Source organism: Clostridium sp. OS1-26, from assembly GCF_030915445.1.
Lineage (GTDB): Bacteria > Bacillota > Clostridia > Clostridiales > Clostridiaceae > Clostridium_AM.
In genome coordinates, this window is sequence record NZ_CP133264.1 from 460,676 (window position 1) to 576,018 (window position 115,343).

Annotated in this window: 109 protein-coding genes, 1 tRNA gene and 8 pseudogenes (2 of these 118 running past the window's edge); 16 read left to right on the top strand and 102 right to left on the bottom strand. The window is 31.0% G+C overall.

Annotated elements, in window-relative coordinates:
* Nucleotides 1–897 carry the 5' portion of a deoxyguanosinetriphosphate triphosphohydrolase gene (locus RCG18_RS02280; protein WP_308039826.1) on the bottom strand. It extends 132 nt beyond the left edge of the window, so only the first 897 of its 1,029 coding nucleotides appear in the window; it begins with the start codon at nt 895–897; the stop codon falls past the left edge of the window.
* A 123-nt stretch (nt 898–1,020) separates the two neighbouring features.
* Between RCG18_RS02280 and RCG18_RS02285 the strand changes: the two genes are divergently transcribed.
* The gene (locus RCG18_RS02285; protein WP_308039827.1) at nt 1,021–2,088 is read left to right on the top strand and encodes a CotS family spore coat protein; all 1,068 of its coding nucleotides are present in this window, start codon (nt 1,021–1,023) and stop codon (nt 2,086–2,088) included.
* Nucleotides 2,089–2,300: 212 nt separating this feature from the next.
* Here the strand turns inward: RCG18_RS02285 and polC are convergent, their stop codons facing one another.
* From polC to gpr, 26 genes and pseudogenes are all read right to left on the bottom strand, one after another.
* Nucleotides 2,301–6,683, bottom strand: coding sequence for a DNA polymerase III subunit alpha (gene polC, locus RCG18_RS02290; RefSeq protein ID WP_308039828.1), 4,383 nt, complete (start codon nt 6,681–6,683; stop codon nt 2,301–2,303).
* A 165-nt stretch (nt 6,684–6,848) separates the two neighbouring features.
* On the bottom strand, nt 6,849–9,491 hold the full coding sequence (ppdK, locus tag RCG18_RS02295) for a pyruvate, phosphate dikinase (protein WP_308039829.1): 2,643 nt from the start codon (nt 9,489–9,491) through the stop codon (nt 6,849–6,851).
* Nucleotides 9,492–9,564: 73 nt separating this feature from the next.
* Nucleotides 9,565–10,206 (bottom strand): helix-turn-helix transcriptional regulator, encoded by a 642-nt coding sequence (locus tag RCG18_RS02300; RefSeq protein ID WP_308039830.1) that lies wholly within the window; start codon nt 10,204–10,206, stop codon nt 9,565–9,567.
* A gap of 463 nt (nt 10,207–10,669) precedes the next feature.
* Entirely contained in the window at nt 10,670–11,329 is a 660-nt protein-coding gene (locus RCG18_RS02305) for a DUF4342 domain-containing protein (RefSeq protein ID WP_308039831.1), read from the bottom strand.
* Between the two features lie 146 nt (nt 11,330–11,475).
* Nucleotides 11,476–12,249, bottom strand: a complete 774-nt coding sequence (recO, locus tag RCG18_RS02310) for a DNA repair protein RecO (protein ID WP_308039832.1) — start codon at nt 12,247–12,249, stop codon at nt 11,476–11,478.
* Between the two features lie 67 nt (nt 12,250–12,316).
* Entirely contained in the window at nt 12,317–13,198 is an 882-nt protein-coding gene (gene era / locus RCG18_RS02315; RefSeq protein WP_308039833.1) for a GTPase Era, read from the bottom strand.
* Between the two features lie 660 nt (nt 13,199–13,858).
* Nucleotides 13,859–14,557, bottom strand: a complete 699-nt coding sequence (locus tag RCG18_RS02320; protein ID WP_308039834.1) for a diacylglycerol kinase — start codon at nt 14,555–14,557, stop codon at nt 13,859–13,861.
* 204 nt (nt 14,558–14,761) lie between these two features.
* Nucleotides 14,762–15,262, bottom strand: a complete 501-nt coding sequence (gene ybeY / locus RCG18_RS02325; RefSeq protein WP_308039835.1) for an rRNA maturation RNase YbeY — start codon at nt 15,260–15,262, stop codon at nt 14,762–14,764.
* 14 nt (nt 15,263–15,276) lie between these two features.
* A pseudogene (locus tag RCG18_RS02330) lies at nt 15,277–17,359 on the bottom strand (HD family phosphohydrolase).
* Nucleotides 17,360–17,384: 25 nt separating this feature from the next.
* On the bottom strand, nt 17,385–18,575 hold the full coding sequence (gene yqfD / locus RCG18_RS02335; protein ID WP_374119022.1) for a sporulation protein YqfD: 1,191 nt from the start codon (nt 18,573–18,575) through the stop codon (nt 17,385–17,387).
* Nucleotides 18,568–18,852: a sporulation protein YqfC gene (yqfC, locus tag RCG18_RS02340; RefSeq protein ID WP_308039837.1), complete on the bottom strand. Its 285-nt coding sequence runs from the start codon at nt 18,850–18,852 to the stop codon at nt 18,568–18,570. Before yqfC ends, yqfD begins: the two co-directional genes overlap by 8 nt.
* Nucleotides 18,853–18,943: 91 nt before the next feature.
* Nucleotides 18,944–19,389, bottom strand: a pseudogene (locus tag RCG18_RS02345) (GatB/YqeY domain-containing protein).
* 27 nt (nt 19,390–19,416) lie between these two features.
* On the bottom strand, nt 19,417–19,593 hold the full coding sequence (rpsU, locus tag RCG18_RS02350; protein ID WP_066618478.1) for a 30S ribosomal protein S21: 177 nt from the start codon (nt 19,591–19,593) through the stop codon (nt 19,417–19,419).
* Between the two features lie 271 nt (nt 19,594–19,864).
* A complete protein-coding gene (locus RCG18_RS02355) occupies nt 19,865–20,209 on the bottom strand; it encodes a histidine triad nucleotide-binding protein (protein WP_308039838.1) in 345 nt (114 codons plus the stop codon).
* A gap of 276 nt (nt 20,210–20,485) precedes the next feature.
* Complete coding sequence (gene mtaB / locus RCG18_RS02360; protein WP_308039839.1) at nt 20,486–21,787, bottom strand: tRNA (N(6)-L-threonylcarbamoyladenosine(37)-C(2))-methylthiotransferase MtaB; 1,302 nt, start codon at nt 21,785–21,787, stop codon at nt 20,486–20,488.
* A 162-nt stretch (nt 21,788–21,949) separates the two neighbouring features.
* Entirely contained in the window at nt 21,950–22,708 is a 759-nt protein-coding gene (locus tag RCG18_RS02365) for a 16S rRNA (uracil(1498)-N(3))-methyltransferase (protein ID WP_308039840.1), read from the bottom strand.
* A gap of 21 nt (nt 22,709–22,729) precedes the next feature.
* Nucleotides 22,730–23,665, bottom strand: a complete 936-nt coding sequence (prmA, locus tag RCG18_RS02370) for a 50S ribosomal protein L11 methyltransferase (RefSeq protein ID WP_308039841.1) — start codon at nt 23,663–23,665, stop codon at nt 22,730–22,732.
* A 225-nt stretch (nt 23,666–23,890) separates the two neighbouring features.
* Nucleotides 23,891–25,021, bottom strand: a complete 1,131-nt coding sequence (gene dnaJ, locus RCG18_RS02375) for a molecular chaperone DnaJ (RefSeq protein WP_308039843.1) — start codon at nt 25,019–25,021, stop codon at nt 23,891–23,893.
* Nucleotides 25,022–25,318: 297 nt separating this feature from the next.
* On the bottom strand, nt 25,319–27,175 hold the full coding sequence (gene dnaK / locus RCG18_RS02380) for a molecular chaperone DnaK (RefSeq protein WP_211141155.1): 1,857 nt from the start codon (nt 27,173–27,175) through the stop codon (nt 25,319–25,321).
* 123 nt (nt 27,176–27,298) lie between these two features.
* Nucleotides 27,299–27,910 (bottom strand): nucleotide exchange factor GrpE, encoded by a 612-nt coding sequence (grpE, locus tag RCG18_RS02385; RefSeq protein WP_308041949.1) that lies wholly within the window; start codon nt 27,908–27,910, stop codon nt 27,299–27,301.
* A gap of 48 nt (nt 27,911–27,958) precedes the next feature.
* Complete coding sequence (hrcA, locus tag RCG18_RS02390; RefSeq protein ID WP_308039844.1) at nt 27,959–28,996, bottom strand: heat-inducible transcriptional repressor HrcA; 1,038 nt, start codon at nt 28,994–28,996, stop codon at nt 27,959–27,961.
* Between the two features lie 255 nt (nt 28,997–29,251).
* Nucleotides 29,252–30,381: pseudogene (gene hemW / locus RCG18_RS02395) on the bottom strand (radical SAM family heme chaperone HemW).
* A 44-nt stretch (nt 30,382–30,425) separates the two neighbouring features.
* Nucleotides 30,426–32,234: a translation elongation factor 4 gene (lepA, locus tag RCG18_RS02400; protein WP_308039845.1), complete on the bottom strand. Its 1,809-nt coding sequence runs from the start codon at nt 32,232–32,234 to the stop codon at nt 30,426–30,428.
* A gap of 130 nt (nt 32,235–32,364) precedes the next feature.
* Entirely contained in the window at nt 32,365–32,715 is a 351-nt protein-coding gene (locus RCG18_RS02405) for a hypothetical protein (RefSeq protein WP_308039846.1), read from the bottom strand.
* A 281-nt stretch (nt 32,716–32,996) separates the two neighbouring features.
* Nucleotides 32,997–34,079, bottom strand: coding sequence for a stage II sporulation protein P (locus RCG18_RS02410; protein WP_374119023.1), 1,083 nt, complete (start codon nt 34,077–34,079; stop codon nt 32,997–32,999).
* A 109-nt stretch (nt 34,080–34,188) separates the two neighbouring features.
* Nucleotides 34,189–35,163 (bottom strand): GPR endopeptidase, encoded by a 975-nt coding sequence (gpr, locus tag RCG18_RS02415; protein ID WP_308039847.1) that lies wholly within the window; start codon nt 35,161–35,163, stop codon nt 34,189–34,191.
* Nucleotides 35,164–35,462: 299 nt separating this feature from the next.
* Here gpr and rpsT point away from each other — a divergent pair, with 299 nt between their 5' ends.
* Nucleotides 35,463–35,729 (top strand): 30S ribosomal protein S20, encoded by a 267-nt coding sequence (rpsT, locus tag RCG18_RS02420; protein WP_308039848.1) that lies wholly within the window; start codon nt 35,463–35,465, stop codon nt 35,727–35,729.
* Between the two features lie 63 nt (nt 35,730–35,792).
* On the opposite strand, the pseudogene holA reads toward rpsT, so the two are convergent.
* The 3 genes and pseudogenes from holA to RCG18_RS02440 all read right to left on the bottom strand — a co-directional run bounded on the left by holA (nt 35,793) and on the right by RCG18_RS02440 (nt 41,275).
* A pseudogene (gene holA, locus RCG18_RS28945) lies at nt 35,793–36,790 on the bottom strand (DNA polymerase III subunit delta).
* A gap of 62 nt (nt 36,791–36,852) precedes the next feature.
* Complete coding sequence (locus RCG18_RS02435; RefSeq protein WP_308039851.1) at nt 36,853–38,634, bottom strand: ComEC/Rec2 family competence protein; 1,782 nt, start codon at nt 38,632–38,634, stop codon at nt 36,853–36,855.
* A gap of 43 nt (nt 38,635–38,677) precedes the next feature.
* A complete protein-coding gene (locus RCG18_RS02440) occupies nt 38,678–41,275 on the bottom strand; it encodes an HAD-IC family P-type ATPase (protein ID WP_308039852.1) in 2,598 nt (865 codons plus the stop codon).
* Nucleotides 41,276–42,037: 762 nt separating this feature from the next.
* On the opposite strand from RCG18_RS02440, the gene RCG18_RS02445 reads away from it, so the two are divergent.
* The 6 genes from RCG18_RS02445 to RCG18_RS02470 all read left to right on the top strand — a co-directional run bounded on the left by RCG18_RS02445 (nt 42,038) and on the right by RCG18_RS02470 (nt 48,089).
* The gene (locus RCG18_RS02445; RefSeq protein WP_308039853.1) at nt 42,038–42,961 is read left to right on the top strand and encodes an ABC transporter permease; all 924 of its coding nucleotides are present in this window, start codon (nt 42,038–42,040) and stop codon (nt 42,959–42,961) included.
* A gap of 12 nt (nt 42,962–42,973) precedes the next feature.
* Nucleotides 42,974–43,936, top strand: a complete 963-nt coding sequence (locus RCG18_RS02450) for an ABC transporter permease (RefSeq protein WP_308039854.1) — start codon at nt 42,974–42,976, stop codon at nt 43,934–43,936.
* A 15-nt stretch (nt 43,937–43,951) separates the two neighbouring features.
* Nucleotides 43,952–44,962 carry an ABC transporter ATP-binding protein gene (locus RCG18_RS02455; protein ID WP_308039855.1) on the top strand — a complete coding sequence of 337 codons (1,011 nt, stop codon included), beginning with the start codon at nt 43,952–43,954 and terminating at the stop codon, nt 44,960–44,962.
* Entirely contained in the window at nt 44,962–45,939 is a 978-nt protein-coding gene (locus RCG18_RS02460; protein WP_308039857.1) for a dipeptide ABC transporter ATP-binding protein, read from the top strand. The genes RCG18_RS02455 and RCG18_RS02460 overlap by 1 nt, the downstream gene beginning before the upstream one ends.
* A gap of 95 nt (nt 45,940–46,034) precedes the next feature.
* On the top strand, nt 46,035–47,687 hold the full coding sequence (locus RCG18_RS02465; RefSeq protein WP_308039858.1) for a peptide ABC transporter substrate-binding protein: 1,653 nt from the start codon (nt 46,035–46,037) through the stop codon (nt 47,685–47,687).
* Nucleotides 47,688–47,894: 207 nt separating this feature from the next.
* Nucleotides 47,895–48,089: a hypothetical protein gene (locus tag RCG18_RS02470; protein ID WP_308039859.1), complete on the top strand. Its 195-nt coding sequence runs from the start codon at nt 47,895–47,897 to the stop codon at nt 48,087–48,089.
* A 103-nt stretch (nt 48,090–48,192) separates the two neighbouring features.
* Here RCG18_RS02470 and RCG18_RS02475 read toward each other — a convergent pair whose 3' ends face one another.
* The 6 genes and pseudogenes from RCG18_RS02475 to RCG18_RS02495 form a co-directional block, all read right to left on the bottom strand.
* Nucleotides 48,193–49,551: a peptide MFS transporter gene (locus RCG18_RS02475; protein ID WP_308041951.1), complete on the bottom strand. Its 1,359-nt coding sequence runs from the start codon at nt 49,549–49,551 to the stop codon at nt 48,193–48,195.
* A 48-nt stretch (nt 49,552–49,599) separates the two neighbouring features.
* Nucleotides 49,600–49,746 (bottom strand): annotated as a pseudogene (locus tag RCG18_RS28950) (M24 family metallopeptidase C-terminal domain-containing protein); the annotation flags it as partial.
* Nucleotides 49,747–50,049: 303 nt separating this feature from the next.
* The gene (locus RCG18_RS02480) at nt 50,050–51,396 is read right to left on the bottom strand and encodes a peptide MFS transporter (protein ID WP_308039860.1); all 1,347 of its coding nucleotides are present in this window, start codon (nt 51,394–51,396) and stop codon (nt 50,050–50,052) included.
* A gap of 418 nt (nt 51,397–51,814) precedes the next feature.
* Entirely contained in the window at nt 51,815–52,546 is a 732-nt protein-coding gene (locus RCG18_RS02485) for a M24 family metallopeptidase (RefSeq protein WP_374119114.1), read from the bottom strand.
* A gap of 3 nt (nt 52,547–52,549) precedes the next feature.
* Nucleotides 52,550–52,881 (bottom strand): annotated as a pseudogene (locus RCG18_RS28955) (aminopeptidase P family N-terminal domain-containing protein); the annotation flags it as partial.
* 870 nt (nt 52,882–53,751) lie between these two features.
* A complete protein-coding gene (locus RCG18_RS02495) occupies nt 53,752–54,261 on the bottom strand; it encodes a GNAT family N-acetyltransferase (RefSeq protein ID WP_017210113.1) in 510 nt (169 codons plus the stop codon).
* A gap of 939 nt (nt 54,262–55,200) precedes the next feature.
* Between RCG18_RS02495 and RCG18_RS02500 the strand changes: the two genes are divergently transcribed.
* Both RCG18_RS02500 and RCG18_RS02505 read left to right on the top strand, forming a co-directional pair.
* Nucleotides 55,201–56,121 (top strand): tyrosine-type recombinase/integrase, encoded by a 921-nt coding sequence (locus tag RCG18_RS02500; protein ID WP_308039862.1) that lies wholly within the window; start codon nt 55,201–55,203, stop codon nt 56,119–56,121.
* 215 nt (nt 56,122–56,336) lie between these two features.
* On the top strand, nt 56,337–56,612 hold the full coding sequence (locus tag RCG18_RS02505) for a hypothetical protein (RefSeq protein ID WP_308039864.1): 276 nt from the start codon (nt 56,337–56,339) through the stop codon (nt 56,610–56,612).
* Between the two features lie 253 nt (nt 56,613–56,865).
* Here RCG18_RS02505 and RCG18_RS02510 read toward each other — a convergent pair whose 3' ends face one another.
* The 5 genes from RCG18_RS02510 to RCG18_RS02530 form a co-directional block, all read right to left on the bottom strand.
* Nucleotides 56,866–57,258 (bottom strand): metal-dependent hydrolase, encoded by a 393-nt coding sequence (locus RCG18_RS02510; protein WP_308039865.1) that lies wholly within the window; start codon nt 57,256–57,258, stop codon nt 56,866–56,868.
* Between the two features lie 135 nt (nt 57,259–57,393).
* Nucleotides 57,394–57,909: a hypothetical protein gene (locus RCG18_RS02515; protein ID WP_308039866.1), complete on the bottom strand. Its 516-nt coding sequence runs from the start codon at nt 57,907–57,909 to the stop codon at nt 57,394–57,396.
* Nucleotides 57,893–59,020, bottom strand: a complete 1,128-nt coding sequence (locus RCG18_RS02520) for an FtsK/SpoIIIE domain-containing protein (RefSeq protein WP_308039868.1) — start codon at nt 59,018–59,020, stop codon at nt 57,893–57,895. Before RCG18_RS02520 ends, RCG18_RS02515 begins: the two co-directional genes overlap by 17 nt.
* 187 nt (nt 59,021–59,207) lie before the next feature.
* On the bottom strand, nt 59,208–59,357 hold the full coding sequence (locus tag RCG18_RS02525) for a hypothetical protein (protein ID WP_308039869.1): 150 nt from the start codon (nt 59,355–59,357) through the stop codon (nt 59,208–59,210).
* A gap of 116 nt (nt 59,358–59,473) precedes the next feature.
* Nucleotides 59,474–59,659, bottom strand: coding sequence for a helix-turn-helix transcriptional regulator (locus RCG18_RS02530; RefSeq protein WP_308039870.1), 186 nt, complete (start codon nt 59,657–59,659; stop codon nt 59,474–59,476).
* 115 nt (nt 59,660–59,774) lie between these two features.
* Here RCG18_RS02530 and RCG18_RS02535 point away from each other — a divergent pair, with 115 nt between their 5' ends.
* Nucleotides 59,775–59,906, top strand: a complete 132-nt coding sequence (locus RCG18_RS02535) for a hypothetical protein (RefSeq protein ID WP_308039871.1) — start codon at nt 59,775–59,777, stop codon at nt 59,904–59,906.
* A 145-nt stretch (nt 59,907–60,051) separates the two neighbouring features.
* Here RCG18_RS02535 and RCG18_RS02540 read toward each other — a convergent pair whose 3' ends face one another.
* The 11 genes and pseudogenes from RCG18_RS02540 to RCG18_RS02590 form a co-directional block, all read right to left on the bottom strand.
* Nucleotides 60,052–60,189: a hypothetical protein gene (locus RCG18_RS02540; protein WP_308039872.1), complete on the bottom strand. Its 138-nt coding sequence runs from the start codon at nt 60,187–60,189 to the stop codon at nt 60,052–60,054.
* An 8-nt stretch (nt 60,190–60,197) separates the two neighbouring features.
* On the bottom strand, nt 60,198–60,626 hold the full coding sequence (locus RCG18_RS02545; RefSeq protein WP_308039873.1) for a hypothetical protein: 429 nt from the start codon (nt 60,624–60,626) through the stop codon (nt 60,198–60,200).
* A gap of 17 nt (nt 60,627–60,643) precedes the next feature.
* Nucleotides 60,644–61,219: a hypothetical protein gene (locus RCG18_RS02550; protein ID WP_308039874.1), complete on the bottom strand. Its 576-nt coding sequence runs from the start codon at nt 61,217–61,219 to the stop codon at nt 60,644–60,646.
* Nucleotides 61,200–61,619: a hypothetical protein gene (locus tag RCG18_RS02555; RefSeq protein ID WP_308039875.1), complete on the bottom strand. Its 420-nt coding sequence runs from the start codon at nt 61,617–61,619 to the stop codon at nt 61,200–61,202. The genes RCG18_RS02550 and RCG18_RS02555 overlap by 20 nt, the downstream gene beginning before the upstream one ends.
* Before the next feature lie 63 nt (nt 61,620–61,682).
* Nucleotides 61,683–62,318, bottom strand: coding sequence for a hypothetical protein (locus RCG18_RS02560; protein ID WP_308039876.1), 636 nt, complete (start codon nt 62,316–62,318; stop codon nt 61,683–61,685).
* 155 nt (nt 62,319–62,473) lie between these two features.
* A complete protein-coding gene (locus RCG18_RS02565; protein ID WP_308039877.1) occupies nt 62,474–62,830 on the bottom strand; it encodes a phage holin, LLH family in 357 nt (118 codons plus the stop codon).
* A 233-nt stretch (nt 62,831–63,063) separates the two neighbouring features.
* Nucleotides 63,064–63,846 (bottom strand): N-acetylmuramoyl-L-alanine amidase, encoded by a 783-nt coding sequence (locus RCG18_RS02570; RefSeq protein WP_308039878.1) that lies wholly within the window; start codon nt 63,844–63,846, stop codon nt 63,064–63,066.
* Between the two features lie 153 nt (nt 63,847–63,999).
* Nucleotides 64,000–64,217: pseudogene (locus tag RCG18_RS02575) on the bottom strand (BhlA/UviB family holin-like peptide).
* Between the two features lie 232 nt (nt 64,218–64,449).
* On the bottom strand, nt 64,450–64,857 hold the full coding sequence (locus RCG18_RS02580; protein ID WP_308039879.1) for a hypothetical protein: 408 nt from the start codon (nt 64,855–64,857) through the stop codon (nt 64,450–64,452).
* A 248-nt stretch (nt 64,858–65,105) separates the two neighbouring features.
* Complete coding sequence (locus tag RCG18_RS02585; RefSeq protein WP_308039881.1) at nt 65,106–65,336, bottom strand: hypothetical protein; 231 nt, start codon at nt 65,334–65,336, stop codon at nt 65,106–65,108.
* 158 nt (nt 65,337–65,494) lie between these two features.
* Nucleotides 65,495–66,082 (bottom strand): recombinase family protein, encoded by a 588-nt coding sequence (locus tag RCG18_RS02590; RefSeq protein ID WP_308039882.1) that lies wholly within the window; start codon nt 66,080–66,082, stop codon nt 65,495–65,497.
* Between the two features lie 258 nt (nt 66,083–66,340).
* On the opposite strand from RCG18_RS02590, the gene RCG18_RS02595 reads away from it, so the two are divergent.
* Complete coding sequence (locus RCG18_RS02595; protein WP_308039883.1) at nt 66,341–67,645, top strand: transposase; 1,305 nt, start codon at nt 66,341–66,343, stop codon at nt 67,643–67,645.
* Between the two features lie 379 nt (nt 67,646–68,024).
* Here the strand turns inward: RCG18_RS02595 and RCG18_RS02600 are convergent, their stop codons facing one another.
* The 10 genes from RCG18_RS02600 to RCG18_RS02645 form a co-directional block, all read right to left on the bottom strand.
* Nucleotides 68,025–68,942 carry a hypothetical protein gene (locus RCG18_RS02600; RefSeq protein WP_308039884.1) on the bottom strand — a complete coding sequence of 306 codons (918 nt, stop codon included), beginning with the start codon at nt 68,940–68,942 and terminating at the stop codon, nt 68,025–68,027.
* Nucleotides 68,943–69,075: 133 nt separating this feature from the next.
* On the bottom strand, nt 69,076–70,065 hold the full coding sequence (locus tag RCG18_RS02605; RefSeq protein ID WP_308039885.1) for a tyrosine-type recombinase/integrase: 990 nt from the start codon (nt 70,063–70,065) through the stop codon (nt 69,076–69,078).
* A gap of 75 nt (nt 70,066–70,140) precedes the next feature.
* On the bottom strand, nt 70,141–70,482 hold the full coding sequence (locus RCG18_RS02610; RefSeq protein WP_308039886.1) for a site-specific integrase: 342 nt from the start codon (nt 70,480–70,482) through the stop codon (nt 70,141–70,143).
* An 863-nt stretch (nt 70,483–71,345) separates the two neighbouring features.
* On the bottom strand, nt 71,346–71,978 hold the full coding sequence (locus RCG18_RS02615) for a hypothetical protein (RefSeq protein ID WP_308039887.1): 633 nt from the start codon (nt 71,976–71,978) through the stop codon (nt 71,346–71,348).
* Nucleotides 71,979–72,148: 170 nt separating this feature from the next.
* On the bottom strand, nt 72,149–72,310 hold the full coding sequence (locus RCG18_RS02620; RefSeq protein ID WP_308039888.1) for a hypothetical protein: 162 nt from the start codon (nt 72,308–72,310) through the stop codon (nt 72,149–72,151).
* A gap of 27 nt (nt 72,311–72,337) precedes the next feature.
* Nucleotides 72,338–72,658 carry a hypothetical protein gene (locus tag RCG18_RS02625; RefSeq protein WP_308039889.1) on the bottom strand — a complete coding sequence of 107 codons (321 nt, stop codon included), beginning with the start codon at nt 72,656–72,658 and terminating at the stop codon, nt 72,338–72,340.
* A 93-nt stretch (nt 72,659–72,751) separates the two neighbouring features.
* Nucleotides 72,752–73,507, bottom strand: a complete 756-nt coding sequence (locus RCG18_RS02630) for an ATP-binding protein (RefSeq protein ID WP_308039890.1) — start codon at nt 73,505–73,507, stop codon at nt 72,752–72,754.
* An 18-nt stretch (nt 73,508–73,525) separates the two neighbouring features.
* Entirely contained in the window at nt 73,526–74,341 is an 816-nt protein-coding gene (locus tag RCG18_RS02635) for a hypothetical protein (RefSeq protein ID WP_308039891.1), read from the bottom strand.
* Between the two features lie 67 nt (nt 74,342–74,408).
* Nucleotides 74,409–74,630: a DNA-binding protein gene (locus RCG18_RS02640; RefSeq protein WP_308039892.1), complete on the bottom strand. Its 222-nt coding sequence runs from the start codon at nt 74,628–74,630 to the stop codon at nt 74,409–74,411.
* 204 nt (nt 74,631–74,834) lie between these two features.
* Complete coding sequence (locus tag RCG18_RS02645) at nt 74,835–75,035, bottom strand: helix-turn-helix transcriptional regulator (RefSeq protein ID WP_308039893.1); 201 nt, start codon at nt 75,033–75,035, stop codon at nt 74,835–74,837.
* Nucleotides 75,036–75,183: 148 nt separating this feature from the next.
* Here RCG18_RS02645 and RCG18_RS02650 point away from each other — a divergent pair, with 148 nt between their 5' ends.
* Both RCG18_RS02650 and RCG18_RS02655 read left to right on the top strand, forming a co-directional pair.
* Nucleotides 75,184–75,819 (top strand): helix-turn-helix transcriptional regulator, encoded by a 636-nt coding sequence (locus RCG18_RS02650; protein WP_308039894.1) that lies wholly within the window; start codon nt 75,184–75,186, stop codon nt 75,817–75,819.
* An 85-nt stretch (nt 75,820–75,904) separates the two neighbouring features.
* Nucleotides 75,905–77,083, top strand: a complete 1,179-nt coding sequence (locus tag RCG18_RS02655; RefSeq protein WP_308039895.1) for a site-specific integrase — start codon at nt 75,905–75,907, stop codon at nt 77,081–77,083.
* A gap of 110 nt (nt 77,084–77,193) precedes the next feature.
* Here RCG18_RS02655 and RCG18_RS02660 read toward each other — a convergent pair.
* From RCG18_RS02660 to RCG18_RS02680, 5 genes are all read right to left on the bottom strand, one after another.
* Nucleotides 77,194–77,290: transfer RNA gene (locus RCG18_RS02660), tRNA-Sec, on the bottom strand.
* Nucleotides 77,291–77,476: 186 nt separating this feature from the next.
* Nucleotides 77,477–79,384, bottom strand: a complete 1,908-nt coding sequence (gene selB, locus RCG18_RS02665; RefSeq protein ID WP_308039896.1) for a selenocysteine-specific translation elongation factor — start codon at nt 79,382–79,384, stop codon at nt 77,477–77,479.
* A gap of 27 nt (nt 79,385–79,411) precedes the next feature.
* Complete coding sequence (gene selA, locus RCG18_RS02670; RefSeq protein ID WP_308039897.1) at nt 79,412–80,797, bottom strand: L-seryl-tRNA(Sec) selenium transferase; 1,386 nt, start codon at nt 80,795–80,797, stop codon at nt 79,412–79,414.
* Between the two features lie 19 nt (nt 80,798–80,816).
* Nucleotides 80,817–81,851: a selenide, water dikinase SelD gene (selD, locus tag RCG18_RS02675; protein WP_308039898.1), complete on the bottom strand. Its 1,035-nt coding sequence runs from the start codon at nt 81,849–81,851 to the stop codon at nt 80,817–80,819.
* Between the two features lie 157 nt (nt 81,852–82,008).
* A complete protein-coding gene (locus RCG18_RS02680; RefSeq protein ID WP_308039899.1) occupies nt 82,009–82,608 on the bottom strand; it encodes a helix-hairpin-helix domain-containing protein in 600 nt (199 codons plus the stop codon).
* Between the two features lie 124 nt (nt 82,609–82,732).
* Between RCG18_RS02680 and RCG18_RS02685 the strand changes: the two genes are divergently transcribed.
* A complete protein-coding gene (locus RCG18_RS02685; RefSeq protein WP_308039900.1) occupies nt 82,733–83,959 on the top strand; it encodes a D-alanyl-D-alanine carboxypeptidase family protein in 1,227 nt (408 codons plus the stop codon).
* A gap of 36 nt (nt 83,960–83,995) precedes the next feature.
* Here RCG18_RS02685 and RCG18_RS02690 read toward each other — a convergent pair whose 3' ends face one another.
* From RCG18_RS02690 to RCG18_RS02835, 30 genes and pseudogenes are all read right to left on the bottom strand, one after another.
* Complete coding sequence (locus RCG18_RS02690) at nt 83,996–84,898, bottom strand: RluA family pseudouridine synthase (RefSeq protein ID WP_308039901.1); 903 nt, start codon at nt 84,896–84,898, stop codon at nt 83,996–83,998.
* 191 nt (nt 84,899–85,089) lie between these two features.
* Complete coding sequence (locus RCG18_RS02695; RefSeq protein WP_308039902.1) at nt 85,090–85,470, bottom strand: RidA family protein; 381 nt, start codon at nt 85,468–85,470, stop codon at nt 85,090–85,092.
* A 124-nt stretch (nt 85,471–85,594) separates the two neighbouring features.
* The gene (yqeK, locus tag RCG18_RS02700; RefSeq protein WP_308039903.1) at nt 85,595–86,161 is read right to left on the bottom strand and encodes a bis(5'-nucleosyl)-tetraphosphatase (symmetrical) YqeK; all 567 of its coding nucleotides are present in this window, start codon (nt 86,159–86,161) and stop codon (nt 85,595–85,597) included.
* 46 nt (nt 86,162–86,207) lie between these two features.
* Nucleotides 86,208–86,816, bottom strand: coding sequence for a nicotinate-nucleotide adenylyltransferase (gene nadD / locus RCG18_RS02705; protein WP_308039904.1), 609 nt, complete (start codon nt 86,814–86,816; stop codon nt 86,208–86,210).
* A 15-nt stretch (nt 86,817–86,831) separates the two neighbouring features.
* On the bottom strand, nt 86,832–87,122 hold the full coding sequence (yhbY, locus tag RCG18_RS02710; RefSeq protein WP_308039905.1) for a ribosome assembly RNA-binding protein YhbY: 291 nt from the start codon (nt 87,120–87,122) through the stop codon (nt 86,832–86,834).
* A 108-nt stretch (nt 87,123–87,230) separates the two neighbouring features.
* Nucleotides 87,231–88,508 (bottom strand): GTPase ObgE, encoded by a 1,278-nt coding sequence (gene obgE, locus RCG18_RS02715; protein ID WP_308039906.1) that lies wholly within the window; start codon nt 88,506–88,508, stop codon nt 87,231–87,233.
* Nucleotides 88,509–88,885: 377 nt separating this feature from the next.
* Nucleotides 88,886–89,188, bottom strand: coding sequence for a 50S ribosomal protein L27 (rpmA, locus tag RCG18_RS02720; protein WP_178906014.1), 303 nt, complete (start codon nt 89,186–89,188; stop codon nt 88,886–88,888).
* Between the two features lie 3 nt (nt 89,189–89,191).
* Nucleotides 89,192–89,518: a ribosomal-processing cysteine protease Prp gene (locus RCG18_RS02725; RefSeq protein WP_308039907.1), complete on the bottom strand. Its 327-nt coding sequence runs from the start codon at nt 89,516–89,518 to the stop codon at nt 89,192–89,194.
* Nucleotides 89,519–89,520: 2 nt separating this feature from the next.
* On the bottom strand, nt 89,521–89,835 hold the full coding sequence (gene rplU, locus RCG18_RS02730; RefSeq protein WP_308039908.1) for a 50S ribosomal protein L21: 315 nt from the start codon (nt 89,833–89,835) through the stop codon (nt 89,521–89,523).
* A 131-nt stretch (nt 89,836–89,966) separates the two neighbouring features.
* Entirely contained in the window at nt 89,967–91,406 is a 1,440-nt protein-coding gene (locus RCG18_RS02735) for a ribonuclease E/G (RefSeq protein WP_308041953.1), read from the bottom strand.
* A 125-nt stretch (nt 91,407–91,531) separates the two neighbouring features.
* Nucleotides 91,532–92,245 (bottom strand): TIGR03936 family radical SAM-associated protein, encoded by a 714-nt coding sequence (locus RCG18_RS02740; RefSeq protein ID WP_308039909.1) that lies wholly within the window; start codon nt 92,243–92,245, stop codon nt 91,532–91,534.
* Complete coding sequence (locus RCG18_RS02745; protein WP_308039910.1) at nt 92,214–94,070, bottom strand: TIGR03960 family B12-binding radical SAM protein; 1,857 nt, start codon at nt 94,068–94,070, stop codon at nt 92,214–92,216. The genes RCG18_RS02740 and RCG18_RS02745 overlap by 32 nt, the downstream gene beginning before the upstream one ends.
* A 201-nt stretch (nt 94,071–94,271) precedes the next feature.
* Nucleotides 94,272–95,126, bottom strand: coding sequence for a M50 family metallopeptidase (locus RCG18_RS02750; RefSeq protein ID WP_308039911.1), 855 nt, complete (start codon nt 95,124–95,126; stop codon nt 94,272–94,274).
* Nucleotides 95,127–95,143: 17 nt separating this feature from the next.
* Nucleotides 95,144–95,932: a M23 family metallopeptidase gene (locus RCG18_RS02755; RefSeq protein ID WP_308039912.1), complete on the bottom strand. Its 789-nt coding sequence runs from the start codon at nt 95,930–95,932 to the stop codon at nt 95,144–95,146.
* A gap of 312 nt (nt 95,933–96,244) precedes the next feature.
* The gene (gene mgsA / locus RCG18_RS02760; protein ID WP_308039913.1) at nt 96,245–96,625 is read right to left on the bottom strand and encodes a methylglyoxal synthase; all 381 of its coding nucleotides are present in this window, start codon (nt 96,623–96,625) and stop codon (nt 96,245–96,247) included.
* A 13-nt stretch (nt 96,626–96,638) separates the two neighbouring features.
* Nucleotides 96,639–97,757 (bottom strand): rod shape-determining protein RodA, encoded by a 1,119-nt coding sequence (gene rodA, locus RCG18_RS02765; protein ID WP_308039914.1) that lies wholly within the window; start codon nt 97,755–97,757, stop codon nt 96,639–96,641.
* A 167-nt stretch (nt 97,758–97,924) separates the two neighbouring features.
* Nucleotides 97,925–98,194: a cell division topological specificity factor MinE gene (gene minE, locus RCG18_RS02770; RefSeq protein WP_308039915.1), complete on the bottom strand. Its 270-nt coding sequence runs from the start codon at nt 98,192–98,194 to the stop codon at nt 97,925–97,927.
* A 12-nt stretch (nt 98,195–98,206) separates the two neighbouring features.
* Nucleotides 98,207–99,004, bottom strand: coding sequence for a septum site-determining protein MinD (gene minD, locus RCG18_RS02775; RefSeq protein ID WP_308039916.1), 798 nt, complete (start codon nt 99,002–99,004; stop codon nt 98,207–98,209).
* 14 nt (nt 99,005–99,018) lie between these two features.
* A complete protein-coding gene (gene minC / locus RCG18_RS02780) occupies nt 99,019–99,651 on the bottom strand; it encodes a septum site-determining protein MinC (protein ID WP_308039917.1) in 633 nt (210 codons plus the stop codon).
* Nucleotides 99,652–99,827: 176 nt separating this feature from the next.
* Nucleotides 99,828–102,530: a penicillin-binding transpeptidase domain-containing protein gene (locus RCG18_RS02785; RefSeq protein ID WP_308039918.1), complete on the bottom strand. Its 2,703-nt coding sequence runs from the start codon at nt 102,528–102,530 to the stop codon at nt 99,828–99,830.
* 15 nt (nt 102,531–102,545) lie between these two features.
* Nucleotides 102,546–103,036: pseudogene (gene mreD / locus RCG18_RS02790) on the bottom strand (rod shape-determining protein MreD).
* 11 nt (nt 103,037–103,047) lie between these two features.
* Nucleotides 103,048–103,917 (bottom strand): rod shape-determining protein MreC, encoded by an 870-nt coding sequence (gene mreC / locus RCG18_RS02795; protein ID WP_308039920.1) that lies wholly within the window; start codon nt 103,915–103,917, stop codon nt 103,048–103,050.
* Nucleotides 103,918–103,926: 9 nt separating this feature from the next.
* Nucleotides 103,927–104,937 (bottom strand): rod shape-determining protein, encoded by a 1,011-nt coding sequence (locus RCG18_RS02800; RefSeq protein WP_308039922.1) that lies wholly within the window; start codon nt 104,935–104,937, stop codon nt 103,927–103,929.
* 20 nt (nt 104,938–104,957) lie between these two features.
* Entirely contained in the window at nt 104,958–105,644 is a 687-nt protein-coding gene (radC, locus tag RCG18_RS02805; protein ID WP_308039923.1) for a DNA repair protein RadC, read from the bottom strand.
* A gap of 14 nt (nt 105,645–105,658) precedes the next feature.
* Nucleotides 105,659–106,234 carry a Maf-like protein gene (locus RCG18_RS02810; RefSeq protein ID WP_308039924.1) on the bottom strand — a complete coding sequence of 192 codons (576 nt, stop codon included), beginning with the start codon at nt 106,232–106,234 and terminating at the stop codon, nt 105,659–105,661.
* A 31-nt stretch (nt 106,235–106,265) separates the two neighbouring features.
* Nucleotides 106,266–106,526 carry a DUF4321 domain-containing protein gene (locus tag RCG18_RS02815; protein ID WP_308039925.1) on the bottom strand — a complete coding sequence of 87 codons (261 nt, stop codon included), beginning with the start codon at nt 106,524–106,526 and terminating at the stop codon, nt 106,266–106,268.
* A 215-nt stretch (nt 106,527–106,741) separates the two neighbouring features.
* Nucleotides 106,742–107,461 carry an SPOR domain-containing protein gene (locus RCG18_RS02820; RefSeq protein WP_308039926.1) on the bottom strand — a complete coding sequence of 240 codons (720 nt, stop codon included), beginning with the start codon at nt 107,459–107,461 and terminating at the stop codon, nt 106,742–106,744.
* A gap of 98 nt (nt 107,462–107,559) precedes the next feature.
* Complete coding sequence (locus RCG18_RS02825; RefSeq protein WP_308039927.1) at nt 107,560–108,066, bottom strand: GNAT family N-acetyltransferase; 507 nt, start codon at nt 108,064–108,066, stop codon at nt 107,560–107,562.
* A 157-nt stretch (nt 108,067–108,223) separates the two neighbouring features.
* Nucleotides 108,224–108,661, bottom strand: a complete 438-nt coding sequence (locus RCG18_RS02830; protein ID WP_308039928.1) for an ACT domain-containing protein — start codon at nt 108,659–108,661, stop codon at nt 108,224–108,226.
* 463 nt (nt 108,662–109,124) lie between these two features.
* A complete protein-coding gene (locus tag RCG18_RS02835; protein WP_308039929.1) occupies nt 109,125–109,592 on the bottom strand; it encodes a chemotaxis protein CheX in 468 nt (155 codons plus the stop codon).
* A 451-nt stretch (nt 109,593–110,043) separates the two neighbouring features.
* Between RCG18_RS02835 and RCG18_RS02840 the strand changes: the two genes are divergently transcribed.
* Nucleotides 110,044–111,408 (top strand): sigma-54 interaction domain-containing protein, encoded by a 1,365-nt coding sequence (locus RCG18_RS02840; RefSeq protein ID WP_374119115.1) that lies wholly within the window; start codon nt 110,044–110,046, stop codon nt 111,406–111,408.
* Between the two features lie 56 nt (nt 111,409–111,464).
* On the opposite strand, the gene RCG18_RS02845 is transcribed toward RCG18_RS02840, so the two are convergent.
* The 5 genes in view from RCG18_RS02845 to RCG18_RS02865 are tightly spaced (at most 53 nt apart) and all read right to left on the bottom strand, a layout consistent with a single transcriptional unit that may run on beyond the window.
* Nucleotides 111,465–111,989, bottom strand: a complete 525-nt coding sequence (locus RCG18_RS02845) for a 4Fe-4S dicluster domain-containing protein (protein WP_308039931.1) — start codon at nt 111,987–111,989, stop codon at nt 111,465–111,467.
* Nucleotides 111,990–111,992: 3 nt separating this feature from the next.
* On the bottom strand, nt 111,993–113,378 hold the full coding sequence (locus RCG18_RS02850; RefSeq protein WP_308039932.1) for a [FeFe] hydrogenase, group A: 1,386 nt from the start codon (nt 113,376–113,378) through the stop codon (nt 111,993–111,995).
* 35 nt (nt 113,379–113,413) lie between these two features.
* The gene (locus tag RCG18_RS02855; protein WP_308039933.1) at nt 113,414–113,968 is read right to left on the bottom strand and encodes a 4Fe-4S dicluster domain-containing protein; all 555 of its coding nucleotides are present in this window, start codon (nt 113,966–113,968) and stop codon (nt 113,414–113,416) included.
* A gap of 53 nt (nt 113,969–114,021) precedes the next feature.
* A complete protein-coding gene (locus RCG18_RS02860; RefSeq protein WP_308039934.1) occupies nt 114,022–114,780 on the bottom strand; it encodes a 2Fe-2S iron-sulfur cluster-binding protein in 759 nt (252 codons plus the stop codon).
* 11 nt (nt 114,781–114,791) lie between these two features.
* Nucleotides 114,792–115,343, bottom strand: the 3' end of a protein-coding gene (locus tag RCG18_RS02865) for an NADH-quinone oxidoreductase subunit NuoF (RefSeq protein WP_308039935.1). Its footprint extends 1,254 nt past the window's final position; 552 of the gene's 1,806 nt are visible here — the last part of the coding sequence; the start codon falls outside the window, past its right edge; the stop codon is at nt 114,792–114,794.

A 115,343-nucleotide genomic window follows, 5' to 3' on the forward strand; every position in this document is an offset into this window, starting at 1 on the left:
AGGCATCTTATCTGGATTCTTAAGAAAATAATTAAACACTTGCTCTAACACAAACTTTGCCTTATCTCTCTCTGTTTTAAGAACAGTTCCCATATAAACTTTTTGAAACATAAAAGTTCTAAGCTCTGCTAGAATTTTACCCATTTCATCGCTTAGAGAAACCTTGATTGCACCTTTGCTTATATTGTCTATAGTTGTATATATACAATCTTTAACCAGTGTATCTATCCTTTGTCCATGCGTATTTCCTAATACTTTTATTAAATTTAATGGAAGTTCTTCCTCACTTAAGAGCTCAGCTCTTATAGAATCATCTATATCATGATTCACATAGGCTATTTTATCACTATACCTGACCACTTGCCCTTCTAATGTATGTGCCTTTGAATCAGAATTAGAAAAACCGCTGTGATGCAATATTCCATCCAATACTTCTTCAGTGAGATTTAACCCTTTTCCCTGTCTCTCTATTTTTGTTAAAACTCTTATACTATTTTCATTATGTCTAAACCCCTCTGGTAAAAGTTTGTCCAGAACTTCTTCCCCATTATGAGCAAAAGCTACATGCCCAATATCATGACCTAAAGCAATAGCTTCAATTAAATCCTCATTTAGTCCAATCCCTTTCCCTATAGTTTTAGCTATTTGAGATACTTCGAGAGTATGGGTAAGTCTTGTTCTATAGTGATCTCCCCAGGTTTTTATATATACTTGCGTTTTATGTTTAAGTCTTCTAAAAGATTTACTATGTATAATTCTATCTCTGTCAACCATAAATGAGGTTCTAAGTTCATCATTGTTTTCTTCAAAATTTCTTCTCTTTGAATTAGAAGAGAACGTTGCCTCTGGAATTAATATAAGTTTTTCGTTTTTTTCTATTCTCTCTCTTAAAATCATATAAATCACCTAAATAAATTATTCTATATATATATTTAAAACTCCTTTTTTTTAATGAAAATGTATATTGTAAGGATTTTCTTAATATTATTATAAAGAAATAGCTTTTAAGGAGTGTTAATAATGCCTTATGCGGCTAAAAAATATAATTTAGATTTATTATCTGAAAAAAACGTAAAAAAATACGTACTTCCACACTATAACCTTAATGAAGCAGAAATATCCAGAATTAAGTTCAAGGATACGGACAAGCAAAGGGCAGTATATAAAATAGGCTATAATGATAAAAGTTATTGCTTGAAAAAGGTTTACTTTTCAAAGGAGGACCTACTTTTTGTTTATTCTGCAATAGAGTGGTTATTTAGAAATAATATTAAAGTACCTAAGATACTTTCTACAAATACAAATGACAGATTTGTTAACTATAATAATATGTTGTTTATACTCACTCCATGGATAGAAGGTGAAAAATGCAATTATGACCTTAAAGAACATATTTTATTGTCAATAAATAATCTTGCCCGAATGCATAAGTCATGTAGAAAATTTACGCCTATAGAAGGAAGTACTATGAGAGGAAGCTTTGATAGTATAAATATTTCAATAAGCAAACATTTTCACCAACTGTTATCTTGTTCTAATTTAGCATTTAGGTATGGAGACAAGTTTTCAAAACTATTTTTACAAAACTTTGAAAACAATCTATTTTTAGCAGAAATAGCTGCGCAGGTATCATCAACTATAAATAATAATAATCTAAGTAAATCACTGTGCCACTTAGATTATGTAAATAAAAATATAATATTTGATGATAAAAAAAACACCTGGGTAATTGATTTCGATAAATGCAGCACTGATTATTGCACTCACGATATATCTTATTTTTTAAGAAGACTTTTAAAAAGAGATAGTACTAACTGGGATTTGGACCTTACTTTAAACTGCATAAATATTTACGAAAAAATTTGTCCTCTCACTCTAGATGAATACAAATATATTCTAGCATACTTGTCCTTCCCTCAAAAGTTTTGGAAAATATCAAAAGACTACTACAATAATATAAAGAAATGCAACCATAACTCTTTCTTTTACTTATTAAAGAAGACAGTACAAAGAGATACCGAACACTTAAATTTTGTAATAGATTTTGGTAAACATATAGAAAATAAATTTAATACTCGAATAACATAAACTAAAACCCTTGAAAGTTTCAGGGGTTTTTAATTTTTCTTTATTAATATAAATAATTACTATAATTAAATAAAGAATAAGAAAGTACAATATAAGTTACTCTTTCTTAATATTGTACTTTCTTTTTATTATCTAACTTTTAGAATAAAGGCCGAAAACTGATAGTCAACCATGTACTTGACGTCATTAACCTATACCAGTACTTTTACTCATTAGATTACATCAAAAAAGCTCATTTGATCACTTTCAGGAAGACCTTTTAAGCAGCCAAACTTTTTAAGCGAGTCTATAGCAGAATTCCCGATCTTAGCACGTTTTTTTAGATCTTCTATAGAGCTGATAGGCTTTCCTTCTTGTTCTGCTTCTTGGACCGCATTATATATACCTTCTGCTGCCACGTTTCCCATACCGGCTATACTGCTTATAGGTGGCCTTATGCCATCCTCCTCCATTAAGAAGTTTATGGCATGAGATTTATATAAATCAATTGGTAAGAAATTAATGCCCCTCTCATACATTTCTAAAACCAATTCCAAGTCATCATACATATCCTTATCCTTAGGACCCGCTTGATTACCCATCATTTCAATTTCCTTCATTTTTTCCTTAACTTTCTCTTTGCCGAATATCATAAATTCTGAATCAAAGGCTTTTGCTCTGATGGAGAAGTATGCTGAATAATATGCCTTAGGTATGTGAACCTTAAACCAAGCTATTCTGAATGCCATCATTACGTAGGCAGCAGCATGGGCCTTAGGGAACATGTATTTTATCTTTTTACAGGATCCTATGTACCACTCTGGCACCTCGTGCTCCCTCATTAAAGCCTCATATTCCGGAAATTTTGGGTCTTTTAATGCCTTTCCCTTACGCACCAACTCCATTATCTTAAAGGCTGAATTTGGTGGCAGATTTTGTTTGATAAGATAAACCATGATATCATCTCTGGTACATACTGCTTCACTTATGCTGGTAACTATTTTTTGATCGATCAAGTCCTTAGCATTTCCAAGCCACACGTCAGTACCGTGGGAAAGTCCTGATATACATATTAAATCCATGAAGGTTTTTGGCATTGTATCTAAAAGCATTCCTCTTACGAACTTAGTACCAAATTCAGGAATACCAAAGGTTCCTACCTTGGAATTTATCTGCTCTGGCGTTACTCCTAAAGCTTCCGTTGATGAAAATATAGACATAGTAGCCTTATCATCCATCGGTATGGTTTGAGGATCCACTCCCGTTAAATCCTGCAGCATTCTTATTACTGTAGGATCGTCGTGGCCCAGTATATCTAGCTTCAATAAGTTCTGATCAATAGAGTGATAGTCAAAATGTGTTGTTATAATCTCTGAATTTGGGTCATCAGCTGGATGCTGTACAGGGCAAAATTCAAAAATTTCTCTTCCCTTAGGTACAACTATGATTCCACCAGGGTGTTGCCCTGAAGTTCTTTTTATACCTGTACAGCCCTTTGAAATTCTGAGGACTTCCGCCTTGTTTACTGAAATATTTTTTTCATCATAATACTTTTTCACATATCCAAAGGCTGTTTTTTCTGCTATGGTACCTATGGTTCCAGCCTTAAAGGTTGTGCCCTTTCCAAAGATAACCTCTGTGTATTTATGGGCTTTTGCCTGATACTCTCCTGAAAAGTTTAAGTCTATATCCGGCTCCTTATCTCCATTGAAGCCTAAGAAGGTTTCGAAAGGGATATCTATACCGTCCTTAGCTAAGTTTTCTCCACAAACAGGGCAAGCCTTATCTGGCAAGTCAAAGCCAAGTTTAATGCCGTAATCCTCAAAGTCTGAATACTTGCATTTTGGACACCTGTAATGTGGCGGCAGAGCGTTTACTTCCGTTATACCGGTCATATATGCAACGACAGATGAACCAACAGATCCTCTGGAACCTACCAGATAACCATCCTCATTTGATTTCCAAACCAGCTTTTGAGCTATAATGTACATCACGGAGAAACCATTTTTTATAATGGAATCCAGCTCTTTCTCTAGTCTTTTCTGAACAAGTTCAGGAAGTGTATCTCCATAAAGCTCATGAGCCTTTTCAAAAGTAATATCCTTAATGGTCTGCTCACAGCCATCTATGTGTGGTGTAGCTTTATCTGGCGAAATAGGACTAATCTGCTCACACATATCTGCTATCAAATTGGTATTTGTTACAACAACCTCATAGGCCTTTTCTGCTCCTAAATATGAAAATTCTCTAAGCATCTCCTCAGTAGTTCTTAAATATAATGGAGCCTGATTATCTGCATCCTTAAAACCCTGTCCTGCCTCCAGTATACGTCTGTATATCTCATCCTCAGGATCCATGAAATGAACGTCTCCTGTGGCAACTATAGGTTTATTTAATTTTTCTCCAAGAGCTACAATTTTTTTATTGATTTCCTTTAGATATTCTTTATTAGGAACCTGCTCTTGCCTTACTAAATAATCATTGTTTCCAAGAGGCTGGATTTCTAAGTAATCATATTCCTCAGCAATAGCTTCAATTTCCTCATCGGATTTTCCAAGAAGTATTGACTGATACAATTCCCCTTCACTGCAGGCACTTCCAAGAATTAAGCCCTCAGAATATTTTTTTAACATGCTCTTTAATATACGCGGTTTTTTATAAAAATAATCTAAATTAGAATAGGATACTAGTCTATATAAATTCTTTAAGCCCTCATAATTCTTTGCGAATATTATTGCATGATAAGTTTTAAGCTTTTTATAGGCTTCCTTCTTTGCAACTTCATCAGATCCGTATACATCTATATCCTCAAGAGTTTTTGCGCCTCTTTCCTTTAACTTTTCAAGCATTATCTTAAAGACCTTAACTGTGGTATCCACGTCATCTAAGGCTCTATGTGCAACCTCTACCTTTATACCAAGGTTTTTAGCGATTCTTCCTAATTTATAGGTTTTAAATTCAGGGAAGAGTTCCTGAGCTAAGGTCAAGGTATCCAAATATGTGAAGTCGAAGTCATATCCTAAAACTTTTGCATTATGCTTTAAAAAGTTTATATCAAATCCAGCATTATGGGCAACCAAGACACTTCCCTCAATAAACTCCAGCATTTTAGGAAATACCTTATCTATGGTTTCTGCATCCTTTACCATATCATTAGTTATATTTGTAATCTCTACAACTCTTGGTGGAATAGGCTTTTCAGGATTTACAAAACAGCTAAAGCTGTCTACTACCTTTCCATCCTTAAATTTCATAATTCCTATTTCAGTAATTTTTTCTGTTACTGGTGAAAAACCTGTGGTTTCTAAGTCTAACACACAATAGGTGGTATCTATACTCTGTCCCTTAGGGTTTGTTACAGAAGGTTTTTTATCTGGCGCTAAATAGGCCTCCACTCCATATATAACCTTCATGTCTGGATTATCTCTTCCAAGAAGCTTATGTGCATCAGGAAACGACTGCACCACTCCATGATCCGTTATGGCAATGGCTTTCATGCCCCAGCTCATGGCTCTCTTAATCAAATCAGAGGCACCGGTCATAGCATCCATCTGACTCATTTGTGTATGCATATGCAGTTCTACTCTCTTAACTTCAGCATTATCCTGCCTCTTAGTCTTCTTTATGCCTTCTGTTTCTATTATAATATTAGCGATCATCTCAACTTCACCAGAAAACTGGCTATAGCCTGCATTTCCAGCAATCCTAACACCTTTAGCTTTTTTAAGTCTAGATGTTACCTCACCCTCATCACCAGGCTTTAAAAAGGACTTACAGGTCATGGAGCTTGATCCGTCATATAAGTCAAAGGAAACTAATGTTTTTCCGCTTCTTAATTCCTTTGCCTCCATATTGGATATTTCACCCTCTAAAACTACCCTACCCTCATCTGGTGTAATATCTGTAATTTTTATTACAGGTTCCTTAATTTTAGAGCTTCTGCCTAATATCAAGAATGGATCGTCTTTTTTATCGGTGTTTTCTGCTTTTCCTTCTTGTTTCTTTTCCGGTTTCCATTCTTGTTTCTTTTCTGCGGCTTCCTTAGGCAACTTAGGAATATTATTGCTTGGTGCTGCCTTAATTTCCTTTTGAACAATCAGCAGTTCCTTTGCAAATGTTTCATCTTGCATTCTTATAAATTCTTCACAGCTTACATTATCAACAAAATTTATTTTATATGCTGTGCCGTACAAGTTTTTTATGGCATCATGAATTTTTTTATCATAGCCCATGGATTTTAAAAATCCTGATGCTGCCATATTAAAATTAAAATTTATGATATTTTCAACCACTTCATATTCACTATTATTTAGCACAGCTTTTAAGGCAGGATATTTATCCGCTACTGCAAATACAATATTTTGCAATTCCTCTTCTATGGGCTTTTTATTCGTTCCCTCAGCATATTTTACAGCTATTTTAGAATCTTTTAATACAAACCTTTCTTTTATAAACTTATTAAGACCTTCAAATTCTCTTATTTCAATATATTTATCTGAGCTGATTTTCATTTCCAGAGTTTTAGTTTTTTTGCTTAAGACTACCGATTCCACAATGGCAGTATTTATATTGCCCTCAGCTTCATAATCACTAAAAATTTCATTTATTTTTTTCATACTACCCTTTAACCTTCTCTCAAAAATTTTTAGTACGTTACTATTATATAAGATAGGCTTATGCTTTGTCATGTAGGAAAAAAATGTAAATACATAAAAAATCAGGAAAGTTTTCTGCAAATGGAGAAAACTACTTCCTGACTTTTTATCAACTTATTATTGATTTTACTTTACAGATTGTCTTGGATTTTTAACCTGTGACTGTGCTGCTGCAAGTCTTGCTACTGGAACTCTAAATGGCGAACATGATACATAGTCTAATCCTACATTGTGGCAGAATTCAACTGAAGATGGATCTCCACCATGCTCTCCACATATTCCAAGATGGATATCTGGTCTTGCTTTTCTTCCAAGCTCTGCAGCCATTTTAACAAGTTTACCTACTCCAACTTGATCTAATTTGGCAAATGGATCAGATTCATATATTTTCTTATCATAATAATCCTTTAGGAATTTGCCAGCATCATCTCTTGAGAATCCAAATGTCATTTGAGTTAAATCATTTGTTCCAAAAGAGAAGAATTCCGCTTCCTTTGCAATTTCATCTGCAGTAAGAGCTGCTCTTGGTATTTCTATCATAGTACCTACTAGATACTTCATATTAACGCCTGATCTAGATATAATCTCATCAGCTATTCTTACAACTATATCTTTTACAAATTTTAATTCCTTTAATTCACCAACAAGTGGTATCATTATTTCTGGAACAATATCATAACCTTTTCTCTTCTTAACATCTATAGCAGCTTCTATTATAGCTGTAGACTGCATTTCTGCCATTTCAGGATAAGATACTGGTAAACGACATCCTCTATGCCCCATCATTGGATTAAATTCATGTAATGACTCTACAGTTGATTTCAAATCCTCAAAGCTTATACCCATCTCTTTAGCTAAATCCCTTATATCTTCATCTTCCTGAGGTAGGAATTCATGAAGTGGTGGATCTAAAAGTCTAATAGTCACTGGTCTATCTTCCATAGCCTCATATATGCCAATAAAGTCCTCTTTTTGCATTGGTAACAGTTTATCTAAAGCCTTTCTTCTTTGCTCTTCTGTTTTAGATAATATCATTTCTCTAACTGCTGGTATTCTATCTTCATCAAAGAACATATGCTCAGTTCTACAAAGACCTATTCCCTGTGCACCAAATTTAATTGCCTGACTAGCGTCTCTTGGCGTATCAGCGTTAGTTCTAACTTTTAATGCTCTAATTTCATCAGCCCATGCCATATATATTCCAAAGTATCCGCTTATTTCAGGCTCAACAGTTTTAATTGCTTGACCATATACATTTCCTGTACTGCCATCAAGTGATATATAGTCTCCTTCGTGATATACTTTTCCAGCAACTTCAAACATTTTTGCATCTTCATTAATTTTTACATCTCCGCAGCCGGCTACACAGCATGTTCCCATTCCTCTAGCAACAACCGCTGCATGTGATGTCATTCCACCTCTTGCAGTAAGTATACCTTCAGCAGCTACCATGCCTTCTATATCTTCTGGTGAAGTCTCTAATCTTACCAATACTACTTTTTCTCCCTGTTCATGATGCATCTTTGCATCTTCAGCAGTGAAATAAACCTTACCACAAGCAGCTCCTGGTGAAGCTGGTAAACCTTTCGCTATCACTTGAGCATTCTTAATCTCATCTTGGTCAAAATTTGGGTGCAAAAGTGAATCCAATTGTTTAGGATCTACCTTTAGCATAGCCTCTTCTTTTGTTATAAGTCCTTCTTCAACCATTTCAACAGCTATTTTTAATGCAGCTTGAGCTGTTCTCTTACCATTTCTAGTTTGTAAGAAGTATAATTTACCTTGTTCTATTGTAAACTCCATATCTTGCATGTCTTTATAATGATTTTCTAATCTATTTGCTATATCCATAAATTGTTTATAGCAATCTGGTAAATCCTCATGTAATTTTGTTATCGGTTGAGGAGTTCTGATTCCAGCAACTACATCTTCCCCCTGCGCATTTATTAGATACTCTCCAAATATTAGTTTTTCTCCTGTGGCAGGATTTCTTGTAAATGCAACTCCAGTTCCTGATGTTTCTCCCATATTACCAAATACCATCGATTGGACGTTTACAGCTGTACCCCAATCACCTGGTATGTCATTTAACCTTCTGTAAACTATAGCTCTTGGATTATCCCAAGATCTAAAAACAGCTGTTACAGCTTCTAGTAATTGTTCTTTTGGTTCCTGTGGAAATTCTTTTCCCATTTCTTTTCTATATAAAGCTTTATATTTTTTAACTACATCTTTTAAATCTGATGCATTTAAATCTGTATCAAATTTTGCTCCTTTTGATTCCTTTGCTTCATCTAGTATGTCTTCAAATCTTCTTTTTTCGATTCCCATAACAACATCTGAGAACATTTGTATAAATCTTCTGTAAGAGTCATATGCGAATCTTTCATTGTTAGTAAGCCTTAGTAATCCTTCTACAGTTTCGTCATTTAATCCTAAATTTAATATTGTATCCATCATACCAGGCATAGAAGCTCTTGCTCCTGATCTTACAGAAACAAGTAAAGGATTTTCTATATTGCCAAATTTCTTTCCAGTTAACTTTTCTATATTAGACAGTGAAGTATAAATTTGCTCTACAATATCATTAGATAATTTTTTACCATCTTCATAATATTTGGTACATGCTTCTGTGGATACTGTAAATCCTTGCGGAACAGTTATCCCTAAATTTGTCATTTCTGCAAGGTTAGCCCCTTTTCCTCCAAGCAAGTTCTTCATGCTTGCATTCCCTTCGTTAAAAAGGTATACGTATTTTTTACTAGCCATAAAGTAACATCCCCTCTTTAAAATATTTTTCAGTGTTTTGTATATATTAACGGATGTTTATCCGTTATTTAAATTAACTATTTTCTCCCATTTTTACAAATAACCTTGTAATATTAGTTTTAGAAACTTTTCCTACAATTTTTACAGCTTCCTTTGTACCTATATATGTTTTTTCTACAACTGGAAGACTGTCTACTTCATGCTCCATAATTTTTAGAGCAGCTAAGTATGCAATATCTTCTTTTTCAACAAAAACTATGTTAGGCATTCTTGTCATTATTATACCTACTGGTACTTTATGAATATCCGTACCACCCATAGCTATTTTTAAAAAGTCCTTTCTAGATACGGCTCCAGTAAGTAATCCATTATTTTCAATGAATAATGTACCAACATCATTTAAAAATAAATGTACTATAGCGTCATATACAGTTGTATTTTCATCAACTACTACTGGCTTTGACATTATATCCTTTACTTTAATATTGCGAATATAATCGTAGATTAAACTATGAGAGGGCTTTTGGGAATATACATAACCTACCTTTGGCTTTGCTTCTAAAATGCCTGTCATAGTAAGAATTGCCAAATCTGGTCTTAACGCAGCCCTTGTTACACTAAGTTTAGATGCAAGCTGTTCGCTTGTAATAGGCTCTGTTTCTTTAACTAACTTTATTATTTGTTCTTGCCTCGGTGATAATTTAATAGTAATCACCCTCCCTCTTAATAAATAGCCTAAGGGATTTTTCCAAAGTAAAATAGTCTCCCTTAATTAGCTACACATCTTGTTGATATACTATATATTCGCTTGAAGCTAATTATAACACACATTTAAGCAAATAGTATAGCACTTTTAAAAATTTAGTTCTTTTTTTGAATTTTTTTTAAATGAATTATGTAATTTTCTGAAAAATATTTTATGGTGGCTAACCCCTGTAATTAATAATTATATATTAATTATATATTATAACATTATCACTAAATAGTATGTTGTATTATAAAATTTTAATTTTTTAACGCTATAAAAAGTCAGCAATAGAAATATTGTTAGCTGACTTTTTAATATGTTTTCTTCATTAGTATATTATTTATTTTTATTTAAATTTTCTTAGATTTATTCATGATTAATTTACATTTTTTTGTTAAGATTATTATTAAACTTAAAATTAACAGCTATTCTATATTTCATCATTAGTATTTTTTGCATTTTCAGTATTTGTATCTTCATTACTTATAGTTCCATAGGTTACAGTTCCGTAGGTTTTGCTTCCATCTTCTATATCTTCAAATTTTACTGTGTATTGATAAGTGTTTTCTTCTTTATTTTCTTCTTTATTTTCATTTTTATGTGTGAATTTCTCTTTCACCGAAGATGCTGCATCAACTACTTTTTCTTTTACATCTTTCATTGTATCTTTTACACTAGTTTTTATAATTTTATTTACAACCTCTACAGTTCCATCATCTTTAGTTATTTCTATTGTTACCTTTGTAACTACAGCTGTTAAAATTCCAATAGCAATGAGTGGAGGCCAAACTAAAACTGTTAGAGTTGCAGCGATTCCCGCATTTACTGGTATATCAACAATAACTTTATCATCTTTTTTAATTTTTATTCTATTAATATTACCCTTCTTAACTAGGTCTTTTAGCCAATCTAAGAACTCATCTTTCGTAGTATAAATATTATCCATAGTTGTTTTTTTGCTTTGCTCAATATATATTAATGCATCAACTACGTTGCCTTGAGAAGCTTCCAAAGCCTCTTTAGCTTCTGTATAGCTAACTCCAGTTCTTTCTCTTATAATGTCAATTTTGTCCAAAGTAATTTCACTCATTTTCTTCACTCCTTTTTATTAATTATATGAAACTCCTTCTCCTGTCGTCGAATGAGTAAGCGATCATATCAAAATCACAGATTTTGTATGTCTGCTTATATGAAGTTATAGAATTATTAGTTTAGCTTTATTTAGTTTACTTAAAACTACTCTTGGTTATTCTGAAAGTTTAATAGATAATTAAGAGTCTCTAAACTTTTTGGTTTTCTAAAATAGTTTTGAGATATAACTAAAGATAATATATTATACATTTCTTGTTTTATCTCTTTGGATAATGAAACTCTATAAACATTTTCTAATGATATTCTAGACAAATATTTTAGTGCATTATAAGTTCCTTGCTTCACATATATACCATTAGACCTTTCGCACTCTGAACAAACTCCTCCAGAATACTGTAAACTTATATAATCGCAGTGATTTAATTTTTTTCTACAGATACAACAATTTTCTAAATTAAATCCATATCCAGTAGCCTCTAAAACTTTTATTTCATAGGCTCTTGCCAAGGTTTCTATATCTACTGCTTTATTTTTTATAAGGTAAAAGGCTGTCACTAAATGTCTGAATAACTCTCTATTACTTTCTTCATCTTGCATACATATATCTATAAGCTCACAAAAATATGAAGCATATGTTAATGTATCTAAGTCGTTAAGTAAATCTTGAAAAGAGTCTATTATTACACTTTCATTTATTGTGTAGAGGCTTTTTCCTTTATAAACTACGTAATCACCGTAACAGAATTGCAAAGTAGTTGTAAATAAATTATTTCTACTTTTTTTGGATCCTTTTGCAATGGTGGATATTTTTCCTAACTTTTCACTGAAAAGCCAAACTAGTTTATCTGACTCTTTTATATCTTGTGTTTTAATGACTACAGCTCTAGTTTTAAATATAGACAGAAAATCATCCCCCAAATGCTTTATAGTTACTTTATGTTAAATTATTATTACAAAAAGATAAATAAACTTTCATGTTTTTTCACTACTTATATCCTAGTTCTTTCAGTATGTTCATACTGTCTCTCCATTCCTTCTTTACCTTTACCCATAGCTCTAAATAAACCTTACTTACAAGAAACTTTTCAATATCTTGTCTAGCGTAGGTAGATATTTTCTTTAGCATTGCCCCATTTTTGCCTATAATTATTCCTTTGTGGGAGTCTTTTTCACATAATATAGTTGCCTCAATATGATAGATTCCCTTTTCATCTTTTTTCATTGTCATAACATCTACAGCTATACCATGAGGGACCTCCTGTGAAAGAAGTCTTAATGCCTTTTCTCTAATAGTTTCTGCTACAATAAATCTTTCCTGCTGATCTGTAATCATATCTTCAGGATAATATTTTGGACCTTCTGGAATATACTCTACCATCAGTTTTTTTAACTTATCAACATTTTTTCCGTTTAATGCGGATATAGGTATAATCTCTTTGAAGTCAAAGACATCAGAATAATTTTTTAACGTCTCTGCAACTTTTTCTGCAGGGTTTTCATCAATTTTATTTAGAACTAAAAATACAGGTACATTACAGTCTTTTAACTGCTCAAGTATATATAGATCTCCTTTACCAACTTCTTTTTCAGGGTTGGTCAAGAAAAGTATTAAATCAACTTCTTTAATAGAATCCTGAGCAATTTTAACCATATATTCTCCAAGTTTATGTTTAGGCTTATGGATTCCTGGTGTATCTACAAACACTACTTGAAAATTCTCTTCTGTCAATATTGTTTGTATGTTATTTCTAGTAGTCTGTGGTTTACAGGATACTATTGATAATTTTTCTCCCATTATTGTATTCAATAATGTCGATTTTCCTACATTAGGTCTTCCTATAATTGTTACAAATCCAGATTTAAACATATATTCTCTCCTTACTTACCTAAGTCACCTTTAGTAAAAGCTCTTGGCAATGCTTCTTCTAATTCTTTTACTATATATTTACCTTTGCTTTAGCAATTATTATTTTTATATCTTCTGATGCAAATTCAGCTATTACCTGTCTATAAACAGAATTCTTGGCTTCAGGTGGAGTTTTGACTCCATCTGAAGCTTAGAAGTCGTTATCCAGGGACATAGCCGCTCTTTACTCCCACTTTGAGAAAAGCAGAGAACCAAAATCTATGATTTTGTGTGAATCGCTTTCACAGAGTGCGAGGGAGTATTAGAGCGGGTAAGTCATCGGATAAATTTCATATGTATATGAAACTCCTTCTTCTATCGTCGAATGAGTGCTCGCTGAGTAAGCGATTCACTTCAAATCAGAGATTTGAGTTCTCTGCTTAAGCGATCATATCAAAATCAACACGCTGTGTAAGTGACTATCACCAAATCAGCACTCTGTGTACGTGATCATCTCAAAATCATAGATTTTGGATGCCTACTTAAGCATATTTTTACCTGATATAAATAATTATATCCTAGGTGGTGTAAATAAATTATAACATTATTTTCATCTATTGCAATATTTTTATTTAATACAATTATTCCTGCTTTAAAGCCACAGCTATCCTTAATAATATACTATCCAAACACCCTAAATAGCAGCACTGTAATTAGAATTCCAAAGATTCCACCAGCAATAACTTCTATAATAGAATGAATTTCAGAATCCACTCTACTTTGCGCTACTATTAATGCAAGTAAATAACTCAAAATTACTACTGTTAACTGTCCGGTTGTAAGTGCTATAGTAGTAGCAATAGAGAAAGCTATAGTACTATGCCCACTAGGCATTCCCCCTTTTAGAGGCGTTCCTTCACCAAAGATTGCTTTTATTACTATAGTAGCAATGCATACAATCGCAAGTATAATAAATATTATATATGGATTCGAGCTTTTTATTTTTCTAATTAATATAAAATTTATATATTTTAACTTATCCCAAAATACAATATATCCAACAACTATTGCATTTACAGCAGTTACTAATACACCTCCTGCTGCCACATTTTTAGCAAGTTTGGCAAGAGGATGATAATAGTTAGTGGTGGCATCTACAGCAAATTCTATTGCAGTATTTAAAAGCTCTGCCATAATAACCATTGTTATCGTTATGGTTATAGCTAAAATTTCCATCTTAGTTAAATCATAAAAAAAGCAAGCAGTTAGAACAACCAGCGCTGCGATCATATGTATTCTCATATTTCTCTGGGTCCTAACTGCATATATTATTCCTTCTATGGCATAATTAAAACTATCTAATAGTTTTCTAACTTTCATTATCATCACCAACTTAAATTAAATTTATTAAATAATTACTTGTTAAGCATATGAAAATAAATAACAGGTCAAAGATGATAGTATATTTTGTGTCAGACAAGGAAACAGGTTCCGCTGATAGGTGGCTCCTATCAGTGGGTTCTGTTGACGAAGTATGACGCAAAATAGATTTTCATACTGGCTTGTTATTTATTTGAATGTGCCTTATCTAGTTAAATGAAATTTATTCAATATTTCCTCTTCTCTTTTTCTCATAACATCTTTCTCTTCTTCTTCCATATGATCATATCCAAGTAAGTGTAAAACAGAATGCACTGTAAGATATGCTGCTTCTCTTAAAAATGAATGCCCAAATTCCTTTCTCTGCTCTTCCGCTTTTTCCAACGACAAAACTATATCTCCTAATATCAAATTTCCGTTATCTAAATCACTTATGTGAAATTTATGATTTAAATACACATCTTTAAACACAGAGCCTTCAGGATACTCTAGCATTGGGAAAGAAAGAACATCTGTAGCTTTGTCAATATTTCTATTTTCTTTATTTATCTCTCTGATCTCTTCATTATCAACAAATATAACACTTACCTCACAAGGTATGTTAACTTCTTCCTCTTTTAATGCATACTCGATTACTGACTCTATAGTTCCTTCTAATTCTTCAGAAACACAAATTTTATCTTGCCTATTATCTATAAAAATCATTTTTCGCACCTCTGTTATATATTACTGCTTTTAGCTTTATCCTCTGGGTATTCTATTCTCTGATGGTATATTCCTGTTAGAACTTTTAAAAAGGCATATTTAATTATGTTAATATCTTTTAAGGTTAAATCACAGTTATCAAGCTGCCCCTCATTTAACCTGTCTTTTATAATGTTATTTACCATTTCTTCAATTTTAGACTTAGTAGGTTCATTTATAGACCTTACAGCAGCTTCTACACTATCTGCAAGCATTATAATTCCTGCTTCTTTTGTTTCAGGTGTAGGTCCTGGATATCTAAATTCCTCTTCATTTACATCCTCTGGCTTTTCACTAGAGTTTTTTGCTGTAACATAGAAATACTTAACCAGTGTTGTACCGTGATGCTGTTCTATTATATCTCTTATAACTCTAGGAATTTTATATTCTTGAGATAGTTCTACTCCATCTTTAACATGGGATGTTATTATAAGAGTACTTAAATTAGGAGTAATTTTATCATGTGGATTATCATTTCCCAGTTGATTTTCTTTAAAAAAATATGGTCTCTTTATTTTACCAACATCATGATAATAGGCTGAAACTCTTGCAAGCACTGGATTTCCACCAACTTCTTCTGCAGCAACCTCCGCAAGATTACCAACTAAAATACTGTGATGATAACTTCCTGGGGCCTCAATTAGTAACCTCTTTAGCAGTGGGTTATTAGGATTAGATAACTCTAATAACTTCATAGTAGTTACTATATCAAAAGTACTTTCTAAAAATGGTAGAAAACCTATAGTTAATACGCCAGGATAATATACTGGCTATGCATGAATACATGGCTCTTTTGGTGACATCTACAACGTTATTGCTAAGTAAAAATCCTAATGAAAAAGTGAAGATAACATTAATCACTGCTATATATAGACAAGAGTATAATATATCATTTCTCTGCTGCATTTTCTTTAAAATTATCGCACCTATCACTGCATTTACTACGGCTAAAGCAGTCATTTCTATATTAAAGTCTACTGCTCCACTTATCAAAATACAGTTCAGCACATTTATTGTTAAAGAAATTTTATGATTTACTAAAAGAGTAAAAAGCATTGGTATACAAGCAAGTGGAATCAAAAATGGCGATACCACTGAAAAAGTTCTTGCTAAAAGTATAGATATACAACTTAATATGTTTATCATTATAAGCTTATTTGTATCACTATATATATCACTGTGATATCGTGATAAATAAAACCATTCTAACCCCATTACTAAAAGTATTACTATACTCAAACTAATATATACATACCATTGAAAATGAGAATTATCATTTAAAAGTCCTAAGTCTTTAAGCAATTCTATCTGATACTTTGTTATTGGCTCTCCTTCTTTTACTATTGTTTGATCTTTCTTTATCATAATTGGTGGAACTTTTCTTTTGGCTTCTTCTTTCAGTTCCTCTGTTTTATCTTTGTCATAGAAAAAATTAGGAGATATCTGAGAATAAGCTATGGTTATTACCATATCTCTAAGTGATTTTGAAATCTTTGAAGAATTTACTGTAAATAATATATTTTCCTGAGCTTTTTTTATATCCTCAAGGTTGTCCTTCTGACTATTATCACTTATATTATTATTTTCATAAAGTTCGGCCATAGTTGTATTCAGGAAATTTTGCATTGTTTTTAAGTCTTCCTTACTTAATTTTATTAAAGTTAAATAGTCTTCATCAGATAAACTGATTTCAGAACTGCTTTTTAATTTTTGTACTTTGTCTCGTTCTTCTCCTGCAGAATCTTTTATTTGAAGTAATTTAGTAAAGAAAGTGTTTATCCTATTTATTACTTCTGTTTTCACTTCTGTTTTTTTACTATACTGAATTGGTACGGAATCAACAGCTTGCTTAATCCTGGCTTCGGTAGATACCTGATCCTTCACCTCTCTTGGAGCCTTAATATCCACTCTAGCAATGTCGCCTTCTTTTAAGTTGTATCGTTTAGTAACTAAAGTAGTAAACAATACTGAATATATAAAAATAAATGTTAACATAAAGGTCAAAATTCTATTAGTTTTTTCCCTACCAAAAATTCTCTTTAGTGATAGTTTTTTCATCTTAACCACCTTTTATCCTAATAAATTAGTTCTGTTGCTGCTTTTGTTCCTGCTGTACATCTTGGTTCTGCTGTTCAGTAATTTTTTCTTCCAAAGCCACATTTTCTTCTGCTACAACTAAGACTCTCACAACATAGGTATCTCCAGCTTCGTAGTTTACTATTTTATCTATAATTTTAACAGACTTATCTACATTTGCACATATCTTTGAGTAAAGTTCATTTGCAGTATTATCCACAATTTTTTTAGCATCTCCATGTACTGTAGTTTCCTTTATCTCATAATAGGTTTCTTTTTTAATAAAAAGTTTGTTATCTTCTATTCTATCATATTTATTGAATTTATTTACAGACTTTTTTAGATATATATTCTTCCCTTTTATATTTAAATATATATTTTCAATTTTATTTCCTGTTCTCTCTCTCTTAACAGTATCAATTTTTACTTGTTTGATTTCTTCATAAAAGGTCCTACATATTACATCTCCAACAGCATGAACTTGATAAGCTGTACCTTCCTTTCCCTGTTCTCCTTTAACTAATACTTGACCTTTTCTTATCATATCACCTTTTTTTACTACGGTCGTGCCTGCTTTAGTGTAAACTCTTATAACTTCACCATCTTTTCTAGCTACTAAATTACAAGGGCTGCTTTCTGCAATAATATTAGGAGGCGATTGTCTTTCTGCTGCAGAAATTTTTAATTTAGCTCCCTCTACTCTTGCTCTAACCCACATTATATTCTCATTGTTTTTTATAAGTTTTTCTTCTATATCATAAACATTTATATTTTTTTTATTTATTCCTGGCTTTATACCAAAAGAACTTAGTTGTTGTCTTATTTCATAAGGAGATAAATTATGATCTACACTTATCTCAATGTTCCAAACAAAGGTAGATAAGTAATATAATATTCCCATAAATAGTATTATACCTAAAACTAGCGCTATTCTTCTTTTAATTTTAATAAGAAAGAATGCAAATCCTCTTCTTTTAATTATTTTAATTTTTGTCTTTGTCTTTTTAGCTATCTCTTCAATTTTATCATAATCTCTTAGATTAACATCCATAATCATAGTAGTAATATTTTCTTTTCTTAAGTTTTTTATATAAACACCATTCTTCCACATAAGGTTAACAAATTTTTCAGGTATTAGGGATTGAATCTCTATAGTAATTATACCATTTTTATATTTTTTAAAACTAAATTTACTCATTTCCTTCATAATCAATAGATTTGAATTTTCCTCCTATTGTTATGGTACTTCCGCCCATAAACAATATTTCAAATCTCTCTCCATATATTGATATTAACCCTACCCCTGAATTAATTTTAACCTGATTTTCACCAAAGAGTACAACACCTTTATGATTCTCTATGATTATTTCATTACCACCGGTAACCGTGATTTTAGGCATATTAAGTATTATATCCCTAGGCAAATCTAATTTTTCTGCAATATTTTGCTTTGTACTATATACTTTGTCCTTCACTTTACCACCCCTAAAAATTCTTTCATACTAATTTATGAGGCATAAATTTAATAAATGACAAAATAAAAAAGGTTGAGAACATCTCAACCTTTTATTTATTCAAATATTGCTTTACAATTTGACTTACAAGTTTACCATCAACTCTGCCTTTAATACTAGGCTTAGCTGCAGCCATAACTTTATCTATGTCTTTTATGCTATTAGCTCCCACTTCACTAACTGCCTGTCGAACAATTTCGCAAATTTTCTCTTCGCTTAACTGCTGAGGAAGGTAACTTAACAAGATTTTAATTTTGGCATTTGCCTTATAAACTAAATCCTGCTTATTTCCCTTTTCAAACTCCAGTATAGCTTCGTGTCTTTGCTTAACTTCCTTTGATATTACTTCATATATCTCTTCATAGTCAAGCTTCTTATTATCAGTTTTTTAACTAATAAAATTGCAGCCTTAGCTATACTTATTGTATCAGCTTTTAATTTATTTCTAGATTTCAAAGCTTGCTTCCAATCTTCCTGCAGCTCTTCTTTAAGAGACATTATTTAGTACTTTTTTTCAAAAGAATTCTATTTAAATTTTCTCTTTCTTGCAGCTTCTGATTTCTTTTTTCTCTTTACGCTTGGCTTCTCGTAGTGTTCTCTTTTTCTAACTTCAGAAAGAACACCAGCTCTAGCACATTTTCTTTTGAATCTTCTTAATGCACTTTCTATTGTTTCGTTTTCTCCAACTCTTATTTCTGACATATCTTATCCCTCCCTCCGCTAGCTCAATTTAATTTTAAAAATTAAATGCAGCCTGTGGGTCACATAGCACATTGTTTATTATACAACATTAGTTTAGAAGCTGTCAACAATTTCATTGCATATTTACAATATAACAAACTTGGTATTATTAATGAAACTCCTTCTCCTATTGTCGAATGAGTACTCGCTGAGTAAGCGACTCACTCCAAATCAGAGATTTGGGTTCGCTACTTAACCGATCATCTCAAAATCAAAGATTTTAGATGTCTGCTTAACCTGGAGGCCATTGAAGTGATCTGCCACCTAAAATATGAAAATGAATATGAGATACTGTTTGCCCTCCATCTTCTCCACAATTAGAAACAATTCTATATCCTGTTTCATCAACACCTAACTTTTTAACAATATCTTTAGCAGTTACAAATATATGTGCTATAACTTTTGAATCTTCTTCACTAACTTCATTTAAACTACTTATATGCTTTTTAGGTATTATAAGAACATGAACTGGAGCCCCTGGATTTATATCTTTAAAGCTTAAAACCATATCATCTTCATAAACTTTTTCACATGGTATTTCACCTTTTGCTATCTTACAGAAAATACAATCTTCCATAATTTCACCTCCTTTGACTTTATAATATTCAATATAAATCTAAAATATCCTCCTAAAATCAAACAATAATTTAAAAAAACATGACTTAAGGTATCTGAAATAAAATAACAAGTCAAAGATGCGACGGATATTTTGTATCAGACAAGAAGACAGGTTCCGCAGATAGTCGAACCTATCTAAAGGTTCTGCCGGCGCAGTATGATGCAAAATAGACTAGCATACTGACTAGTTATTTTTTGAAGATGCCTTATAATGTAATTTAATCAGATATTTCCTTTAAATTAGCTCTCCTACTATAAATTCTTTTCTAACTTCAGTTAACTTAGTTCTTACAATTTTTCCTTCTACATTACAACTACTTTTTGATACTACCTTAATATAATTAGGTGTGTATCCTTCATAGGAGGATTCTTCCCCATTGTGTTTTTGTTCATACAGAACATCCATAGTCTTTCCAATTAACTTATTCATAAATTGATCTTCCAGTTTCATGTCTAATTCGATAAGCTTACTGCTTCGTTCATCTTTTATGTTTCCATTTACCTGTTCTTTCATTACAGCAGCTTTTGTGCCTTTTCTTGGGCTATATTTAAACACATGCATTTTTGAAAGCTCTATACTCTTTAAAAATTCATATGTGGTATTAAACTCCTCTTCAGTTTCTCCTGGAAAACCAACTATTATATCTGTAGTTATAGAAACATCTTCTATATTTTTTCTTAGACCTGCAACTATATCTTTATATTCCTTTGTGGTATAGCGTCTATTCATCCTTTTAAGAGTTTCATCACAACCACTTTGTAATGATAAATGAAAGTGTGGACAGAGTTTCTTTAACTCACTAAGATTATCTATAGTTCCTTCTGTAAAGAATTGTGGGTCAATAGATCCTATTCTTATTCTTTCAATGCCTTCAACATTATCTAGTTCTTGAAGTATTTTCACTAAGTTCCAATCTCCTTCTAGGTCTGCACCATATGAAGCTATATGTATACCCGAAAGAATTATTTCTTTAAATCCGTGTTCTGCCAGCTCTTTAGCCTCGCTAATAACCTTCTCTGGTTCTTTGCTACACACTGCTCCTCTAGCAAATGGAATTAAGCAATAGGAGCAAAATCTATTACAACCATCTTGGATTTTTAAAAACGCTCTCGTCTTATCTTGATATTCGCTTATATTTAAATTCTCAAAAACATTATTTTTAAGTACATCGTTAACCTCAATTATCTTTTCTCGTTCTTCCCTTGCTCTATTCACCCAATATACTATATCACCTTTGTTTCTAGTGCCAAGCACTACATCAACACCTTCTATTTTAGATACTTCCTCTGGGGCAATCTGTGAATAACAGCCAACAACCGCTATTACTGCCTCCTCATTTTTTCTTCTTGCTCTGCTTACCATTTGTCTAGATTTTTTATCGCCAATATTTGTCACGGTACAGGTATTTATGACATATACATCGGCATACTCTTCGAAAGGTACTAATTCGTATCCTTCTTTTTTAAATTTTTCAGTCATAGCTTCAGTCTCATACTGATTGACTCTACAACCTAAAGTGGTAAAAGCGACCTTCATTAAATTCTTCCTCCCTTTAGTCGGAACACTGAGCAATTAAGATTACTCGCTCCCGCTCGCTAATTGCTCGTTAAAGCCCATTTAGGGCTTTAACCTCCTTTTAGTCGGAACACTGGGTAACTTAAGATTTTCGCTTCCACATCACAAGTTACCCGTAAAAGTTCATTTAGAACTTTTACCTCCTAAATCTCCTAGCTCATACATTATTAAGGATGTACATACAAAACCTGCAGTTTCTGTTCTAAGTATTCTAGGTCCAAGAGTAATTATATAGGCACCTAATTCTTTTAGAACATTTATCTCATCTTCTTCAAATCCACCTTCTGGTCCGATTATTATACCGATTTTATTTATACTATTTTGAGCTATATCTCTCACAACCTTTTTTATTCCATATCCTTCCTCATTTTCATAAGGAACCAAAATTAAATCAAGTTCTTTAAGTTGTGTTAAAAGCTGTTGAAATTCTAAGGGACCATTTATTTTTGGTATTATACTTCTTTTACTTTGTTTACAAGCTTCAAGTGCAATCCTTACCCATCTATCTAGCTTTTTAAACTCTCCTATTTCATTTTTAACTACAACTCTCTCAGTTATTATAGGAGTTATTTCTTTTACTCCAAGTTCTGTAGCCTTTTGCACAATTAAATCCATTTTACTGGACTTAGGAAGTCCTTGAAATAGGTAAATCTCTACTGGACTTTCATTATTTAAATCTAATTTTTCTTTTAGGCTTACAATAACTTCTTTTTTATCTATTTTCTCTATAATCCCCAAAAATTCTTCGCCTTCACAGTTATTTATGCTAACTTTTTCACCTTCATGAAGTCGTAAAACCTTATATATATGTTTTACATCATCACCTTCAATATATGCTCTATCGCCAGTTATGTTATTCTTTTCAACAAAGAACTTATGCATAACATTACCAACCTCTTTCCACTAGTTTTTAGCTACAATACAAACCCATTCTCCATCTACATTTACTTCTTCTATTTTAAATCCACATTCTTCAAGCTTATTTACTACGTCATCTTTTCTTTCTCTTATAATACCTGAAGATATAAATAGACCTCCGGTCACTATGAATTTTTTAACTTCTTCAGCTAGGAATATTATTACATCTGCAATTATATTAGCTATAACTATATCTGCTTTTCCATCAACTACTTCCATTAAATTTCCGTGCATTATTTTTATATTGTCTATGTTGTTATATTTAACATTTTCTCCTGCAGATTTTACAGCTACTGGATCTAAATCAACTCCTATTGCTTCCTTTGCTTTAAGCTTTGCTGCTGTAATAGCTAGAATTCCTGATCCAGTTCCTATATCAAAAACTACGGACTCAGGTTTAACATATTTTTCTAAAGCCTTAATACACATTCTTGTAGTTTCATGAGTTCCTGTGCCAAAAGCCATTCCTGGATCAAGTTCTACAATAATCTCATCATCTTTAACTTCATAGTTTTCCCAAATAGGTTTTACTACTACTTTTTCTCCTATCTTAGCTGGCTTATAATACTTCTTCCAATTATTTTCCCAATCTTCTTCATTTACTTTACATACTGTAATTAATCCTTTGCCTTTATCTATTCCAAACTGCTCTAAATTATTAATACTGTCCTTTATGTATCTCAAGTATTCATCCATATGTTCATCCTGTTTATAATATCCTTTAACTATTGCACCATCCTTTACAAGTAGCAAAGTTTCATCAAAGTAATCCCAATCTCCGGGATTTTTTTTCTTAAATTCTATATCCTCTGGGTCCTCTATAGATACCCCTTTGACTCCAGTATTGTAAAGTATACCCGAAACAGCCTCTACAGCTTCGCTGCTCGTAACTATCGCAACCTCTATCCATTCCTTATCCATAAGTTACCTCCACAAATTTTAATAATTTACAATTCACATATAAGGATTTTTTCCGTAAGAAAATAAAATCCTTCCTCATTGTCCATTTATAATTACTAACAAATCTACTTTATAATTACTAACAAATCTACTTTATAATTATAACCTGTCTCTGTCAATATATAATATTATCATAAAAAAACTTTGTTTCTTCTAAAATAGAATTAAGAAGAAACAAAGTTCATGCTATTTAAAACTATCTTTTATTTTATCTACGAAAGATTTTTTATTTCCTTCACCAGTTGGAGTTTCTCCACTAGCTTCCATGAACATTTCTAGAGCTTCTCTTTGCTTTTGGTTTAGATTTTTAGGTATATCTACTATTACATTAACATATTGATCTCCTCTACCATGTCCGTTAACCCTTGGAACACCTTTACTCTTTAATCTAAATATAGTTCCTGGTTGAGTACCAGCTGGTATCTCATATTTGACATCTCCATCTACTGTAGGGACTTTTATTTCTGTACCTAATGAAGCCTTTGCAAAGCTTATGTGAGTATCGAAGTAGATATCAGTACCCTTTCTTTTAAAGGTTGCATGAGGAGCAACTCTAATATTTACATATAAATCTCCTGCTGGACCGCCATTCGTGCCATGTTCTCCCTGACCTCTCATAGGCATTACATTTCCTGTATCTACACCAGCTGGAACATTTATCTTTATCTTTCTTTGTTTTCTTACTTTTCCTTTGCCCTTACATTCATTACAAGGATCTGTTATTATAGTTCCTTTACCTGCGCACTTATCACAAGTACTCATACTTACGAAGCTTCCAAGCGGTGTATTTCTTTGAGTTCTTACTTGGCCAGTTCCACCACATTTATCACAAGTTTTCGGATGACTTCCTGCTTTTGCTCCAGTACCACCGCACTTATCACAACTCTCACTTCTCGTAATATTTATTTGCTTTTCTACTCCAAAAATCGCTTCTTCAAAAGTTAAGTTTAGAGTATACTCAAGGTCCGCCCCTCTTTCAGGACCATTTTTTCTTCTTCCTCCTCCTGAGAATCCACCACCAAAGAAGGAATCAAATATATCTCCAAACCCTCCAAAATCTGAGAAGTCAAATCCTCCTTCAAATCCGCCTCCGTTGAAATCAGTTGTTCCAAACTGATCATACTGAGCCTTCTTCTGAGGATCTGACAGTACCTGATAAGCTTCATTTAGTTCCTTAAATTTTTCCTCTGCTTCTTTGTTATCAGGATTTCTATCTGGATGGTATTTTAGTGCTAATTTTCTAAATGCCTTTTTAATTTCATCGTCGCTTGCGCCTTTTTCCAGCCCAAGTATCTCATAATAATCCTTTTTTGCCATCCCTTATTTTTCACCACCTAATTAATAGATTAAATAAAATTATTTCTTAAATTTCACTAAAGATTGTACCCTTATTACCATAATTGAATTGTAAACTCCCATAAGACATCTGAAAGAAAATAACAACTCAAAATAGCCCATCATACTGGTTAGTCATTTTTTTCAAGATGCCTAACCTACTGATGTATATCTACAAATTGTTTATTACTTAAATTAAGGGAGGAGTATGAACTCTTCCCTTAATTATTAACAATTTACATTATACACACATATTATTAAAGAGTGAAGAGGAAATAATTATTTATCATCTTCTACTTTGAAATCAGCATCTACTACATTATCATCTTGCTTTGTTCCAGCATTAGCTCCACCCATGTTGTTTGGATCAAAGCCTGCGCCTGCACCTGCACCCTGTGCATTAGCATCTTGATATAATTTTGATGAAATTCCGTAGAATGTCTGAGTTAACTCTTCAGTAGCTTTCTTTATAGCTTCCAAATCATTTCCATCTTTAACTGCGTTAACAGCCTTTACTTGATCTTCTATTTTAGCTTTATCTTCTGCTGACACTTTGTCTCCAAGCTCTTTTAATGTCTTTTCAGTTTGGTAAACAATTTGATCAGCATTATTCTTAACTTCTATTGATTCTTTTCTCTTTTTATCTTCCTCTGCATGCTTTTCAGCTTCTTTAACAGCCTTTTCTATTTCGTCATCATTCAAGTTAGTTGAGGCAGTAATTGTTATATTAGCTTCTTTTCCTGTTCCTTTATCTTTAGCAGATACGTTAACTATACCATTAGCATCAATATCAAATGTAACTTCTATTTGTGGAATTCCTCTTGGAGCTGGAGCTATACCTGAAAGTGTAAATCTTCCAAGAGTCTTATTATCAGCAGCCATTTGTCTTTCACCTTGAACAACATGTATTTCAACAGATGTTTGACCGTCTGCTGCAGTTGAGAAGACTTGACTCTTTCTTGTTGGTATAGTTGTATTTCTTTCGATTAATGAAGTAGAAACTCCTCCTAAAGTCTCAATACCAAGTGTTAGAGGAGTAACATCAAGAAGTAATACATCTTTAACATCTCCAGTTAAAACTCCCGCTTGGATAGCAGCTCCTACTGCAACACATTCGTCTGGATTAACTCCCTTTGAAGGATCTTTTCCTGTAAAGTCTTTAACAGCATCTTGAACTGCTGGTATTCTTGTAGAACCTCCAACAAGTATAATCTTATCTATTTGGTCTATTGTAAGTCCAGCGTCATTTAATGCCTTTCTCATTGGTTCGATAGTTCTTTGTACTAAGTCATGAGTTATTTCATTAAATTTAGCTCTAGTTAAATTCATATCAATATGCTTTGGACCAGTTGCATCTGCTGTTATAAATGGAAGGTTTATGTTTGTTTGCATTGAAGCAGATAGTTCTATTTTAGCTTTTTCAGCAGCTTCTTTTAATCTTTGAAGTGCCATTTTGTCATTTCTTAAGTCTATTCCATTTTCAGCTTTAAAAGTGTCAGCTATATAGTCCATAACTTTTTGGTCAAAGTCATCTCCACCAAGCTTCGTATCACCATTTGTAGCTTTAACTTCAAATACACCATCACCAAGTTCTAGTATTGATACGTCGAAAGTACCGCCACCAAGGTCATATACAAATATTTTTTGGTTAGTATCCATCTTATCCATACCATAAGCAAGTGATGCTGCTGTTGGCTCATTTATTATTCTTAATACTTCAAGACCTGCTATTTTACCAGCATCTTTTGTTGCCTGTCTTTGGCTGTCATTAAAGTAAGCTGGAACTGTTATTACTGCTTGAGTAACAGTTTCACCAAGATAAGCTTCAGCATCAGCCTTTATTTTTTGAAGTACCATAGCTGATATTTCTTGTGGTGTATATTCTTTTCCATCTATATTTACTTTATGATTTGTTCCCATATGTCTTTTTATTGATATTATTGTTTTGTCTGGATTAGTAATTGATTGTCTTTTTGCAACCTGCCCTACTAATCTTTCTCCACTTGCTTGAAATGATACTACAGATGGAGTTGTCCTTGCTCCTTCAGCGTTTGGTATAACTACTGGATCTCCACCCTCCATAACAGCTACACATGAGTTAGTTGTTCCTAAATCAATACCTATTACTTTTGCCATACTAATTTACCTCCTAGTATTAAATGTACTTATCTTTCTAAATTTATATTTTTAAGAAATTTTCTTTTTTATTGAATATGTTAATATTAGTTAAACACATTGCTTGCGAAATAAGATTTCCCCTTAGTTAGCAACCTTAACCATACTATATCTTAAAACCTTATCTCCTCTTTTATATCCTTTTTGGAAAACCTCAACTACTTGATTCTTTCCATATTGGTCATCCTCTATGTGCATAACAGCATTGTGGAAATTTGGATCAAATTCACCTTCATTTGAAATTTCTTCAACACTTAGTTTTTCTAAGGCACTTCCAAACTGCTTTATTGTAATTTCTATACCTTTTTTAATATCTTCTGCGCTGCCTTCTACAGATATAGCTCTCTCTAAGTTGTCAAGAACAGGCAGCATTTCCTTTAGTACATCTTCACATGCATCTGTATATATTCCTTCTTTTTCTTTCGAAGTTCTCTTTCTAAAATTATCATATTCTGCATTTAATCTTGCTAATCTATCCTTAAGAGCTTCATTTTCATTTTCTATTTTATTATTTTCATCTAACAGTTTTTGATTTTCTTCTTTTACCCCACTTAGCAAATCATCAAAGTTGGTTTCAACATCTTCGACTTTTTCGCTATTAACCTCTTCTGCATTATCAACTTCTTGTAAATTTTCTTCTTTTTCTAATGAATCAATACACTCATTTTCTTCTATTTTTTTATCCTCTTCATTAATCATTCACACGCCTCCTCCAATCTAGCATTTTCTTGATTGATATTATCTCTATTTATCATCATAATAAATGTTTGTTAGGATAAAGTTTAATTCTCTAACAACATTAGCCAACACTGAAATCACCTTTGAATAAGGCATTCTTGTAGGACCAATTACCCCTATTTCTCCAACTGGTCTGTCTTTTACATTATATACTGCGGATACAACACTACATTCTTCTGCACCTTCTATAAAGCTTTCTGTTCCAATTTTAATTGAGATGTTTGAAGAACTGTTAAGTAAGCCGCTAATTTTATCTTTATTATCCAATAATGACAGAAATCCACGTGCCTTTTCTATATCTTTGTATTCAGGGTAATTAAAAATATTAGTTGCACCTTCCATATATATTTCGCCATTATCATCACTGCTTAAACTTTCATATAAAACTGGAATTATAGCATTAAATATATCTTCATATCCTTCTAAATCTTTTTTCAAGTTATTTATAACTTCTAGATTTATTTGTTCGCAATTTAAGTTTTTTAGTCTTGCATTTAATATATTACTTAATGTTGCTAATATATCAGAACTTACGGTTTTTCCCGCTCTTACAACATTATTTTTTATTATACCGCTATCCGTTATTATTACGAATAATATATTGTTAGAGTCTATATTTAAAAGCTGAACATATTTAATATAGCTCTTACTTACAGATGGTGTTTTTACAATGGATGTCAGATTAGTAAGCCCAGATAGAAGCGCTGTAGCTTGTTTAATTATCGTATTTACCTCGAATAATGCATTAGCTAAAATTTGATTTTTTATAATGTATTCTTCTTCTGGAGTTAACTTAGGAATTTTCATTAACTTATCCACATATAATCTATAACCTTTATTTGATGGTCTTCTTCCCGCTGAACTATGAGGCTGTTCAAGATACCCCATGTCTTCAAGATCTGCCATTTCATTTCTTATGGTGGCTGAACTTATCCCTAAGTCATACTTTTTAGCTATGGTTCTGGATCCCACAGGCTCAGCAGTCATTATATAATCATTAATAATAGCCTGAAGTATTTTTATTTTTCTTTCATCCATTTCCATAATATCACCTCTTTGTTAGCACTCATTAGTGTTGAGTGCTAATCACTATGATTAAAAAATATCACTCATAATTTTATTTGTCAATGTTGTATAAATTGCATTATATAATCAAATAAAATGATTTATCGAATTTTAAATAAATAATTATATAATTTCTCCATTTTGCTCGTGATTTCTAGTCATATTTATATTTTTTGTTGATATATCACAATTTTAGCCTTATTTCTTTAAAATTAAGGTAGCCTAATACGTTAATTATTGAATAAAGTCACACATTATACTATTAGAAAGCTCAAGACCTCTTTCGCTTAAAAATAATCTGTCATCTTTCTTAATGAGCATTTGATTATTTATATGCTTCTTTATTATTTCTCCATATACAGAGTAAATATCTTTCTGAAATCTCTCAGAAAAGCCAATTATAGAAATTCCATCTATTTTTCTGAGGCCCATAAACATAAATTCCTCCGTTTCATCCTTTAAGGAGTTTTTATGCATATCAAGTTTTAAATTTCTATTCATACGGACATCTCTAATATATTCTTCTATATTTTCAGTTTTTCTATACCTCAAACCATCTACATATGAATGAGAAGCCACGCCACAGCCTACGTATTCTTCTAAATTCCAATAAACTAGATTATGAACACATTCTCTCTTTGGCTTTGAGAAATTAGAAATTTCATACTGATGATATCCTTGTTGTCTTAAGAAGCTTACTATATGCCTATACATTTCCCTTTCCAATTCTTCACTTGGAAGATTAAGTTTATCTTCCTCATACATTTTATGAAAAGGTGTATTTTCTTCTATAATAAGACTGTAACAAGAAACATGTTCCGGATTTAATCTCACAACACTTTCCAATGTGTTTTGTAAGTCATTCATATTCTGATCTGGAAGACCAAACATTAAATCCACATTTATATTATTAAAACCCATTTTCCTTGCAAGTTCATATGCTTCTATAAATTCATCAGTACTGTGTATTCTTCCAATCTTTTTTAATATTCTATTTTGCCATGACTGTAATCCTATACTTAGCCTGTTAACTCCCATTTCCCTTAAAAATTTAAGTTTCTCCTCTGTAAAAGTACCTGGGTTACCCTCCACAGTAAATTCTAAATTCTCAGCTTTATTAAGCTTATCAATAGCCTTCTTTATATTAGTCCATGCATCTAAAGACAAATAGGTGGGAGTTCCCCCACCTATAAATATTGTCTTTATAACTCTATCACTTATGCTATCTATGTCTTTCTCTAAAGCTCTAGAATATTCGATCATAAATTCTTCTTTACCGCAAAAGAGGGAAAATCACAATATAAACATTTTTGTTTACAGAAGGGGATGTGAATATATAATGCTATTTCTTTATTCTTTAACATTATTAAGTCCCTCCAATATCTTAGATATTTTAAATTTTACACTCTTATTCTTCTGTCTTGAGAACCGCCATAAATGCTTCTTGTGGAACTTCTACGCTTCCAACCTGTCTCATTCTCTTCTTTCCTTCTTTTTGTTTCTCAAGAAGCTTTTTCTTTCTTGATATATCTCCACCATAGCATTTTGCTAAAACGTCTTTTCTCATTGCTTTAACAGTTTCTCTTGCGATAACCTTTCCGCCAACTGCAGCCTGAATAGGTATTTCAAACATTTGTCTTGGAATAATTTCCTTTAACTTTTCCGCTATAGCTCTTCCTCTTGCATAGGCTCTTTCATCTGGAACTATCATAGATAAAGCATCTACTACATCTCCATTTAAAAGTATATCAAGCTTTACAAGTTTAGCTGGTTTATATCCTGCTAATTCATAGTCTAAAGAAGCATATCCTCTTGACCTTGACTTTAAAGCATCAAAAAAATCATATATTATTTCATTTAATGGAATTTCATAGTTCAAGCTTACTCTGGTAGTATCTATATACTGCATATCCTTGAATATTCCACGTCTATTTTGAGCTAAATCCATAACTGGTCCAACATAATCCGATGGCGTAATTATAGATGCTTTAACAATTGGCTCCTCCATGTATTTTATTTCTGTAGTATCTGGAAGATTTGTTGGGTTGGTAAGTTCTATAACAGTACCATCAGTTTTTCCTATCTTGTATATAACAGATGGGGCTGTAGTTATAATATCTAAATTAAATTCTCTTTCTATTCTCTCTTGAATTACATCCATGTGTAATAGACCTAAAAATCCGCATCTAAATCCAAAACCTAATGCTATAGAAGTTTCTGGCTCGAAGGAGAGAGCTGCATCATTTACTTGAAGCTTTTCAAGCGCTTCTTTTAATTCACCATATTTTGCTCCGTCTACTGGATAAATACCACTGTATACCATAGGTATTGCTGGTCTATATCCTGCTAATGCTTCCTTTGCTGGTCTTTTAGCTTCTGTTACTGTATCACCAACACGAGCATCTCTAACATTTTTTATAGAAGCAGTGAAATATCCAACATCACCTGCTTTTAACTCTGGAACAGACATATATCTTGGTACAAATATCCCTGTTTCTGTAACCTCATACACTTTGCCCGATGCCATTAGTTTTATTTCTGTTCCTGGTTTTATCGTTCCCTCTTTAACTCTTACATGACATACTACACCCTTATAACTGTCATAGTATGAGTCAAAAATAAGAGCTCTTAATGATGCTTCTTCATCACCCTCTGGTGCAGGCACTTTCAATACCACAGCCTCAAGTACATCTTCAATATTAATTCCAGTTTTAGCTGAAACTAATGGTGCATCATGTGCTTCTAAACCTATTATATCCTCTATTTCCTGTTTTACCTCTTCCGGTCTTGCACTAGGTAGATCTATTTTATTTATTACTGGCACTACTTCCAAATCATGATCCAATGCTAAATAACAGTTTGCTAAAGTTTGAGCCTGTATCCCCTGAGTAGCATCTACTACCAATATCGCACCTTCACAAGCAGCTAAGCTTCTTGAAACTTCATAGTTAAAATCTACATGTCCTGGGGTATCTATTAGGTTTAGAATATACTCTTCACCATTAGGTCTTTTATAAACAAGTCTTACTGCCTGTGATTTTATTGTTATTCCTCTTTCTTTTTCAAGATCCATATTATCAAGTACCTGCTCATCCATCTCTCTTTCAGTAAGGGTACCTGTTTTCTGTATTAATCTATCTGCAAGTGTTGACTTTCCGTGATCTATGTGAGCAACAATAGAAAAATTTCTTATACGCTTTTGTCTTTCGCTCTGCATACCGTTTTACCCTCCATTACTAGTTAACAATTTAAAAGATTTGCACTTTTATGCAAATCTTTCTCATACTTTTAGTAGTATAAATAATCATAGTAAATTATAACACAAGGTTAGTATGGAGAAAAGTATATTACCTGACTTTATTTTGTAAAGCGCCATTTATTTTTTCCTCTACACTTTTAAATACCTCAGAAGTTCTATTTATGATACCAGAGGTGCTATTATAAACCTTGCTCTCTATATTATTTAATAATTCTACAGAGCCCTTTTTTATATTAGCAGCTACTTTATTATTTATGTAAAAGGAGTATTCACTAATATCCATTCTAAAATCAAAAGGCGACATATTATAGCTTATTTTAAAAGTAGATCTATCTTTTATAAACTTAGGTAAGCTATCACTTATTACTATGAAGCCATAAAGTACTATAACTAGAGATATTGATAATACTAATATAATATTTCTAACTCTAGTTTTCATAAAAAAATACACCCCCTTATAACAATTTATACCTCGTTATCTTAAGGATGTACCATTTTAATACTTTTATTCACTTTTTAAAAAATATGCGACATAGTTTTTATAGGAAAAGTAACTAGATCGTTAGCTTATACAGAGGGATATGTTTTCAAAGCTGAAGTAGATTTAAAAACTTTGTGCCAGTCTTAGTGAAGGGTTTTAAGAGAACCTTAGAACTTTAAGTTGGTCCGAGTGAGCATAGTGACTTATGTAGCGAAATTTTTATATTACAAATCAAAGTACTACTTATTTAGAGCTTCAGCTATTGCTCTAGCTAAATATTTTGTGGAGGCCTTTGCTTCGTTAGTGGTATTAATATCCGCTCCCACCTCTATTAAAATAGCGTTATTACTTCTATCTTGATTAAAGTATCTAGTTCCATAGTTGTAATAAACCGTATCTTTGTAAAAACCAGGAAAATTTTTATTGCAACTTTCTATTATTTTATTAGCTAGTACCATATTTTTGTCAAAGTGAGGATTCTTTTTTGCCATTACAAGACTTATTTTAGCTACATTTTCTCCGTTCATTTTAGTGGTAACAGCCTTCTTATTATCACCTACAGAATCCCTATGCAAGTCTATTATTAGCTTAAAGTCCTTATACTTTTTCAAATACTTATCTAGAGTTACTACTGATCTCGCATAACTTTGGGTATAGGCTTCAGCATCATGAACGGTTGTGTCATTAATTGCCGATATTCCGTAATTTGACTGTAACTCACTCACTAAAGCATCACCAACAGCACAAACATTTTGACTATTATCAGAACTAATAGCATCTCCTGGTTTATAACTTTCAGTGGTATGAGTATGATATATTAAAACTTCAGGTTTATCGGTATTTAAAGTCTTCTTAAGTTTTGGATCATATACACTAACTGATTTATTTTCTAGGTTCAAATCGCTATTTGCATCTGGGTTTGCTTTTTCGTTATCTCTTGCAATTTGTTTATCATCTAACTTAAAATGATTAAAATCTACATTTAGCTTATCTTTTCCTCCAGAGTTATCTATATTTATAAATGATAACTCTTTGCCTAGTACCGACATAGGATTATTTAAATTTAAGCCAACCATACCTAATACCGATTGTTCAATTGTAAAACCATTTTCAGCCATATCTTCTTCACTAAAGGAGGTAGCCTTAACAACTGGCATAGTATAGTTTAGTATTTGAACAAAAAACATATTTCTATTAATACTGCTACCATAAGAATTGGCTTTTACCACACAGGGCAAAATAATAACCATAATTGTCGTTACCATTAATATAAATGTCCTAAGTTTGAAATCCTTTTTGCTACTCATTCTTTTGTAATTCACTTCTTCACTGCTATGAAAAAACTCAAAGCAGTTCCCCCCTCTCATGTAGTCTAAGTTTTTCACGCTTTCGTGATATTAAATTATATGAGAAGGGACTATAATTTATAACTTAAGTTAAAAATCTGTTTATGTCTTCTAGATCTAAAGCTGGTTGAAGAGCTATGTTTATCCCATTAGCTATTACTTTTGAAACAGAATCTATAACCAAATCAACTTCTTTTGGAGTAACCATAAGATTTCCAACATAAGGGTCTAGTATCTCCTTAATCATTGCATACTTTTCTTCCTTGCCTAAAGACTTTAACATATTATAGAATTCTCCACCCTTTTCTGCTTGCTTTATCATTTGATCTAAAACCATATCTATCGTGTCATTAGCCATAGTAGCAGCATCTACAACAGTTGGCACTCCTATAGCTATAACTGGTATACCTAAAGTTTGCTCACTTAATTCCATTCTTCTATTACCTACTCCTGAGCCAGGTGATATTCCAGTATTTCCAACCTGTATAGTTGAATTTACCCTTTCTATTTTTCTTGAAGCTAAGGCGTCTATACATATTATTAAATTAGGCTTTATTTTATCTACAACCCCCTTTATAATCTCTCCTGTTTCAATTCCTGTAAGTCCTAAAACTCCTGGTGCTATGGCGCACACTGGTCTTATATCTTCATCTATTTGATCTGGTATAAGCTGCTTTAAGTGTCTTGTTACCATAAGCTTTGAAATAACTTTAGGACCTAAAGCATCAGGTGTTATATTCCAATTTCCTAGACCAACTACAAGTGCAGTCATGCTATCATCAAGTTTAACCATATTTGATAAGCTCTCTCCAAGAACTCTACTTACTTCGTCCATTGTATCAGCATCATAATGAGTAAATCTAGGCATATCTATAGTTATGTATGTACCTTTAGGCTTTCTCATCATTCTTTCACCAATATCATTTATTATCTTAACACTAGTTATTTTTATTTCCCCTTCTTTGCGCTCATCTACTTCCACTCCTGATATATCTTCACTATTCTGCTTCTCATATATCTCCTTTGCTTCAACAGCTAAATCTGTCCTAATACTAAACATAATTTCACATCCCTTTAACTCATTTTTTAATTCTCCATTATTAGTTTTTCCTTATTTTTCGTTCATATTCTTATTTCTGAATTCAGGCATATGAAAAGAAATAATAGACCAAAGATTCGAGAATACTGGTCTATTATTTCTTTGATTATGCCTCATAGTGAATGTTGTCAATTATGCTCTAAAAAACACTTGAAGTACTGAAAAATTAATGATATAATATCATTTGTTGAATAAACGAGACTCATTAGCAAATTTCCCCAAGCTGTTGAGGCCCTATAAAATTATAAGGGGGTGAAAATATGGCAAATATAAAATCAGCAAAGAAGAGAATAAGAGTTACAGAAACTAAAACTCTTAGAAACAAAATGATTAAATCAGCATTAAAAACTGCTATAAAGAAATACTTAGCTGCTGTAGGAAGTGGAAACGCTGAGCAAGCAAAAACTACTTTTGTAGCTGCTGTTAAATCTCTAGATATGGCTGCATCAAAAGGAATCATACATAAAAATAAGGCAGCAAGAAGTAAGTCAAGATTAGCAGCAAAATTAAATAGCATAACTGCTTAATAAATAAACCGGTTTTTTACAACCGGTTATTTATTTTTGTTTTTTATTGTTTAATTATATAAGTTATCCTGCTATAGCATTTACGATTAATAATTCCAACTCTGTTTTTTCATCAACTGTTGAGGTCTTCATCTTCTGCTCAGCATTTATACAAAGCTCAATAGCATGTTGAAGCTGTCTTAAAGTGAACTTTTTCCCTTGAGATAAAAGCATATCAAAAGCATAATCTGATCTTACATTGACCTCTTTCATAATAGTTTCTTTACTTTTTTTAGCATTAACCCCCAGTTTTACTTTAAATAGCAAAGTAAATTGTCTCTCAATCATATTCAGTATGTGATTTGTTTTTTCACCCCTGTATATAAGCTCATTTAGTACTTCAAGAGCTTCTTTCAATTTTTTATTTGAAATTGGATTCACTAAATCAAAAATGTCATCATCACTACTTTTTAGAAATAAAGCTTTGATATCTTCCTTAGTTATATCTCTCCCGTCTGTAAAGCAGCAGAGTTTCTCAACTTCATTTTCAACTACACTCAAATTATTTTCGTCCATTATGCTGCAAAAAGCTTTTAATTCAATACGCCCTATTTGTTTATCTCTATTTTCAAAAAAACTTTTATCTTATTCTCTAACTGTTGACCTTTTAGTTTGTCAACTTTTACTGTGCAAGCACTCTTGCTAAGTTTATTTATTCGCTTTCCCGGCTTATCTCTTTTTCCCTTAAACACATCATAAATTATAAGTATGCAATGATCTGGTATTGTGCCTATATACTCACAAAAACTGTTAAAAGCTTTATCTGCGGAAATCTTACTGTTTTCTCCCTTATCATCCTCTATGAAAGAGGCTCTATATACTAAAACGACCTTTTTGTCGCTCATGAAAGGAAGTGTTTGACATGCATTTATCACAGGCTCAAAGCTTTCTAAAGAATTACCATCAAACTCCATGTAGTTTAAATCCATAAAATCTTTATCTACAAACTTACTTACTAGAGACTTAACACATTCTTTTATAGTCTGTTCATCATTACCACATAATACATAACAATTATTCATAATATTTTTCTTTATATTTTGATGAAAAGTAGCTACATCTATCACTTAAATACACCTCATTATTAATACACTCTAACTATTCTATTGAATATTATAACATATAAAGATATGTTGTCTTCACTAATGTCCACTTTATTATTTTGAGAATTATTTTCTAATGACCTTTGTGGCAATTTTATAGCATCATAGCTTCTAAATACACTTAAAGCTTCTTTTTTCATATTATTGTTGATAAAAACGAACTTTTTATTTTTATTACTTATAATCGTATTAAAAGTGTTATCTTCACCATAGCACATCGCCTCTAGTTGAAAACTTCCGTCAATAGCAATTTTAAAATTTCGCTTAGGGTTAGTAAAAATTTTCTCTACATTCATTTTTTCCTTTATATTAATTACCTCCTTAACTGAAGATTGGCTATAGCTGCATACCATAGCTTTAGTAGTTTTGTACTTTATAACTACTCCTTCCCCTTCAGAAAAGCTAATGTGATATATTTGAGGTACAAAACTGTAACTTTGAAATAATATTAATATCAATATAAATGCTGGCAAGTATTTAATTTTTTTATAACCATGCCTATATAAAATAAAACTTAAATAAATTAAGATTAAAGCAAAACCATCTAAATATGTTAAATAACTTATAGGGGGACAAAATTTTAGAATTAAATAATTCGCACCTTCTATAGCAGTTAACATAAAATTTAATCCACTGTTTAAAAATCTAAACATTACAGGAATAGAGCAAAATAATAACGCCAAATTTCCTAATATAACTATCACGGAGTACATCGGAAGTAAAAAAATATTTCCTAATATAAATCCACCGCTAAAGTTTTGAACATTAAATGCTGTATAGGGTACAGAAAATATTTGAGAACTCAATGTTATGCTTAAACTCTCGTTTAACTTTTGAGGTAGTCTATATACTGTTCTTAGAATTTTTTTATAATATAAGATAATCCCAAGGGTAGCCAGGAAAGATAGCATAAAGCCAACATCTATGATATAGTAGGGTTTAATTACAAGCAGTATAAGAGCTGCCAACGCTAAGGATGATAGATTATCATAATTTTTAAAAAACATTTTAGAAAATTTGAATATAATTATCATTATAAAAGCTCTTACAGTTGAAGCTTGCATTCCTGTGAAAAGTATATAAATAAAAGATACTAAAATTGCAAATTTTAACCCAATAACAAGCTCCAATACCTTGTATATAATTGCCATATGAAATCCAGATACACTGACAGCGTGAAACACTCCCATTTTTAGAAACTCATTTTTCTGATCTTTAGTCAAATATCCTGTATCACCATAACAGAGAGCCAACACTAAAGCAGATCTCTCATCCCCTAATATTTCTTTATACTGCGTATAAATATTTCTTTTTATTTCATACAAATAGTACACATAATCCTTTTTACAAATATCATATCTATCTACTTTATAGTTTCCTATAACTCCTCTAGAGAAATCCCTATCATTTTTAAAAGTTCCATAAATCTTTATTCTTTCTCCTTCTTTAATTTTACTTACCTTCCCATTTAATAGCATCTTTCTTCCTTTATAGCTACTTACATAATAATATCCCTTATTTTCAGTCATTCTAACTTCTATAGTACTCGGAACCTTTATGTTGAAGTATATAGTAAAGCTAAAAATTCCTATAGCAAAGAAAAATATATTTATAATAAAAAATTTTTCATCTAATGTAAAGAAAAGAATAGCAAAAAAAGATGCAGTGATTACTGCACCTATGAGAGCATTTTCATACAACATCATTGAAGAAGCACATCCAATAAAAACTGAGATAGAATAATAAATAAGAGGTCTTTTCATATATATCACCACCTATTATAATATTTACCAAACAACAGGTGGCTTAATCATAATATTGTTCTTTGCCTAATTTATTAAATAGCGAAATTACAATACATACGGCCAAAATAGCCAATGTAATTTTCCAATAGTCTACACTTAAAATTACATGTAAACCTCCCATTAACACCATTATTCCGAACTGCAAAAGCAAGTTTAAACCTAAAATTAAATTCGAGAATTTATTTCGGAACAACTTCATCTTAGAGAAGCTAAGAGTAAAAAATACAGCACTCAAATTTAATGCAGTAAAAGATGCTGCTTGAGCAAATGCTATCCCCTTGCTGTATGTTAACATAAGCACTATAAATGCTCCTATTCCCATTATTGACCCATTAAAAATTACAAAAGGTTTATTCTCTTTTATAATATCTTTATCTAATTTATAATCGGCACATTTAACATCCTCATATTTATACTGAATTGCTAAAGCCATGCTGGATATGATTATTAATATATTGTGAAACCAAAAACTCTCTATATACATTAATGGAATATTATATTTCCGCAAAAACACTAATGAAGTAAATATAAGCATAGCAGTTGCACAACTTATAATATAGAGAATAATTTTTTTTATTAGATTAATTATTCTTCTTGAATCTTCAAGCATATCTAAAATATGCATAAATCCAATATCCTTTAGAATAATATCTGATAACTTTTTAACCATTTTACTAGTTGAAGTTGTAATTCCTATGTCAGATACTCTTAAAGCTGGTAAATCAATTAATTTAGAACCAATTATAGCAGTAGTATGTCCATAACTTTTTAGTGCTTTTAGTATCTTAACCTTATGTTTGGAATTTATCTTTGAAAAGATTCCTATTTTATCTCCTATTCTGTCAAATTCATCACTTGGCATATTGTCAATCTCTACTCCCGATATTATCTCATTCACCTTTGATACTAACTTCATCTTTTTACCTATAGCAAAAGCAGTAAGCTTATTATCATCAGTAATAATAACAGGCTTGATATTTAACATCTCACTTCTGGCAATAGAGTCTATTGCCTCACTCTTCAACATGTTCTCAAATCCTATCAATCCCACAAACACTAAATTGCTTTCAATATTTTCTTTAACACTGGGCTCATAGTTAAAATTCCTATAGGCAAATCCTACAACTGATAAACATTTAGCAGACATGCTAACCCCTGCGCTTCTTATTGCATTTATTTCATCTTCTGTTATATCTAATTCCACGCCATTCTTCATTATGTGTGTACATTTATTTATTATAGAATCTACAGAACCTTTAATATTAGCTCTATAATTTTCATCTACAGAGTTTATTGTGGTTAATATCTTTCTATCATTATCAAAAGGAATATATAAAACTCTTTTATGCTGTCTATCTAAACTTCTTTTATCTAACCCATTCATCATAGCAAATTTAATAATTGCCGCTTCCATTAAATCTTCTTTAGGACTTATTAACTTTCCAGTACTTACTTGTGTGTCATTACAAAGTAATCCTATATGCAACATTCTTTGTAGATTTTCAATATCCCCTTCATTTGAGCTGCCACTTACTACATCGCTGATAACATCTATAAAATTCCCATTAGTAAATATCTTTGCAACTTCCATCTTATTTTTTGAAAAGGATCCTACCTTGTCAGTACAAATAACTGATATTGAAGATAATTTTTCTATAATAGATAAATCTTTAAATTCAATAGAATTTTTCTTCATCTTTTTTAATAAGAATAATGAGACTACACTTAAAATAATTACAATGCCTTGTGGCACAGAATTCAAAATGAACTCAGCAGAAGTATAAATCATTTGCTTTATATTTTCTTTACTAACTATTTCTAGAGATATATTTATTACTAAAGCCGCTATTATAAACACACAGAAATAATTAATAATTTCATGCACCTTTTTCCCAACTTCTGTACTCTTATTCTCTTCTGAAAAGAAAAGCTTTACCATATTAGCTATTTGAGTATTCATACCTGTGGCAATTACTATACCAGTACCACTACCTCCAACAACAAAAGAGGACTTAAAAAGTATATTTTTCATATCAGATAATGTTATTTCTTTGTCTTCTATTTTTGTCTCATATTTCTCTGCTATATATTTCTCTCCAGTAACAGAAGTTTCATTTACTTTTAAATCCTCACTTTCAATAACTCGTAGGTCAGCTGGAACCCCTTCTCCTTGCCCTACAATAACAATATCACCTATAACTAATTCTTCAGTAGGTATCTTAAAAGTTCTACCATCCCTCACTACCCTTGCATAGCCAATATTTAAACTTTCTAGTTCTTTAATGTTTTTTTCGTTATTATATTTATCTAAGGATATGGGTAGTATACTCATCATTATAACTAGCAGCATTATGCCTGCTAATATAAACTGAGCAAAGTATAAAAAAACAATTAAGCATACACTCAGCATAAGTACCCAAGGTTCTTTTATCTGATTGATAATTATCCAGTATAAACTTTTGGTCTTTGGTATAAGAATTTTATTCCCACCATACTTTTCTCTCTTGATATTTATATCATCTCCGTCTAATCCGGAATAGATATTACTCTCTAGAAGTTTTACTATTTCACTCCACGAGGATCTATACCACTGAATCATACACTTTCACCTTTCTATTTTATTAATAAATGAAACTCCTTCTCTATAGTCTCGAATGAGTACTCGCTGAGTAAGTGATTCATTTCAAATCAAAGACTTGAGTTCTCTGTTTAAGCAATCATCCCAAAATTAGAGATTTTGAACGTCTGCTTAGAGGTAATAATTGTAACTTTAAATATATTTACAGACTTATATAACTAAACAATAGCTATATTGGATTTATATCACTTCTAATAGTCGTGCTAATATTATAAGACTTTAAAATAAAATAATAATTTTACTTATTCCTATCTTAGACTATAAACCACATGATTCGCACAATATATTAGATTTTAAATTTTTAGTATAAAAATTATAGTAATTTTTATACATTTTGTCTGCTTGTTAAAAACATTTATAAAATATTGTCATTGACTTTTCGACATTTTTATTTTTATTAAAATCTTTTTTCTAAAAAATGCATCAATAAATAATTAATTCACTTATTTTTTTACAACTTCCAAATGCAGTAATGCCAATTGACACAGCCTTCACACTATGGTAACATTATGTAAAAACATACTGTTTTTAAAAAATGATCATTGATAATTGAATATAATATAATTTAAAATTTCTTTTTTCCAAATACTCCACTAATCATGATATGTCATATTTATGCATATCTTGTTTTAAATTTCAATAAAATTCCAGAAAATAGTGAATAAATATTTATTTCATTTTTTAAAATTTCACAGCTAAATCATAAAAATTGGGGGTTGAAACATGATCAATTACATTCTAAAAAGATTATTTTACAGCGTTGTTACTATTTGGGTGGTTATCACTCTAACCTTCTTTTTAATGCATAAAATACCCGGAGGGCCTTTTGATGCAGAAAAAAAATTACCTCCTCAAGTTCAAGCAAACCTTGAAGCAAAGTTTGGGCTTAACAAACCTCTTGGGGAACAATATACAACTTATCTAAAAAATGTTGTTTTACATGGAGACTTAGGTCCTTCAATGAGATATGAAGGCAAAAGTGTAAATGATGTAATAGGCTACTCATTTCCTGCAACAGCAAAACTCGGACTGTGTTCAGTAGGCTTTGCACTTATAGTAGGATTATACATGGGAATAACTGCTGCACTTCATCAAGGAAAATGGCAGGACAACCTCTGTATGGTTATTGCTACTTTTGGCGTGACAGTTCCAAGCTTTGTTATGGCAACCTTCTTCATTTATTTTTTTGCGGTTTATTTAGGATGGTTTCCTGCAGTAGGCTTTGATGGACCAGAAAATTTAGTATTACCAGCAGTGGCTCTCGGCGGATATGCTACTGCATTTATTGCCAGACTTTCTAGATCAAGTCTTTTAGAAGTTATAAGACAAGACTATATAAAAGTTGCTAAAGCTAAAGGATTACAAAAGGCAAAAATAATTTATAAGCATGCCCTTAAGAATTCATTAATACCTATAATAACATATTTAGGACCTCTTCTTGCTGGTGTACTTACCGGAAGCTTTGTAATAGAAACATTATTTGGAATACCTGGACTCGGAAGAGAGTTTGTACAAAGCATAGGTAACAGAGATTATACCACTACCCTAGGAGTAACTATTTTCTACAGTACCTTATTGGTAGGATGTAATCTATTGGTAGACTTATTATATGTAACAATAGACCCAAGAATAAAACTAGAAAGTTAAGGAGGTCACAAAATGCAAGTAACTAAAAATTTAGATGAAAATTTAAACATAACAGTATCTAATTCTATACCAAAAGATATGTTTGAAAAAGTTCCTTCTGCAGATAAAAATTCTGAAGCTATAGTAAGGCCAAGTCTCACATACTGGCAAGATGTTTGGAGAAGATTAAAAGAAAACAAACTGGCTATGATAGGATTAACATTTGTTGTATTAATTACAATTATTGCAATTATAGGTCCTTTACTTTCAAAATACAACTACTACTCACAGGATCTAGATATGGCCAACCAACCTCCAAGTGCAGCTCACTGGTTTGGTACAGATAAATTCGGAAGAGACATTTTTGTTAGAATACTTTATGGAGCAAGAATATCTTTAGCAGTTGGATATGCAGCAAGTATTCTTAACATAGTTATAGGTATTTTATATGGAGGTATAGCAGGATATTTTGGTGGAAAAATAGACAACCTCATGATGAGAATAGTAGATATTCTATACTCCATCCCTATGATGATATACGTAATACTTTTAATGGTTATTTTCGGTGCTGGATTAAAAAGTATCATAATAGCTCTAGCAATAGCATATTGGTTAACTATGGCAAGAATAGTAAGGGGACAGATTATGTCTTTAAAGCAACAAGAATTCGTTTTTGCCGCTAAAACATTGGGAGCTTCTTCTATGAGAATACTTTTAAGGCATCTTATCCCTAATTGCATGGGTCCAATAATCGTAACTCTCACACTGTCAGTGCCAGAAGCTATATTTACAGAATCCTTTTTAAGCTTTATAGGCCTTGGTGTTTCCGCACCGCAAGCATCTTGGGGAACACTTGCATCAGAGGCATTAGAAGGGTTTCAACTGTATCCAACACAGTTGTTTTTTCCAGCCTTAGCAATCTGTTTAACAATATTGGCATTTAACCTATTGGGTGATGGCTTGAGAGATGCTTTAGACCCTAAGATGAGAAAGTAATAGGAGGCTTTTATTATGGAGAAATTACTTGAAATTAAAAATTTACACACATCATTTTATACTCATGTCGGAGAAGTAAAAGCCGTAAGAGGAGTTTCTCTAGATTTAGATAAAGGAGAAGCTATCGGAATAGTTGGAGAGTCAGGCAGTGGTAAAAGTATTACTATGATGTCTACTATGAGACTTTTAACTGACAATGGAAAAATAACAGAAGGTCAAGTATTATTTAACGAAAAAGATTTATCTAAATTACGAGAAAAAGAAATGGAAAAAATAAGAGGAAACGAAATAGGAATGATATTTCAAGATCCTATGACTTCATTAAATCCAGTTTTCACTATAGGTGAACAATTAATGGAACCTCTTATAAAACATAAAAAGATGAGCAAAACTGATGCTTTCAACAAAGCGGTAGAAATGCTTAAATTAGTTGGAATTCCTAGTCCCGAAAAAAGAATGAAACAATACCCACACGAATTTTCCGGCGGTATGAGACAAAGGGCTATGATTGCCATGTCTCTTGTATGTGCTCCAAAACTTTTAATAGCAGACGAGCCTACTACCGCACTAGACGTTACAATTCAAGCACAAATTCTTGAACTTATGAAAGATTTAAAATCCAAAATAGGTATGTCTATAATCCTTATAACACATGACTTAGGGGTAGTAGCAGACGTATGTAATAGAATCTATGTAATGTATGGTGGAACTATTGTAGAAAGCGGAACCTCAAGGGATATATTTTATAATCCTAAACATCCTTATACCTGGGGGCTTCTAAGAAGTATACCAAATCCTAAGGAGGATATAAAAGAAAGGCTAAAGCCAATTGAAGGCACACCACCAGATCTTTTAAAACCTCCTGCTGGATGTCCTTTTGCTCCAAGATGTGAATATACATTAAAAATATGTTTAACCGAAAGACCTCCGCAATTTGAAGCCAATAAAGGTCACTGTTCTGCATGCTGGTTAAATCACCCTGATGCACCAAAGGTTGAAGCTAACATCGAAAGGGGGAATTCATAATGGAAGATAAAAAAGTGCTATTAGAAGTAAAAGGATTAAAAAAGTATTTTGAAATAAGAAAAGGGCTTTTAGCTAATAAAAAAACATATGTGAAAGCTGTAGATGATGTTTCTTTTGCTATAAATAAAGGTGAAACTTTAGGCCTTGTTGGTGAATCTGGCTGCGGAAAAACAACCACAGGTAGAACTGTTATAAAACTCTATGAACCAACAGCTGGTCAAATAATTTACAACGGACAAGACATTTCTAAGTTGTCACCTAGTCAAATTCTTCCCTACAGAAGAAAAATGCAAATGATATTTCAAGACCCTTATGCTTCACTAGATGCAAGAATGACTGTAGGAGATATAATAGGCGAATCTCTTGATATACATGGATTAATGAGAGGCAAAGAAAGAGCAGAAAGAATTCACTACCTTTTGAGTAAGGTTGGATTAAATAGAGATCATGCTAGTAGATATCCTCATGAATTTTCCGGAGGGCAAAGGCAAAGGATCGGAATAGCTAGGGCATTAGCTGTTGAGCCTGAATTTATAGTATGCGACGAGCCAATCTCCGCTTTAGACGTATCTATCCAGGCCCAAGTAGTTAATATGCTTGAGGATTTACAAGATGATTTAGGTCTTACTTATTTATTTATAGCTCACGACCTTTCAATGGTTAAACATATATCAACAAGAATTGGAGTTATGTATCTAGGAAAAATGGTAGAACTAGCTTCTAGTAATGAATTATATAAGAAACCATTACATCCATATACTCAAGCTCTTTTATCTGCTATCCCTGTTCCAGACCCTGATATGTCTGCGGCAAATAAAAGAATTATGCTTGAAGGGGAAACTCCATCTCCTATTGATCCACCACCTGGATGCAGATTTAAAGGTAGATGTAGATATGCAAAACCAATATGTTCAGAGGCAGAGCCTGAATTAAAGGATTTAGGCGGCGGTCATTGTGTAGCATGTCACCTCTTTTAAAAATACACATTTATTTTAATCTCTAATCAAGTGAATACAGATACTAAATTCTGTATCTATAAAATATATGAATATATTTAATAAGGAGGGCTATTATGTTAAAAAGTAAAAAATCTAAAATGCTTGCATTACTTGTTACTGTAGCAGTAGCAGGTTCAGTATTTGCAGGCTGCGGCAGTAAATCAACTTCAGGTACTGCCAGTGGAAAAAAAGTAATTAAGGTTAATATTGGGGCTGATCCAAAAACTATTGACCCAGGTTTAAACAATTCTGTGGAAGGTGCTAAAGTTATATGTAACGCCTTTGAAGGGTTAACAAACTTAGATAAAGATGATAAACCAATCCCAGGTGTAGCAGAGAAATGGGAAATCTCCAAGGATGGCTTAACCTATACATTCCATTTAAGAAAAGATGCAAAATGGTCTGATGGAAAACCTGTTACTGCAAAAGACTTTGAATATGCTTGGAAGAGAGCCGCAGATCCAAATACTGCATCTGAATATGCTTATCAAATTTTTTATGTAAAGAATGCTGAAAATTATAATAAGAAGAAAGCTACTGCTGATGAGGTAGGAGTTAAGGCCACAGATGACCAAACTCTTGTAGTTACTCTTGAAGGTCCTACACTTTACTTCTTATCACTCACTGCTTTCCCTACTTATGCTCCTGTAAGAAAGGATATAGTAGAGAAAAATCCTAAGGATTGGGCTAATAAAGCTGAAACATATATATCTAACGGCCCATTTGTTATGAAAGAATATAAACCAAAAGACAGTTTAAACTTTGAAAAAAATCCTAACTACTGGGATGCTAAGGATGTAAAGCTTGATAGAATAGAATTTAAAACTTTAGAAAATGAAAGCAGTTACTTTGCTGCATTTAAATCTGGACAATTAGATATGCTTGATAAACCACCTGCACAAGAAACTCCTAATTTATTAAAGGATGGTACTGCAGTAGCTTATCCTTATCTAGGAACATACTACTATAATCTTAATGTATCACCAAATGCAGAAAACGTTAATGCAGAAGCTGCTAAAGTATTAAAAGATGTTAGAGTAAGAAAAGCTCTTACTTACGCTATAGATAGAACTGCTTTAGTTGAAAAAGTAACAAAATCTGGTGAGAAGCCAGCTACTAGTTTTGTACCAAGTGCAGCAAGTGACTCTAACGGTGGTAAATTCAAAAATAAAGAATACTACCCAGCAACTGCCGATGTTGCCCAAGCTAAAAAACTCTTAGCTGAAGCTGGATATCCTGATGGACAGGGATTCCCTAAGTTAGAAATATTATATAACACAATGCAGGGACACCAAAATGTGGCTCAAGCTGTTCAAGATATGTGGAAGAAGAATTTAGGTATAGACGTTCAATTAAGAAACGTTGAAAGAAAAGTTCACTTAACTGAGCTAAATAAACGTAATTATCAAATTGCTAGAGATGGATGGATAGCAGATTACAACGACCCAATGACATTCATTGATCAGTTTACTACTGGCAATGAACAAAACCATCCTGGATATGCTAATGCAGAATTTGATAAATTAATTAAAGCTGCTAAAGCTGAAGCGGATGCAACAAAACGAGTAGCTTTAATGCATCAAGCAGAAGATACAATCATGAATGATATGCCATTCATACCTTTATATGAGTATACTGAAGTTGTTTGTATGAATAAAAAACTTAAAAATGTTCATGTATCACCACTTGGATTCTTCTACTTTAGAGATGCTGATTTAGAAAAATAATAATATAAAAAAGGACTAGTTTTAATGCTAGTCCTTTTTATATAGGGATAATAGACCAAAAGTTAACTTTCTAATTAATTCCTCCATGTAGGGTTTCACAATCAAAATTTATTTCCATAATATGGTGCGAAATTCAGTATTTTAAAGTCTTTTACTTTATATAAATTTTATATTTTAATACATACTATACAATGGAGGTGTTTAACCATGAAAAAAAATTCTTCAAATGATGTAGTTTTATCTACACCTGCTATAAAAGAATCTTTAGGAGAAAGCACAGCAGCAGGCCTTACTAGTGATTTTGGACCTGGATATGATGGTTTAGCAGGTGATACTCCTCTCCTACCTAATTATAGTAATCCAAAAAAGCATAAAGAAATTCACTCAAAACAAAGTAATTAAATGTAAAAAAAGGATGACTCCAGTACAAGACAGAAGTCATCTTTTTCTATTTTAGAAAATAAACCTGTTATAATCAACACCAGCTGTTTACCACTTATGTGATTTACACAGCCTCAGCTTTAGCTGGTTCTTTATCTTCAAGCAGGCCTACAAGCTTCTTATCAAAGAAGAACAACAATACTGAGGATACAAACAAAATAATCGGAATAACAACATATGCCTGCATAATTGGGAATTTTGAAGCAAACTCATATAAATATCCATAGGATTTACCTGCTATGAATGAAGCCAAAATCCAAACCCCCATTAATACAGAGTAAATCTTGTTCGGTGCATATTTAGTAACAAATGAATTACCAAGTGGTGAGAATAACATTTCACCTATACTAAGTAGAATACCAAATGCCACGATCCAAATAATGTTTGCCTTAGCTGTAGCAACTCCACCTCTTGAAAGTTCTGCAAATACAAGCATCAAGAAGGATAACCCTAAGAATCCAAGACCTAGAGCTAACTTTTTAAACAAACTTAAATCTCCTTTAGGACCCTTGGACATCTTAAACCATAATGCAGCTAAAACTGGTCCAAGAGCAATACATACTAAAGCGTTTAAAGAGTCGAACCATGAAAGTGGCACTTCAAATCCGCTCACATTCATATTAACAAATTGACCACCGTAATCATAAACAGCAAGATAAGTCAAGTACCAGAACACCCAGAACACAACTGAGAATAAGGATACTAAAACAATAGCAAATACTTTTCTTTTTTCCACCTTTGTCAATGGTTTAACTTCTTCTTCTACTTTCTTTTCTACATGCTTACCCGCTTTGAACGGTTTTTTGCCTGCTTCTCCAAGGAATTTCATACCGAACAAAAACCATAGAGCATCAATAGCACAAATAATACCACATAATTGAAACGCAGGTCTGAAACCTTGAACACCGCCATGAGCAAAAGTAGTTGCCACAAGAATACCTACAAAGGTTGTTCCGATAAATGAACCAATATTTACGAAAGAATACTGAACCGAAAATGCTGAATCCAGCTGTCTTTCGTCATCAAATAAAGAACCGTTTATTGCAGAAACGTTACCTTTGAAAAGGCCTGTCCCAATAGCTACAAGGGTAACCATTAAATTCATGGTTGTCACAGTTGTTGCAGTTCCACCTAGAAAATACCCTACACCCATCAAAGCTAATCCAACCGGAACACAGTATCTAGCTCCGATGTATCTGTCAGAAATATATCCGCCAACAATAGGTGCAAGATAGGTAAAGGCAACAAGATTTGATTGAATAAGTGCAGCTTCAACTTTTGTAAGACCCAATCCACCTGTTACTACTGTAGCAGCAACGAAAACAAAGATCAGGTACTTAGCAGAATAATACGCCATTCTTTCGAGCATAAACGCGATGGAACAAACGTAGAAACCAAAAGGGCGTTTGTTTTTTACTACCATTTCACTCATAATTTTTCCTCCAATCTTATTTTTAACTTCTTCTGTATAGGATTTCAGCCACGCCCATTTTTCATCGCTCAGGTGCTCAGCTAATCTCTCGTACACAAGTTTATGATAACTGTTTAAACACAGTTTCTCATCATTGTTAAGGTCTCTTCTGTGGTTATGGCATCTTAATAGAAAACGCTTACACAAGACCTATAATTTACCATAACCTGAAATGTTAGATAATATCAAAAATACTTATATTTTAAGTATTTTTATAATTTTATGTCTTTTTTTGCTCACAACTAATTATTGCACATATGCTAGAAAAAATCAAGTTATACTAAAATAATTTTACTTATACTAAATTTAATTTTTACTATTTTATCAATATAAAATAATATAAAAACAAAAGTAAAATTATTTATCTATATAATTCTAAACAATAAAAAAACCCTCACAATAGAAATCCTTTTCTATCGCGAGGAATTTTTTCTATATATATTTATTAAATTATTCAGTAAGCTCTGTAATCTTCTTATTGCAAGCAAACAGTATAACTGCTCCAACAAAAAGTATAGTTGGTATAGCTATAAATACTTGCATTAATCCTAAGTTTCCTATAATTCCTTCTATATATCCTGATCCCTTTTGAGCTAAGAAGGTAGCGAAACTCCATACACCCATTAGTAATGCTAAATATTTAGGTGGTGCAGTTTTACTTACTACTGAATTTCCTAGTGGTGAGAAACACATTTCTCCTATAGTTTGGAATATTGTAAACATTAATATCCATAACATGCTTAAGCTAGCAGTTGTAACTCCACCTCTTACAAATTCAGCTCCTACCATTACTAAGAATCCAATACCTAGGAATATATATCCTAAAGCTATTTTTTGTGTCATAGTAAGATCTCCATTTTTTCTTGTCTTAGAAAGCTTGAACCATATTGTAGCCATTATTGGTGATAATACTACACAAAGTAATCCATTAAAGGAAGTTGTAGTCCATGTAGCAGGTATCTTAAAGTTGCCAACATTAAATTTAGTATAACTATCAACATACAATAATAGTGATGCTTCTGATTGATTGTAGAACAGCCAGAAGAATACTGAGAATAATGCTAAAATAAATATAACAAGAACCTGATTTTTTTCTCTTTTAGTTAATGGTCTATTAACATCTACTTTAACATCTGCTTTGCTGGAAGCAACAGAATATTTATTAGGTTTTTTCCCTAAATCTCCCAGATTCTTACAAGTAAATAAAAATACAATTCCTGACATTAGAGCAAATATTGCTGCTAATAAGTAACATATTCTAAATCCATGTGTAATGTACATTCCACCTAATGCAAGTGAACCAACAAATGCCCCTCCATTAACAAATGAGTAAATAATTGAATATCCCATATCCTTACGTTGATCTTCTTTTTCATATAATTCACCAACTAAGGCATTTAAGTTACCTTTAAAGAAACCTGTTCCAATAGATACTACTATAATAAGTGCGTTAATCCATGCAGCGCTGGTAGCAAAATATCCTAAAGACCAACCTGCAGCCATAAGAACTGTGCCTATCATTATACAATATCTTGGTCCTAGCCATTTGTCAGCAATGATCCCTCCAAATATTGGAGCCAAGTAAGTAAATGCTCCTAAATTTGCTGCTATAACTGTTGCCTCTGCCTTGGAAATACCAAGTCCACCTTTTGCTACCGCATATGCTAGGAAAAGTACTAAAATTGGTTTACCTCCATAGTACGCAAATCTCTCAAAGGTAAAGGTTAATCCTAACCCATAGAGAGCCTTAGGTTGCCCTTGCTTCGGCTCTGATTGCATAACTGTTTGTCCATTCATAAAAAACCCTCCATTCTAGATAATAAATATATGACTGAGTTAGAAACTCATATCATGCCCCCTAAGTATTATTATTGAATATATCTTCATATAAACTGCTTTGACTTTTATTAAAACATAATACTTTAATTACTTTTACATTTATGTATTATTTAATATAAAATTACATTTATTACAAACAATATCAATTATTACACAAATTTCACACTTTTGCAAGATATTTTCCCAAAAATTTTATATATACTTAATTTTTTCCCATTGTTTTTAAAACATTACACATATACTTAAATTTTTTTCATATTTATGCAATTTTATGCAAGATTATCATTTTAAAATTTCATTATATTTGTGAAATAGAAAGCAAGGATTTCTATTTTTCGAAAGTCCTTGCTTAATCGATATTAACTTCTAAGTATTTTTATACACAAATTAAATCTTTGGAAGACTTAGTTAGCCTTTCATTTCCTGTCTCAGTTACAATAATTGTATCTTCTATTCTTACTCCACCCCAATTAGGAATGTAAATTCCCGGCTCTACCGTAATGATACAGTTCCTTTCTATTACTCTATCTCCATTTTTGCCAAGGAAAGGTTGTTCATGTAGTTCTCTTCCTACACCATGTCCTATACCAGGATAATAATATTCAATATAATCCTTCACAATTTCTCTTATTTTATCATCAGGCGCTTTCGATGTAACTCCTGCCTTTATTGTATCCAACCCAACCTGCTGCGCTTTTTTAACAACATTATATATTTCTATTTGTTTTTCATTCGCAGTACCAACTACTATAGTTCTTGTCATGTCAGATGTATATCCCTTATACAATGCTCCAAAGTCTAAAGTGACAAAGTCACCTTTTTCTATAACTTTATCATTTGGCTTTCCATGAGGCAGAGATGTTTTTTTACCGGAAATTAATATTGTTTCGAAGCCAACTCCACTTGCTCCATTTGATTTTATTATATATTCTAGCTTAGCAGCTACTTCATTTTCTGTCATTCCAGGTTTTATAAAGTTTAATATATCTTCAAAGGATTTATCTGTAATTTTAGAAGCTTCCTTTAGTATTTCTATTTCTTCTTCATCTTTTACATATCTTAAATCTTCTATTACATTATTAGTAGGAATAAGCTCAACGTCAGGTATACTCTTTTGAAGTTTATCATATAAGTCATAGGAGGTTGCAACTCTTTCAAATCCAAGTTTCTTTATGTCATTGTTTTTGCATAATTCCTTAATTGCATCTACAATGCTTGTCCCAATCTTTTGCCAATTTATTATTCGAAACCCTTTACATTCTTCTTGCGCAAGTTCAAAAACCTTCCATCAGTTATAAGAAACTGTTGGTCTGTACCTATTAGCGCATATGCAGCTTCATCAGAAAATCTACTTATGTAATTCACATTAGCTCTTTTTACTAAAAATAAAGCATCCCATTCGTTATCTTTTAATATGGCTTGTGTTCTATTTAACCTTTCCATTTTACATCCTCCTTTTATTAAATGTTTTGTAAATATCGTCCAATTCAAATTATATCACAACTCTTTTCCATTAGAAACACCAAAATGAAATTTTACCTTTATTTTTGTATTTATATTTAAAAAAATTTAGTTATAGTAAAACTTTATCAATTTTATCAATTGAATATTTTATATATATGAACTTTGGATACTTTAAAATTATCAGTTTAGCATTAAATATATTTTTCAATAAAATAGCTATTAACGAGATTGGCTGTTTTTTCCAAAGCTATAAGTGTTGGCGCCTTAAGTCACTTTTTTAATAAATCGTAAAATAATAAGCACTAGTGCTTCACTAGTGCTTATATCAAATATTTATTTCTTTAGAGAAATCTTTCCTCTAAGCTTTTATTAGCTTAGGACAATTATTATTATATTTTCCAATTATTACAAAATAATGACCAAATTGTTACATTTCTGTATACTTTAAAATAAAAAACCTCTAAACCATGTAACACATTGATATTACTAGCTTAGAGGTTATCTTTTTATATTGGCGGGAATATGTGGGAATCGAACCCACCCGACGAAACTCATACTTTTTGTTTTTTCAACCTAGTTAATAAAAAGCTTTATTTTCAATACTTTAAATACATTTCATCTTCAAAATAAATTACTTATTTTCATATAAAATTTAGTATTACTGCACACCTATTGCACGAAAATTTTTCTATCTTTAATTACATATAACGTCTGTGCTTTCAGCATCTAAAGCTTATATATAAATCAAATTATATACTAAAACTCCATATAAAAAATGACTTAATTAGACTAACATAAAAATAACTCTCTCATAAATCGCATAATAAGAAAAGTGCGTAACATTTTTTATTAAAAATAATTAGGTATTTCTATCTGTGGAGCATTAGTATTTATATCCCAAGTATTAGGCTGACAATAAGCCATTAAAAGACTTGATGTACGTTTTTGAAAATTATTGGGTAATGCTTCAAATTTAAGTTTATTATAAAAATCTGCACCAATATCTGAATATAAAAACCAAATATCTATAGGAATATCTCTATTTATATATGACATAGTCTTTTCTATTAAGTTTGACCCATAACCTTTCCTTCTTAAATGTATTGGTGTAGAAATAGAACCAATTCCTCTTATTTCTAATCCAGTACCACAATTAAGATGATTTAAGTTATGTATAAGTAACGAACTTGATAAAACCTTATCATCATTTTCTAATACATACCACTTTCCATTTGCATACTTAATAGACGACTTACAAGTTAAAAGATAATCTGGTTTAGAAAGACCATCGCCCCAAGCATCATAACCCATCATGTATATTATTTCAAAGTCCTTTTCTTCTGCTTCACGCAAATTCATTCCAATACCTCCTGTCAAAAATACATAAAACCTGTAGCAAAATTTCATACTAATATTTATTATAATATATTCCTCGGTTGAGACACATTTTGTTCCGAATATGACTTTATGTATTAATATAATTATATAGTTTTTAATAATACAAATAAAGGAATTTTATTAAAGAAAAAGAGCTTGCATCCATTAAGATACAGGCTCTTTGTTAAAAATCATTTTCTTGTATACTTCTTATATGTCTAATAAAGAATACTGCTAATACTGTTATGTATATAAAAAGTAATATAATTGCAGTTCCAAAACCGTAATACACTAGTTTTATTAATTCCAATTTCAAAATAATCACTTCTAATTCATATAACTATAATTTAAATTCTAACCACATTTAAAAATACTGATCCTTTCTTTTTTTAAAACCTTATTTTAAAAATTTATCACATAATATACTATGAATATATTTTGTCAATGCTCCAGTGGAGTAACATTTCAAATTGGCCATAAAGCTAACAATTTTAAAAATGATCTTAAAGGATAATAACATATATATCAAAATTTCCATTAATCATTTTTAACTTAATGTGATGCTAATATCCCACGTTTGGAACTTTGGTGAGCAGGATCCAGCGTTGCATTATATAAGTTTCTTCTCGATATGAGTCTGCACTTTATAAGCAGAATATAGCAACTAGAGCATACGAATGTGTGCTATGTAGCTTTCTCTGTTAGCATAAAAAATTATGCTTGAGACATATTACTGAGCAAATTTAAAAGTGAATATTTTATTTTAATTCGATAGATACAGACTTGATTTTAACACCTTAAGCCCTTTATTAGGCAGGTTTGTACTATTAGAGTGTATAGGAAAACACAAGAAATGATATCAATTGCCATAGGTCCTGCTATGCAATTTTGTATATGCCTAAAAGGAAAGGATGTTTTAATATGAATGGAAAATATGAAAATTTAGAAGCTCAGATTGATAAATTATTTAGAGAAAATAATAGGAAGAGTATAAAGACCAGATACAGATATAAAGATGCTACATGTAGATTTTGTCAATGGCTTTCTGAAACTACAAATATAAAAAAATTTTCTAATATAAAATCTAAACATATATACATGTATGTAGATTTTATGAAAACAAAATATGCTCCAGGTACAATCAAAATGGAGTTAAGTGGAATAAGATTTTTTTATTCTTTAACAGGTAGCAAAGAAAGATTACCTGAGAATGAAAAGTTGAATTTAGAACAAAGAACATTTGGAGGAGTAAAAAGATCCTGGAGTGAAGAAGAAATTGAAAAGGCTATAGCTCTAGCTGAAAAAATGAATAGGATTGATGTAGTAATGGCATTAAAACTTTGTTTTAATTTTGGTACAAGATTAGAGGAAGCTGTAACTTTAACCGTATGGCAGATAAAGAAGGCTATAGAAAAAGGATATTTGTATTTAGAAAATACAAAAGGAAACAATCCAAGAGAGGTACTTGTAGAGGAAATTAAATTAGTGGTTTTATATTATGTGCTAAAAAATGCTAAGAGCAAAGAAAGAATCTTTATTGGAATAGGAGATAAGACTCATAAAGTTAAGAAGTCAATTCAGGATTGGATAAGGAATCACAGAAAAGAGTTTCAGGATATTGATAGGATCAATAATACTGCAGTTAGAGAATTAGTCAAAACAGGTGAAACTCCAAAGGCCAACGTAACAATACATGGAACACGTCATTCATATGCACAACAAAGTTTTTTGGATTTTACGGAATCTGGAGAGGATAAAACTACAGCTAAAAAAGCTACATCTGAAAGGCTTGGTCATCACAGAATTAGTGTTACAAATATTTACTTAAATAAGAGCAGATAAGATTAATATTGTTTTTTACTAATTTATCATTTTTTATTCCAATTTAAATTAGTAGGTATCAAAGTGAGGATATCTTATATTAAAATTCAGCAGTAGTTACCTCTAAAAAATGACATGAAATAATTATGAAAGAAAAAAGGAGGAATCCTGAAATTTGCGAAGTAGTTTGCTATGGTATTATTTAATCATTAATAATAAAAAAAGAGGTGTTTGTAATGATTAACAACATTAATGAGTTAATTTCTGAAATAATTGTTAGGAGAGTAGAGGCTATTTATAACAATATAATTAGTAAAGATGAAAAATATTTTAAAAGTGAAAGTAAAATAATTTCTTTAATCGATGAAATAAAGGATAAGCTTCCAGATGAAAACAAGAATCTAATTTATGTATTAGAAAAGGCTGTAAATGAACAATTAATTATTGCTGGAGAATTCATATATATGCAGGCAATTAAAGATTTAGCACAATTGAGAAAGATTTTATTATAATAATTTATTATTTTCAGTCAACATAAGTAAAAGAGTAGATTTTTATGCCTACTCTTAATTCATAGTGATATCAAATTGTAAATCTTACTGAATGAGTTTGTATGTCTTATCAAACCAAGCTACCAGTATCTATTGATTTTGCAACTACTTTCATGTCTTACCATTCCAAATAAATATTTTTATAATGATTATATAAAACATTTGTTTGTGATTAATTCACTTATTAGATAATTTAATAAAGGCCACTTTAATATTAGTATAAATATGATATTAGATAGATACAGATTAGACAAATAAACATATCTTCTGAGCTTCTTGTTTTGATTAGTTTGAAACCATAATACTTATTTTTAATTGGATATAACAAAGGTACACCTGTAATAGTTAAGCTATCTAATAGTAAATGAGTACTATAATTAAGCCCCCATAAAAGTCCTAGTTGTAGCCTATATAAGCTTAACGCTCCTGTAGTTATCAAGAGAGCTAAAATAGTATGTGTTATTCCTCTATGCTTCAATCCTATCCTATAGTCCCAGTCAGCCACAAATGAACCTATTATGGCTATAGGAAGAAGCATAACATTAGTTGCATTTATAAAAGGTAATGTTGTAGCAGCTCCAGCAAACATATGAGTTCTTTTCATCATAAATTTTTATCACCTCTATCTAAAAACATATTAAAAAAGGTATCCAATTCACTGGATACCCTAATGTTTCTTAAGCTATTGATTTTACTTACTTTATATCATTGATTTAAATTGTGATACTATAGTACTATCTATTTATAACTTAATATCTTTTATGTTTTTCATTTCTATATATTTTATTCCTCGCACCTGCTCACGCCTCTTGCACTTGCAGACAATCCAAAATTCTACTGCTGCTTTAGTTTCTGCTAGTGCATCCATTACGTCTTTTACTTTAGTCTCTTTTGTGCGGTTATATATATCAACTTCCAATATTATTATTTTGCCCGTTTTTAAGATAAATATACAATCAACTTTATTATTTTTTATTTTATATTCTCGCTGCATGAATTTTATTTTATCACTTAGCAATATAGTTATGTCTGTTATAACCAGAGCATGAAAAGAGGGTATTCTTTTAAGATAGTAAACTTTCTTACCTAGAATCGGATGTACTTGTGCTTTTAAAAATTTATTATCTGCCAGTAATTTTAATCTCTTAGCTGTCATATCATAAGAAGGAAAGAATAACTTTTGAAGTTGCTCAATAGTTGCTCCATGATTGTTTTGTATGAAATTAATTATATTAATATCTCTATCTTGCAATTTCATTTAGGATACTCAATATACTACTTATGTCATTTCCATCCTTGAACGGAGCAACTTCTTTTTTCTTTTCTATAATTCTATTTTTTATAGTTTCTGTAATCATATCATGATCTATTGTGAAGCTGTAGCCTCTCTGTTCATCTAATGTTCTACAAATTACTTCTCTTTCTTGGAGTTTTGATGCTTTTCCATTTCCTAAAACAACTACTGCAGCTGGTTCATCTGCTATTTTAAGGCTTATCCTGGTACATAATTGAGCTTTAATATCGCTTGGTATGCTATCATTCGTAGGTTTTTGAAGTGCTGTAATAAGAAATACTCCACTAGATCTACCAACGTTGACTATAGTTTTGATGTGCTTTAAACATTGAGCTTTTAATTGCTTTTCTTGCTTAGTATCTCCTTTGGATATGTTTAAGAAGCTAAATTCCTCTATCACTACATAGATATATTTCAATTTGTTATAGGCTTTCTTATTATAATCTTCTATATTGTAATAGCCTTTAGTGTTATCAATCAACCTTTCTCTTCTACTACATTCCTTATCTATTTTTATTAAGCTTTCCAATACCTCTTGCAACGTTTTGGAGTTTACCACTACCTGTTTACAATTTTGAAAAACTCCTAAATCATTCTTCCTAACTTGCAGTAAATAAATATCTATATTATTACACCAATTTATTAAGTTACTTAATATTAAAAGAAGTATTCTACTCTTTCCGGTTCCAGTGTCCCCTCCAACCAACATATGTGGAAACTTATTCATGTCTACAATAATTGGCTTTGTTAAACCATCCGCAATTAATAACTTATTTGCTGGTAATCTAATCGGAGAAAAATCTTTAAATTTAAACTGTTTAACACAATACATATACACAATATTACTTTCGTTTTTAAGTTGTATACTTTTATACCCTAATCCTTCTTTAAATATATCCAGGTTACTTTCTAGGTCGATTAATGTGTAAGAGTATGGTAATTCAATTTTAATTATATGCCCGTATTCTGTACGCTCTATGCTCCATATTTTAAGAGTTTTTTCTAATCTATTAGTGAATTGACTCTTAGAATAAGTAATTTGTTTCCATCGTCTTCTTATTCGTATTTTATCCATATTTTTGTAAGTGTAAGTAATTCCTCCCAATAATAAAGCCTCAGTAATCATTTTTTCACCTTCTTATTTGGAAATACTATCTCACTTATTACCCATAAACAAGTTAAAAGTGAGGCTTGCAGATACATATTTGACATTAAAGATTTAGCAGAATTTATAATTAGTTTATCTAATTCAAACACTTCACTTATTCCCTCCTATCCTTATTTTCTAAATATTTAAGATAAAATTCTATTGCATCCTTAACAAAATCCGACTTTTCTTCCTTAGTAGTAACAGCCGAATATAGTTTCATATCCCTAGTAGTTTTCTTAAAACTTACATCTACTTTCGGCATTGCTTCCTCCTGCTTTCTTATTCTTTACTATAATGTATGCAGAGTTTCATGAAATGTTTCTTATTTTGAACTAAAATATTTTATTTCGAACTATTTTTATAAAAAATAAGAGGATACTATTCCTCTTTTAAGTAAATAATATCCTCCATCTTCATATTCAATTTTTGGCTTATTTTGCATAAAACTTCTAATGTTGGTTGTTCCTTATTATTTTCATATTTATTATACTGCACACGTCTTATTTCTAAGAACTCAGCAAAGTCTTTTTGCGTTTTATAACCTCTCTGTAATCTTATTTGCAATAATCTATTCTTTACCCCATATGCATCACCTCACTTTAGCTTATGTATATATTCTGCAAAGTGTTTATAATTTCCTTTTCTTGTACAAACTTATAAGTAAAAGGAAGGTGTTTATATGGAGCTAGAATTAATAAAACTAGTGTATTACGGCTTTGGAAGTGCAATTATATTACTTTTTATATACATAACAGTATTAGCAGCATTTTTTATTAGACATATAAAAAGTGTACAAGAAAAAGATTTTTAACAAAGAGCCTGCATCTTAAGTAGATACAGGATCTTTTATTATAATGAAATTCCTTTATTTATACTGGAAAAATCCGTATAATCATATTAATACATAAAGTTATATTTGTAAATCATTGTAAACCCAACAAGTCCTACACTCTTAGTTAAAAGAATGTAGGACTATTGGCTGCTGTAATAAAATTCCACTGTGAAATAGTGAGATTATTTATAGCACCAACTATTATAGCTGGTGTTTCTTTTGCATGAAAATAAGCCCAGGTGACAGGGCTTATTTTTATCACTATATTTGTTAAGCACAATAACATATTTTTTTTCTTAGAATACTAGTATATTTGTTGCTTAATATTTTGTCTGTGGTAATAAAATAGTTAATTAAATTTAAATTATTTCCATCAAAATTATCCGGCCAGTATATAAACAACTTATTAGTATTAAGTAGGTCATCATATGCAAGATTCAGCTTATTAATAATTTCTTCAACACTAAGCAATATATTTGAAACAACATTGTTATTTATTGTATCTACGTTAACCTTATAATATAAACTGCCATCTTCTCTTAGCTTTATTATTTCATTTTTGTTATTCTTGTATATAGAAAGTCTACCGACATAAGAAGTGCTTTTAAAATTGAGTTCATTCAGTATCTTTTCTATTTTTGACTTATTTAAGTTAACAAAATACCTTCCTGGAGTTAAACTTATTGTAATACAACTCAAGTGTTTCACCTCCCTTTCTATATAAAAAGCTCTTTATGCTGGCTTTTAAGGTCTTCATACTGACTTCTAGCCTTAAAAACAATTTCAGTAATTTCATATATGCATTCTCCATCTAGTACATCTTTATTTTTATGGTTATTACATATAGTAATTACTTCTTTAAATAATTCTATTACATCTTCTATTATATCATACTCTTCATCGCTATTTGGATCTAACTTACATTTTATATCCTCTAATTTAGACAACCTCTTTTTATATGTACTCCTTATTTCAATTATACTATTTCTATTTAAAGCTGGTTGATTATCATGCATCATTACTCCATAGTCATAAACAATATCGTCACTAGCTTTAGAAGTATCACTATAATCTACCTTTCCCGTACCATTGGCACTATTTATAGCCAAAAATATATTCTTATGTGTATTATTATGTTCATTAGTATCTATTTTAATAACTATAGTATTTGTAGGTTGCGATAAATTCATTATATCTTCACCTACACTTAATTCATTTTCTTCTTTAGAATTGTCCATTTCTTTATCAGTAGACATTGTTTCACCTACTTGCTTATTTATACTTTGATACATATACCTTTTCTATTGTTTCATAAAGGTTTTTTAATTCACTTTTAAGCTTCTCTTCATTCTTGTCACGGGAATAATCTCGTATATTAACTAATATTGGCTTTATCTCTTTGTTAGACAAAAAATACCAACATATATTATTTTCGAATATAGAATCTATATTCTTATATATTGCTGAAGATATTAATTCTTTTGGATTGATTTTTTCTCTGTCTTTAATTTTATTATATTCACCCAAGAGCGGATTTAACACCTTATCTGGTATAACTTGAAGTTCTGTATAATATTGCCTTTGAGCTTTAATAGACTTAAAAGAAACTACTGTTGTTACAATACAGGCTAAAACACCACCAATAATGCCATTTACTATACTAAGAAAAAATGGGTTATTAAAATCAAACATATTTTTCCCCTTGTAAAAAATGATTGCACCTTTTAGTAAACATAATTCTATCATTTTAAGAATCTAATGAATGTCCTTTGATTTTTTAAATTGAATTATTGTACTGTTAAGATTATCCGATTCTTCTAAATATCTATTTAGCAATTGCACATCTATAATGTTATTACCTGAGTTTAACTTATTTCCTGCAACAGACACTAATTGACAGAGCATATTTAATAGTGAATTAAAATTTAAAGTACAGGAAAACTGAGTTAAATCGTTTCTCGACAGTGTCAAATTTATACTAGGTGATTTTTCTTGTACTGAAGTTGCTGTTCCACTTATATTAAATGGATCTGATACCATATTATTAAATGCCATTATGCACTCAAAATATATATCTCTCATTCTTCTTAACCTTGCATTGATTTGCGCATTAGAAGTTGTTCTATTGTTAAAATTTATATTAGGCGTCTGCATAAACTTACTAAGTGTCTCAATGTACTCTAATTGTCCATCAAACAATCTCACTAATATATTATTTAGTCTACCAATCATTGTGCCATTTAGCTCACTTGTACACGTAATTTTATATGCATCTTCGATATAATCAATTAGATGATTTTCATTTATATACTGAATTAGTTTATTATAACTTATTAAAAAATCATCATTATCGCCTTCATTAAACAAATTGTTTTTAATATTTAGCTCCATATTCATCCCCCCAATAAATGTACCTACTTAGCACTTCTGTGTTAATATAATTATTGTGTAAATTTTACTCAATAATAAATATGTTCTACATCTTTAAAGAAAATCCTCCAAAAAATTTAAAAAACTCTAGGTTTTTACACCTAAGGTTAAAATTATTATTGAGCCATTTGCGGTACGCCAATTGTATTTTGAACTTGAGTTATAGTTTGTTTCAACTGAGAATTTTCCTGTTGTAACTGAGATACTTGAGATTGTAGTTGTTGCTGTGCCGATAATTTTTCGGCTTCTGTCTTGTTATGTTCAAGGTCATTTACAGCTGCTTCTATAGCTACATTAATTAATTTTTGCTGTTCTTCATCTGGTTCAATTCCAAATTGTTTTAAGGCAGTGTATACAGCATCTTTTGCTACTTTATTTCTATCTTCACCTTTAAGATGTCCTGAATAATATAGTTGCTGAGCTCCTTTTACTCCCTTCTCTATCCATTCATCAAGTACTTTAGCAAAATTCACTACTGGGTTATTAGGTGCTATTTTTTTAGCTAAATTAATAATTGACTCAGTAACACCCAGAATCTGATCTGCAGTATCAAATATTTTAAGAACATTTATATAGGTACTGCACTCACTACATCCCCTACAACTCCGACTATAACTAATAATTGAATTTCTTGTCCTGTTATCATAATATATTCCTCCTAAAATTTTTTATAAATTGAAAGAGAGCCTCTCAGCTCTCCTATAAACTACTTTAAAATTTTATTCCAATCCTTTTCTCGAATAATTCCGTCAACTCCAGAGGCAGACCATATCCCGGTTCTCACTTGCCAATTTTTCATTGCTTGTGTCATTTTAGAATCTACTACTCCAGTTTTAGACAATCCTAAATACCATTGTATAAACTTAGTTGCAACTACATTGGCTGGCCAATCTGACCCAATAGTTGGCATTTTAGTAATTGCATTTAAGGAATTTACTAAACTATCATCTATATTTTCGCCATTTGGCAGATCTACCACATATCTAAACTGTTTTATAGCAGCTTTAGTTTTAGCATCCAATACACCAGTAGCATTAATCTCTCCTCTCTCCAGACAGCTAACCCTTTGCAAATCGTGTTGTACAGATTTTATAAAGTCAGAGTTACTATTATCCGGCCCCACTGTTTGTCCAGTAAGTCCTTGAACTATAGCTCTAGCTATAATTTCAGCACTTAATTTGTTATATAAGTCCACATCGCTTTGAGTATCTACAAAGCATACTTCTATAAGAATTGCTGCAGGTTTACTATGTCTTATTACATATAAGCTGCTACCATCTTTTACACCACGATTGGTAAAACCTAAAGCTACTAGGCATTTTAGTACATTAGAAGCTAGAACATTACCTGCAACACTCATAGCAAATACTTCTGAACCTTTTCCACCACCTGCATTTAAGTGTATAGAAACTAAATAATCTGCACTATTAGCAGCATTACATCTCTGCTGCAGTGAATTCACAACACTCGAAGCTTGAAGGTCTTGCATTCCAAGCCTGGTGTCCTAGTGATTAAAGTTTAGATATAACTCTATTCGCTATGTCTAAAGCACAATTCTGCTCATTTAAATATCCTTCTGCTCCTGTATCTGGATAACATCTATGCCCAGGATCTATTGTAAATATACTCATACTAACATCTCCTAATTAATTTTATTTTTTATATCTTTCATGTCCTCTTTTATATCTTCAACAATATCAAATTTTTTCGTTAAATCTTGTATAATGTCTTGATTTTTTCCTATAGTTATTTGATAGTTTTTTCTCTTTCACCTGTAGTCTTTAAGGCATAAAGTAATAAGAATACAAATAGCCCATATCCTAACCCTTGCTGTAGTGCTGATTTAAGTAGCTCATCCATAAAGCACCTCTATTTATGTAAAATAAAAAGAGCTTGGACTAACCAAACCCTTATAGCTCATAGTTTTCTTATAATAACATGTACTTATCGGACTTGTTATTAAAAAAATCCGTCCACTTTTCGTAATTATTACGTATAATTTTTAAAATACGAATCAACTTAGCTTTATGTCATGCTCATTTTTCTCAACTATATAAATTGGAATTTATCTTTGCAAAGCACTTATTTTATACTATAGCTTTTCATTATTTTTATAATTGTCATTCAAAAATTGCGTAAGTGCTTCGATTTTATCTTCTACATTTTTCTGGCGATCTCTAATCCCACTTTGGCTTAATGGTTTTCTTTCCTTAATAAGTTCCATTTCTCTTTTTTTTCGTGATCCGTTATTACTATTTTTTTCAATTAACTTAAATTTCAATGTTATGCCTGGATCATCAATTGTTTTGTCTGTAAAACCAAAATATTCCGGTTTCTTTTTTAACTCATATAGATGTGATGCACATCGTACTAAAACAAAAACTGACTCGCCAATATAAAGAACCTCAGATTTTTTATTTTGATCTATACTAATCTCATAGATACCTGAACCTATCGCTTGGATTAAATCATCTTGAAAAAATTCAACTTTGATATTCATATTTATCCCCACTTTCTTAGACAAAATACTATTTATATGGAACTCAATAAATGATGTTTGCTTCGCATTTTCCTTCAAATGCGAACTAATAACCATGATGCGAGACTTTTCAACGTGATATTTAATGAGATCCACCAGGTACTAACTACAGCAAGATTTTTAAGTAACCATATTAAAGAATTGACGACTCGGTAAATTCTCGGAGTCCTTTTAATTCATTTAAGAAATCTGTATATTTTAAATCAGTATTAATCTCTAACATTATTGTTTTCTCCTTCTCTAAATTTAGGGATTAACTTTGCTTCATCATTTTCCACTTCAAAAACTAAAAAATCGCTATCTTCCTCAACACATTCTTTTTCATATTTAAATTCTTTATCAATTAACATCTCAAAATAGTTTGTTTCTTTGTTTAATTCAAATACTGGACATTGTTCAAATCTGACATCACCAATATAGATTGCTCTAATCTTCTTCACAAAATCACCTCTTATTCTTTTCTTAGCGTGGTATTTGCCGGAAATGTTGGCTACACCTCTTATAGTTAAATATTGAATATTAAATGTTAACAAATATGCAGAATACGTCTTCTTACCATTAGTCCAAGAGATATAGAAAAGACGTATAAGATATAAAACTATATGTCTTCTCTCCTTTTTCGTACCTCTCTAATTAGAGTACTTTTGCTTATATTAGTTATTTGTACAACTTCATTATAACTATATTTCCCACCCTTTATCATTAACATATCTAATGCATTATCTAATTGTTTTTTACTATATTCCTTAGGTCTACCTTCTCTAAAACCTTCTTTTGTTTTTGCTATTGCCTTGCCACTTTGAGTACGTTCTATAATCATAGCTCTCTCAAATTCTGCAAATGCTAGCAAATTAGTTACTATTAATTTACCCATAGGAGTATCTTCTATTAGCCCCATATTTAATATATGTATCTTAACACCTTTTTTTAATAGCTTATCAATATATTCCAAGCCTTCTTGTGTGCTTCTACAAAACCTATCTAGCTTAGTAACTACTAGAACATCATCATTTTGTAATTTATCAACTAATTCATTGAATATCTTTCTATCACTCTTGGCACCACTGTATGCTTCCTTTTCAATTATCGCATTTATATATCTGCTTAATATTTGCTCTTCTTGTTCCTCAAAACTATTTCCTTTAATCTGTGCTTTTGTACTTACTCTACAGTATCCATAAATCATAAATTTTCACCCTCACTTTTGGATATAAGTTTTGACACCGTTGTATGTATTGATTATACGTCATTAATTTATTGGTGTCAATACTGTTAAGTTAAGACACTGACAAATTTTATTTTTGCGCTTAGTATGAATTTGGGAATCGCATCCTCGATGTACGAAATTCGTACATCAGAAAGAACTATTCATTTTACTAAAATTCTTTGTAATAGAATTATATTTCTAAAGTTGCATAAAATACTGAATAAAAAGAAGGTTGCTATGATGAATAAGTGTATAAAAGTTGCAATTAAACATTGTGATGAATTAGATATGAAGTTATTAGATAAAATTCTAAAAGATATAAGCTATAAGACTTGGAAAGCATGTAATAGAGCTATGACTTATTTCTATACTTTCACTATGAAAAGTATGATATATAAGGATACTACTGGCAAAAACATAGATGAAAAGAAAACTTTTGGTAAGACTCATGGTGCATGGATTGAAAACCAAATGAATGAAATAATGAATATATGTAATTCTAGAAATGTAGCACAAACAAGGCAATTCGTATCTAAAAGATTTAATGATGATAAGAAAAAAGGCCTGTTAAAAGGTGATGTTGCTATTACAAACTTTAAAAAAAATATTGCTATAATAATTCACAATAAAAGTTTTAAAGTAACTCAAGGAAATAAGGGTTATGAAATAGAGTGTAGTTTGTTTAATTCAAAATACCAAAAGAAAAACAACATTGCTAAGCTTACTCTTTTAGCTGATAGGATAGATAATTCTAAAAAGGCAACCTTAAATAAACTTGCAACAGGTATTTACAAACAATGTGCATCTAAAATAACTCAGGATAAAAAAGGGAAATGGTATTTTCATATATGTTTTAGTTTTGAACCTAATAAAAAAGAACTAGATTCAAATAGAATACTAGGTGTTGACTTAGGCATAATCAATGTCGCAACTATGCAAATATTTGATTCTAACTTAGGAATATGGGATAAACTTAGTTGGAATGAATGCATCTTAGATGGAAGAGAACTTATACATTATAGGCAAAAAATAGAACAACGTTACCATGACTTATTCAGAAGCAGTAAAATTGCTGGAAATGGTAGAACTGGTCATGGGCGGCTAACTAGAATTCAACCAGCTAATAGGTACAGAAATAAAATATCCAATTTTAGAAATACTTTAAACCACAAATACAGTAGATACATTGTTGATTTTACAGTGAAACATAATTGTGGCATCATACAAATGGAAGACTTAAAAGGATTTAACCCTGAAAATAAGTTTCTAAAACAATGGGCTTATTACGATTTACAACAAAAAATACAATATAAAGCAGAAGAAAAAGGAATAATTGTAATGTATAAAAAACCTTTTAAAACTTCACAGAGATGTAGTATTTGTGGTTGCATTAATGAAGAAAATAGAGATTGTAAAAATAATCAATCTAAATTCAAGTGCGTTGTATGTGGATATGAAGAAAATGCAGATATTAATGCGGCTAAAAATTTAAGCATTCCAAACATAGAAGATCTTATAGAAGAACAATTAAAAGCAAAATAATTTTGTCAACAATAAAGGGCGACTTAACGTCCTTAGGGCGAGAAGTACCAGTAAGTTTGACATAATCAACATGGCAACACTCGCTAAGCCTCAGCTTGACTGGGAAATTCTATGCAGATGCATTATGCAAGGCGCATAGAAACATATCAGTAATTTTAAAAATCGCTTAATTGTATTAATTAGTAACTAATATATGATATGTTTAAGCCTAAACATAAATTTAACGAATATGTAAATTTTGAATTAGTACTAATATATGATATGTTTAAGCCTAAAACCTTATTTATCGATACTAATCAAGGTTCGATTTGAAAATAATTCAAATATTTTACATTATATACGATAAAAATTTCTATATAGAACTACATTTATTTGTCTCTTATATGATGATTTGAATGTTACTTAAACTTATCTTTTCTTCTATTATAGAATCAAAATATGTTTTAATAATTTCACTACTTTTAGAACCTAATTCACTTATTAAATAATGATTTGCCTCAAACTTAGTTCCAAGACAACAGGCCACAGTAAAACAGTCAGCAAATACCTCTGGTCTATGTTGTTGCTCAACTATATCCCATTTGTTATGGAATGCTTTTTCAAATATTAAATCAAATCCATCTGGAAATATATTTACGTTTCTAGTTAGAGCTATATGTAATGCATGTCCAACTTCATGCAAAAATATAACTACAGATATATCTGAATGACCTTCTGTATATTTACTTCTTGAATTAATTATTGTATTTATGTGTGCTAAATAAACAGAGTTAGATTTTTCATTTACTAAATTAAAATTTAATATTGATAAAGAACGTCTCTTGGTAATTACCTTAAGAGCCTTTTCTACCGTAATTAATTTTAATAACTCAATAATTACTTTTTCAGAGATTAGGTTATAGTCATTTCCATTTGATTCTTTATAAGCATTAAGAAATTTTAACACTTCATCTAGCCATATTTTATATTGTCCAATGGTAGGACTTTTTCCTAATGGAATAGCAAAGTAGCCTAATAACATAGTATAAGATTCTGTTTGTTTAAAATATCTACAATTATTTCTATAGAATCCCCTTGAATTTTTATTTAGTATTAAATACCCTCCCATACATGCAGCAATAAAATGATTATTCACTAAACCTATGAATTCCTTGATAAGCTTTTTTCTATTAAATGATGCATTTATAATGCTATCAATTTTTATAAGTTGCTTTATAAAACTTTGATTAGTTTTACACTTTTTAAATAATTTTTTGGATTCTATATTAAGTAATTCTATATCTTCACATTTTTCCATAATACACCTCATTCATTACATTAATAATTGTGTTCAGTAGACATTAAATCAAACCTGATGGTATAAAGTAGCTGTGGGATATTCCTCCCATATCTTTTATAAGTTCTTAATTAATATCATCCAATATTTTTAATCATAAGGTCCTTACTTCTTCCAAGCTCATTCTATTTATAATTCTTAACAGCTCTTTTCTATCCTGTTGTATGTATATACCTGTTACTGTTAAGCTGTGTCCTAATAATTGAGATATAATAGTTTGATTAACACCCATCTCTGATAAATTTTGACTATATCTATGCCTGAAAGCATGAGCGTGGGCAATTTCTTTTTTTATCCCTCTGGCTTTTCCGCAATAAATTTTAATTAATTTATGTACAGTCTGCCTTGTAATAACTCCCTCTCTACTTGTAAATAAATATTCCTTATATTCTTCTTTAAGTGGCTCTCGTCTGTATTCTAAATACTCTTTTAGCTGAACTTTTAATCTTTCTGCTATTAATAATTCTCTGTATTTATTCCCTTTACCTTTAATCATTACAGAATCTTTGGCTACATCATTTATCTTTAGTTGCAACATTTCTGAAACCCTTGCACCTGTATAAAATAAAGTATAAAAAATTGCTATTGCTTTATGGTCATTTGCTTTTTTAGCTTGTCTTAAAATTCTTATAATGTGGTCATTAGTTATTAGTTCATTTGCAAAGTTCTGTTGCTCTATCTTAATTTGCTTAATCCTTATAATTATTTTATATCCCAGCTCTTCATCAAGATATTTTAAAAATTGATTTGCGGCCACAATCTTTGTGTTAATAGATTTTATTCCTATAGCTCTACCCTTGTATTTATAATCTTCTTTTAAATAAGCCCTATATCTTTTACTATCTATGCGTGAGAATTCCTTTAATTCTTTCCCTCTATACCATTCTAAAAATAGCTTTATATTCCTGGTATAGTTTTCGATAGTTTTTTCACTTAATTCTATTTCTCTTGTAAAACAGTTAATAATAAAATCACAAACAATACTTTTATATTGTTCTTTTATCTGGTCAACTAATTTTATAATAACCATTGCTCTTTCTTTTTCATTCATTATATTGAGCAATTCTGTTTCAAATTTTCCCACTTATAAAAAAAACCTCCTTAGAATCTTCTTTAGCTTTATGTTTGTCCACCATTATACTTAAATAAATTTAACTTATTATTCAATAGAGTTTCTAAAGTTGTACCCGTAGTTTAACATAATTATTTTATCTTTATCATACTTCCACCCATTGAACTCCAAGTATCTAAATAAATGTCCTATTTTTAGTGATATTGTTTCTCTCTTTAACCCTCTCTTTTCTAATAATCTTCTATAAGAAAAAAGAGTTATTTCTTTTACATCCTCTATAGTTAATCCTAAAATATCTAAATGCTGTTCAAATTCAACTATACTATTTTTATAAGCTCTTTTTGTTTTTTCTGACATTGGCTTTAATTCTTTCTTTTCAAACTTTTCTATACGTTCTTTAACTGCTTCTTTAACTATAAATCTTGTCATATCCCCACTCCTTCTTTAAAACAATTATTTAATATCTATTACTGCAGTAACTTTGCAATATATTTGATGTAATATTCCATCAAATGTGGTCTTCTATACATTGATTTAATTAAGTTCTCAATTGATATGCAATTAAAATTGAGTTGAATTAAGTTTGTTTTTAGTAATTATAATTGAGTGTTGCAATTTTTAAATATTCTCATTTCATAGTCTTAATCATATTTTTTACTTATTATCCTTTTATTAGGTTGATTTTAAAATTTGCGTTTATTCTTCCCCCATATAATTTAAAATTTAGCTTCTATTTAGTGATTTTCTTATAACATTCTTAATCCCTTTATTTTCAGTGCATAACAATCGATTTCATTTTTTTTACTTTTATTCTATGTTATTACTTTAATGTAATTTCAATTTTTATGTTGAAACATACTTTTTTATCAATTAGGCTTCTTTTTTTCTGATTCAGTTTACCTTACTCTAATTTTGTTACTCTTACATTTTATCCCTTAATATACTGTAAAATCTACATTTTCTAAAATTTTTACTTATAAATAACTCATTCTCAATTGTTTTATACCTCCCATCTCTCTTATTTTTTCCATTTCTCATTTTTAAAAAACGTTACTATAAATCCATTGATTTCATACCTTTATACACACTCATAAAAGTAGTTTTATTATATGGTATTTAATACCTCATTAAAGTTGAAATATAATACGGGTATTCGGAATTTATTCAAATTCCTTTTCCCGTATTTAATAATTTCCACTTTAGAACTCTCAAGTATCTGGGTTTTTAGAGCTATCTAATATTATTTGTCAAAACCTTAATCTTCTTTCTATCTCTTGAGGTAAAACTTATTACTATTTCATTAATTTTAAATGTTTCACTTTAGGATCGCTTAGTTTCATTGTCTTGCCAGTTTCATTATCAATAATAAATTTAGTTCCATCTTGATCTGTATGAACAGTATAGATTTTAAGTCCCATTTTGTTAGCAAACTCTTCACCTAATGAAGTTTGCCCCTCCAAACGCCTTATTCTACTTATATACTCCATAACTTCAACGTTAAAATCTGTAAGCTCCCAGTTGTGATATTCCCATATAAAATTTAATATTTCTTCACCAATAGGCTTGTCCTGGTCTAAAGATTTTACATAATTCTTAGTATAAAAATAATCTTTCATACCGTATTTATGGCCCTTATATTCCTTTGTCATAGGGTAAAGCTGCAAAAACTCCTTTGGTGTTAATGTACTCATTAAATTTTTTATGACGCTTGCAAACTGAAAGTCATATTCCGCAGTCTCCAAATCTATATATTCTGGTTCTTCTTTTGTATTTATTGCTTTTACTCCGTAAACAATTAGCTTTTTAATAATAGCTCTCCAATCTTGATCTGAATTTTCATCATAAAGCTTACTATACTCTTTTAAAGTATTATAATAAGCTTTGAAATATAAATCATGTTTACATGCATTATTTTTATCTTGCATAACTTCATTTCTCCTTACTCCTATAACTTTTAAATCTTACTAGCAGCCTCCCCAGAAGTCTGACAACCTAAGAAAGCATATAACTCTTTTAATTTCATCCTTACTTTATCAATACATTTTAAGAACGAATTTTCTAAAATGAACTAACCTTAAATCCGTTTTCTACTACTTTACTTCCCAATGTTCCTAAACTCTTCCTCTAACATATCTAAAAACCTTGAAGCTTCAACTATAGTCATTGGTATATCTGCTAATGCTTCTTTTATAACTTCTTCTACAGTTTTATTTGTTGTATTAATTACTTTTTCATTTACTAACTTTATTAAACTCATGTACTTCACACTTCCTTTTACATTAATTTAAATTATATCTCTTAATTCCAGTATTCTTTCTAACTCATAAAAATACTTTTGTTGTTCTGATGAAAGCGTTTTTTCAAATTCATTGCATTTACTGGCATATATGTTATCTTTGAGTTTTAAAAATTCCTCTATCGTTATTTTTTCCAATTCAACAATATCGTCTATTGTTATTTGAGCACTTTTAAGAGATTCTATTAAATTCTTTAACCCTCTTACAGTATCAGCCAAATCTACTGGATTTATATAACTTAAATCCATACTAGGATATTCTTTCTTAACATTATTGATTATATTTTTAGTCATTGTATATTTGTCCATATTTTACATTTCCTCCTTGACATTTTTGCTCAAAGGAGTATACTTATAACTGTGATTTATGAAGCTTCGCTCCTTTGAGCAAGCTTTTATTTTTTACATTTCTAATCTTTGATTATTTTCTTCTCCAAATATATCAAGAGTTCTACCTTTACACATTTCTATAATCCTACTACCTATTCCATTATCCAATATTAATAAGTCTTGGCTTAAGTATTCACTGGATACTATTATAGAAAGTTTATTTAAATATCTATAGTTCAATATTTCAAACATAATTCTTATGTCTGGTTCTGTGGCACCTCCCTTAAAAAGATCATCTATGATAAGAATCTTTGATTTTTTATACTTATTAATTTTTTCACGATATATTGTTTGATTCATAATATTTTGCTTTAACTCTGTAATGACTTCTCTATATGGAAAATATAAAGGTCGAAATCCCTTTTTAATTAACTCTAGTGCTATCGCCATACATGCATGAGTTTTGCCTGCCCCTGGTTGTCCTAAAAATGCTATGCTATGATTATTATTAAATTGAATAACCTCAAAATTTTCCACATAATTCAATGCCATCTCTTTCATTCTTTGAGATACTTTATTATTTATTTTAAATGTTTTAAAATTTTTGTCAGTAGACATTATATTAAATCCTGCATCTATCCACTGCTGCTTTAAAATCTCTTTTTGTTTACATTTACATATTTTAATTATAGATTGCCCTTCAGTTTTTACTAGTATACTTCCGGTATCTCTACAGATAGGACATTTGTAATTTTTCTTTTCTGCTTTCTCTTTACATCTTAAAGCTATTTCAGTAATTTTATTAATTGATTCTGAAATATTTTGCAAAACATAATCACTCCTTTTCTAATCCCAACCTAATAACTTTTTAGGTTTTTCTTTTTTGTCTTTTTTCAGATCTACAATACTAGAATTTTTTCTCTCCTCATTCATTTCTAAAATTAATCTGTCATATTGATGTCTAAATTTATCAGGACTTAGTATATTCTTGTACCAGAACTTATGTTGCTGACTAAACTTTATTAATTCTTTAACTTCCTCTAAATCTCTTTTATCTATCCTAAGAACGTAGTCAAATACCTTGGCCCAATTTTGTAAACTGGGTTTTTTAGCTTTAGCATTATTTTTTAATATGTAATTATATAAATACTCCGCAAGTCTGTATTCTTTTGAATCAGATGTATAATATATTTGTTTTTTATTTTTATTTTTAGTATATTCTTTTTTAGGGTTATCACTTTGATTATCATTTTGACTATCATTTTGATTATCACCAATGCCATTTAAATCATTGATTTCACTATATTCTTGATTATCATTTTGACTATCACTTTTACTATCACTTTGATTATCACTTTTTACTGCACTTAAATACTCCCATATTGAAGGTTTTTTCTCCCATTTCTCATACTGAAATATAAGTTTTATAATGCTTTTATCTTCAAATTCTTTAATAAGTCTTTGAGCCTTTGCAAATGTTACATTCAAATCTCTACTTACTTGATTTATAGTCATATAAAATTGACCTCTTGGCAAATCACATTTTAACCTTTGAAAATTTTCTTTTTTAGTTATATAATGATTAAACCTTATCTTATCCAAGCCTTTATCTAAATCAAACTTCAATACCTCATTGTTTGTTTGATAAAATCCTTCTGCCATTATATATATCTACCACCTTTTAACTAAAAGCTCACAACATGGATTAATTTTAAGGTGGCTATTAGTTTTAAAATTGTGTTCCTATATACTTCTCTAACCATGCATCTAATTTTGATATAACAATACGTCTCGATTTCCCTATTGATATACAAGGAAAATCCTTTGCATGACTCAACTGTAATGCTTTTTGATACGTTATGCCTTCAATTTCCGCCCATTCTCGAATACTCATAGTTTTTCTTTCAATCATTTTTTTATGTTCTTCTATTTTCTGTGTAAGATCAAGCATATTAACCCCCATTTGTTTAACAATTTTTCTTATCCGCTGAATCTTTATAATCATATCTTCTTGCTTCTCTGATTCGGTAATATACATTATTTATTTCTAATACAAAGTCTTCTCTAATAACTAAACTTCCCATCTCTATATTCCCAGAAAATAACTATATATAATAACATTCTTTAGAATTACAACGGTCTCTTAGATCATAAACTATTCTTTAACATATAGCTCTTTTACTGGAACTTCAAGAGCCATTGCAATTTTTCCAATTATATCTGCTCTTGTAGATACCTCCCCTTTTAAAAGTCTCGATATTGTTGCTCTGCTAACTGATGCTCTCTCACATAGTTCAATAAGTGATAAGCCCTGTTCAATTCTTATCCAATTTATTTTTTCTACATTTATCTTCATTTGTATTCACCACCCTTTCTTCACTCTTCATCTTGAATCAAGTATAACTCTTCACTATTAGACATGTCAATACAATTTTCTTCTTTCGTATAATTCATGTTTCAGAACTCTTCATTTGTGGTATAATATAAAAAAGGAGTGATAAAAATTGTTCAAAGAAAGATTAAAAGAATTGCGAGAATGTAAGGGTTTAACTCAATCACAGCTATCTGAAGAGCTTAAAATTGGTAGAGCATCTATTAGTAATTATGAGTTAGGAACAAGAATCCCTGATATAGATGTATTGATAAAAATCTCTAAATACTTTAATGTAACTACAGATTATTTAACTGGACAAAGTAAATTTAAAACATTAGATGAAGCAATTAAAATGTCATCAACAAATGAATTATTAAAAGATAGTATTTCAAAACTATCTGTACCAGTAAATAATGGAATCATCAAACAATTAAGTTCAATATTGGAAACAATCCTTTTCCTTCTTGAACATGATAATAAATATGCTGTTGATTTTTGTGAATCTATTAGCTATCTTATAGATTTATATAAGTCATTAGTTGACTTTGTAGAAAATCAGGAGCCTGTGGAACTTAAAAAATATAAAGAAGAACTGCAAGGCACACTTAAAAATAGTTTGGATTATCACCCTGAAAATAAATATTCAAATGAAATTTTTGATGAGCTTAAAAGCAGAATAAAATCGTCTATAACATATTCTCGATATTATGCCTTAAAAAAAAGATGCCCTGAGTTATTTAAACTCCTTAATAATAGAGAAATATAGCTATTTTAATCTTAATAATCTAAGTAATACATGTAAAAAAGCTTTGCATTGAAAATTAACATGTAACTTAAGAGGTGATTTAATTATGCCTAAAGCTAGGTCAAAAGCTAATGGTGAAGGCACTATATATAAGTATGAAAAGAATGGTAAGACATATTATAGAGGTATGCTTACTATTGGATATGATGAAGATGGAAAACTTATACGAAAGTCATTCAATGGCTCTAAAAAGCAAGAAGTAGTTAATAAGATGGCCGAATATAAAACAAAAAGTAATGCAGGGTTGTTGCCTTCTGACGATAAAATTACCCTGCAGCAATGGTTTTATACATGGCTATTTGACTTTAGAATTAACGATTTAAAACCTTCTTCTCTTGAACGCTATGAAGGTATATATAGAAACTATATTAAAGATACACAGATAGGTAAAAAGAAGTTATCTGACTTAAGAGCTGCTGACATTCAGATGTATTATAATAGTTTATCTGAATCTAACAAAACTGCAGATACAATTAAGATGATAAATAAGAATCTTAAAACTTGCCTTAATGAAGCTTTAAAACAAGGCTTAATTACTAAAAACTATTGTACTCTTGTAACATTACCTAAAGTAGAGAAAAAAGACGAAATAACAGTTTTTTCAGTAGAGGAACAAAAGTCTCTTATAAACTATCTTGAAGGTCATAGGCTAAAAATGCTGCTTGCAATGGCTCTAGGCACTGGTATGCGGCAAGGTGAACTCCTAGGATTAAAGTGGAGTGATATTGCTTTTGATAATAATACGGTTTCAATTAACAAGTCAATAAAATTAGTTTACGTTGTAACTAAAAATGGCAGTAGAGAAAGTAAGATTATTGAGCAAACACCCAAAACCAAGAATAGTATAAGGACCATTCCTGTACCATCTAAAGTTATGGATGAATTAAAACAATATAAAGAATTTCAAAATCAAGAAAAAATTAATAACAAGGATTTATACCTAGACAACAATATAGTATTTGCTACAGAGTTAGGAGCTTATCTTGATAGTAGATATCTGACCAAGCGATATACAAGTATATTAAAAAAAGCTGATATACCTTATAAAAAGTTTCATTCACTAAGGCATACATATTGTACCAGGTTATTTGAAGCTGGGATACCAATAAAAATAGTTCAAATGCTAATGGGCCACGGTGACATAAAAACCACTATGAACATATACACCCATGTTATGCCGGATGAAAAAATAAAGGCTGTTGAGAAGATCAATAATCTCTTTTAAATTTTACTGCACAACTACTGCACGAATTTTAATAGATTTTCGTAAAATATTAAAACCTCTAAACTTTGCAATACGTTGGTATTACTAGCTTAGAGGTTATCTTTTTATATTGGCGGGAATATGTGGGAATCGAACCCACCCGTCGTGGTCTTAGCACGGCAGAACGGTTTTGAAGACCGGCAGGCACACCAGCACCTATCTACTCCCAAATCTAATTACATAAAGTATTATAATTTATTAAAATTATTATGTCAACATTTTTCACCATTATATCATATCACATTATGTAATTAATTGTATTATTTTTAATAATACCACAATAAGTATGAAAAAACAAAAACAATTTATCCAATGGCTGCAATCTTTAGATTCAGATTTTACTTTATTATTGTTTTAATAAAGCACTCTCTTGTCTTCTAATCTCTTAGTTAACTTTATGCTGTCAAAGTGTTCTATAAGTGCCATAGCGTATTTTCTACTTGTATCTAGTTCATCTCTCAGTTGTGCTAAAGTTATGCTTCCGTTATCTGTTATAAACTTTATAATTAGGTCTTTTACTCTATTGTAATCTTCTAAAAGGAAAAAGCAATCTTCTGAGACTTTAATTAAGACTCCCTCATCCATTATAGATTCAAAAACCATTTTAAAGTTTTTACTATCATTTTGTGAAACCTCAAGCTCATTATACTTTGGCGGTGAAAATTTAGCGACTTTAAATGCTTTTATAATATTTTCTCTTATCAATTTTTGATCTTTAGTATAATTTATTGTGAAATCAGGTAATGAGATAAAGCTGCCATGCATATTTATAATCTGAGAATTTATAAGCATTTCTATCATCTGATCATAGATTTTCTGTTTTATTGCTTTTCCGAATATCTTGTTTTTTATTTCTTCTTTCGATATTCCCCACTTAAGCGGATTTTCTTTGTGATATTTGCTTAGGATATCCTCTAGTTCATCTACTTTTTCACCAATAAATTCATTATGAAGATATATAGCTTTATCACCAGTGTCAAACTTTACTATCTTTTTATCATTAATTAACTGTTCTAGATTACTCTCAATATTTTCTTCATTTTTCCCCAAAGCTTTTAATATATCTACAGCCCTCGGGTATCCTTCGCTTAAATTTTTAATAGTGTTTTCTAATATGCTTTCTGTTTTTCCACTCTCTTTTATCTTTAGCTCTTCAATATATTCTTCATTAAATCTTTTTGCTTTTTTTGCAAGAGGTTCAATTATAGAGCCTCCACCTATAGTATCCATAGGAGAATAGCTTCTAATTACATACCTATCATTTCTCTGAGCAGTTAAAGGTTTTTCCAGTCTTAATTGCACATACGCCTCTTCTCCTGGTTCTACTTGCTCTTTATCCAGTATTACCACTCTGCATATAATCTCGCTAGTTCCATGATAAAGTCTTACTCTCTGCCTATTTTCTAAAGGTCTTGATGCACTCTTTAAATAATATAACTTACAGTCAACCATTAGAGATGGTTCCATTAAGTTCTCTACAGATACTACATCTCCTCTTCCAACATCACTAACCTTTACGTTTGCTATATTTACAGCGCATCTTTGGCCCGCTTCTGCAATTTTTGCAGGCTGATCATGTATCTGAATTCCTCTTACTTTAGATACAACCTTTGATGGATAAACTTCTATAGTTTGACCTTCCTTAATAGAACCACTTATTACAGTTCCTGTTACTACTGTACCAAAACCACTTACAGAAAAAACTCTATCTACAGGAAGTCTAAAATGTCCCTGCGTATCTTTAGCTTCCACTTCTTCTGTAAATTCATCTATATTTTTTATAAGCGCCTCTAATCCAGCTCCAGTTTTAGAAGATACAGAATGCATAGGAGCATCCTCAAGAAATGTCCCCTTAAATTCCTTTCTAATATCTTCTTTTATCATTGTAAGCCACTCTTCATCAACTAAATCTGCTTTAGTGAGAACCACTATCCCCTTCTTAACATCTAATAATTGAAGGATTTCAAAATGTTCTCTTGTTTGAGGCATTATTCCTTCATCTGCTGCTATTACTAATAAAACTATGTCAATACTGCTTATACCAGCTAACATATTCTTTATAAACTTTTCATGTCCAGGTACATCTATAATTCCTGCTCTTTTTCCTGATGGTAGATCAAAGAATGTAAATCCAAGATTTATAGATATTCCTCTTTCTTTTTCTTCTCTTAAAGTATCTGTTTCCCTGCCAGTTAAAGCCTTAATAAGAGTAGTCTTTCCATGATCTATATGTCCAGCTGTGCCAACTATAATATGCTTCATAATTTACCACCCGCTCTCCCTATCCTTTTAATCTAGTGCATCAAAAGCATCAACGATTGTGTCAAAATCCTTGTCAAAAATGGTTCTTAAGTCTAAAACTACCTCATTATTTGATACTCTAATTATTATAGGTGTCTCATTTTCCCTTAGCTTTCTTTCTAATTCCTGTGGAGAAAACTTATCACTTTTAACCTTTATGACATAAGTTTCGATTCTCTCCGCCGGCATTGATCCTCCACCTACCATAGAATAATCCTCTTCTAAAGCAAACTTAAAATTATTTACTTTATTTTGAAGCTTTCTCTTTAGCCTTTGTGCTCTCTTTTTATGTTCCTCTTTAGAACTCAGTATCATATGTAGTGTAGGTATATTTTTTACTGCTTCACTTTCATCTAAGTAGTATTTAAGAGTTCCTTCTAGTGCCGCAAGAGTCATTTTATCTATTCTTAAGGCCCTCGTAAGCTGATTTTTTTTCATTTTATCTATATACTTCTTTTTACCTATAATTATACCTGCTTGCGGCCCGCCAAGCATTTTATCTCCACTAAAGGTTACTACGTCAGCTCCTTTTCTAATACTTTCTTGTACAGTTGGTTCGTACGTAAATCCGTATTTAGAAAAGTCTACTAGCGTACCACTTCCTATGTCCTCAATTACTGGTATATCCTTTTTATCTCCAATTTCAACCAACTCATCTACAGATACATCTTCTGTAAATCCAAGAATTTTAAAATTAGATGTATGTACCTTTAATAAAACACCTGTATTTTCATTTATATTATTTTCATAATCATATAAATGAGTTCTATTTGTTGTTCCTACTTCTACAAGCTTTGCTCCACTAAAAGTCATAACATCAGGTACTCTAAAAGAACCTCCTATTTCAACTAACTGGCCACGGGAAACAATTGCTTCTTTATCCTTGCATAAAGTATTTAACGCCAGCATAACTGCTGCTGCATTATTGTTTACAACTACTGCAGCCTCTGCACCAGTTACTTTTTTAATAAGTTCCTCTACATGACTGTATCTTGAACCTCTTTGACCTTTTTTCAAATCATATTCAAGATTATTGAAGTTGTCAGCTACATTAATAACGTTTTCTAAAGCCTTTTTAGCGAGTAGTGATCTTCCTAAGTTAGTATGTATAACTACACCTGCTGCATTTATAACTTTTTTGAAATTTGAACCTTTTTTATCGCTTAAAAGCTCTAAAAAACTTTTTAGAACATCTTCTTTTGAATATTCCTTTATATCATCCTTTAATATAAGATTTCTGTAGTTATCTATAGTTTCTCTTAAGGACTCAACGACGATAGTCCTCATTGTAGAACTTAATTCATTAATTACGGTTTCTTCTTTTAAGAGTTCATCTATTTTAGGTAGATTTCTTAATAATTGATTTTTTTCCACTTTCTCCCCACCTTTTAAGCTATTCTATTATTATGTAATTTTCACCTTGCTGTGGTATTACTTCCCCTATAACTGCTGATGGTATTTCTAATTGTGAAAGTTCCTTCATCATTTTATTACTTTCTTCTTTTGAACAGGTTATCAAAAGCCCTCCTGATGTCTGAGGATCAAATAATACATCTTTCATCCACTCTGGAGTATCATTAAATTCAAATTTACCTTCTATATATCTTCTATTGTTGTAAGAACCTGCTGGCACAAGACCCATCTCTGCATATTCTTTTGCCTCTTTAATATAAGGTATTTTATCTTTATATAACCTTAATGTAACTCCTGATGCTGATGCCATTTCATATCCATGCCCCATTAATCCAAAACCAGTTACATCTGTACATGCCGAAACATCATAATTTACTATTATTTCTCCTGCATATTTATTTAATGTAGACATAACTTTTACTGCCATGTCATATGCTTCTTTAGATGCTATCTCTCCTTTTATAGCAGTATTTATTATTCCAGTACCTAATGGTTTAGTTATAATAACATCCTCTCCAACTTTTGAACCAAAGTTTTTCAAAATTTTATCTGGATGAACCATTCCCATTACAGATAACCCATACTTTGGTTCGTCATCTTCTACTGTATGACCACCAATAACTACTGCACCTGCTTCAATTACTTTATCTGCTCCACCTCTTAATATTTCACCTAAAATATCTATGGATAAACAATTAGGAAAACACACTATATTTAAAGCTACTGTAGGTTTACCACCCATTGCATAAACATCACTTATAGAATTTGCTGCAGCTATTTGACCAAAAGTATAAGGATCATCTACTACTGGCGTAAAGAAATCTAATGTTTGTATAACAGCCATTTCGTCATTTAACTTATAAACTGCAGCATCATCAGAAGTTTCTATTCCAACTATCAAGTTTTTATCTTCCATCTTAGGTAATTTACCTAGTATTTTTGATAGGGTCTCCGGCCCTATTTTAGCCGCTCATCCTGATGTTTTCGTTAACTCTGTAAGCCTTTTCTCTGTCATATTGACACCTCCCGTCAAAATTTTTCAAGTTTTACTTTATTATATAATACTTTACTTATTTTTTAAACAATTTACCCATATTGTTTTATTAGAAATGTAATTACATATACAAAAGTAAGGAGTTCAAAGAATTGCTTACTAAATTCCATTTTAGATATTACCTAACGTCAATTTTGTCTTTTATTTTATCCAGCGTTTTTTCTCCCATTCTGTCGATTTTCTTTAAATCTTCAACGGTTGAAAAATTACCATTTTTCTCTCTATAATCAATAATTTTTTGAGCTGTAACATCTCCTATGCCTGGAATGGTTTTTAACTGCTCCTTTGAAGCAGAATTTATATTTATTTTACCGCCTTGTACCGAACTAGTCACTGCTGATGATTGCACAGAATTACTAACGGCATTAGCTTGACCTTCAACTTTTTTATCTACATATATGTAATCCTCATCTCTTAATTTTTTTGCTAAATTTAGTTTAAACTTATCTGCACTGTCAGTAAATCCTCCTGACATTTTTACTAACTCCTCTATTCTGCTATCATTTTTTATTTTATAAACTCCAGGATTCTCTACTTCTCCATTTATATATACTGTTATTTCTTTATTATCTTTACTTTCTACAGATGTTGCTTCATTAAATACTTCTTTACTATTAAATTCTTTAGCTGGTTTTGATATATAATATCCAACACCTAAGAATATAACGAATATAATCAGTATAATAATTGAACCAATAATTTTTTTCTTATTTCGCATTTTGCCCTCCTACATGTGATATTTTTCATATATATTTAGATTATTGACAGGTTTATAAAAATTCTGTCGCACAAGCTGTCTTTTTTTGATATAATTATGATTAACAATGTTTTAGGAGGCTAAAATGCGAAAATTAATAACCTTTATAATATCGTTTATACTTATTTTTTCAAATATTAACTATATAACCTTTGCTAAAGATAATCCACCGGCTGTATCTGCAGATGGTGTTGTTTTAATGGATGCTCAAAGCGGTGAAGTACTGTATGCAAAAAATGCGTATGGAGCTTATCCTCCTGCGTCTACAACCAAACTAATGACTGCACTTTTGACTTTAGAAAAAACTAAACTAGATGATGTAGTTAAGGTTGGTAAAAATCCTCCATTGGCTGATGGAAGTAAAATATATTTATTTGAAGGTGAAGAATTAAAGGTTCAGGATTTATTATATGGTTTGCTCCTTGTTTCTGGTAATGATTGTGCAGAAGCCCTTGCTGAACATATAAGCGGGTCTACTGATAAATTCGCAGAAGAAATGAATAAAAGAGCTTTAGAACTAGGATGTAAAAATACTAACTTTGTTAACCCTAGTGGTTTATATAATGATAAACATAAAACTTCTGCTATGGATTTAGCTCTTATAATGAGAGAGCTGTCAAAGCATCCAGAGTACACCAAAATTGCTACTACAAGTTTTTATAAAATACCAACCACTAATAAGAGTTCATCGGAGCGTCCTCTATGGAATGAAAATAAGTTAATACAAAAATCTTCTAACCTTTATTATGAAGGTTGCCAAGGTGGTAAAACAGGATATACTGTTCAATCTCAACATTCTTATGTATCCTGTGCAACAAGAAATGGTCAAACCCTTATAGTAGCTTTAATTCATGATAAGGAAAAGACATTTTTCCCAGATGCCGCCGCTTTATTTAATTATGGGTTCAATAATTTTGAGCTTGTTCGTTTATTTTCTAAAGGAGACTTAGTAACAACTTATACTAAAGATGGCACTAATATACCTTTGCTTGCTTCCACTGACTTTTATTATGTTAAGGAGAAGGGTAGCAATCCTAATACTAAATTTGATGTAAATAATAAAAACTTATCTGATAAAAATTTCAAACAAGGTGATATAGTTAGTGAAGCAACTATCACCTTAGATAATAAAAATATTGGTACTTTAAAACTATCAAGTGGAAATAATCATCAATTAAAACAAGTATTTCAATCTAAATTACTTGAAGGTAACTTTTTAAAACTTCAATATATAATACCTGCTATAATTGTAATCTTTGCAGTGCTTATATTAATCTTAAAAAAACTTAAATTAATTGGTAAAAATTTATAAAATAAGGAGCTGATGATTTTAGCCTTTTGCTTATCATCAGCTCTTAATTTTATCTAATAGTTCTTTCATATCTTCTGGTATATCTGTCTCTAAACTTAAGATATCTCCAGTTCTTGGATGTGGAAATTTTAATTTATAGGCATGAAGGGCCTGTCTTTCTATATAATCACTATCATCCTCAGTTCCATATAAACTGTCTCCATATAACGGATGTCCAAGATGAGTTAAATGTACTCTTATTTGGTGTGTTCGGCCTGTTTCTAAAGTAAGCTCTACCAAATCACCTTTATTAAAGCTTTCTACTACTTTAAAATGCGTTACACTTTCCTGGCCTCTCTCATCTACAATTCTTTTTATAGTATCTCCGCCAGTTCTATATATAGGAAGATTAATAGTTCCCTGTTTTTCTTTCATATTACCATGCACAATTGCTAAATAACTCTTTTCAAAATTCTCATTGCTCATGTCTCGTGCCAGGGCCATATGCGAGAATTGATTCTTAGCTATCATAATTAATCCTGATGTATCCATATCAAGTCTGCTCACTAGTCTCACAATACAGTTCTCGCCTTTTTCTTTAAAGTAGTATAATAGGCCATTAGCTAATGTTCCATTAGGATAACTCTTTGTAGGATGAACTACTATTCCTGGTCGTTTATTTACTACAATGATATCAATGTCCTCGTAAACCACTTCAATATCCATTTTTTCTGGATCTATATTTTGACCTTCTTCTTTAGCTACATTAAACCCTATCTCATCATTATGCTTAACTACATAGTTTAACTTAGTTATTTTCTCATTTACAGTTATCCTTCCTTCTATAGCTGCACCTTTTATAAGTCTGCTAGATAACTTTTGTTTAGATTTTAAGTACTCTCTAAGTTTTAATCCTTCATCTTCAGCTGCAACCTTAAATATAAGCTTATTTTCCTTCATGTTATTTCCTCACAATTAAGGCACATCAAATTAAATAACGAGACAAAACATACTTTCGTATTGACTTGCTATTTATTTGAACGTGACTAATATTAAACCTAAAATTATTTTTAATATATACAGGATTTCAAGGCTTTGAATCCTATATAAAAGAGTGAACTTTAAAAGTTCACTCTCATATGTAAGTTAGATTACTCAGCTAATGCAATTACTTCTATTTCAACTAAAGCATCCTTTGGAAGTACTACTTGAACGCATGATCTTGCAGGCATATCTTTTTGGAAATACTTTGCGTAAATTTCGTTAACAGCAGCAAAATCACTCATATTCTTTACGAATACAGTTGTTTTAATAACTTTGTCTAATGATGTTCCAGCTGCTTCAAGAATAGCTTTTACGTTTTCTAATGATCTTTCAGTAGCTTTTTGTACATCTCCACCAACTAATTCTCCAGTTGCTGGATCTAGTGGGATTTGTCCTGATGTAAATACTAAGTTCCCAACTTTAACAGCTTGTGAATAAGGTCCTACTGCTCCTGGAGCATTTGTTGTGCTTATTATTTTCTTTTCCATAATTATAAATCCTCCTAATATTTTAATAACATAAGTAAATTAATACTTATTTTCTCTTTATTATAAATTTCTTCAAACACTACTATTATATCAAAATCTTCGGTTTTGTATATAAATTTTTTAATTATTTTATAAAAAGTACATAATTTCTAGCTTCTATAGTATCAAAATGCAAAAGTTGCCCTCTATCAATGACAAATTTTATAGTATTATCAAAAGACTTCAGCAGTGATTTATCTATATCTTTAAAGGCTATATTTCTCAATTCTTCAACTCCTGGAAAGTTTCTCAATGGTTCTATATAATCAGCTATATATATTATTTTATCAAGCATACTCATATTCTTTCTTCCAGTAGTATGATAAGAAATAGCATTAAGTATTTCTTCATCACTTATACCCATAATTTCATTAGCTATCACAGCTCCAACTGCTCCATGAATTAGCTGAGGACTTTCTTGACACACTTCATCTATTCTTATTTTATGATTTGATGCTATATTCAATAGTTGATCATCATTCATATTTTTAGCACAATCATGTGTTAATCCAGCTATTCTTGCCTTTTCAATATCTACATTATAAATTTCAGCTAGTTTAACAGCTGTATCTCTTACGCTTAAACTATGTTCATATCTTTTATATTTAAGATTTTGTTTTAAATAATCTTGGATTCTATCCTCACTCCACATCCCTAAATCACTCCAAAATAATTAATTGCAAATAATATAACTTCTCTTATATATGAAAATAAAGATTTAATTGTTTAATAGTATTATAAACGCTTTCTGGTAAAAGATAACTTACATTCTTTTCTTTCATTACAGCATTTCTTATATTAGTTGATGAAATATCTAAAAGAGGTACATCTAAGAATATTATCTCATTAGAGTATTTTTTTTCAACCTTATTTTTTTGTTCTTGTATATTTTCCATACTGTACCCCGGCCTGTTAAATACTATAAATTTACAAAGTCTAAAAATCTCTTCAGAGTTCATCCAATTATCAATATCCATTAGACAATCCACACCGGTAAGAAAATGCCATACTGTGTCTGGCTCAATATTATTAAAATATTTTAGTGTCTCATAAGTATAACTCAGATTAGATTTCTTTATTTCATAGTCACTTATATCAAATCGTTCTTCCCCTCTTGTCGCCATTTTTACCATTTCATATCTTAAAAATCCATCAGTTATGTTTTTTCCAAGTTTATGTGGAGGATTACCCGAGGGCATAAATATTATTTTATCTAATCCAAGCTTATACAATGCTTCGTAAGCTATATAAAGGTGTCCATTATGAATAGGATCAAAGGTTCCGCCAAAAATAGCTTTCTTAATCATATATTCGCTCCTGCTTTATGGCAACTCTATTCTTGGGTTCTTTTTGGATCTTTTATAAAGCACAATTTTATTTCCTATACTTTGAACTCCCTCACACCCTAATTCACTGCAGATTTCATCTGAAGCCTCTCTAGCACTATACTCACTATTATTTAATATAGATACTTTTATAAGTTCTCTAGCCTCTAAAGCATCATCTATTTGTTTTAAAAAATTCGCCTCTATACCATCCTTACCAACTTGAAATATAGGATTTAGCGTATTGGCTAAAGATCTTAAATAACTTCTTTGCTTGCTTGTAATCATATTTTCCTCCTTTTGTGGTCACACTGAGCAATTAAATCACTGAGTTGCCTATCCAGTTTCCTAGGCTAGGCAGCCCGTTAAAGTCCATTTAGGACTTTAACCTCCAAATTATAATAAAAATTCAAATTCAAAATCATTAAGTCTAACAAGATCTCCATCTTGAATTCCCATTTCTACAAGTTCTTGAATAACACCTTTATTGGCTAAAACTTTATGGAAATATCTTAATGCATCTGGATCATTTACATTTACACTAGCTAATAATCTATCTACAAAGCTTCCTTCAACAACAAATATGCCTTCTTCTTCCTCTTTTATAGTGTAAGTAAATTTCTTTTCTTCAGGTACAAATTTATCTTCTTCACTTATCTCTATATCTTCTATAGGAATAGTGCTTAGTATTCTCGCAGCTTCCTTCATTAAATCCTCTGCTCCATTTTTAGTTGCTGCGGATATTTTAAATATTTTGTCGTATCCTAATTCTCCAACTTTTTTCTTAAAATCTTCAAATATTTCTTCATCATAAAGCATATCACTCTTATTTGCTGCAATTATTTGAGGTCTATCCCAAAGTTTTATACTATATTTTTTAAGCTCTTCATTTATTTTTAAGAAGTCTTCAAAAGGATCTCTTCCTTCTACTCCTGATATGTCAACAACATGTATTAAAAGTCTTGTTCTCTCTATGTGTCTCAAAAACTTTATTCCAAGTCCTACTCCTTCTGAAGCTCCTTCTATTATTCCTGGAATATCAGCAATTACAAAGCTTGGAACTCCTGGCATATCTACAACTCCAAGGTTAGGATTTAAAGTAGTAAAATGATAATTAGCTATCTTAGGTTTAGCCTTTGTTACTACTGAAAGTAAAGTCGATTTTCCTACGTTTGGGAATCCTAGTAAACCAACATCTGCAAGAACTTTAAGCTCTAAGGATACCCATCTCTCTTCACCAGGCATACCTGGTTCTGCAAAATCTGGCGCCTGTCTAGTAGCTGTTTTAAACCTTACGTTTCCTCTTCCTTTTCTTCCTCCTTTTGCTATTACGTACTCATCTCCTGAATGAGATAAATCAACCATTATTTTATCAGTAGCAATGTCCCTTACTACCGTTCCCATAGGAACCTTTATATATAAATTTTCTCCATCCTTACCAAAACATTTAGAGCCTTCTCCATTGCCACCTCTTTCAGCTACATATTTCTTTTTATATGTAAAGTCTAAAAGAGTAGTCATATTTGGATCTGCTACAAGAATAACATTTCCTCCATCTCCTCCATCTCCTCCATCGGGTCCACCTAAAGGTATATATTTTTCTCTTCTAAAAGAAATAGATCCATTTCCTCCATCTCCGGATTTAACAAATATCTTGGCTGTATCTACGAACATAAGTATTCACTCCTTTTTTATAGTTAACTACTAAAATTTTTGTGCATCTATGCATTTAAATATTATTATTCCCATAAACTGAATCCATAAAAATATATATATGAATGCTTTACGCGATTTCTTTCAAATTTATATGTTTCTATCTTAAAAGTTAATTGAATATATTGTTAGCTAAACATTATTTTTTAATATAGCATTTTAAAAAATACCTATAAGGATTATGTTAATTTTATTAATAAACCCAAACTTATTCTTCTCTAATATCCTGCTTATATAATACCACAAAATTTGCTAAAATTATTGTTCTTTTGTGGAATTTTGTTCAACTCTTTAAAGCTTTAAAAAAGCACCCTATTTAAGGGTGCTTTATGTTAAAACTATTCTGCTATTGCTTCTTCAACAACTACAGGGTATACGCTAGCTCTTTTCTTATCTTTTCCAACTCTTTCGTATTTAACTACTCCGTCGATTTTAGCGAAAAGAGTATCGTCACTACCTTTGCCTACGTTATTTCCTGGATGGATTCTTGTTCCTCTTTGTCTAACAAGTATGTTTCCAGCTAAAACGAATTGTCCATCAGCACATTTAGTACCAAGTCTTTTGGATTCACTGTCTCTACCGTTTCTTGAGCTACCTACTCCTTTTTTATGAGCAAATAACTGAAGGTTCATAAGTAACATGTACTACACCTCCTCTACTTTAACTTTTATATATTCATCGTAACTTAATTCTACACTTTTCAAACCAAGTAACATAGTTTCCATAAGTACTTGACACTCTTTTATCTCATCAATAGATAAGTCTTCTAATGAAAAGCTTAAAAAGCCATCATCTATAGAGTAATCAATCTTTAACTTTAAAACCTCAACTATTCCTATTAAGATAGTTTGAGATATGCTAGAAACAGCGCAGCATACTAAATCGTACCCTTCATCTACTGATTCTGCATGACCTTTTAAAGCAACTGAAACCAAATTACAGGATTTTTTCTTAAAGTCTACAGTAACCATAATTAAGCATTAATTGCTTCTATTTGAAGTTTTGTATATGGTTGTCTGTGACCTTGTCTCTTTCTGTAGTCTTTCTTTCTCTTATACTTGAAAACAAGTATTTTCTTGCCTTTTCCTTGAGCTAAAACCTTAGCAGTAACTTTAGCTCCTTCAACTACAGGTTTTCCAACAACTAACTCTCCGCTTTCCTTGCTTACTACAAGAACATTGTCAAGCTCAACTGTTGTATCAACTTCAGCGTTTAACTTTTCAACGTATATAACGTCTCCTTGTGCAACTCTGTATTGCTTTCCTCCAGTAACTACAACTGCGTACATCAAAACACCTCCTCAATCCAGTCTCGCCAATTAAGGTACATAAACATATGCCTGCTTATGATTTACATAACCTTCTCTGTGCGGTCTACAAATGCCATTCTAACACATATGTAATGGCTTGTAAAGTTTTTTTAGCCATAAACTTTAAAAATCTGCAGGTTTTCTATTTGATTCATAAATATTAGTGGTTCAACTTTAAAATGTTCTCCTTTAATATAATTAATGTATACTTTTTTATCTAAAGCACTTATATTTTTAATAAAACTTAATATATCTCCTTCTATATCCTTTTTATAGTTTTCATCTAACTCAATATATAAATCTTTTATTTCTCTTTGTTCATCAATTCTAAAAATTTCATTTTTTATGAGCATACACATGTAAGATAACTTTATTCTTTTACCCTTTCCACTGCATATACCACAATCTTCTTCTATGTATTCATATATGGATTTTCCTGATCTTCTTCTTGCAATCTGAACTAAATTTAGTTCAGTAAAAGGATATATTATGGTTTTATTCTTATCCCCAAGAAATCCTTCTTTTAATAAATTCAATATCTTTTGTTTGTTATTTTCATCATCCATATCTATGAAATCTACAACTATAATACCACTTAAATTTCTAAGTCTTATTTGTCTTGCAACCTCTTGTGCTGCTTGGTAGTTAGTAACATATGTTGTCTTCTGTATTGAACTGCCCTTAACGTTCTTACCAGAGTTAACATCTATAACATACATTGCTTCCGTTTTATCAATAATTATGTATCCGCCACATTGAAGCATAGTTTTGTTATTTCTTAAACTCAATATCTCCCTTTCGATACCATAGTAAGCAAATAAGGTTCTACTTTCTTTATGAAGTTTTATATTAATTTTTGCATCAATTATACTACGTGAAAATTTACTTATATAATTATAATCCGCTTCATTGTCAACATATATCTTTAAATTAGTTCCACTTAGCTTATCTCTTAATACTCTTCCTAGAATGCCACCATCATCAAATAATAGACCAACACCAGTAGAATATTTGGCCTTATTGCGCATATTTGAATATAAATCATAAAGCCTATTTATTTCTTCGTTTATTACATCTATTGAAGCATCTACTCCATTAGTTCTTATTTTCACACCTATATCTGTAGGCTTTTTTAAGTTTTGGGCAATATAATTTTTTATATCATTATCAGTTATTTTTTTTGAAAAACTTACATCTTTATTAATAGTTTCTAAAACACAATATGTCCCTGGCAAGCTTAATATATTACTAACTTTAGCCCCTTTACTCCCCAAATCCTCCTTGATTACCTGCACTAATATTTCTTCGCCTTTTTTTAATTTTGTATTTTTGAACTTTTCGTCTAAATACATATATACATTTTTTTTATGGCCTATATCTATAAAAGCGCATTTTATAGCAGGTACAATATTCTTAACTATACCTTTATAAATCTCTCCAGGATAAGGTTCTCCAGTTTCTTCTTCAATTAAGCACTCCTTTAATTCGTCCTTTTCTTTTATTGCAATTCTTAAAAGTTCCTTTTGTCTTTCTATAAATATTTCTTTCAACATACCCACCTTCTTTTCTGTAAAACAAAGCTTATAATTTAACCAAAGCTAAACTATAAGCCAAAATTTGGACTAGAAATTCTATATAAGGAAAATAACTAGAAAGTTAACTTTCGACCTTTGAACTATAGTATTTTTGCATATTTGTATAGCGGAACTAATTTCCTTTTCACCAATGCATACATTTCTTCTCTTTTTATATCCACAAACGCATCAACCTTTGCTTCTCTGGTATTTTCTTGAATGAATTTCGCTAAAAGCTCTGATGATAAATTCTCTCTACTTCCGCAAGAAACAGTTGTGTGTATAATTAAAATATTATCAACTATTTCATACTTAATTTCTTTAATCATCGATTTTATATTAACTTTACTTTCTCCACTTTTACTTTTCTTTATAGTTTCCCATTGTTGAGCATTTAGCAACTTTTCCATATCTTGATTCAAAAATTCTACACTATTATATTTTACCTTTATAGTGTACTTTGCTGCATCTATTGCCGCCATGGACTTAAAAACTTTTTTATTTTGCTCTTCTTTTATTTTTACAGCTTCAAATACTTTTATACCCATAGGTGCACTTAAGTTTAATTTTTCCACTATTGTACTTTCATCTAACTCTTCATCAAATGCAGCATCAAGGTAGTCTCCTGAGGAATAAACTCCTACTGCCAACGGTTGTGCTAGTGACATATTTATATGAGGATTAAATCCCTTGGAATATTGAACTGGAAGTCCTGATCTTTTCATCATTCTTTGTATCGTTCTCATTAAATCCAAATGAGCTACAAATTTTATACTATCTTCTTTACTGAATTTTATTAAATATCGCACCCTCAAAGCACTTCCCTTCCAATTTAGTGTTTACTCCACAATTTGTACACCCCATTCTGCAATCAGGTGTTAACTCTGCTTTTTTTGCCATTTCATTTTCTCTTATTAAGAATTCTTTGGAAACCCCTATATCTAAGAAATCCCATGGAAGTATTTCATCATAACTTCTTTCTCTATATGAATAAAAATCTCCATCTACTCCACATTCTTTAAAAGCTTCCATCCATGCGTCATAGTTGAAATACTCTGACCAGCCGTCAAATTTAGCTCCTTTTTCAAAAGCCTTTACTAAAACATCACAGACTCTTCTGTCTCCTCTTGCAAATATAGCTTCTAAATAGCTCACAGGAGTTTCATGCCAGTTGTAAGAAATACTTCTGCTTTTTATAGCTCCTCTTAATGCTTTTATTTCTTCCTTCACATCTTCCATTCTTATTTGTGGCACCCACTGGAACGGAGTAAAGGCCTTAGGAACAAATATAGCAGTGCTTACAGTAACCTTTAACCCTTTCTTTCTCTTATCTTTCGGAACTTTAAAGTACTGATCTGTTACTTTTTCAGCTAAATCTGCTATACCTATCACATCTTCAATAGTTTCATATGGTAATCCTATCATAAAATATAGTTTTATTGTGGACCAACCAGATTCAAAAGCATTTTTTACTGAATCCATTAAATTCTGCTCAGTTACCCCTTTATTTATAACATCTCTCATTCTTTGTGAACCAGCCTCTGGTGCAAATGTTAATCCTGTTTTTCTAACCTTTTGTATTTCATTTATTAGATCCACAGAGAAAGAATCTATTCTTAATGATGGTAGAGATACTCCTACCTTTTCTTTTTCATACTTTTCAATAAATTTATGAATTAGATTTTGTAAATCTGAGTAATCACAGATGCTTAATGATGTTAATGATATTTCTGGATATCCTGTATTCTTTAAAAGTTCTTCTACTGTTTCTAAAAGTTTATCTGTGCTCTTTTCTCTCACAGGTCTATATATCATTCCTGCTTGGCAGAATCTACATCCCCTAGTACATCCTCTAAAGGTTTCTAAAGTTATTCTATCATGTACTATCTCAGTATAGGGAACAATTAAGTTTTTAGGATAAACTACATCATTAAAGTTCTTTATTATTCTCTTTTTAACTACTGCTGGTACATCATCATATAGAGGCTTAAATTCTTTTATTGTTCCATCTTCTTTATATTCTACTGAATAGAGTGATGGAACATAAATACCCTGTATATGTGATACCTCTCTTAAAAATTCTTTTTTACTCTTACCCTTATACTTTCTATAAAGATCCATAATCTCTTCCATTTGCTCCTCTCCTTCGCCTATAGCAAAGAAGTCAGCTATATCATAAAGTGGCTCAGGATTATAAGCGCAAGGACCTCCACAAAATACAATAGGATCATCCTCTCCTCTTTCTGAAGCCCTTATAGGTACACCAGCTAAATCCAACATATTTAGTATGTTAGTATAACTCATTTCGTATTGAAGTGTAAAAGCAATAAAATCAAAGTTATTTATAGGATCTTTGCTTTCCAATCCATAAAGAGGAATATTATTCTCTCGCATTTGCTTTTCCATATCAGGCCATGGAGCAAAAACTCTTTCACAATAAGTATCTTTTCTTTCATTTAAAATATGGTAAAGAATTTTCATCCCCAAATGTGACATTCCTACTTCATAAACATCTGGAAAACAAAATGCAAAACGAATATCTACTTTATTTTTATCTTTATTATAAGAATTTAACTCTCCACCTATATAACGCGCAGGTTTTTCTACTTTAAACAATATATCATCAGTAACCTTATTCATTGAAAATCCTCCTCTTGTGTATATCACATTTTTATATTCTAACATAATAAATTATAAATTTAAAATATAATTTTTATCCGATGACTATCCGCTCTAATATTCTCACTTCTAGAAGTGAGAATAAAGAGCGGTTACGTCCCTGGATAACGATTTCTAAGCATAAGGTAAAATTAAAATTTTATCTTATGCTAAGAACTCTGTTTATCTTTCGTTGTTTTCTATTTTCATAAATTCTTCTATGGTAATATTCCCATAGGTTTTTAAAGCGCTAATTATTTCTTCCTCATAAATTATGTCCATAACTTTCATCTCTTCATCTAGAACTGTGAAAACATTATATTTATTTTTATCAAATAGAGCCATTACACTTAATAAATCTTTTTTATAATATATAGAGGTATTCTTATTTTCAATATAACCCCTATATATAAATTTATATTTCTTTTTTATAATATCTCCCATAATTATATATGATATCCTTTCATTCTCTTTGAGTGATGATATTATAATAAATATACCTATTATTCCTATACTAAAACTATTATTGCCTTTTAAGAATAACAATATATAAATAAGCATAATTACTGATCCAATAATTATACTAGTAGTAATCATTATTTTATTAGACTTTTTATACATAAACTTAAAGTTCAATATATCTCTTAATATTCTTCCACCATCCAATGGGAATGCAGGAATAAGGTTAAATAATCCTATAGCCAAATTCCCTTGAAATAACATATAGAGTTCCCTACAGGGAAATTCCTTATGTAAAATAAAAAAAACAATACATAGAACTAGATTTGCCATAGGTCCAGATATAGATATAATTAAATCTTCTTTTGGAGATGCCTCATCAAGTTCTCTAAATCTTAATGCCGCCCCAACAATCATAAGTTCTATATCAAAACCGGAAAAATTATAATATCTAGCAACCAAATAATGAACAAATTCATGAATAATAACAATAAAAAAAGAATAAATTAATTGTCCTTTGTATCCTATAACAATTAAAAATATTATATAAGGAACAAAATACCTACTTACTTTAACCACAGAATTACCTCTATACATTATTTTTTGGCTATATTAAAATAATCATCTGGATTTTTATTTTCTCCCATGTATAAAAGCTCAAAATGAAGATGCGGTCCAGTAGATTTGCCCGTATTGCCACTTTTGGCTATAATCTGACTCTTTTTAACCGCATCTTCTTTTCCTACAAGTATTTCATTTAAATGTCCATATTTAGTTTCTATGCCACCACCATGATCTATCAGAATATACTTACCTAACTGCTTATCCTCACCACAAATTTTTATTCTGCCACTATAAGCGGCTTTTACCTCTGTATTTTCCTTAGCATCAATGTCTACTCCCTCGTGAAACTTTTTTTCTTTTGTCATGGGATCCTCCCTATACCCAAAAGGAGATGTTTCTATTCCTGCTACAGGAAGTACAAATTCATTTTTAATCTTGTTATCCACAGTTTCATTTCCAGTAACTTTACTTCTTATCTCTTCAATTATATTAATAATCTTGTCTTGAAATTTTCTAATATCTATACTTTTATATTTCTCTTTTAAATTAGTATATTCATAGTTTTGATTTAGAATTTGTTTAGAATAATTGTATACCGCCTGAGTTTTAGGTGTTACTATTAACTTACAGCTTAAAACAATCATAAATAGAATAAGCACACCTATTAAGTCTCTTGTTATTCTTGATAACCAATAATTTTTTTTAAATTTTTCTGTATTATTATAGCCAAAACTTTTATTATAAGATGGAAAATACCTTGTCTTGCTGCTCTTTTTTAAAGAATTATAATAACTTTCGTACTCTGAGTTATAATTTCCCATAGATAAAATTGCCTCCCAATTTTTTATTAACAGGATTCTTGGTTTCAGATGAATTTTAAATTCCATCTGAAACCAAGAATCCGTTATCCAAGATCGTAGCGCCACTTTGTTAGTGGCGGTAAACATCGGATAAACTGTTCGTATAATGTAACTTCACATAGTTACTGATATATTATATATATTTTAAAATCTATAGTTTTATGACTTTAAGATACCTAAACACTCTTAGCAATCTATATAATGGGGCAATATTATGAGATTTCAAACTAGAAAATAAGCTCTAGCAAATTACTTGCTAGAGCTTGTACAAAACTATTTAGATTCTTGACGATTCTTTAATGCCTTTACAAAAACTTCTGCTGAGCCTAAGTTAGTTGCAAGGGGTACACAGTGAACATCACATATTCGTAGTAATGCATTAACATCTGGTTCATGTGGCTGAGAAGTAAGAGGATCTCTTAAAAAAATTATAAAATCCATCTCTCCTTGTGCTACTTTTGCACCTATTTGCTGGTCTCCTCCTAAAGGTCCTGAAAGAAATCTATGAACTTTTAATCCAGTAATTTCAGTTACAAGACTTCCTGTTGTTCCCGTACCAAATAATTCATGCATTTCAAAAATGTCTCTGTATCTTTTTACAAATTCTATCATGTCATCTTTCTTTTTATCATGTGCAACAAAAGCAATTCTCATAACATTCATCCCCCTAAAAATTGATTTTCTTTTTTCTCATTCCTATATTTAAAACAAGTCCTAAGCTCATAAAGCCTGTTAGCATGGAGCTGCCTCCGTAACTCATAAATGATAACGTAATACCGGTTATAGGCACTAACCCTATAGTCATACCTATATTTTGTAATATAGAAAACATCATAGTAGAAACTACACCTACACAAATTATAGATCCAAATCTATCTTTAGAATTTTGGGCTATCTTTATAAGTTTATAGATAATTATTCCATAGAGCACTAATAAAATTATTGCTCCAAACAAGCCCCATTCTTCTCCTACAACAGAAAAAATAAAATCTGTATGAGCTTCTGGAATAAATCCTCCTGCTATCTGGGTGCCTTTTAAGAATCCTTTGCCTAGGATTCCACCAGATCCTATTCCTATTTGAGACTGTTTAAGCTGGTAGCTAATGCCTAAATCATATGCATCTGGATTTATAAATGAAATTAATCTGTTTTTCCAGTAGTCCTCCATTAGAGGTGAGTTCCAGACTATAGCAACAAGTGCAATTAAACTCATAATTCCGCCGCCTATTATTTTTAAATCTAATCCAGCTGCAAAAAATATTCCTAGGACAATAAAAAAACAAACCATAGTCATCCCCATATCAGGCTGAATTACTATTAAAAGCATAGGAAGTGCAGCGTAAGCAGCCAATTTGAAGAAATTTTTCACATTGTTAATTTTTCCCTCCATACTATCCAATTGCTTTGCAAGCATTATTATCATACCTAGCTTGGCAAACTCGGAAGGCTGCATAGAAAATCCTCCTATTTTCATCCAAGATGAAGCTCCATTGACAGTAGATTTAAATATCGTATCATTTAATATAAGTAGAAAAATCCCAAACCAATATATTATATTAGCATATCCTTGAATTATAGAATAATCAAATATCAAAATACAATAAGTAAGTATTAACCCTACAACTAACCAAATAAGCTGGTTTCTCGTAAAACTGTTTCCATATCTTAAATGCGTAGCACTATATATATTCATGGTTCCAAATACTACTATAAGTATAACAGCTATTATAACTGTAAAATCTAGTTCTCTTAGAAGTTTTCTACTAATAATTATTTTATCTAGCATATCAATTTATCCCTCCAATACAAATATGATTATACCATACTGAAAAAAAAAATCTATGTACAATTTTATCCGATGCCAAGAACTCTGTTTATTCAATAACTAACGCCTCTAATACTCCATCTTACATAAAATGAGGTATTAGAGGCGTTAGTTATATGAATAACAATTTATTTATTCATTTTCATTTTCTTAATTGGTATACTTGCAATTAAAGCTGGCGACTCTCCTGGAAGCTCCTCCATTTTAGCCATCTTTACATCGATTTCTTCATTATCAATTTCAAAATACTTAGAAATAACCTTTAATATATCCTCTCTTATAGACTCTAGTATTTCTGGAGGAACATGAGCCCTATCATGTATTAAAATCAATTTTAGTCTTTCTTTTGCCATATCCTTAGGGGAAGGTTTTGTGGAAAATATTTTAAATAAGTCCATATTACAACCTCCCTACTTAATACCAAATAATTTTTTTATTGATGAAAATATGCCCTCATTTCCATCGCTTAGTTCAATAAAAGGAACTGTTTCACCAGTTATTCTTTTTGCTATATTTCTGAAAGCTTGTCCTGAAATTGCTTTATTATCTAAAACTACAGGCTCCCCTTTATTTGTAGAAATAGTGATGCTTCTATCATCTGGAACTACACCAATTAGCTTTATTGCTAAGCTGTCGAGAATGTCGTTAACATCTAGCATATCTCCATTTTTAGTCATTTGATAGTTTATTCTATTTACAATTAATTGATGGTCTTCTAATCCCTTAGCATCCAGTTTTCCAATAACTCTATCAGAATCTCTAACAGATGTTACCTCAGGATTAACTACGACTAAAGCTCTATCTGCGCCTACTACTGCATTCTCAAAGCCCTGTTCAATACCAGCGGGACAATCTATTATAATATAATCAAATTCTTTCTTTAATTCGTTTACTAAATTAAGCATTTGCTCTTGTGTCACATCATCTTTATCTCTAGTTTGTGCTGTAGGAAGTAAATATAGATTTGGAAATCTCTTATCCTTTATTAGTGCCTGTTTTAATCTGCATTTATTTTCTACTACATCTAAAAGTGTAAAAACGATTCTATTTTCAAGTCCCATTAAAACATCTAAATTTCTTAGTCCAGTATCACCATCTACAACAACAACACTCTTACCAATGGCTGCCAGTGCTGTTCCTATATTAGCTGTAGTGGTAGTTTTACCGACTCCACCTTTGCCTGATGTTACTACAATAGCTTCTCCCATTTACATTACCTCCATTAAATAAATTTATTAGGCAAATATGGTTCTACAATTATTGTATCACCTTTAACTCTAGCAACTTCCGGATAAGGAGGCTTAACGTTATCCTCTGGTGACCTTGTCATTATATCTGCAATCTGTAATATTTCAGGTTGTAAATAAAATGCTGCTACAATAGCCTTAGGATTTCCCCCATAACCTGCGTGTGCATATCCTCTTAAAGCTCCAAGAACGATTATATTGCCACCAGCATATATTTCTGCGCCGGCATTAACGTCTCCAACAATAACTACATTTCCAGGGTAATTTATAACTTGACCGCTTCTTATAGTTCTTCGCAAAAACTTTGTACGACCTTCATAAATTCCGTTGAAAGCTTTGTTATCTTTATCATCTTTATCCTCAAATATACAATCCTTAATTAAGAATTGTTCAAACAAAATATCCTTAAGTTTGCGAAATTCTTTTTCATTTATATATTTAAGTTGAGTGGTTATTTTAAGGGTACATCCCTTATAAAACATTTTTCCTGCCGAGAGCTTTACAATTAAAGTTTCGAGCATTTCTTCAAAATCTTTAAACTTATTCATATTTATAATTGCATTTATACCATCTCTATTGCCTTTAATAATTATATTATCGTTCAACATACTAGACCTCCACCAAGTCACCTTATGTAATATTTCAACATAACAAGTTCAAATCCTTCTAAATTCCTATTTAATTTTAAAAAAAAGATATATACAAGCAGTTTTTTGTATGTATATATCAGATCTAAAATTAAAAACAAAAATTGAAGGCCAAAATAGCCTTCAATTTTCAATTCCTATTGACCATTGTTATTTTGAGTAGATTGATTTTGGCCATTGTTTTGCGTATTATTTTGATTGTTATGATTAAAATATGCATCATATATATCTCTTGCTATATAAGCAGCACCACTTCCGTGACCACCATCAAATATCATAACGCATACAGCTATTTTAGGATTTTCTAAAGGTGCAAATCCAACATATACAGCAGTATCTGTTCTTCCAAAGCTTTCTTGAGCATTAGATATAGTAGCTGTACCAGTTTTTCCTGCTGCTTGTATTGTAAAACCTTTAAACGCCTCTGATGCAGTACCTTTTTCGTTAACAGCAGCCATTCCCGCTTTAACTGCTTCTATATTTTCAGGTTTAACTCCTGTTTTTTCTACAATCTCAGGCTTAACCTCTTCAATTGTTTTTCCATTAGCATCTAAAAATTTATCTACAAGATGCACACTATATCTTGTTCCACCATTGGCAATAGTTGCTATGTAATTTGCCAACTGAACAGGAGTAAATTCATTTATACCTTGACCTATAGAAGCATCCTCTATATTAAAAGGCGCTCTAATCTGACTGTTTGCATCAGAAACTGTTATATAATAAATAGTATTCAACATAGCACTTATTTCTTTTTCACTTATATTTTTTCCGCTATATTGAGGATCTAATTGTATTAAATTAGTAATCAGATTTTTATAGTTAGCTTTATCAAAGGCTTTATCTCCTTCCTTTATGGAATCTTGTATTGCCTTTTTTAAATCACTTTTTGCTGTTTTAACTTTATCTGAATCTTTATCATTGTCATACAAGTCTATAGGAGTATATTTATTTCCCCTATCATCTCCACCAGCCTTTAAACTCTGCATAGTATTCCACAAATATGATTGGGAATATCTATTTTTCAGAGACCAGTTATTGAATACCTGACCAAAGGCCTCCGGTATTTCTATACCTGTAGATGGTTTTACCTTTGAATTAGGATCAGCACCTAATCCAAATTTCCATGCATATTTAGCTAATACATCATCACCAAAGGAATCTCTAAGCATTTTTCCTAAAGTCATAAAGTAAGGATTACTTGATCTTTCTAATGCTTTTGATAAGTTTACCCAGCCATTAGCGCCATCATTAGTAAACCACACTCTTCCACCTGGTCCAGTCCCCTTATCAAAATACATTTGATCATTTACTCCAAAATCTGGAGTTATTACTCCACTTTCAAGTCCAGCAATAGCTGTCATTGGTTTAAATGTAGATCCTGGAATGCTTTTTGATTGAGTAGCATAATCAAATAATGGTTTAGGTAGTATATCATGCATATCCTGTCTCACAGTTTTATCCTTTATGCTTTTATCCACAGGAAAGAGTTTATTTATCACATCTTCTTCACTTTGTCCTGGATAATAACTTGTAAGCCCTCTTTGTTCAATGAATTGCCTTCCAATTTCATTTACATCAGGATATAATTGTTTGTATTGTTCTGGCGTTAATCCTCCTGGCGCTGCAAACCAATTAGGGTTATAACCTGGTCTGCTGGCTAAAGCTATTACAGCCCCAGTATTTACATCTATAGCTACAGCTGCTCCTCTAGTGGCATTTGTGGTATTGGAACCAATTTGAGCATAAGGGTTTGCCCTTAATTCTGCCATTTTATCATCTAAAGCTTTCTCCGCAGCAGCCTGAACGTCTTTGTCAATGGTAAGCTGAACAGTTTGACCTGGGTAAGGGTCTCTTCTTCCAAGCTCCTCAAGAATTCTTCCATTTTTATTTAATTTTACAATTTTTCCACCCTTTGATCCTTTAAGTCTATCTTCAAATACACTTTCTATGCCAGCAGTACCTACATAATCACTACTGATATCATACCCCTTTTCCTGATACTTATCCTGATCCGATGCTATTTTAGATATATAACCTAAAAAAGCAGAGCCTAGTTCGCCATTAGGATAAGTTCTTAAAGGCTGAGTAGTAACATCTATTCCTGGAAGATCATCTAACAGTTGCTTAAACTTAAATGCAGTCTCTTTCTTTATATTGCTTGCTAAAACTACCTGTTTATAGCCTGAAAAACTCTGCATTTTCATTTTATCTTTTATTATCATAAATCTTCTTTGCTCTTCTAGTGAATATTTCTTATCATCTATTCCATATTGTTTTATCAATTTTTTAAAAGTTTCTTCAGGTGTTATCTTTAATAGTTCTTCATCTACAATTTTATCTTGTTCTTCTTTGGTCAACTTATTTTTTTTATCTTTAGACAATTTTCTTTCTAATTCCTCGTTTAAACCTTTATCTCTTTTAAATCTTATTTCAAGCGCTCTTTGTGTTTGAGCATCATTACTTCTAAAGACAAAGCTAAAGGGGTCTATTTTAAGCTCGAAATCATCTTGTTTCGTTTCCCCATTTTCATCCAGAATTTTAAAGACCTTGTCCATAGTATCAAAGAATGTTTTATCACTTTCATCCGTCTGATTATAAACCAAAACATAGCTTTGTTCACTTTTAGCGAGTACTGCTCCATTTCTATCTATAATATTCCCTCTTGGTGCAGCATCTGGTATCTCTCTTATTGACTTATTATTTGCCTTTTCTTTATACTCTTCTCCTTTTACCACTTGAAGCACAAACAGTTGTGAGGTAATAGCAGTAAATATAAGACACATAATTACTATTAACGCTGTGTACCTAGTAAATTCTCTTTTTTTATCACCTTTCATAAAATCACCATTCCTCTAAAACTTCCATCTTTTCTGCATGTACTCTTTCTGACATAATTTGTATACCTTTTTGTATATTATTGCACTAATAACCATATTATAAAGAGCAATAAAAAATACATCTTTAAAGTTAACATTTATTTTTAAGAAATACAATACTATTAGTAGTACGGTGCCTTTTAAAAAACTTAAAGAAAAACAGGATGCTACAGGAATAAGGCTTTTTTCCTTAAAAATGTTATCACCTATTATGCCTGCAATTATACATATAATCATATTTATTAGAGCATTTAATCCAAATCCACTAGTAAAATATATATCTTGGAGTAATCCACAAAAACTCCTAGCCACAATCCTTCCCATTTTCCATTAGCTATAGAATAACAAATCATAAAAACTAAGAGTAAACTTGGATATATGGTTTTTATAGAAAAAAATGGCATCAGTACATTATCCAGTATAAAAAATAAAATTGACAGAAGGAATAAAATTAATATTTTTCTCATTTTATATCACCTTAGTATTTTATATCTATTTTTTCCTTAGGAACAACTATAAATAGTTCTTCAAGCTTATTGAAGTCAACATATGGCTTAATTATGGCATTTTTCATTACTTTCCCCTTGTCTTCTTCTATATCTATTACTGATCCAATCCTAATTCCTTTTGGATAAAGTCCTGGGTAAGGAGTTGCAATATCTGAAGTACAAACTACATCACCCTTTTTTATATCTGAATCCAAAGGCAAATAGCTTAACTTAGCAAGTAATTCATTACTGCTATTTTTATATCCCTGTACTATGCCATTGTCTTTTGTTCTTTCTATATATCCACTAACTGCAATATTTATATTAGTATTGGCATTCGCTAAGATTTGAACCATAGACCAGTTACTACCTACTGAAGTTACCTGGCCTACTAGTTCACCTTGAGAACTTATAGCTAACATATATTTTTCAATGCCATCTTTACTTCCTTTGTTTACTATATATTGATCTAAAAGCCCACTTGAACCTTTTCCTCTTATATCACAGCCTATATAATTATACTCAGAGTTTTGGCTTTTAAAATTAAGCATATTTCTTAACCTATCATTTTCACTTTTAAGAGATTCATAATCAATTGCTTTGCTTTCAAGCTCATTATTTTTCTTCTTTAATTCTTCATTTTCTTTTTTTACATTAGAAAAGTTAAAAACAAAACCAAACCAATCTTTTACGCCGCTATTGAACTTAAATATTCCACCCTGCACAGAATTAAAAGTTACGCCTATGCCATTTTTCATAAAGGACATGTTATCTCCCTTGACACTACGTGAAATTAAAATTAAAAATGTAACTGACAGTACTACTATAGTTACCGCCAGTTTGTTTCTAAAAAATTTCATTGTTATTTACTATTTTCTGCTAGCTACTATCTTATCAATAGTATCTAATGCTTTTCCAGCACCAAGGGCAACACAATCAAGTGGAGATTCAGCTATGTGAACAGGCATATGTGTTTCTTTATTTATTAATTGGTCTAGTCCTTTAAGCATCGCTCCTCCACCAGCAAGCATGATTCCTTTGTCCATAATGTCTGATGCAAGTTCTGGTGGTGTCTTTTCAAGTGTTGTTTTAATAGCATCAATTATTGCTGCTACAGGTTCCTTTAGGGCGTCTCTTATTTCACTTTCTGTAATATTTATAACTTTAGGAAGACCTGATATTAAGTCTCTTCCTCTGATTTCCATTGAAGCATCTTCTCCAGTATCAAATGCTGAACCCAATTGTATCTTCACGTTTTCTGAAGTTCTTTCTCCAATTGCAAGATTATATTCTTTCTTTATATAGCTAATAATTGCATGATCAAGTTCATCCCCAGCAACTCGTAAGGATTTACTTGTAACAATACCACCAAGTGATATTACCGCTACTTCAGTTGTACCGCCTCCAATATCTACAATCATGCTTCCAGTTGGCTCATTTACAGGAAGTCCAGCGCCAATAGCTGCAGCCATAGGCTCTTCCATAAGTAAAACATCCCTAGCACCAGCTTGTTTTGTTGCCTCATCTATAGCTCTCTTTTCAACTTCTGTAACACCTGATGGAAAGCACACAACTATTCTCGGACTAGTAAATGCAGATTTAGGGCTTATTTTTTCAATAAATTTCTTAAGCATTGCTTGCGTTACATCAAAATCAGCTATTACACCATCCTTAAGAGGTCTTATAGCTACAATATTTCCTGGTGTTCTACCTATCATCTGTTTTGCTTCATCACCAACAGCAAGTACTTTTTTAACATCGCTATTTATAGCCACAACTGAAGGCTCTCTAAGCAAAATTCCTTTTCCCTTGACATATATTAATGTATTAGCTGTACCTAAATCAATTCCCATATCACGAGACATACCAAAAAATCCCATTTAAATTTCTCCTTTCGATTTTACAATATTCCTTTTTGTTTTAAACTTATATAAATCCCATTTCCAATTATTATATGATCAAGTAAATCTATACCCAAAAGCTTTCCACATTCTTTCAATCTATGGGTTACATTTATATCCTCATTGCTTGGTGTAGGATCACCGGATGGATGATTATGGCATACTACTATAGATGCACTGCTTTTTCTAATAGCATCACAAAACACTTCCCTTGGATGAACTATAGAAGAATTGAGACTTCCAACGGAAACGTCTTTTATGCATATTACAATATTTTTTGTGTTTAACATAACTACTTTTAAATATTCTTGTCTAAGATATCTCATTTCTTCCATTACAAGTTCTGCTGCATCATTTGGAGTAACAATCTTATATTCATTACCATCTTTGTAAGATTTAAGTCTTTTTGAAATTTCTGCTAAAGCTATAAGCTGAGCAGCTTTGGCCTTTCCAATTCCATGCAAATTTATAAAATCATCAGCTGTACAATTTAAAAGTCCATTTAATCCACCATTTTCTTTAATAATTCTACCGCTTAGATTTAATATATTTTCCTTCTTACTTCCTGATCTTAAAATAATTGCCAAAAGCTCAGAATTAGATAGGGTTTCTACGCCATATCTAAAAAGTCTTTCTCTAGGTCTTTCATTTGTAGGTAAATCCATAATTTTTAATGTTTCTTTCATGAATCATACTCCTTTTATGAACTTACCCCCATCTCCCTTAACATTTTTGATAATTTATTTAATGGAAGCCCTACAACATTATAATAGCATCCGTGAATTTCTTCAACAAAAACTCCACCATATCCTTGTATGCCATAGGCTCCCGCTTTATCCTTATATTCTCCTCTTTCTATGTATTTTCTTACTACATCATCAGATAGATCAGAAAACTTAACATTAGTACAGACATAGTCCTTTATTACTTTGCCTGATGCATTATTTAGCACAACTATACCTGAGTATACTTGATGAGAAGTACCACTTAAAAATTTTAGCATATTAAATGCTTCCTTTTCATTCTCTGGCTTTCCTAATATTTTGTTTCCAAAGGACACAATAGTATCACAACCTATTATAATTGATTCATTATGTACACCTTTGCATACGTTTAATGCTTTTCCTTCAGCAAGCTTCATTACATAAGAACCACAATCGCCATCAAATTCAACTGCATTTTCATCAAAATCACTTGCTATTATTTCAAATTTATCTGTAAGTCTTTTTAGAAGTTCATGTCTTCTAATTGAAGCTGATGCTAACACAATATTCATTAAACCACATCCTATTTAATTATCAAAATGCCTAGTATCTTCTGTATAGTATTATAGCCATAATTACACCAATTATAGTCATAATATTAATATTAAAGTTTAAACCCAATGTTAAAACCATAACTTTCAAGTTTAATACAATTGGTGTTGACATACCTACAGAATAAGAATTTTTTAAAAAACTTAAAATACTTAAGCTATCCCCCAGTATATCACCTATAAGGCTTCCACATACTGCTCCTAGGAATATTACAAACCATAAGAAACTTATGCTTTTTTCAGCCCCTCTCACAAACATCCCCTACCTTAATAATATATCCTATATAGTTTAACATTTAATAAAATTATACACAAGTGCATAACAATATAGTTTAAAAAAATTTTAAATTAATTCATATGTATTTATTTTTCTCATAAGGTTAAACTTAGATTTTGTGTAAATCCATTAACATTATAAAACAAAAACAGACAAACAGTTATTTATTTACTGCCGTCTGCTTAATTCTATTATTTCGAACCTATTTTTTTTAAGAGATTATATAAATACGTGTAATTTTCTGCAACATTTTCCTTTGTTAACTCCTTAGGCATTTTGCTTATATGATCTTGTATATCCTTTAGTATTAATATGTTCTTACTATCTTTGTCCACTTTTTTTAAAGCTACACACCATTTCTTTAATTCTTCAGTTTGTATTGCTTTAACATTTTTCTCAGCAAGCTTATTTAATATTTGTATATTTGCATTTATTATTTCTGCTATTTCTATATCGCATAAGTCATTATTATTTAATATGAATGTCATTTTTGAGTTATCAACTTTTTGTTCTGTAAGAGATTTCATGATTCTCTCAGCTTGTTCTTCTGTGTATATGCCTAAAAATACTCTTGTTTTGTTATCTTCAGTTACAGTAAAAGGAGTACCATACTGTGTTAAGAGAGTTCTCTCTGCATCAGCATTCTCTTTACTCTGATATATGCCTCCCTGTATTGCCACAAACTTAGTAATTTTACTATTATTTAAGTTACCAGAAGATTTAGTATCAGTTTTCTGATTTAACGTGTTCGAAACACTGTCGTTCTTTATATTTGAACTGATAGGACTTTTTATAAATAATTTAAAAATAGCAGTTCCAAATAAAAATGCCAATACTAGTATTAAAAATATAACGGCAATAAAGGCTTTATTACCATTATCTTTTTTCAAGTCATATCGTGTGTATTTCAACTTTTTCCCCTCACCTTCTGGGTAGTAAATTTAATTTGTAAAAGTTACGTTTTACTATATATTAATATTTACTTGAAGGTCAATTTATTACTTTTATTCTAAACTTCTACTCTCTTCATAATTAACATATCCATGTATTTCCCATTTATACTATAAAAATCTTTTACAATCCTTATGGATTTAAACCCAATGTTTTTCCAAAACTCTAAACTTTCTCTATCACTTTTTATTATTCTCGTACAAAAAATATCTACATCATACTCGCATAAAAAATAATTTAATAGTTTTTCCATGACTTGATTATTTAAATTGGTTTTTTTATATTTATCATCAATGTAAAAAAACCAAATCCAAGCCTCGTTGGGATTTTTAAACTCTAATCTTCCCTTTATAATTCCTAATAGTTCTTGTTCTTTATTAATTTTTAAGAAAAATTCGCATTCACTTATATAGCTCTCTAAAAATCGCTCTTTTAATTCTTGTAAATCTGTTTCATCATGTACAAATTGTTTTTGCAACTTCATCCAGGTTTGTATTTGCGGTAAATCACTTTTTTCAATATTTAAAATATTAATATCGTTAAACCTTAGTTCAACATCTAACATAACCTCACCTCTAAAAGTACGTTAACTCTTAAATTCTACACTAAATTATAAATTCCTTTTATTTTTAATTAAATCTACAGACATTACTTTAAAATATAATTTTATTGAGGATTTAGGATATGCTAAAAAATATATAATTATTTTTATTTAAATTGCCTTATTCAACTGCTACCAAATCAACTTTAATTACATTCTTAGTAGCTCTAAATTCTTCTACTAATGTATTAATTTCCATTTCAAGTTTAGATGCATCAAAGGTTATAGTAACACTAGCCGCGTTATTTATAGGAATATCCTGATTAATTGTAAGTATGTTACCTTTTTCTAATGCTATTTTATCTAATATTTTAGAGAGAGTACCAGCCTCATGTACTAATACTAAGCCTAATGTAACTTTATGTCCTACTATTCCCTCGGACAATGTAAATACAAAATCTTTATATTTATAATAAGTGCTCCTGCTTATTTCTACTAATCTTACACCTTCTGATATGTCCTTTACTTTTCCAGTTCTGATCAATTCTTTAACTTTAACAACCTTAGTAAATACTTCTGGAAGTATTGCTGTATCAATTATTAAATATTTATTATTCATATTATTTTCCTCCCTTTAGTCGGAACACTGGGTAATTTTGCTAGGTAAAAGTTCTAAATGAACTTTTACCTAGCAAAATTACCCGTTAAAGTCTATTTAGGACTTTAACCTCCATTAGTTCTCAATCAGCGGATTTCACTTAAAATACAACTATATTTACAAATATATCAAGTTAATGTTAGCATGATTTACTATAGATTTCAAGTTTTCAAGCAATACATCCAATTTTATGACATATTAATATTCAATACATATTGGATATATATTGGATATATAAAAGAAAATAATAAGTTAAAGATGCAAGAGATATTTTGCATCTTACTGACTAATTGTTTTTTGAAAGTACCTTATATAGTGATAAAAAATTAGTCTAAAGCAGCCTTAATCTTTTGCTACTTTAGACTAATTCTGAAAACTCTTGTTTAATCGAGGAGTTCTCACCTATATTAAATATATATTTAATTTAGCTTTCTGATAAGGAAACATTTATCTCAAAAGAAAAGTCATCTTGTATAAACAATGGTACACAAATAGATTGTGACTTAGTAGTAGATATCTCAATGTTATCTCCTATCATTATAGTTGGTGGCGTTATGTCTAAATTAATTTTCTGCTCTGAAAATAACGTAGCTGCATTTCCTGATATCATATTGGCAAGTTCACATATGGCAGACTTTGCCATGTCATCTAGGCTTGATACAGGCATTCCACACATCATCTTTGAAACTACACTGCATGCTGACTTCTGAGATAAATTAAAGATAACTTGTCCTCTTACATCTCCTGCAATACCTATTATTATTATAACATTATCTCCATGAAAAGTTGAATCCTTTAGGAACAGTTTTCCTTGAACTGCTTCCTCATTAACTATCTGCAATAATATATTCTGGCTTGCTTGTATAAATGGCTCTATATACTCTACCTTCATCAATGCTTCCTCCTAAAAAATATTTAACTGATTATCTAACTAAATTGAAGAAATAACATAATTTATTATATAAATAATATAAACTAATTCTTAAAAGTATTATATTAAGTTTACCAGAATAACTATAAACTTAAAAGGTAATTAAATATATGTAGTGTTCATAAAAATTAACAAGGAAACTATTTCTATGTTTAATATTCAACAAAAACTGTTTAAATCCTTTTATTTTTATAAATATTTGTTATCGGATTGTAAAATATCTTAATATTCAATATTTTATCTTTATCATAATGAGAAGCAAAATGTTTCAAAATGATAATTTTATCCACTATTATCATTTTGAAACATTTTGTTGTTTAATTTATTTTTTAAAAGTGATATACTAAATTTGTAGATAAGAAAAGGAGGATAAATTATGGAGTTAGCAGATTATTTTGAAGATGTCAGCGATATGTGCAGAATTGACATGGACAGCATTTTAGAATATGATATATCTTCTTTTATATTGCAAGCTATTTTTGAATCTATTTATGAAGGGTTGATTGTTACAGATGAGAATCTTTTGATTAAAAAGGTTAATATCACTGCTGTTAAAATATTAGGTATAAAAGAAGAATTTTTATATGAAACTCATCTAAATGACATACTAAAAGAAGATATTTTACATACGATCTTATTAACTGGTGAAAAACAATTTAGCGAAGATTGTATTTTTGATATAAATGGCAGCAGAATAAGATGTGTAACAAATATAATACCAGTGAGATTAAGAGGAAAAATTATTGGTTTGGTTTTATCCTTAAGAGATACAAAAAATCTTCATAAAATGGTGAATAATGTTGTGGGGTATAAGGCCTCTTTCACTTTTGACGATATACTCACAAAAAACGAAAAGATGAAGGGAATAGTAGAGCTTGCTAAAAAAGCAGCCAAAACTAACTGTAATATATTAATAGAAGGAAATAGTGGGACCGGAAAAGAAGTATTTGCTCAGTCCATCCATAACTTTAGTTCAAGAAAAAACGGTCCTTTTGTAGCAGTTAACTGCGCAGCAATTCCTAGAGAGCTTGTTGAAAGCGAGCTTTTTGGATATGAAAAAGGAGCTTTTACAGGTGCCTCTAAAGGTGGATACCCTGGAAAATTTGAGCTAGCAGACGGTGGCACTATATTTTTAGACGAAATTGGAGAGCTTCCATTGGATATACAATCCAAACTTCTTAGAGTATTAGACAATCTTAAAATTACTAGAGTTGGTGGAACATATGAAAAGTCTGTAGATGTTAGAGTAATAGCTGCTACCAATAGGACTTTAACAGATGAAATAGAAAATAAAAATTTTAGAGGTGATCTATACTATAGACTAAATGTAATGAGTCTTCAACTTATTCCTTTAGAAGAACGTAAAGAAGATATAGAACTTCTAGCTCAGTATTATATAAATAAGTTAAATTCTAAAAATCCTTGCAATCCAAAATATATTGACCCATCCTATATAGAGAAACTAAAAACCTATAACTTTTGCGGAAATATAAGAGAATTAAGAAATGTGGTTGAGCGATCATATTATCTTTGTGAGGATACCATGATAAACTCCAGACACCTACAAACAAAGGTTCCAGTAAATAAGCCAGTTGACACTTCTCCGTCCAAAAAAGAAATTATTTCATTAGAAGCTGTTGAGGAACAATGCATAAAAGATGCTCTCATCTATTGTAACGGTAATGCTATAAAGGCGGCTGAGTTATTAAAAATAGGAAAAGCTACAATATATAGAAAAATAGCTAAATTTAATATAGACTTAAATAGCTTTAGCTAAAAATATAGGGTTACTTGGTCGAAAGATAAATTTCGGCCAAGTAACCCTATATAATTCTACTCTTCTATATCTTCATAGTTAATAATTCTTAAAGCGGATGTAGGACAAACATCTATACAGGCTGGTCCTTTTTCTCTATTGCTGCAAAGATCGCATTTAATTGCTATAATTTTTTCTTTGCCTGTATGAACTTCTCCTTCATCTGAATATCTGAATCTTTCTTGTAATATCTTTTCCCCATCTTTATACTGGCTAACTAAATCAATAACACCATAAGGACATGCCATCATACATGTTTTACATCCTATACAGACTGTTTCATCCACATGCATATATCCATCCTTATTACTTATGCAGTTTACTGGACACGCACTAGCACATGGTGCGTCCTTGCACTGTCTGCATTGAACGGGTGCGCTTACTTTAGCAGTCTTTATTACTGTTAAACGAGGTTGAAATTGAATATCTTCAGTCTTAGCGGTGAAAATATCTTGCTCTGAATGCGCTACAGCACATGCTATTTCACAAGTTCTACAACCAATACACTTATTTGGATCAGCTGCTACAAAACGATTAGACATTAATTAATTCTCCTTTCTGGATTTATAATGTGTATGCAAGAGCTCATGTGACTTGTGTCCTAGAGGCTCTCCTAAGAACTCATTATATATTTCCTTTATAGCAGGATTTTCATGTGATTTTCTAACCTCTAAATTGGCGTCGTGGTTATAAAGTCCAGCTTTTCTATTACTATAAGCTATGCTCTTATCCTCGTCGAAAATTAACTTTGGCTGTCCGCCTCCACTTATACATCCTTCAGGACAGGTCATAACTTCTATAAAGTGTAAATCACACTCACCAGCCTTTATCTTTTCCATTAAAGGCTCAACGTGTTTTAATCCTGAAACCACTCCAACCTTTAATTTTAAGTCACCAACCTCCACTTCTGCTGTTCTAAAGCCTTCTCCACCTCTTACAGCAGTAAGGTCTACACTTGGAATTGACTGATTAGTTATAAGTTCATATCCTGTTCTAAGAGCCGCTTCCATGACTCCACCAGTTAATCCAAATATAGTACCTGCACCAGAATAATTTCCTAGCGGATTATCAAATTCTTCTTCCGGTAAGCTGTGGAAGTCGATAGATTTATCTTTTATCAATTGAGCTAGTTCCCTTGTAGTTATAGCAACATCTACGTCCCTGTATCCACTATCATTCATTTCCTCTCTGTTTGCTTCAAAAGGTTTACATGTACATGGCATAACAGATACACTATACATTTCGGCTGGGTTTACATTGTTAATTCTTGCACCGTAAGTTTTAAACACCGCTCCAGCCATCTGCTGTGGAGATTTACAAGTTGAAAGATGCGCGATAAGCTCTGGATATGTCTGTTCTACATATTTAACCCATGCAGGACAACAGGATGTAAACATTGGTAAAGTTCCACCTTCTGTTACCCTTTTTATAAGCTCAGTACCTTCTTCCATTATAGTTAAATCTGCAGTAAAGTTTGTATCATATACTCTCTCAAATCCCAACCTACGAAGTGCTGCTGCCAACTTTCCTGGAGTAAGTGTTCCAAGCTCTAATCCAAAATCTTCAGCTAAGCCTACTCTTACTGCTGGCGCACATTGTACAACTTTAAACACATCTTTATTTTGTAATAAATCACTAACTTCTCTTACATGTCCTTTATTGTAAGCTGCAAATATAGGTTCCTTTACACTTTTTAACATTCCTCTGTCATAAAGCTTTTTGCTTCTAGGTGTCGGAATTTCTTCATACATAGGAGCATAACCTTTGCAAATCTGTACACACTGTCCACACATAACGCATTTATCTACATTTATTTGCTGAGGCTCTCCATCCTTGCCTTCTATTGCATCAACAGGGCAAACTTCTGAACAACGTCTGCAACCTGTACATAATTCTTTATCTATATTTATTATGGCAGTATTTGTTGACATCTCTAACATCCCTTTCTTTCATGGATTTTTATAACCTAAAGATTTTTGTTAATATTAAGCAATCCTAAAACCGCTTTAACATTACGATCTGTCTTATCTTCTTTAGGAGTAGCTACTTTTAAAGCATCTTTCGGACATGCTTTAATGCAATTCGGTGTGCCACCAACCTCTTTACACATGTCACACTTATACGCCATTATAGTTAACTTTCTATCAATTCCACCATTTACTACTGATCCTACATATTTAGGTAATAGATCAATTGCACCAACCGGGCATACTAAGCTGCAGGTCTTACATCCTATACAAACTTTATCATCTATAGTTATAGCTCCGTTAACTTGAGTTATTGCACCAGAAGGACATGAATTTGCACAAGGGGCATCTTCGCAATGCCTGCACTGAACTTCCATAGCTGCATTTTTATTTTTTATAAAAAATAATCTTGGGATTATAGGAGTATCTATAGTGCCTATTGTTGCACCTGTATTATTTTCTCTATGAGCTGCCGCACAAGCTACTTCACAGGATCTACATCCAATACACTTATTTGGGTCTCCTATTACAAAAGAGTTAAGATCTGGTTTCATTTAACTTACCACCCTTCCTTAATTTCCAATTCTCAATTCTAAAAAGCTTTATGCTACAGCTCTAAACCTTCGAAAACATTTTTTATATTCTCAAGACTTGCCTTTCTCCTACATTCTTCGCAAAGTACTTTCTCTAGTTTTCTGCCTGCCTTTGCAAATGCAAACTTTACATGATCTACAGTAGCAAATTCCTTGCCACACTCTTCACATGCTTGTAATTTTAATTTTTTACCCCATATTTCTCTTTCACCATCTTTGTCTACCATCTTTATTGCATTAGTTGGGCACACATTTGCGCAAGCAGCACAACCTATACATTCTGGTGATGGATCGTCAAAAGGTGTAGAAACCTTTTTGAAAATACCTCTATCAACTGTAGCTATAGCGCCTGTTCCCATTTCTTCACAAGCTTTTGCACAGAGTCCACAAAGTACACAGTTTTCGCTTCTATCTAATTTAAATCTGCTTACTCTCTCTTCTTCAACTCCAAATTCTGCTGCCATTTTCTTAAGTTCTTCATTCTCAGGACATCTAGCTTGAAGAAGCATAACTAAATCTTTTCTTATATCTCTTATTTTTTTAGAATTAGTTACAACTTCAACTTCCTTTGTAATAGGGAATATGCAAGAAGTTACAACCTTGGACCATCCCCTGTCTATTACCTCAACTACACATAGTCTGCAGCTTCCTAGTCCTGAAAGAGCATCACTATGACATAATGTAGGTATATATATATTATTTCTTCTTGCTACTTGTAGTATATATTCACCACGTTCTGCTTCACATACTTTTCCATCAATTATAATTCTCATAGCAACACCCCCTATTTAACTTTAACTGCATTAAACTTGCAAATGTTCATACAGTTACCGCATCTTACACACTTTTCAGTATCAATTGTATGAGGTTTCTTAACATCTCCTGTAATAACATCTACAGGACAATTCTTTTTACATATATCGCAGCCAACACATTTATCTTCATCTATAATAAATGTTGTAAGTTCCTTACATACTCCTGCACGACATCTCTTATTTTTTATATGCTCTTCAAATTCATCTCTAAAATATCTGATAGCTGCCGCAACTGGATTTGGAGCACTCTTTCCAAGTCCGCATAAAGCTGCATTTTTTACAGTTTTACAAATTTTTTCAAGCTCTTCTATATCTCCTTCTCTGCCTCTTCCTTCGCAAATATCAGTTAGTATTTCAAGCATTCTCTTTACGCCTTCTCTACATGGAACGCATTTTCCACAGGACTCTTCAGCAAGGAAGTTTAGATAATATCTTACAATGTCTACCATACAGGTTCTGTCATCCATAACAATCATACCACCAGAACCCATCATAGAGTCAGCTTTTACTAGAGTATCATA

What these genes read in the sequence shown, in the direction of transcription:
- minE (WP_308039915.1), bottom strand. Translation starts at nt 98,194, where the DNA reads ATGGACTTATTTAAAATATTTTCCACAAAACCTTCCCCTAAGGATATG.
- RCG18_RS02500 (WP_308039862.1), top strand. Translation starts at nt 55,201, where the DNA reads ATGAATGGAAAATATGAAAATTTAGAAGCTCAGATTGATAAATTATTT.
- RCG18_RS02520 (WP_308039868.1), bottom strand. Translation starts at nt 59,020, where the DNA reads ATGGATAAAATACGAATAAGAAGACGATGGAAACAAATTACTTATTCT.
- RCG18_RS02480 (WP_308039860.1), bottom strand. Translation starts at nt 51,396, where the DNA reads ATGAATGGACAAACAGTTATGCAATCAGAGCCGAAGCAAGGGCAACCT.
- nadD (WP_308039904.1), bottom strand. Translation starts at nt 86,816, where the DNA reads ATGATTAAGAAAGCTATTTTTGGCGGAACCTTTGATCCTATTCATAAT.
- RCG18_RS02695 (WP_308039902.1), bottom strand. Translation starts at nt 85,470, where the DNA reads ATGGAAAAGAAAATAATAAGCACAACAAATGCTCCAGGAGCAGTAGGA.
- RCG18_RS02635 (WP_308039891.1), bottom strand. Translation starts at nt 74,341, where the DNA reads ATGGCAGAAGGATTTTATCAAACAAACAATGAGGTATTGAAGTTTGAT.
- RCG18_RS02560 (WP_308039876.1), bottom strand. Translation starts at nt 62,318, where the DNA reads ATGGAGCTAAATATTAAAAACAATTTGTTTAATGAAGGCGATAATGAT.
- hrcA (WP_308039844.1), bottom strand. Translation starts at nt 28,996, where the DNA reads ATGGAAATGGATGAAAGAAAAATAAAAATACTTCAGGCTATTATTAAT.
- polC (WP_308039828.1), bottom strand. Translation starts at nt 6,683, where the DNA reads ATGAAAAAAATAAATGAAATTTTTAGTGATTATGAAGCTGAGGGCAAT.
- RCG18_RS02850 (WP_308039932.1), bottom strand. Translation starts at nt 113,378, where the DNA reads ATGTCAACAAATACTGCCATAATAAATATAGATAAAGAATTATGTACA.
- RCG18_RS02460 (WP_308039857.1), top strand. Translation starts at nt 44,962, where the DNA reads ATGGAAGATAAAAAAGTGCTATTAGAAGTAAAAGGATTAAAAAAGTAT.
- mtaB (WP_308039839.1), bottom strand. Translation starts at nt 21,787, where the DNA reads ATGAAGGTCGCTTTTACCACTTTAGGTTGTAGAGTCAATCAGTATGAG.
- RCG18_RS02620 (WP_308039888.1), bottom strand. Translation starts at nt 72,310, where the DNA reads ATGAGTTTAATAAAGTTAGTAAATGAAAAAGTAATTAATACAACAAAT.
- ybeY (WP_308039835.1), bottom strand. Translation starts at nt 15,262, where the DNA reads ATGATTTTTATAGATAATAGGCAAGATAAAATTTGTGTTTCTGAAGAA.
- RCG18_RS02550 (WP_308039874.1), bottom strand. Translation starts at nt 61,219, where the DNA reads ATGTATCAAAGTATAAATAAGCAAGTAGGTGAAACAATGTCTACTGAT.
- ppdK (WP_308039829.1), bottom strand. Translation starts at nt 9,491, where the DNA reads ATGGCTAGTAAAAAATACGTATACCTTTTTAACGAAGGGAATGCAAGC.
- RCG18_RS02840 (WP_374119115.1), top strand. Translation starts at nt 110,044, where the DNA reads ATGTGCAGAATTGACATGGACAGCATTTTAGAATATGATATATCTTCT.
- RCG18_RS02855 (WP_308039933.1), bottom strand. Translation starts at nt 113,968, where the DNA reads ATGAAACCAGATCTTAACTCTTTTGTAATAGGAGACCCAAATAAGTGT.
- RCG18_RS02355 (WP_308039838.1), bottom strand. Translation starts at nt 20,209, where the DNA reads ATGGAAGATTGTATTTTCTGTAAGATAGCAAAAGGTGAAATACCATGT.
- RCG18_RS02785 (WP_308039918.1), bottom strand. Translation starts at nt 102,530, where the DNA reads ATGAAAGGTGATAAAAAAAGAGAATTTACTAGGTACACAGCGTTAATA.
- rplU (WP_308039908.1), bottom strand. Translation starts at nt 89,835, where the DNA reads ATGTACGCAGTTGTAGTTACTGGAGGAAAGCAATACAGAGTTGCACAA.
- RCG18_RS02835 (WP_308039929.1), bottom strand. Translation starts at nt 109,592, where the DNA reads ATGAAGGTAGAGTATATAGAGCCATTTATACAAGCAAGCCAGAATATA.
- RCG18_RS02755 (WP_308039912.1), bottom strand. Translation starts at nt 95,932, where the DNA reads ATGGGAAATTATAACTCAGAGTACGAAAGTTATTATAATTCTTTAAAA.
- selB (WP_308039896.1), bottom strand. Translation starts at nt 79,384, where the DNA reads ATGAAGCATATTATAGTTGGCACAGCTGGACATATAGATCATGGAAAG.
- RCG18_RS02365 (WP_308039840.1), bottom strand. Translation starts at nt 22,708, where the DNA reads ATGCATAAGTTCTTTGTTGAAAAGAATAACATAACTGGCGATAGAGCA.
- RCG18_RS02810 (WP_308039924.1), bottom strand. Translation starts at nt 106,234, where the DNA reads ATGAATATTGTGTTAGCATCAGCTTCAATTAGAAGACATGAACTTCTA.
- RCG18_RS02830 (WP_308039928.1), bottom strand. Translation starts at nt 108,661, where the DNA reads ATGAATAATAAATATTTAATAATTGATACAGCAATACTTCCAGAAGTA.
- RCG18_RS02825 (WP_308039927.1), bottom strand. Translation starts at nt 108,066, where the DNA reads ATGTTAGATGTTGAACTAAGGTTTAACGATATTAATATTTTAAATATT.
- RCG18_RS02465 (WP_308039858.1), top strand. Translation starts at nt 46,035, where the DNA reads ATGTTAAAAAGTAAAAAATCTAAAATGCTTGCATTACTTGTTACTGTA.
- RCG18_RS02320 (WP_308039834.1), bottom strand. Translation starts at nt 14,557, where the DNA reads ATGAAAGTTAGAAAACTATTAGATAGTTTTAATTATGCCATAGAAGGA.
- RCG18_RS02860 (WP_308039934.1), bottom strand. Translation starts at nt 114,780, where the DNA reads ATGAGAATTATAATTGATGGAAAAGTATGTGAAGCAGAACGTGGTGAA.
- era (WP_308039833.1), bottom strand. Translation starts at nt 13,198, where the DNA reads ATGTTTAAATCTGGATTTGTAACAATTATAGGAAGACCTAATGTAGGA.
- RCG18_RS02440 (WP_308039852.1), bottom strand. Translation starts at nt 41,275, where the DNA reads ATGATTCAGTGGTATAGATCCTCGTGGAGTGAAATAGTAAAACTTCTA.
- yhbY (WP_308039905.1), bottom strand. Translation starts at nt 87,122, where the DNA reads ATGATTACAAGCAAGCAAAGAAGTTATTTAAGATCTTTAGCCAATACG.
- RCG18_RS02535 (WP_308039871.1), top strand. Translation starts at nt 59,775, where the DNA reads ATGGAGCTAGAATTAATAAAACTAGTGTATTACGGCTTTGGAAGTGCA.
- RCG18_RS02470 (WP_308039859.1), top strand. Translation starts at nt 47,895, where the DNA reads ATGAAAAAAAATTCTTCAAATGATGTAGTTTTATCTACACCTGCTATA.
- RCG18_RS02680 (WP_308039899.1), bottom strand. Translation starts at nt 82,608, where the DNA reads ATGCGAAATAAGAAAAAAATTATTGGTTCAATTATTATACTGATTATA.
- radC (WP_308039923.1), bottom strand. Translation starts at nt 105,644, where the DNA reads ATGAAAGAAACATTAAAAATTATGGATTTACCTACAAATGAAAGACCT.
- RCG18_RS02640 (WP_308039892.1), bottom strand. Translation starts at nt 74,630, where the DNA reads ATGCTTGATCTTACACAGAAAATAGAAGAACATAAAAAAATGATTGAA.
- RCG18_RS02570 (WP_308039878.1), bottom strand. Translation starts at nt 63,846, where the DNA reads ATGCAAGACCTTCAAGCTTCGAGTGTTGTGAATTCACTGCAGCAGAGA.
- minC (WP_308039917.1), bottom strand. Translation starts at nt 99,651, where the DNA reads ATGTTGAACGATAATATAATTATTAAAGGCAATAGAGATGGTATAAAT.
- RCG18_RS02455 (WP_308039855.1), top strand. Translation starts at nt 43,952, where the DNA reads ATGGAGAAATTACTTGAAATTAAAAATTTACACACATCATTTTATACT.
- RCG18_RS02600 (WP_308039884.1), bottom strand. Translation starts at nt 68,942, where the DNA reads ATGGAAAAATGTGAAGATATAGAATTACTTAATATAGAATCCAAAAAA.
- RCG18_RS02615 (WP_308039887.1), bottom strand. Translation starts at nt 71,978, where the DNA reads ATGCAAGATAAAAATAATGCATGTAAACATGATTTATATTTCAAAGCT.
- RCG18_RS02525 (WP_308039869.1), bottom strand. Translation starts at nt 59,357, where the DNA reads ATGCCGAAAGTAGATGTAAGTTTTAAGAAAACTACTAGGGATATGAAA.
- mreC (WP_308039920.1), bottom strand. Translation starts at nt 103,917, where the DNA reads ATGAAATTTTTTAGAAACAAACTGGCGGTAACTATAGTAGTACTGTCA.
- rpsT (WP_308039848.1), top strand. Translation starts at nt 35,463, where the DNA reads ATGGCAAATATAAAATCAGCAAAGAAGAGAATAAGAGTTACAGAAACT.
- RCG18_RS02495 (WP_017210113.1), bottom strand. Translation starts at nt 54,261, where the DNA reads ATGAATTTGCGTGAAGCAGAAGAAAAGGACTTTGAAATAATATACATG.
- RCG18_RS02445 (WP_308039853.1), top strand. Translation starts at nt 42,038, where the DNA reads ATGATCAATTACATTCTAAAAAGATTATTTTACAGCGTTGTTACTATT.
- RCG18_RS02555 (WP_308039875.1), bottom strand. Translation starts at nt 61,619, where the DNA reads ATGTTTGATTTTAATAACCCATTTTTTCTTAGTATAGTAAATGGCATT.
- RCG18_RS02690 (WP_308039901.1), bottom strand. Translation starts at nt 84,898, where the DNA reads ATGAAGGAAAATAAGCTTATATTTAAGGTTGCAGCTGAAGATGAAGGA.
- RCG18_RS02745 (WP_308039910.1), bottom strand. Translation starts at nt 94,070, where the DNA reads ATGAATAAGGTTACTGATGATATATTGTTTAAAGTAGAAAAACCTGCG.
- RCG18_RS02435 (WP_308039851.1), bottom strand. Translation starts at nt 38,634, where the DNA reads ATGAAAAGACCTCTTATTTATTATTCTATCTCAGTTTTTATTGGATGT.
- rodA (WP_308039914.1), bottom strand. Translation starts at nt 97,757, where the DNA reads ATGCTAGATAAAATAATTATTAGTAGAAAACTTCTAAGAGAACTAGAT.
- RCG18_RS02645 (WP_308039893.1), bottom strand. Translation starts at nt 75,035, where the DNA reads ATGAAGATAAATGTAGAAAAAATAAATTGGATAAGAATTGAACAGGGC.
- RCG18_RS02845 (WP_308039931.1), bottom strand. Translation starts at nt 111,989, where the DNA reads ATGTCTAATCGTTTTGTAGCAGCTGATCCAAATAAGTGTATTGGTTGT.
- RCG18_RS02505 (WP_308039864.1), top strand. Translation starts at nt 56,337, where the DNA reads ATGATTAACAACATTAATGAGTTAATTTCTGAAATAATTGTTAGGAGA.
- RCG18_RS02305 (WP_308039831.1), bottom strand. Translation starts at nt 11,329, where the DNA reads ATGAGTGAAATTACTTTGGACAAAATTGACATTATAAGAGAAAGAACT.
- dnaJ (WP_308039843.1), bottom strand. Translation starts at nt 25,021, where the DNA reads ATGGCAAAAAAGGATTATTATGAGATACTTGGGCTGGAAAAAGGCGCA.
- RCG18_RS02285 (WP_308039827.1), top strand. Translation starts at nt 1,021, where the DNA reads ATGCCTTATGCGGCTAAAAAATATAATTTAGATTTATTATCTGAAAAA.
- RCG18_RS02725 (WP_308039907.1), bottom strand. Translation starts at nt 89,518, where the DNA reads ATGGTTACTGTAGACTTTAAGAAAAAATCCTGTAATTTGGTTTCAGTT.
- RCG18_RS02515 (WP_308039866.1), bottom strand. Translation starts at nt 57,909, where the DNA reads ATGAAATTGCAAGATAGAGATATTAATATAATTAATTTCATACAAAAC.
- yqfD (WP_374119022.1), bottom strand. Translation starts at nt 18,575, where the DNA reads ATGAGTAAATTTAGTTTTAAAAAATATAAAAATGGTATAATTACTATA.
- RCG18_RS02800 (WP_308039922.1), bottom strand. Translation starts at nt 104,937, where the DNA reads ATGGGATTTTTTGGTATGTCTCGTGATATGGGAATTGATTTAGGTACA.
- rpsU (WP_066618478.1), bottom strand. Translation starts at nt 19,593, where the DNA reads ATGTCAGAAATAAGAGTTGGAGAAAACGAAACAATAGAAAGTGCATTA.
- prmA (WP_308039841.1), bottom strand. Translation starts at nt 23,665, where the DNA reads ATGGATAAGGAATGGATAGAGGTTGCGATAGTTACGAGCAGCGAAGCT.
- rpmA (WP_178906014.1), bottom strand. Translation starts at nt 89,188, where the DNA reads ATGTTACTTATGAACCTTCAGTTATTTGCTCATAAAAAAGGAGTAGGT.
- RCG18_RS02405 (WP_308039846.1), bottom strand. Translation starts at nt 32,715, where the DNA reads ATGAAAACTAGAGTTAGAAATATTATATTAGTATTATCAATATCTCTA.
- RCG18_RS02610 (WP_308039886.1), bottom strand. Translation starts at nt 70,482, where the DNA reads ATGACAAGATTTATAGTTAAAGAAGCAGTTAAAGAACGTATAGAAAAG.
- RCG18_RS02590 (WP_308039882.1), bottom strand. Translation starts at nt 66,082, where the DNA reads ATGATTTATGGATACTGTAGAGTAAGTACAAAAGCACAGATTAAAGGA.
- yqeK (WP_308039903.1), bottom strand. Translation starts at nt 86,161, where the DNA reads ATGTGGAGTGAGGATAGAATCCAAGATTATTTAAAACAAAATCTTAAA.
- RCG18_RS02450 (WP_308039854.1), top strand. Translation starts at nt 42,974, where the DNA reads ATGCAAGTAACTAAAAATTTAGATGAAAATTTAAACATAACAGTATCT.
- gpr (WP_308039847.1), bottom strand. Translation starts at nt 35,163, where the DNA reads ATGTTTAGTATTAGGACAGATTTAGCTGTTGAAGCAAAGGAGATATAT.
- obgE (WP_308039906.1), bottom strand. Translation starts at nt 88,508, where the DNA reads ATGTTCGTAGATACAGCCAAGATATTTGTTAAATCCGGAGATGGAGGA.
- mgsA (WP_308039913.1), bottom strand. Translation starts at nt 96,625, where the DNA reads ATGAGAATTGCTTTTGTTGCACATGATAAAAAGAAAGATGACATGATA.
- RCG18_RS02655 (WP_308039895.1), top strand. Translation starts at nt 75,905, where the DNA reads ATGCCTAAAGCTAGGTCAAAAGCTAATGGTGAAGGCACTATATATAAG.
- RCG18_RS02685 (WP_308039900.1), top strand. Translation starts at nt 82,733, where the DNA reads ATGCGAAAATTAATAACCTTTATAATATCGTTTATACTTATTTTTTCA.
- RCG18_RS02625 (WP_308039889.1), bottom strand. Translation starts at nt 72,658, where the DNA reads ATGGACAAATATACAATGACTAAAAATATAATCAATAATGTTAAGAAA.
- dnaK (WP_211141155.1), bottom strand. Translation starts at nt 27,175, where the DNA reads ATGGCAAAAGTAATAGGTATTGATTTAGGAACAACTAACTCATGTGTA.
- lepA (WP_308039845.1), bottom strand. Translation starts at nt 32,234, where the DNA reads ATGCAGAGCGAAAGACAAAAGCGTATAAGAAATTTTTCTATTGTTGCT.
- RCG18_RS02580 (WP_308039879.1), bottom strand. Translation starts at nt 64,857, where the DNA reads ATGAATATCAAAGTTGAATTTTTTCAAGATGATTTAATCCAAGCGATA.
- RCG18_RS02475 (WP_308041951.1), bottom strand. Translation starts at nt 49,551, where the DNA reads ATGGTAGTAAAAAACAAACGCCCTTTTGGTTTCTACGTTTGTTCCATC.
- RCG18_RS02510 (WP_308039865.1), bottom strand. Translation starts at nt 57,258, where the DNA reads ATGATGAAAAGAACTCATATGTTTGCTGGAGCTGCTACAACATTACCT.
- minD (WP_308039916.1), bottom strand. Translation starts at nt 99,004, where the DNA reads ATGGGAGAAGCTATTGTAGTAACATCAGGCAAAGGTGGAGTCGGTAAA.
- RCG18_RS02595 (WP_308039883.1), top strand. Translation starts at nt 66,341, where the DNA reads ATGATGAATAAGTGTATAAAAGTTGCAATTAAACATTGTGATGAATTA.